Origin of the sequence: Variovorax sp. JS1663 (assembly GCF_002157355.1) — a bacterium.
Classification (GTDB): domain Bacteria; phylum Pseudomonadota; class Gammaproteobacteria; order Burkholderiales; family Burkholderiaceae_C; genus Variovorax.
In genome coordinates, this window is sequence record NZ_LYMK01000002.1 from 112,827 (window position 1) to 221,403 (window position 108,577).

Below are 108,577 nucleotides of genomic sequence, written 5' to 3' on the forward strand. Positions count from 1 at the left end.
TCATGTCGGCCAGCGAGATGCACAACCTCGCCAACCTGCGCATGACGCGCGAGCAGTCCTTCGCGCAGCTGGCCGAGGTGATCGCGCTGGCGAAGCAGGCGAAGGTGCCGGTCAACGTCTCGCTGTCCTGCGTGTTCGGCTGCCCGATGGAAGGGGAGGTCGCACCGGACGCGGTGCTCGGCTGGGTTGCGCGCTTCGCCGAGCTGGGCGTGGCTGGCATGACGCTGTGCGACACCACCGGCATGGCCTATCCCACACAGGTGCAGGCGCTGTGCGCGGCCGCGCTGGAGCGCTTCGCGGCGCTGGACTTCACCGCGCATTTCCACAACACGCGTGCGATGGGCCTGGTCAATACCGTGGCCGCGATCGAGGCCGGCATCCGCCGCTTCGACATGTCGCTGGGCGGCATCGGCGGCTGCCCCTATGCGCCCGGCGCATCGGGGAACGTCGCGACCGAGGACGTGATCCACATGCTGCAATGCATGGGCTACGAGACCGGCATGGACCTGCCGGGCCTGCTCGAGGCAGCCGGCGTGCTGGAGCAACTCGTGGAGCATGCGCTGCCGAGCCAGGTCTCGCGCGCCGGCCACCGGCTGCGGCGGCATGCGCCGCCGGCCGACTTCGAGCAGATCGTGGAGCGCGCGCAGGCGCGCCGGGCCGACGGAAAGGAGCTTCGCCCATGATCGACCATCTGGACCACCTGGTGCTGACCACCGCGAACGAGGACGCCTGCGTGCGCTTCTACGTCGAGGTCATGGGCATGACGCTGGAGACATTCGGCGAGGGCCGCAAGGCTTTCCGCTTCGGCAATCAGAAGATCAACCTGCACGTGAAGGGCCACGAGTTCGAGCCCAAGGCCCTGGTGCCGATGCCCGGCGCATTGGACCTGTGCTTCATCGCCAGCGTGCCGCTGGAGGCCGTGATCGCGCGGCTCGCCGAGAAGCAGGTGCCGATCCTCGAGGGCCCGGTGCTGCGCACCGGCGCCGTCTCGCGCATCCGCTCGGTCTACGTGCGCGACCCCGACCAGAACCTGATCGAGATATCGGAAACCGTGCCCTGAGGGCGCGGCCCGCGAGAGAGAGCAAGACCCATCCCATAGGAGACAAAGCAATGATCCGTTCCACCAGCCGCCTGCTGGCCGCGGGCGTGGCGCTCGCCTGCGCCGCCGCCCATGCCGACACCTTTCCTTCGAAGCCCATCACCTTCATCGTGCCGACCGCGCCGGCCGGCTCCACCGACATCATGGCGCGCCTGGTGGCCGACCCGCTGGCGCGGGCGCTGGGCCAGCCGGTGGTGGTCGACAACAAGCCCGGTGCCAGCGGCAACATCGGCACCGAGACCGTGGCGCGGGCGGCCCCCGACGGCTACACGCTGCTGATGCAGTACTCGGGCTACCACGTCGGCAATCCGGCGATGTTCCAGCAGATCAAGTGGCATCCGACCAAGGACTTCGTGCCGGTCGCGATGGTGATGCGTGCGCCGCACGTGGTGGCGGTGAGCGCCAAGCTGCCGGTGAGCTCGATGAAGGAATTGATCGAGTACGGCAAGAAGAAGGGCGACGGCGGGCTCAACTACGCCTCGTCCGGCAACGGCTCGATGCAGCACATCGCGGGCGAGCTGCTGTCGCGGCAGGTGAAGCAGCCGATGACGCACGTGCCCTACAAGGGCTCGGGGCCGGCCATCAACGACCTGATCGCGGGCAACGTCGACATGTTCATCACCACGCCGCCCTCGGTGATCGGCCACGTTGCCAGCGGCAAGCTCAAGGCACTGGCGTACACGGGCACCCAGCGCCATCCCTCGATGCCGAACGTGCCGACATCGGCGGAGGCGGGATTGCCCGGCTACGAGGTGGATTCGTGGTTTGCCGTGTTCGCGCCGGCCAAGACGCCGCCGGAGGTGGTGGCGCGCCTGGGCAAGGAGATCAGCAAGATCGTCGAGAGCGAGGCCTTCCGCAGGAAGGTGGACGACCAGGGCGCCTTCGCCGTGTCGATGGATCCGCCCACCATGGGCAAGTTCGTCGACCAGGAACTGGCGAAGTGGTCGAAGGTGATCAAGGCGGCCGACATCAAGGCCGATTGAACAAGGCCCGCCGTCGGCCTGCCGTGTCAGCCGGCTTCGGCGATGAAGCGCTCCAGGTCGTGGTAGCCGGGGCCGAATTCCTGGGTGTCCACGCCGGCCAGCAGCTGCAGGTTCTTGACGCGTGCGGTGCCGTCCACGCCGTGCATGGTGCGCACCGGCAGTTCAGCGCCGGCTTCGCGCTCGGACATGCAGACCAGCACGACCGAGCCCGCATGCAGCGCGAGGTCGCCGCGATGGAAGGGGCGGCGCGCGTCGGCAGCCCGGAACACCAGCCTCGGAGCGCGCTTGCTCGGGGTGGTGGCGGACGGTTGGGCGGCGGTGATCTTGTGCATGACAGTGTGGGCGGTGCGGTATGGCGCCATCGTCGCGCAATTCGCGGCGATCGATGGGTATTGTCCGCGCTGGAAGTCACCGAAACTGTGGCATTAGTCGCCGCCAGGCGCAACAAATCATCCGGCATAGGCTGAACGCGAGGCCCGCGCCTGCTCCGGGCGTGCGCGCGAGGCCTTACTTACGAGCAGACGTAGGAAGCCGCGAGCCGCGGATCGCCACCGCTCAGCGTGGCCTTGGTCGGATACATGCAGATCGGCCGCGAGCTGGCCGGCGTACTTCCGCTGGCCGGCGCGGAGATGTCGATGCGCTCGGGCGAATTGCCGTTCTCCACCCACAGCGTCAGCGCCAGGTAGAGCTGGGCGTTGGTCGGCAGCGGCGGATTGGCATTCGGGTTCGTGGTGCCGTTGCTGAACCCGTGCGCCATGCCCGGCACCAGGAAAAGCCGATAGAAGTTGCGCACCACCGCATCGCCGCCCGCCCGGGAGGCCAGGCGTGTGTAGTAGTTCACGGTGCCCTGCGGTGGAATGAGCGTGTCCGCAAGGCCGTGGTAGACCAGCATCTTGCCGCCGCGCGCGGCGAAGCCGTCGATGTTCGGGTCATCGGTGTTGATGTTGGCGAAGGCGGCCTGCAGCGCGACGCCCTGGTCGAAGGCGTTGGAGAGATCCGCGTAGCCGAGCTGCTGCCACCGGTTCGCGCCGTTGCCCGTGGCGTTGATGAAGGTGGGCGTGGCCCAGGTCGGGTCCTGCAGCTCCAGCGCCACCATGTCGCTGGCGATGGTGAAGGGCGTGGGGCCGGCCAGTCCCGAGGGATTGGTGCCGCGCGTGAGGCCATACCAGCGCTGGTTGGCCGATGTCGATGGCGCGGTCGCGAAGCCGTTGTCGGCCGAAGGCGAGGGCACGGAGCCGTTGCTGGTCTGGCCGTACCAGATCTTGTTCATCGCCAGCGCCTGCGCGGCCGTCACGCAGCTGCCGGCCGGCCCGGTCCCGCCGCTGCTGGGACACAGCACGCTGGCATCCAACTGCGGGTCGTAGCGGCATTGCGAGGGGTCGGGGATGTAGCCCAGGTGCTGCCCGTTCACCACGTCGCAGGCATTGATCGCCGCGTTGCCCATCAGCGTGAGCTGGGCCGCGGTGAGCGGCACGCCGCCCAGATCGCGCTGGTAGACGATCTGCGGGTACAGCTCGGCCGTGATGAACTTGGTCCAGTTGATCGCCGGGGCGCCGGCCAGGATGCCGTCGAAGTCCGCGGGATTCGCCTGCGCCTCCATGTGACCCTGGCGGCCTCCCGTGGAGAAGCCGTTCCAGTAGGTGCGCGAGGCCGCCTTGCCGTAGAAGCCGGCGGTCAGCGCCTTGGTCTTGACGGCCATCTCGTGGATGCCGCGCTGCGCGAAGTCGGTCCACAGCGCCGCGTTGATGGTGCCGTCGGGCTTCATCGCGAAGGCGCCGCCATTGGCGGTGTTGGCGTGGCCTGTGTCGGTACTGGCAGAGACTGCGCCTTCGACCATGGCGGTGTCCGCCGGTGACCCGGCACTGCCGCCCGCGAGGCCGGCGAGCGCGGTCAGCGAGGTGTGGACGCCGCCGGCCCAGCCGCCGCCGCCCTTGACGTGGATGCGGCCATTCCACTTGGCTTCGCCGGGCAGCCAGACTTCGATGCCGATACCGGGGGAGGTGGAAGGCGCGTCCGCCGGGCCGGCGTTGCCCGGGCCCACCAGCAGTTTGACCACGCAGACGTCGGTGCTGGCCGTGGGCGTGGTGGGCGTCGCCGTGCCCGCCAGCAACAGCGGATCGCCGGCCTTGAAGGACTTGACCAGCAGCACGCTGGTGTTGGCATCCGGCTTGAAGGCGGTCTTGATGGATTCGTCGCAGTTCAGCTTCGTCTGGCCGGGCGGCAGGACCACGCCGCCGCCGCCATGGCCGCCGCCGCCGCCGCAGGCCGCGAGGCCGCCGGCCGCCGCGATGCAGGCCGCCCAGGCCCATGTCCTCATCCATCCGCCGAATCGGCAAATTCCACGCATGATGTCCCCCGTTTCACTGGCTACGCATCGCTGCATCGCCAGCGGGGTCATGCGCCGGGAGAAGGGACCGGGGCGTAGGACGATGCCGCAGGGCGGATGCGGCGGTCGCCTACCGGGGCGAACCGCGCCACCATCACTTGCCCTTCGCCGGCTTCAGACCCAGCCGGTCATAGCCGCTCAGCTCCAGGAACCCCTGTCCCTCCTGGCTGCCCGTCACCTTCACGGGCCCTTCCCAGTAGACGTTCGCGGTCGTTCCGGCCGAATCGAATTCGCTGTCGGGCAGAAAGGGCTTGACGCTCAGGGTGCCCGAGGGCAGCTTGATGCTCCACTCGACGACGTAGGTGATGTTCGTCTTCGGGCTGGTCCACCTGTTGCCTGGAATCAGCTCGGCCTCGCCCTGCCGGAGCGGCACGGCGCCCCTCGCGTCCGAGATCGTGCCTGCGGTGACGACGCTGCGTCCGTCCTTGTCGAAGAGCTCGTACAGCATCAGGTCGGAGCCGTCCTTCAGGTGCAGGGCGAACCAGTTCCAGCCCAGCGACAGGACGTCGAACTCGCCCCACTGCTGGTCGAACCACACCTCGCCGCGCACCTGCTGCGTCTTGCCGCCGACGACGACGTCGCCGCGCGCCGGCAGGCGGGGGCGCGAGTAGTAGTAGCTGATGCCGCTGCTGCCGAAGTCGAGCAGGCCCGGCGTCTCCGAGCCCGGCGCGCGGTGGGCGACGACCGGGCCGCTGTTGTCCAGCGTCAGCGTGATGGCGGCCTCGGCAAAGGCGGCGCGCAGCGCATGCCCTGAGTCGGAGGCGCTGGCCTGCCATCCCTCCTGCTTGAAGTCGAAGCCGTTGGGGATGTTCGCCAGGGGGCTGCCGCCGGTGCGGCTCTGGCTGACGTAGCGCTTGCCGGTCTGGAGGTCGGTCAGCGCCGCATGCATGACGGTGTGCTTGATCAGTCCGTTGGCGACGAACACGACCATGTGGAAGGCATAGCGCTGGCCCGCCGCCGCATCGAGGATGCCGCTGTAGTACCACCACTCCATCGCCGAGCCATGGGGCGCCTGGTCGGCCGGCAGCTTGAGGGGCGGGAGGGCGGCCGTGCGCTCCACGGGCTTGCGGCTGGCCTCGACCGGTGCGGTGGCGACGGCGACGGGCGGTTCCTCCACGGAGGCCAGGAAATAGAACAGGGCCCCGCCGACGATGACCAGGGCGGCGAGGAAGACCGCCAGCCCCTTCCAGCGCGCCCGCGCGCGAGCCTGGGGGGAGCGGTACGTCCTCGAGGAGGAACGCCTGCGGCGGCGCTTTCGAGGCCGGTCGTCGACATTCATGGAGCGCAGTCCTTTCCTGGGCCGGCAGCATGGCATCCGGCGGTTTCAGATCCGTGGCCGCGTCGCGGCCATGGGGTCGTTCAACCAGGAATGGTAATCACCGCCCGCGCAGGCTCCGCGGCGAGGAACGGGACGAAAGGGCGGATCGCGCCCAGGGGCTCAGGCCCCGAGCACCCCCGCAACGGCCTCGATGGGCGGCGAGAAGAAATACCCCCCGCCGGTCGCGACCACCCACTCGTCGCGCATCCGCACCCGCCGGCTGCCGCCGGACGGAAGGGGTACGTCGATGAAGCGATCGCGGGCACCGCGCGCGTCGCGCTGACCTATCACGGGATCGTGTCCACCGAAGTTCGGCTGCACCGGATTGTTGACCCAGCGACGCGTGATGAACTCGAACTGCTGCTCGATCGTCGCGCCATAAGAGATGAACATCAGGCCCCGTTCGGCTTCGAGCAGCTTGGGCGGCGGCCGCTTGACGCCCGCGATCGCCGGGCCGAACGGAATGCCCCGCCGCAGCAGGAAACGCATCATCGTGTCGGCCGGCTTGCCCAGGTCCGTGGCCACGTCGCGGGGATTGCTCTTGCGGATGTGCGCGAAATGCGGGCACACGAGTCCGAGCATGTCCGGCCCCGCCTGCGCGAAGCCGTCGCCGCCATAGCCCGGTATCGGTCGCAGCGGGATCGGCCGGGTCGGGTCGTTGAAGATGAAGTGGTTGTTGGCCCATTCGTCGCCGGCGAGCGCGGCGTTGTCGGCGGCGGGCGTGCGCATCAGCGGTGCGCCGCTGGGCCATCGGCCGACGAGCTGCGAGGCAAACTGCATCGGAGGCAGTCCCAGTGCGCCGCTCGCCGCGCCCACGAATCGCCAGAACGCCGGCACGTCCTGCCGCAGGCGCCTGCTCACGAGGTAGGAGCCCAGCGCCGCCCAGCGCGGGAAATTCGTTGCGCCCGGCGCCTGCGCCGTCAGGCTCTCGGTCGCCTGGCGCGGCTCGCCCAGGAGGAACTCCCCCGGCCAGACCAGCATCTGGCCAGGTCGCGCCATGAAGGCGGCTCGGGGATCGGCGGGATCGACATAGCGCGGCGTGATGTAGTCGCCGGGCGCCGTGGAGACCTTGCCGCGCACCCCCGGCTGCGAGACCCCGTCCTTGAAGCCGAAATGCTCGTGCCCCCGAAGGCGGCCGGGAAGCGTCTCGCCGCGCTGCTCGAAGATCAGCTTGAGGGTGTCGCGCGCCGCCTCGGCCTTGATCGCGTCCACCATGGTCTGGAGGTCGGGCGGATCGTCTGCCGCGACGATCACCAGCACGTCGGCCTCGTTGCGCGGGCCACCCACCTTCCAGTGCTTGACGTGGCCGGGGTGGCGTGGCTGGGTCGGGTCGCCGAGGAAGGTCGAGCGCGCCGCAAGCCCCTGGCGAAAGCTCTGGTCGCCGAAGGCCGCCGCGTCGTTCTTGCCGACCAGCTGCGCGATCGCGTCGCACGAGAAGGCGATGTTGACCCACGTGCTGCACATCGGCGGCTCTGACACGCCGAGCCGGCGCCGCATGGCGCGGAATGCGCGCACGAAGGCGAGCACGTCATCCATGGACGAGATCAGCGGCGAGATCCATCGCAGGAACTGCTTCGACTCGCGGATCTTGCCGAGACGAAAGAACAGGTAGTGCTGGTGGTCCTTGTTGAACCCGGGAATGACGTTCCCTTGAATGCTGCCGCGCTGCCGGGGCCCGTACACGGGTTCGGGCTCGCCCGGGGCATCGGTCTCGAAGACGCCTCCCAGGCTGGGCAGCACGATGCCCTTGGGCAGGATGAGCTGGGTGTCGGCCAGCGCCTCCAGCAGCTTGGGTGCAGCCGCCTCGCCCAGCTTGACGTCCGGCAGCAGGGGCTCGGGCTGGAGCACGGCCTCGGGCGGGGTGACCGATCCGGCCGGCTGGCCGGGTTGCTTGGCTTGCCTGGAAGTTTTCATCGGACTCTCCCGCCGGCGATGCCCGCCACCATCACGGTCACATGCTCAGCGAGCTGGCCGCCGAACTCGATCGGCCGCCCGCCGATGCGGATGTCGCCGACGACGAAGCCTTCGCCCGCCGGCACCTCGTACTCCAGCCGCAGCACCATGCCCGGGCTGCCGCGGACGATGCGCCAGTAGTCGCCCACCGGGCTGCCGTCGGGCCGGGTCCAGCCGGTGTCGTCCCAGTGGGCGATGTACAGGCCGATCGGTTCGCGCAGCGTGATCGACAGGCCGCGCCGCGCGAGCGCGGAGATGTCCATCGCGACCCGCGGATCGACCGAGGTGCGCGGGCCGGGGTTGTGCTCGAAGTTGTCGCGGGCCCCGAGGCTGTTGACGCTGCCTTGCGACAGGCCGAGCGCGGCGCTGAGCGTGTTGATCGTCTGGATGAGGTGGACGATGCCGTCGGCGTGATTCCAGTGATTGCGCCGGTTGTAGCCGCCGCCGGGGCTGGCCAGGTCCGCCTGAACGACGGCCGGGCTGACGAGCGCACGGTAGATGGCGACGACCCGCGCCGGATCCACGGCCCAGAGACGCTCGAAGTACTCGGGCGTCTCGGTCACGAAGCTGACCTTGCGGATCTTGCCGGCGCCGTTCCGCTCCACGTGCCACTCGCAATACTCCTCCTGGACATCGCGGTTGTCGCCGAGCGTGAAGGCGGTGTGGCGGTCGTCGCGGTGGCTGGCGACCAGCAGTGCACGCGGGAACGCCATCCAGGTGACGACGTGCTGGGCCGCGACCGCCACGTTGGTTTCGCTGGCGTCGTAGAACTCGCCGCTCGGGCTTCCCGGCGTGCTGGCGCTGAGGCTGCCGGCGATGTACGCATGCCAGTTGTCGTAGAACGGAGAGCCGGCAGGCAAGTCCCGCAGCGATGCCGGCGTGTCGAAGCGTGTCACGAGTGCCATGCTGGCTCCCGGTGCCTGAGGACCATCGAGGATGCAACCGGGCCGTGCCGGGCGCATCCTCTCGATGGAGGACGACGGCCCGCGTCAGTGCTTGTGCGGCGCCGCCTTCTGCTCCGGCACCGTCACCTCGACCGTCTGGCTGCCGAGGATCTTGTGGGTGGGGTCGGCCAGCTCGACCCGCAGCTTGTGCGGGCCCGGCTTCAGGCCGACCACGATGATGGGATCGCCGCTCGTGTGGGCCCAGGTGCCGGGGCCGTCGTCGACCGTCACGTGAAGGTGGCCGACACGCGGCGACACCTCCGAGGCCTCCTTGCCGAAGATCGGAATGATCCGGAAGTTCTCGGTCCGGTGCTGCAGGATGATGACGCCGCGGGCCAGGGGCTCGGGCAGCGCCGGGTACACCACCAGGCCGGGCGGCGCTTCCGACTCGATCGGCAGGATGGCTGCGGGACGGCCGGCCTCCGAGGGCGCCTGCGCCCAGGCCGCGATGGAGAAGATAGCGCCTGCGGCGGCGAGGGTGAGCTGTCTGAGCATGGTGTGTCTCCGGTCTGGGTGGCGATCGTTGCGATGCCGGTTGTCGATGCCTGTATTGGAGACCCCACTTGTATCGCCGATGTGTCGAGCGCGGGCCGATTTGCATGCCCGTGTGTGGACCGGGCCTGCCGGACACAGTGGCATACAAAGAAAGCGATCCGACCGGGCTCCTAGGCCAGCACCGCCAGCAGGCTGGCCACCCCGATCCCCACCGCCGCCAGCGCATCGCCGGCGATCAGGCCGCCGCCGAACAGCGAGGCGCTGCTCATGTCCTCCGGCACGTCACGCCGTCGTGGCGCGCGCGACGCCAGCAGGCTGCCCGCGACACCGCCCGCGCCGAGCCACAGCGCGGTCGGCAGGTTGACGAAGCCGCCGAAGGACAGCGCATAGGGCGAGGGCAGCACGATCGCGTCGAGCACGAAGTTGCGCGGGCGCAGCCACTTGCGCAGCAGCTCGATCGCCAGGCCGGCGGCGATGCCCGCACCGATGGCGGTGCGCTGGTGGGGCAGGTCCTCGGTCAGGCTGCGCAGCACGCCCACGAACTTGTAGGTCATGGCGGAGCTCCAGCCGGCCGGCTGCTGGTCCGCCTTCAGCACCGTCTGGTCCTGCAGCAGCACCGGGTAGGCGGCCATGAACAGGCGCGCGAACACCACCGCCAGGATCGCGCCCATGACCACGCCCAGCACCTGGTAGCGGAACTGCATCACCCGCGGCGTGCCGAGGCGCCAGCCGGTGGAGCGGTCCTGCTGCATGTCGCAGGCCACGCCGGTCGCCACCAGCAGCACCGCGCCCGCCAGGAGGCCGACGCCGGCGTCGCGCAGGCCCAGGGCGGCGAGGATGACGATCGTGACCACGAAGGCCGAGGAGATCGGGTTGGAGTCGCTGATGCCCACCGGATGCCGTTGACCAGCGCGAAGAGAAAGACCAGCGCCACCGCCACCACCAGGAAGAAGGCGGGCTGGCCCAGCAGCCAGTGCCCGCAGGCCACGGTGGCCGCCGCCCAGAAGAGCACCCACAGCACCAGGCGCGCGCTGTTGACGCGGCGCCAGTCCTCGGCGGCAGGCGGCGGCGCATCGTCTGCCGGCTGCCGCCGCTGCGCGCGCGGCAGGGCGCGGACGAAGATCAGCGCCAGGTCCACCGCGGCCGCGCCCATGATCGCGCCCAGCGCCAGCAGGAACATGATCTTGCGCGGCGGGTCGCCGGCCTGCAGCCAGCCGATGGCGACGAAGTGCGGCTGCAGCGCCACGCCGATCAACCCGCCCACCACGGCCGGGATGCCGATGCGCGCGCCGACCACGAGCCCCGCGCCGAAGGTGGAGGCCGAGAACTCGAGCGTGCCCAGCAGCGGCAGCCGGCTCGACGCCAGTCCCGCCACCAGGCCTGCCGAGATGCCGCCGCCCAGTTGCCGCACCGAGCGGCGTAGCAGCTCGGCATCGGTCAGCGCCCGCAGGATGTTGGCCACCGCCAGGCCCGAAGGAAAGGGCAGGCGCATGCGGTCCACCAGCACCGGCGTGCAGAGCATGCCGACGCCGACGCCGAACATGCCGATGCAGGCCAGGTACAGCACCATCTGCCAGGCCGGCGGCGGCGGCAGCCCCATCCAGGCCATGGCCTGCAGCAGCACGCCCAGCCCGCTCATGCTGGCGACGGAGGCCGCGGCCGTCTGGATGTAGTTGGCGCCATGCCGCCCCGCCGCGCCGTAGCCCGCGGTGACGGCGGAGCCCAGCAGCCCCGCGAACACCTGGCCGCCGACGAAGAAGCCCAGCGAGAAGTTCATGTAGGCCGCGGTGACGCCGGCCAGCGGTCCCAGCACCAGCATGCCGGCCGCCGCCAGGAGCAGGTGGTAGCGCCAGCTGCCCTCGGCGGGCAGCCAGCGGCGGCGGGAGCCTGGGTGTGGGTCCATGGGGGCCTCTGCTGCCTGTGCGACCCCGCGAGTATGTCCTGCCGTGCCGGTGACGCGGGCTGCGGCGCCGGGCCGGCCCGCCTTCTTCCCGCTACCAGCGCGGATGTACCGGCGCGAACACCGGCCGGAACAGGAAGCGCCGCGCGATCTCGCCGTAGCCGCGGTAGTAGAAGTGGCCGTTGGCCGCCAGCACCGCGGCCCGGTGGCGCCGGAAGTGGAAGGGGATCTCGTACCACGGCATCGTCGGCACCCGGTGGTGCACGTGGTGCAGGTTGTTGTAGAGGTAGAGCAGCCCGAACACCAGGTTCGACTCCACGATCGCGACCCGCCCGTGCGGCGTGTCGCTCCAGCGGTGCTCGGTGAAGGCGCGCAGGCCGCCCAGCATCATGCTGGGGTAGATGCCGTTCGCGCCGGCGCGCACGCCGCAGCGCGCGCTCGACACCATCGCGGCCGACGCGGTCCGCATCGTCCGGCTGCCGGCCGTGCGCACGGAGCTGGCCGCGCAGGGCATCGAGGCCACCGGCCAGGCCCAGCGCGAGTTCCAGAAGCAGGTGGAGACCGAGTACGCGCGCTACGAGCGCATCGTGAAGGTGGCGGGCATCAAGGCCGATTGATCTGTCCGCAGGCGCCTCTCAGGGCTGCCCGGCGCGGCAGGCATAGCTCGATGCGGACGTCCGGTCGCCGCCCGTGTAGTGCGGGTAGCCGGGATAGCGGCACATCGGCCGCGAGCCCTGCACCGCGAAGGGCGGCAGCGCCGCCTTGCTGGTCTGCACGACCGCGTCGGGCGGCACCGCCCGGCCGGTGACCCAGCGGTCGAGCGGGTCGAGCAGATCCGCCATCGTCGGGATCGCCGTCTTGTCCGTCACGCTGCGCGCGTTGCCGGTGTGTGTGGAGGCGGGCGAGACGTACAGGCGCACCGCGCCGTCGACCGCCGGCTGCCCGAAGCGCGCCACCAGTGCGCGGTAGTACTCGAAACCCATGTGCGCGCTCTGGGCCCGGTCGGCCGCGTTCTCGCGAATGATGAGCTTGCCTCCGCGCGCGAAGAAGGCCGACAGGTCGGGGTTGGTCGAATCCATCAGCGCCGATGTCTGCTGCACCCGCGCCGTGAAGGCCTCCGGCCGGTAGCCGCGCACGTCGTAGTTCGCGTCGCGCGCGACGGCGTAGCGGACCCAGTTGCTGCCGTACAGCCACTGCGTGGCGGCGGTCGCGGCATTCGGCGGTACGGTGGGCGGCGCGCTGCCGGTCACCCACCGCACCAGATTGAGGGCGGTCGGGCCGTCCAGGCTGTCCTCGTGGCCGTAGAGCCAGGGCGGGTAGGCGGTGATGCCGTTGGCCAGCGGAAAGGAGAACCCGTAGGGCGAGTGGATGGCGCGCAGCAGCGACAGCTCGGCATCCGACAGGCACTGCGGCCCGGCGTCGGTGCCGCCCGGGCAGCGCAGCGGCTGCAGGTCCACGCGCGAATGGCATGCCAGGTAGTTGTTGACCACGCCGTCGACGAGCCCGTCGAGGCCGTCGCAGGCATCGGCCGTCGCCTTCGCGATCAGCGGCGTCTTCGCCGCGTCGAGCCAGTCGCCGAACTGCGGCACCTCGTTGCGCACGAAGGCGTGGAAGAGGCCGGTCCAGTTGATCACCGGCACGATGCTGACGATGCCGTCGTAGTCCGCCGGAAAGCGCTGCGCCATGGTCAGGCCTTCGCGTCCACCCTCGGAGCCGCCGAAGTAATAGAGCTGCCGCGGCGCCTGGCCATAGAACTGCTGCGTCAGCGCCACCGCCACGTCGCGCACCTTCTTGTACGAGGCAAAGGCGAAGTTCTCCAGCATCTCGTCGTTCAGCGCGAAGGCGCCGGGCTCGCTCGCCGGCGACGCCGAGGCCTGGTGGCCCGAATCGGTGCCGAAGGTGGCGTAGCCGCGCGCGATGGGCAGCGGATCGCCCGGTGCCGCGTCGCGCAGCGGCGCCAGCCCGGTGATCAGCACGCCGTTGAATCCGCCTCCGCCGTACTGCAGCGCCTTGCCGTTCCACTGCACCGGCAGGTTGAGCTGGAACTGGATCGGCTGCGCCGCCGGGTCGCGCGGTGCGATGCTGCCCAGGAGCTTGCAGTGCTCGGGCGTGGCGGGCGCGTAGCCGCTGCCGCTCACGGCGCCCGGCACGGCCGCGACGAGCTGCGCCGATTGCACCGATGCGGCCCCGCTGGGCAGGCCGATGGCCGATGCGGGGATGGTGCGGCCCGCGAGCGCCGTGCAGGCCGGTCCGGGCTTGGCCACCGCTGGCGGCGGCACGTGGCTGCAGGCGGCCAGCGCCAGGACGAAGGCCGTGGCCGCCGAGACGGCGGGAAGTCGTATGTGCATGGGGAGCCTCCAGGCGCCGGTTCGCCGGAATGTGGCGGTGCCGCGCCGGCGCATCGTAGCCGGCTGCGGCGCTGTGTCGCCACCCCTCCCCGTGGATCACAATCCCGATTCACTGAACAACGATCCGGATCGGGATGCGAATGATCAACGCCGCCGAGCTGCGCGCGCTCGCTTCGAAGGCATCGAAAGCCGAGGCCGCCGGGTGCGTTTGCACGCCGTTGCAGACGCCGTCGTGGGAGAGCATCACGGACGAACGCTGGCCCGCCGAGGTGCAGCGCGTCGGCACCTTGCGCCAGGCCGACGTCGACGAGCCGACCTTCGAGGAGTTTCATCCGGACGGCACGCGCTACGAATCGGCCGATGCCCCGGTGGCCGTGGCGTGGTTTCCCTTCAACCGCAGCGACGTGTACGCGTGCAGCCGCTGCCGGAGCGTGTTTCTCCGCTACACGGAGTACGGGGGGTATTACGTGGATCACCGCGTGCGGCGGGTGGATCCGCAGCTGGTGGTACCAGGGCCGGATTGACTTCGCGTTGAGGCAATCATGAGGTCTCTTGCAGGAGTCGTCGATGCGCCAGGCTGACGCCGCGCGCGCAAAGCGCATCAGGTCATTCGCATTCCTTCTTTGGCAAGCGTGCCGCGGCTTTGCAGAATCCGTGGCGTGAAACAGACCCTCTATGTGTCGCCGGTGGACCAGGTCCGCTGCGTTCTCGCCGTCACGGCGACGTCCTGGCAGGTGAAGCCGAGGCCCGTGCGCGCCGTGGCCCATCGCGCCGCGCCGCCCAGGCCACCTCGGCCGGACCGCGATCGGCTGGAAGAGGCGCTGGCCCGGGGCTGGCGCTGGGCGGTCTGAGCACCACCGGGGCCGCCAAAGTGAAGCGCAGCGGCGCCATCAGCATGGGCATGGACGGGTTGAACAACGCGGTCATCCCCGGCCATGCCACGCCCGAGCAGTACGTGTGCAAGATCACGTGCTGCCGATGCCCGAGGGCCACGACGCGAACATGGGCCGCACTCTGTGCTCCATCTGCCGATGCGGGGGCGCTTGCAGCGCCTCGATCAGCAACTCGCCGGTTCGCTTGCCCTTGAGGCGATTGAACTCGTCCGCATCGACAACCACCACCGCATCGCGACCGTACAAAGGTGACGTGCTGCGGGCCATCGCTGGCTTATCTGAAAAGTTGCTAAGCCTGCGCCTTTTTCTTCGTTCTCAACCGGGCCGCGCACTTCAACAATTCGGCGCTTCGGGCTGCCGGCCCTTCGCCTTCTCTCCCATTCCCCTTCCTGCCATGGCCCACAAACTCAAGATCACCGCCGTCTCCGGCGGCCTGCAACGCCCCTCGCGCACCCTCGCGCTGGTCGAGGAACTGCTCGACGGCCTGACCGATGCATGGCCCGCCGAGACCCGGCTGGTGGAACTCGGCCCGCTGGTGCCGAAGTTCGGCAGCGTGCTGCAGCGCGACCATCTGCCGGCCGATGTCGAGCGGGCGCTCAGGGACGTGGAGACGGCCGACCTGCTGGTGGTGGCCAGCCCGATCTACCGCGGCACCTATGCCGGCCTCTTCAAGCACTTCTTCGACCTGGCCCACCACGAGGCGCTGATCGACGTGCCGGTGCTGCTGGCCGCCACCGGCGGCAGCGACCGCCACGCGCTGGCGATCGACCACCAGCTGCGCCCGCTGTTCAGCTTCTTCCAGGCCCACACGCTGCCGATCGGCGTCTACGCGACCGACAAGGAGTTCGAGAACCATCGCGTGAGCGGCGAGGCCCTGCGCGCGCGCATCGCATTGGCGGTCGAGCGCGCCCTGCCGGCGCTGCGCCAGCGTGCCGGCGCGCCGCACGAGGTGCCCTCGCTGGCCCTGGCCTGATCCCGCGTCGATGGTGAACAGCGCTGACGATGCAGGCCTTGGGGGTTCGCCAGACGAGAACGGCTTGCTTGAAGTGACTGAAGCGCCCACCGGCCGCTGTCGGCGTGCATCGCGCGATCAGGCTCCCGGGGCGGGCCGAGGGCAGCGGGTGGCGCCGTTCCTCCTCCTTGACTTCACTGCGTCGACCGCCCGGGAGCCATGGCGCCATGATGTTGAAGCCGTCAGCCCCGCCTTCCTCGAACCAAAGCTGCAGCTGGTCCGCGATGCTCGCGGGCGTGCCCACCACCTGCTGGTGGCCGCGCGCGCCGGCGATGCGCAGGTACAGCTCGCGGATGCTGAGCCCGTCGCGCCGCGCCAGGTCCAGCAGCAGACGCTGCCGGCTCTTCGGGCCGTTGGTCTCGGGCAGTTCGGGCACGGGGCCGTCCGGCGGCAGGCCGGAGAAGTCGAAGCCGCCGATCGCGTTCGACAGCAGCGCCAGGCCGACCGTCGGGTGCACCAGGTTCTGCAACTGCTGGAACTTGGCCTCGGCTTCGCCCTGCGTGCGGCCGACCACCGGGAAGATGCCGGGCATGATCTTCACGTCCTCCGGGTCGCGGCCCAGCGCGGGCAGGCGGTTCTTGATGTCGGCGTAGAAGGCCTTCGCCTCGTCGAAGGTCTGGTGCGCGACGAAGATCACCTCGGCCGTGCGCGCCGCCAGCGCGCGCCCGGCATCCGAGGCGCCGGCCTGCACCACCACCGGCCGGCCCTGCGGGGAGCGCGCTGGAGGTCACGAGGTTCCAGCCCGACCGCCCACCGCTGATCTGGTCGAGCGAGGCGAACTTGCGCGCCACGCGACGTCGTGGCGGAAGTTGCTGCCGGCATCGGCCTGCGCGCCCGGGTGGCGCCAGGCAGCGACGTGGTGGCCGGCCTGCATGAGGAAGGCGCCGAGCTTGATCTGGCGCGCGGGTCTGGTCATGGGGGAAGTCACTCGCTGAAAGAGAAGAAGGGTAAAAGGCCTACCAGGCCAGCTGCAGCCGCCCCGGCAGGCCGAGGCCGGGACGCTCGGGCGGCGGCGTGGCGGCCGGCGCCGCATCGGCGTCGAGATCGATGAAGTCGCCCAGCACGTCGTCCCGCAGGGCGATGAAGGCCGGATCGCTGCGATTGCGCGGATGCGGCAGGTTCACCTCCACGATGCGCTTGATGCGCCCCGGCGCGGGCTGCATCACCACCACCCGGTCGCCGAGGAAGACGGCCTCCTCCACGTCGTGCGTGACCAGCAGCATGGTGATGCGCTCCTTCTGCCAGATGCGCTGCAGCTCGTTCTGCAGGCGCGAGCGGGTGAGCGCGTCCAGCGCGCCGAAGGGCTCGTCGAGCAGCAGCACGCGCGGCCGGTTGACCAGGCCGCGCGCGATGGCCACGCGCTGTGCCATGCCGCCGGAGATCTGGTGCGGGAAGGACTTCTCGAAGCCTTCGAGGCCGACCAGCGCCACGTGCTCGGCCACCAGCTCGCGCTTCTCCCTGGCCGACAGCGGTGCGTTGCGCAGGCCCACCGCGATGTTCTGCGCCACGTTGAGCCAGGGGAACAGCCGATGGTCCTGGAACACGATGCCGCGCTCGCGGCCGGTGCCCGAGATCGGCTGGCCGTCCAGCAGGATCCGGCCTTCGTACTGCGCATCGAGGCCGAGCACCAGCCGCAGCAGCGTGGACTTGCCACAGCCGCTGGCGCCCACGATGCTGACGAAACGGCCGGCCGGCACGTGCAGGTCGATGTCCTGCAGCACCTGCAGCTCGCCGCCGCTGGCCTGATTGTTCGCATAGCGCTTGCCGAGGCTGCGGATGTCGAGCTCGTTGGAGGAATGGGGCGTTGTCGTCATGGAGAAGATGTCTTTCTGTGTCCGTCAGGCACGTCCGGTCCAGCGTGCCAGCCGCCGCTCCAGTGCGCGGGCCGCGGCGTTCATGGCCCAGCCGACGGTGCCGATCACGGCCATGCCGAAGAGCACCAGGTCCATCTGGAAATGCTCGCTGCCCTCGATCAGCGTGTTGCCGATGCCGCGGCCGGCCACCAGCAGGTACTCGGCGCCGATGGTCGCGAGCCAGGAGTAGATGAGCGCCAGGTAGACGCCGGTGAAGATCGAGGGCAGCGCCGCGGGCAGCACCACCTGGGTGACGGTCTGCCAGCGCGTGTAGCCGTAGACCCGGGCCACCTCCAGCAGCGCCGGCGGCGTGGTGCGGATGCCGTCGCAGGTGTTGACCACCACCGGCACCAGGGCGGCCAGCGAGAGGAACACCACCTTGGCCACGTCGCCCAGCCCGAACCAGACCGAGATCAGCGGAATCCACGCGAACAGCGAGATCTGCTTGAAGGTGTTGAAGCTCGGGCCGATCAGCCGGTTGGCCAGGCCCGACAGGCCCAGCAGCGCGCCGAGCACCAGGCCGAGCGAGGTGCCGATGAGAAAGCCCGTGGCCTCGCGTGCCAGGCTGGCGCTCAGCGCGCGCCAGAGGCGCCCGCTCGTGACCTGCTCGACCGCGGTGCCGAGCACCTTCGCGGGGGACACCAGCAGGGCGGAATTCACCACGTCGAGCGAGGACAGCGCCCACCACAGCGCGATGGCGGCGACCGGCAGCACGAGTCCGCGCCAGCGGTTGTTCCCGGCCGGCCGCAGCGGCTGCAGGGCGGCACGTTCGGCGGCGTCGTGCGACTGCGTGCTCATCATGCAGCTCCAGGCCGGCGCCGGTGCACGGCCGTTTCGAGCGCATCGAGCACCCGGTCGATCGCATAGCCGATCGCGCCGACCACCGCCACCGCCGCCATCACCAGGTCGAGCTGGAACAGCTGCCGGCCGTAGACGATGAGGTAGCCCAACCCCTCGCTCGAGGCCACCAGCTCCACCACCACCAGCGACAGCCAGGCCTTGGTGAAGCCCAGGCGCAGGCCGGTGAAGAGCGTGGGCACGGCGTGCGGCAGCACGATCTCCAGCACCTGCTGGCGCCGCGTATAGCCGTAGACCTCGCCGACCTCGCGCAGCGCCACGGGCGTCTGCCGGAAGCCTTGCAGGGTGTTGAGGGCCACCGGCACCATCGCCGCCTTGGCGATCAGGATGTACTTGAGCGGCTCGCCGATGCCCACGATCAGCAGCACGAAGGGCAGCCAGGCCAGCACCGGGATCTGCACCAGCGCGTTGAAGCTCGGCAGCACATAGGCTTCGGCGCGCCCCGACAGGCCCATGGCCGCGCCCAGCAGGAGGCCCAGCACGCTGCCGGCGGCGAAGCCCACGCCCACGCGCGCCAGGCTGGCGCCGGTGTGCAGCCACAGGTCGCCGCTGGTGGCGAGGTCGCGCAGCGTCTCCCACACGAATTGCGGCGAGGGCAGGACCTGCGGCGAGATCCAGCCCTGCGCGGCGCCCGCGGTCCACAGCGCCAGCAGCGCGAGCGGCAGCAGCCATGGCAGGGCGGCGTCGCCGATGCGTCGCCAGGGCAGTCGCGGCGCGGCGGCCCGCGCGCTGCCCAGCGCCGGGGTCTCGACAACCGCCGCGGCGCGCTCAGCGGCCATTGACGGCCACCGACTGTTTGCTCTTCGGCCGGCCCTTGGCGTCGTAGGCCGTCCAGTAGTTCTCGAGGCCCTGCTTCTTCAAGGCGTTCTGCAGGTAGCGGGTGTCGAACCAGTCGTCGACCGTCACTTCGCGGCGGATCAGCTTGAGCTTGAGTGCATCGGCCACCACCGCCTTGTAGCGGCCGACGATGAACTCGTCGGCCAGCGGCGAGTTGCGCTCGGCGAGCGGCTGCTTCTCGAACTCGGCCGCCCAGGAGGCGACCGGCGTGCCGCTCCTGGCCCAGATCGCGAACAGCGCCTCGCGGTTCTTCTCTTCCGAGGACCAGTGCGCGGCGCGCACGAAGACGTCGACCACGCGCTGCACCTCGGCCGGGTTGGCCTGCTCGAACTCGCTGCGCACCAGCAGCGAAGCCTGTCGGGTGTAGGCCGGGTCCTGGCCCTGCGTGGAGTAGACGATCTTGGCCAGGCCCTGGTCGCGCACCTTGAACCACTCGTAGCCGCCGAAGGCCGCGTCGACGCCGTTGGACACCAGCGCCGCCTGCGCGCTGCCGGTGTCGAGGTTGACGCCCTTGATGTCGCGCTCGGCCAGGCCGTTTGCCGCCAGCACGTTGATGGCGACCAGATGGCCGTTGGTGCCGCGGAAGATCGAGACCTTGCGGTCCCTGAGGTCCTTGATCGAGCGGATGTCCGAGGCCGGCGGCACCGCCACGTAGAGGTTGTTGCGCGCGCCGCTGACCACCAGCACCTTGGTCTTCAGGCCGTTGGAGCGGCCCACGATCGAGGGCAGGTCGCCCTGATAGGCGAAGTCGATCTGCTTGTTCGACAGGGCCTCGTTCACCGCCGGCCCCGCGCCCTTGAAGAACAGCCACTCGACCTTGGTGGCCGAGCCCTTGAACTCGTCCTCCAGCCACTGGTTGACGCGCACCACGCCGCCGGGCGACCCGCCCCAGGTGACCGGGTCGCCGCCGCCGGCGGTGGCGACGCCGATGCGGATCACCTCGGGCGCGGCCTGCACAGGCGCGGCGGCGAGTGCCGCCAGGGCCAGCGCGAGCAGCGCCAGCGCCGGGCGGCGCAGGAAGGACAGAGTCCGTTGCATGTTCTCTTCTCCTCTCGTGTCGTGTGTTCAGGCCGCGGAGGACGCGAGCTTGCGGCCCACCTCCGTGCCCTCGAAGAAGCGCGGGTTGGCTTCGGTGTAGAAGCGGTGCGGGTTGTCGAACACCAGCGCCTTGAAGTCGGCCGCGCCGATCACGCCCTGCTCGACCAGGTCCCAGCTCTCGGCCAGCGGCTCGGTGAACTCGGGCACGTCCCAGTGGCCCACGTCGGAGGACCAGATGGCATTGATCTTCACGCCCAGCGGGTTCACGCGGTCGTTGAAGGCCGCGGCCACGGTGCGGTCGTCGGCCTCGGAGCCGAAGTAGAAGTTCGAGACCCAGCGCTCGCGGATGTCCTCCACCTTCTCGATGCCGGCGAGCGCGAAGTCGTCGATTTCCGACTCGTTCGGCTCGCGGCTGTGGGGCAGGGCGGAGATGCCGAGGCTGTCACGCAGCAGGGTGGACTTGTAGTCCGCGCGGCCCTGGATGTACTCGGCGCCGTAGCGCTCGAACAGCGAGGCCAGCAGCTCGACGTCGGGCTCGGCCGGGTCGTAGTTGCGCACCGCGACGCGGTTTCGCTTTTCCCAGCGGTCCACCAGGTGGGTGTAGACATGCGCGCCCCAGTCGGCGCCGCCTTCGAGCAGGCCCACCCGCAGGCCGGGGAAGCGCCGCGTCACGCCACCGAAGAACAGCGCCTTGGCGAAGGCCTGCGAACCATCGGCGAAATGGCCGATGTGGTTGTTCATGTAGTTGCTGATGGACTGCCGGCCGGTCCAGCCCTGGCTGCCGTAGTGCGTGGTCACCGGCACGCCCAGCGCCACCACCTTGGCCCAGAAGGGGTCGTAGTCGTGCTCGCTGTCGATGCCGTAGAAGTCGATGTAGCCGGCGTGCCTGGCGAGCTCGGGGTGCTCCTTGGGTGGGTACTTGTCGGCGATCGCGCGGATCGGCCGGCGCACGCCGCCGGCGATGTTGATCACCTTCAGGCCGAGCGTCTTGACCGCGAACTCCAGCTCCTCGATGCCCTCCTGCGGCGTGTGCAGCGGGATGCCGGCCACCGGCGTCAGGCGGTCGGCGTAGGCGCGGTACTGGTCGGCATGGAAATGGTTGATCGCGCGGTGCAGCGGCTGGCGGTACTCGCTGCCGGCGGCCGCGGGCGAGAGCACGTCGTTGGGGAAGAGCACCGAGTAGTCGGAGCCCTGCTCGGCCAGGCGCTCGTACAGCAGCGCGGGCAGCGTGTAGGTCGCGAGGTCGTAGGTGTTGCGCGTGACGCGGGCCCACCAGGGCACGCGCAGGGTTCGGTGGTACTGGCGCTCCTCGGCCGTCTGCTGGTACCAGTCCTTGCCGCCGCCGGTGCGCGTGACGAAGCGGCCGCCCAGGGCCTTGCGCAAGGCATCGACCAGCTTGCTGCCGCCATAGTGCTGGATGTAGTCCTCCAGCACCGGCGCATAGTCGTTGACGTGCACGTCGGTGTCGATCACCGGGTGCTGGAGGCTGGCCTTGATGGCGGCGGAACGCGATGCCTGCACTCGGCTCAAGCGGTCATTCATGGGAAAACTCCTCGTGGGACAGGGAACGCCGCAGGCTACGGGCGGGCGTGGCGTTTCCCAACGAAGGGTTTTGCGTTTGCTTAGCAGGCGCGCGCATTTGCACCGATGCGCGCAGAGGGAGCGCGACTGTCGTGGCGTTCTCTGTCGGCTGAGGCTGCGCCAAGCACGGCAACGACCCGCATGGGCCTTCAACGGCCCGTCGGAAACGCGGCCGAGAGTATCAGCGCTGCAACCTCCTGTGGACGAGACAGCAGCGAGGCGTGACTGGCCGGAAGCTCGATGGTCTGCGCCTTCATGCGTTTTGCCATGAAGCGCTGCAGATCGGGGTTGATGGTGCGGTCGTTCTGAGAGACCGCGTAGTACGTCGGTTTGTGTCGCCAGGCCGCAACCGTGGTCTGTGCGGCTGGCGTGGCACGCGACATGCGACCCTGCACGGCGTAGTAGGCACGGGCCTCGTCCGGAGGCAGGTCGCCGGCAAAGTCGCGCACGAACGCGGCCTCGGACAACTCGCCATAGCCATCGGGGCCCCACACGATGCCCGCGCTCGCGGGTGGAGCAGGAAAGCGGGCGGCCAGCGCCGCATAGTTTTCGCCTGCATCGGGAGCGCGCGCGGCGATGTAGACCAGGGATGTGACTTTCGGGTCCATCCCTGCCTCCGAGATGACCATGCCTGCATAGGAATGGGCCACCAACACGGTGGGGCCGTCCTGCAGGGCCAATGCACGCCGAGTGGCGGCCACGTCATCGGCAAACGAACTCAACGGGTTCTGAACGGCCGTCACGTTCAAACCAGCGCGCTGAAGGACAGGGACGACCTTCCCCCAACTGGAGCCGTCGGCGAAGAGACCATGTACCAAAACTACATTGCGTGCGGAGGAGGCGCCGCGCCGAGTGTCCTGCGCCTGGGCGGCTTCGACGCGCAACGCGGCAACGGACAAGGCGGCGAGCGAACCTGCAAAGACTCGGCGATTCATCATGTCGGACTCCTGGGTGGAATGGTGTGAAAAATGGCGGCTGCGCCGGGATGCAGTCTGGGGTGCGGTTGTTGTCGCTCTATTTCCGGCTCCGCCGCGCAAAAGACAGCTGAAACGAAGAGCTGAGCGAGGAGGACGCTTCCTCGCCTGTTCGGTGTGCATGCATCCCACGTGACCGTGTGCTCGAACGCCGGCACCTGCCCCGATTCGCGCCACTAAAATCGCGCTCTTCAGCAGAAAGGACCTTCGGCGTGAGATGGCGCTTCGTGTGGCTGGCCCTGGCCTGCATGGCCGCGAATGCCCAGACGGCCTGGTTCACGGTCACCGGCAGCCCGACCGATCCGTCGGTCGACACCGTGCAGGTCGACCCCGTGGCCATCGACACCGTCTGGCCCATGAGGACCATGCTGGTGCGCGTGAGCCGCGCCCAGGATCGCGCCAATTGGGAGGGCGTGCCCTACCGTTCCTACGAGTCGCGGGTGCGTTTCAACTGCCGTGCCCGCAAGGCCCACTACCTGCACGCCACCTTCTACATGGCGCCGCTGTGGCAGGGCGATCCGCACCAGCGCACCGACTATGCCGCCAATCCGCGGCCCATGCTGTTCCTGGACGCGCAGCCCAATCCCACCGAGCGCATCGTCCGCGCGGCCTGCCGCGCCGGCACGGCCTGACATCGCGCCCGCGTGCAGGGTCGTCCCGCGGCCGCACGGCCCAGTACCCGTCAGCGCGGGCTCGATCCGCAAGGCGGCCGAGCAGTTGCACGTCGTGCCCTTCGCGCTGGCGGCACGCACTTCGCATGGAACCGAATGACATGAACGCCTCCACGCCGACCACCCGACCGCTGATCCTGCGCCACGCCGACGTGGTGCTCACCATGGACGCGCAGCGGCGCGAGATCATCGATGGCACGGTGGTGGCCGAGGGGCCGGCCATCGCCTGGGTCGGCCCCGGCGCCGAGCTGCCGGCCGCCTATGCCGAGGCGCTGCAGGCGGGCCGGGCCGAGACCATCGACCTGCAGGGCCACGTGCTGATGCCGGGCCTGGTCAACACCCACCACCACATGTACCAGAGCCTCACCCGCGCCGTGCCCGAGGCGCAGGACGCGGAGCTGTTCGGCTGGCTCACGAGCCTCTACCCGCTCTGGGCCCGCCTCACCCCCGAGATGATCCGTGTCTCCACGCAGACCGCGATGGCAGAGCTGATGCTCTCGGGCTGCACGACCAGCAGCGACCATCTCTACCTGTTCCCCAACGGCGTGCGGCTGGACGACTCGATCGAGGCGGCCGAGGGGATGGGCATGCGCTTCCATGCCGCGCGCGGCAGCATGAGCGTGGGCCGCAGCCAGGGCGGGCTGCCGCCGGACGAGGTGGTCGAGCAGGAGCACGCGATCCTGGCCGACAGCGAGCGGCTGATCGGGCGCTGGCACGATCCCTTGCGCCATTCGATGCGCCGCATCGTGCTGGCGCCGTGCTCGCCCTTCTCGGTGTCGCGTGCGCTGATGCGCGAGTCGGCCGTGCTGGCCCGCGAACGCGGCGTGTCGCTGCACACCCACCTGGCGGAGAACGACAACGATGTGGCCTACTCGCGCGAGAAGTTCGGCATGACGCCGGCCGAGTACGCGGAAGACCTGGGCTGGGTGGGGCCCGACGTCTGGCATGCACACTGCGTGAAGCTGGATGCGGCCGGTATCGCTCTCTTCGGCCGCACCGGCACCGGCGTGGCCCATTGCCCCTGTTCCAACATGCGGCTGGCCTCCGGCATTGCGCCCATCGGCGCCATGCGCCGCGCCGGCGTGCCGGTGGGGCTGGGCGTGGACGGCAGCGCCTCCAACGACGGCGCCCATCTGCTCGGCGAGGCGCGCCAGGCCCTGCTGCTGCAGCGCGTGGGCTACGGGCCGGCCGCCATGACCGCCCGCGAGGCGCTGGAGATCGCCACCCTCGGCGGTGCCCGCGTGCTGGGCCGCGACGACATCGGCGCCCTGGCGCCGGGCATGTCGGCCGACCTGGTGGCCTTCGACCTGCGCGGCGCGGGCCACGCAGGGGCAGGGCACGACCCGGTGGCGGCACTGGTTTTCTGCCAGCCGGGTGCGGTGGCGCTGAGCATCATCAATGGGCGGGTGCGCATTCGCGACGGTGCCTTCGTCGACCTGGCGCTGGTGCCGCTGCTGGCGCAGCATCGCGCGCTGGCGCGCAGCCTCTGCGAAGGGGCGCGGCATCCGCACATGGGGTGATCGCGCGCCGGCACCGGCTCCCCTGCATCGCCGGCGCGTCGTCGGCACCAAAGCTTTTTTCCGCGTGCACAATCCGAACCTGTCCCGTCCAATAAGAACCGTCCGGGGGAACGTTGTGTGCTGAGAATTGCCTTCGTGTTCGCTTTCGTCCTGGCGGCCTGCCTCCTGGTCGCCCTTGAGAGGTACCGCAGTGACGAGCTGCAGGCGCGCCGCACCGCCGAGCAGGTCGAGCTGCTGCGGCGCCTGGAGGCATTGGATCGTCCTACGGTGTCCCGGCTGGTGGCCCAGTGGCGCATGACCTACCCCGAGCCGAGCCCGGAGCGGCTGGACGAGCTGCGCGACCTGGTCAAGCAGCTGCAGGCGGACCCGGCCGCGATCGACGCGCCGCCCTATTCGCCCTGACGGCGCGCCGCGCCGCTACCCCTTCGCCGCCGCCTGCTGCGTGAAGGACAACGCCAGGAAATCGACGAAGGCCCGCACCCGCGCCGCCATCTGGTGGCGCTGCGGGTACACCGCGTAGATGTCGGCATCGGGCGTGAAATACTGCGGCAGCACCTGCACCAGGCGGCCATTGCGCAGGTAGCGTTGGATGTCCCATTCGGCCCGCATCAGGATGCCGTGGCCGTCGAGGGCCCAGTTCACCGCGATTTCGCCGTCGTTGGTGGCCAGGTTGCCGCGGGTTTTCACCGCCTCGGTGCTCGCGCTTCGGCCGCGGCCGCTGGCGAGGCGCCAGACGCCGTAGGCCTCCTCGCCCTGGCGGATGCCGATGCAGTTGTGCTTCGTCAGGTCGTTCGGCACCTTCGGGATGCCCCGCCGGGCCAGATAGGCCGGCGCCGCGCACAGCAGGCGACGGTTGGGCGCGATGTGCCGGGCGATCAGGCGGCTGTCCGGCGGGGCGCCGAAGCGCACGCAGACGTCGAACAGGTCCTCGGTCGGCGCCGGCGGGTTGATCGAGAGCTGCAGCTGCACCTCCACCTCCGGGTACTTGCGCACGAAGCTCGAGATCAGCGGCGCCACGTGGCTGCGGCCGAAGCCGAGCGTGGCGTTCACCCGCAGCAGGCCCTTCGGCGTGGCCTTGGAAACGCCGAGCACCTGCGCCATGCCGTCGATCTCGCCGAGGATGCGGCGCGCGTTTTCCAGGTACAGCTCGCCCTCGGGCGTGAGGCTCATGCGGCGCGTCGTCCGGTTGACCAGCGGCACGCCGATGCGTGACTCCATCAGCGCAAGGTGCTTGCTTACCGCCGGGGTGGTGATGCCGAGTTCTCGCGCAGCCGCGCTCAGGCTGCCGGCGCTGGCGAGCGTGGAGAAGAAGCCGAGGTCGGCCGGCTGGATGACGGAGCCCATGATCGCCGCACTGTTGAATTCAGGTTAACGATGGGTTCACTTTAGCGCCGTGCCGAGGGGGTGTCGAATTCCTACAGTCTCCGTACCCCTTCACACCCATCCACGGAGACACCCCCATGAAGACGTACAAGATCGCAACCATCCCCGGCGACGGCATCGGCAAGGAAGTCGTGCCCGCCGGCCAGCAAGTGCTGGAGGCCCTCGCCGCGGCCGGCAGCGGCTTCCAGTTCGAGTTCGAGAACTTCGACTGGGGCGGCGACTACTTCCGCGAGCACGGCGTGATGATGCCGGACGACGGCCTCGATGCCATCCGCGACAAGGACGCGATCCTGTTCGGCTCGGCCGGCGATCCGCACATCCCCGACCACATCACCCTCTGGGGACTGCGCCTGAAAATCTGCCAGGGCTTCGACCAGTACGCCAACGTGCGGCCCACGCGCATCCTGCCCGGCATCGACGCGCCGCTCAAGCGCTGCGGTCCGGACGACCTAAACTGGGTCATCGTGCGCGAGAACTCCGAAGGCGAATACGCCGGCGTCGGCGGCCGCGTGCACCAGGGCCACCCGATCGAGGCCGCGACCGACGTCAGCATGATGACCCGCGCCGGCGTGGAACGCATCATGCGCTTCGCCTTCAAGCTGGCGCAGTCGCGCCCCCGCAAGCTGCTGACCGTCATCACCAAGAGCAACGCCCAGCGACACGCGATGGTGATGTGGGACGAGATCGCGCTGCAGATCTCCAAGGAGTTCCCGGACGTCACCTGGGACAAGGAACTGGTCGATGCGTCGACGGCCCGCATGATCAACCGCCCGGCCTCGCTCGACACGATCGTCGCGACCAACCTGCATGCCGACATCCTGAGCGATCTCGCGGCGGCGCTGGCGGGCAGCCTGGGCATCGCCCCCACCGGCAACATCGATCCCGAGCATCGCTATCCGTCGATGTTCGAACCGATCCATGGCTCCGCCTTCGACATCATGGGCAAGGGCCTCGCCAATCCGGTGGGCACCTTCTGGTCGGTCGTGATGCTGCTGGAGCACCTGGGCGAGAACGACGCGGCCCGACGCGTGATGCAGGCAATCGAGAAGGTCACGGCCGAACCGTCGCTGCACACCCGCGACCTGGGCGGCACGGCGACGACCGCCGATGTCACCCGGGCCGTGTGCGACCAGGTGAGCGGCGGCGCGCGGCGCAAGGCGGCCTGACGAGACCGGCCACCCTCATCAGAACACGTACCGAATGGAGACAAACATGACGACACGCATCAGGGCATCGGATTTCCCGCGCACCGCGCTGACGGCCATTGCCTTCGGCTTCGCCGCCTCGCTCGCCGCCGCGCAGGCCTGGCCCGCCAAGCCCATCACCCTCATCGTGCCCTTCCCGCCGGGCGGCAGCTCGGACGCGCTGGCGCGAGCCATCACCACGCCGCTGTCCCAGAGCCTCGGCCAGCCGGTGATCGTCGAGAGCAAGCCGGGCGCCGGAGCGACGGTCGGTGCCGACTACGTCGCCAAGGCCAAGGCGGACGGCTACACGCTGCTGATGGGCGCGGTGCATCACACCATCGCCACCAGCGTCTACAAGAAGCTCCCCTACGATTTCGAGAAGAGCTTCGCGCCCATCAGCACGGTGGCCCTGGTGCCCAACGTGCTGGTGGTGAATGCGAATTCACCGGCCACCGACGTGAAGAGCCTGGTCTCGCTGGCGAAGGCCTCGCCCGGCAAGCTGTCGTATGGGTCGAACGGCAACGGCACGGTGCAGCACCTGATCGGCACGCAGTTCTCCGGCATTGCCGGCGTCGAGCTGCTGCACGTGCCCTACAAGGGCAGCGCGCCGCTGACCACCGACCTGCTCGGCGGTCAGGTCGACATGTCTTTCGACACGCTGACCCCGCTGGTGCAGCACATCAAGGCCGGCAAGCTGCGTGCGTTGGCCGTGACCACCGCGAAGCGCTCGGCCACCTTGCCCGATGTGCCGACGCTGGCGGAAGCCGGCATCAAGGACTTCAACCAGGGCACCTGGTTCGGCATCCTCGCGCCGGCGGCGACGCCCAAGGAGGTGGTGGCCAGGCTCAACGGCGAGATCGTGAAGATCATCCAGTCGCCCGAGTTCAAGAAGCGCATGGAAGAGATCGGTGCCGAGCCGGTGGGTGACACGCCGGCCCAGATGGCGGCCCAGATCAAGGACGACACGGCGAAGTACGCCAGGCTGATCAAGGACGCGAAGGTCGCCATCGAATGAGCGGGCGCCTGCCTGCGGCACGGAGTTGCGATCTCTGTGCATGGAGAAAAAATTGTGCATAAAAATCATTTTGTGCACTAAGGGTTGTCACGGATGGTGATGAAGGGGCGGCATCCAAAACAATGCACAAAATCGATTCTGTGCAAAAGACGCCACGCCACGCCACTCCATCCATGCCAAAGCCGGATCAACCCAACCTGGAACCTCCGCTGGTCGAGCAGGCCTTCGCGCGCCTGCGCCGCGACGTGCTTGCCGGCAGCTATGCCGCGGGCGCGAAGCTCAAGCTGGACGAGCTGCAAAACGCCTATGGCTATTCCAGCAGCCCCCTGCGCGAAGCCCTGAGCCGCCTTGCGCAGGAGGGCCTGGTCCGCGCTGACGAGCGCCGCGGCTTCCGCGTCGCGGCGATCTCCGGGGAAGACCTGGCCGACATCACGCGCATGCGCATCCTGCTCGACGTGCCGGCGCTGCGCGAGTCGATCGAGCATGGCGACGACGGATGGGAAGCCGCCATCCTGGCGGCATTCCACCGGCTGGAGAAGGTCGAGTCGCGCCTGAGCGATGGTCCGGTGGCGCTGGACGAGAGCTGGTCCGAGCTGCACCGTGCCTTTCACTTGTCGCTGGTGGCGGCGTGCCCCTCCGAGCGCCAGCGCATCTGGGGCGCCAGCCTGTTCGACCAGGCCGAGCGCTACCGGCGTTTTTCTGCGCGCTTTCGCACTGTCGCCCGGCGCAAGTCGAGCGAGCACCGCAAGATCATGGACGCGACCCTGCGCCGCGATGCGGACACGGCCTGCGCCCTGCTCGAGGAGCACATCCTGAGCACGCAGCGCAACGTGATGGCGGCACTCAAGGCGGCGCAAGCCGCGCAGTCCTAGGGAGGCGGCATGCTCACAGTCTCCCGGCCCACGCCATCGCACTTCGGCATCTTCGTGACCGACCTGGAGCGGATGGTGGCTTTCTACACCGAGACCTTCGACCTCACGATCACGGACCGCGGCGTCGGCCGCACCTTCCGCAACGACCTGGTGTTCACCAGCGCCAGCCCCGACCAGCACCACCAGCTGGTGCTGGCCTCGGGCCGGCCGGCGGACGCGACCTTCAGCACCGTGATGCAGATCTCCTTCGTGGTGCCGAGCATCCAGCACCTGCGCGACATCTCGGCATGCGCGGCCGCGCGCGGCGCTACCGAGATCCGCGGGCTGAACCACGGCAATGCGCTGTCGGTCTACATGCTCGACCCCGAGGGCAACACGGTGGAGATCTATGTCGACACGCCGTTCTATGTCGCGCAGCCGCACGGCGATCCGCTCGACCTGTCCAAGGACGACGAGACGCTGATGCGCGAGACCGAGGCGATCTGCCGCGGCGACCCGACCTTCATGCCGCTGGCCCAGTGGCAGGCGCAGTTCGAGTCGCGTTCGCCCGCTCGCGCTGCAGCCCCCGGCGCTTGAGCGCCGCGACGTTCATTTCACGTTCCAACCGGAGTCCGTTCCCATGAAGCTTCTGTCATTCGTTCACCAAGGCCGCGAGACCTGGGGCGCCGTCGTCGGCGACGGCGTCGTCGATCTGGGGGCTGCGCGTCCGCAGCATGCCGGCCTGGCCGACTACATCGCCTCGGGCGAGTACCTGCAGGCGGCGCAGCACGTCGAAGGCCTGCCGGTGGCGGCCCGGCTCGCCGACATCACCTTCCTGCCGGTGATCCCGCGCCCGGAGAAGATCGTCTGCGCCGTGCGCAACTACATGGACCATCACCAGGAGGTGCTGGCCGCCGGCATGCAGCGCGAGCTCTCGGAAGAGCCGCCGATCTTCCTGCGCGTCTGGCGTTCGCAGTGCGCGCACGGCGCGCCCATCGTGCGGCCCCGCGTGTCCGAATCGCTGGACTGGGAAGGCGAGCTCGCGGTGATCATCGGCAAGGCCGGGCGCGACATTCCGGAGTCCGCGGCCTTCGACCATGTGGCTGGCTATGCCTGCTACAACGACGGCAGCGTGCGCGAATGGCAGTTCCATGCCAAGCAGATCGCTTCGGGCAAGAACTTCGAATCGACCGGCGGCTTCGGCCCGTGGATGGTGACGGCGGACGAGATCGAACCCGGGCGCGAGCTCAAGCTGGAGACGCGCCTGAACGGCGAGGTGGTGCAGAGCAGCCACACGGGCCACATGATCTTCAGCATCCCCAAGCTGATCAGCTACGCGTCGACGATCTTCACGCTGGTGCCCGGCGACGTGATCGCCACCGGCACGCCCGCCGGGGTGGGCTGGAGCCGCAAGCCGCAGCGCTTCATGAAGCCCGGCGACGTGTGCGAGGTCGAGATCGAAGGCATCGGCGTGCTGCGCAACCCGATCTCTCAACAGGACTGAGGTCCCGTCCCCCGGGCGCTGCCGGCTGCGCAGCGCGCTTCACAAAAAATCGGAGACAAGCACCATGCGGCGCAGACGATTGCTCGCCGCAGGCCTGACCCTGGCCTGCGCGGCACCCCTCACGGCATCGGCCCAGGACTTCCCGGACAAGCCGGTGAGGATCTACCAGGGCTTCGCGGCCGGCGGCAATGCCGACACCATCGCCCGCGTCGTCGGCGCGGAAATGGGCAAGGGTCTGGGCCAGCCCTTCGTGGTCGAGGCCCAGACGGGTGCCGGCGGCACCATCGCTGCGGCCACCGTGGCGCGTGCCCGGCCCGACGGCTACACGCTGCTGCTGGCCACCGGCGGGCATGCGGTGGCCGGGGCGCTCTACAACAGGCTGAACTACCAGACCGTGTCGGATTTCCAGATGATCTCCACGGTCACCTTCTTCCCCTTCCTGCTGGTGGTGCGCGCCGACTCGCCTTACAGGAACCTGGCGGAACTGCTGGCTGCCGCCCGTGGCGATGCGCGCAGCGTCTCCTACGGCTCGGCCGGCATCGGCTCGACCCATCACCTGGCCGGCGAGCTGCTGGTGAAGAGCGCGAAAGTGGAGATGCTGCACATCCCCTACCGCGGCGATGCCGCCTCGGTCACTGCGCTGCTCGGCGGCGAGGTGCCGATGATCATCGCCCCGCCGACGGCCGTGATGCCCAACATCAAGGCCGGCAAGCTGAGGGCGCTGGCCACCACCGGCGCGCAGCGCTGGAGCGCCATGCCCGAGCTGCCCACCGTGGTGGAGCAGGGCGTGCCCGGCTACGACGTGCGATCATGGGCCGGCTTCATGGCGCCGGCCGGCACGCCGCGCCCGATCGTCGAGCGGCTGCACGCCGAGACGCTCAAGGCCCTGCAGGTGCCGGCCGTGCGCGCACGGCTGGAGGAGATGGGCGGCGAGGCGCGTGGCAGCACGCCCGAAGAAATGACCACCATGGTGGCCGCGGAGCTCAAGCGCTGGACCACCGTCGTGAACGATGCACACATTCCCAGGCAATGAGGTTTCCATGTCCCTGATCGAGATCCGCAAGCGCAGTCTCACCGTCGAGACGATCTACCACGAGGGCGGGCCGCCCGTCGACACGCCGCTCAGGCTGGCGGCGGCCTGCGCCGTGATCCGCAACCCCTACGCCGGCCGCTACGAGCCGGACCTGATGCCCTTCATGGCCGAACTGCGCTCGCTCGGCACGCTGCTGGCGACCGAACTGGTCGCGCTGCTGGGGCGCGACAAGGTCGAGGTCTACAGCAAGGCGGCGATCGTCGGCGTCAACGGCGAGCTGGAGCACGGTGCCGTGTGGCACGAGGCCGGCGGCTGGGCCATGCGCGAGGCGCTGGGCGAGCCGAAGGCGATCGTGCCTTCGTCGAAGGCAGTGGCGGCCACCGGCTACCGGATCATGGTGCCGCTGCACTACATCCACGCCGCCTACGTGCGCAGCCACTACAACGCGATGGAGATCGGCATCCAGGATGCACCCCGCCCGAACGAGATTTTGTTCGCGCTGGTCATGGGCACCGGCGGGCGCGTGCACGCGCGCCTGGGCGGCCTCGCCAAGGACCAGGTGTCCGTGCACGACGGGCAGCGCTGAGGCATGCAGGCCATCCAGCTCCAGGCCCCCGGCGGCCCCGAGGTGCTGCAGCTCGTCGAGCTGCCCCTGCCGCAGCCGCTGGCCGGCGAGGTGCGCGTGCGGGCCATGGCGATCGGCGCCGGCGGGCCCGACGTGCTGATCCGCAACGGCACCTACAAGTGGATGCCGCCGATGCCGGCGATCCCCGGCAACGAGATGGCGGGCGTCGTCGACGCGGTCGGCCCCGGCGCGAGCGCGCTCCAGGTCGGCCAGCGTGTGCTCGTGAGCGCGCGCGAGCTGAAGCAGCGCGGCGGCTGCTACGCGCAGGCCATCTGCGTGCCCGAGTCCGCGCCCTTCGTGCTGCCCGATGCAATCCGCTTCGAGGATGCGGTGAGCCTCGGCAACTTCCAGCTGGCGCTGGCCATGCTGGCGAGCAACGGCAACCTGCCGGCGAAATCCATCCTGGTGCCCGGCGCGGCCGGCGGCGTGGCCACTGCGCTCGTGCAGGTGGCGCGCGACCGCGGCCTGCACGTGATCGGCACCGCCTCGACGCCGGAGAAGAGAAGCTTCGCGCTCGCCAACGGTGCGCACGAGGTGATCGAGAGCGATGCGAGCGGGCTGACCGACAAGGTCATGCAGCTCACCGGCGGCCGCGGCGTCGACCTGGCCTTCGACCACCTGGGCGGCGAGCTCTTCATGGCCTGCCTGCGGGCGCTGGCGCCGGGCGGCATGCTGGTCTCCTACAACATCGTCAACGGCCCGCCGGCGGGCGACGTGTTCGAGGAACTGCGCAAGCTGCTGGGCCGGAGCCTGGCGGTGCGCACCTTCTCCATCCATGCGGTCGACGCCGATGCGGCGCAGCGCCGGGGCCTGATGGAATCGGCCATCGCGCTCATGGCCGAGGGCCGCGTGCGCGCGCCGGCGGTCACGGCCTTCGCGCTGGCCGATGCGCGCCGCGTGCACGAGTTGCTCGACCGCGGCGGTACGCCGGGCAAGATCGTGCTCGTGCCTTGACGCGTCCTGCGCTGCTACGCTCGCGCATCGCCTGCAAGGAGTCGCGATGACGATCGAACTGAAGAAGGAAACCCGCCAGGAGGCGATCGCCTCCATCGAGCGCTATTTCCGGGAGAACATGGACGAGCCCATCGGCAACATCGCCGCGGGCGCGCTGCTCGGCTTCTTCCTCGAGGAGATCGGCCCGGCCATCTTCAACCAGGCCGTGACCGAGGTGCAGGAGCGGTTGCAGGCCCGCATCATGGAGGTGGACATCGAGGTCCACGAGGACGAGTTCCAGTACTGGCGGCGGCGGGAGCGCGGTTCGAAGCGGCCCTGACGAGGCAGGGCGCGTACTTTCGACCCCCCTCCCGTCACACGGTCACTCCCCCTTGAGCTGATCCAGAAACCATCGCCCCGCCGGCCCGGGCGGCGCTTCCCGGCGATACACGGCGAACATCGCCAGCGGCTGCATCTGCGGCCGAAAGGCCTCGATCTCCAGTTGCACGAGCTGGCCCGAAGCGAGGTCGTCGCGCACCATCGCCAGCGGCATGTGGCCCCAGCCGAATCCGGCGCGCAGGAAGGCATGCTTGGCGCCCAGGTCGGCCAGCCGCCAGGTGAGGGGCGACAGCACGCCGAAGTTGCGGCCCTCGCTGAGGCTGCTGCGGTCGGCCAGCACCAGCTGCACGTGCTGCTCGAGCTCGCGCTGCGGGATCACCCGGCGGCCGGCCGCGAGCTGGTGGATCGGCGCGGCCACCGTGACCATCGGCACGTCGAGCAGCTTTTCGGCGGCGAAGCCTTCCGGCACCAGGGGCAGGGTGCCGATGATGCCGATGCGGCAGCTGTCGTTCTGCACCAGCTGCACCACGGCGCCGAGTGCCTCCACGTACAGGCGCAGGGGCGTGTGCGGGAAAGCCGCGCGGAACAGGCCGACACCGACGGTGAGCGAGGCCATCGGGTACATCACGTCCACCACCACCGACAGCTCCGGCTCCAGCCCCTCGGCGATGGTGCGCGCCTTGGTCTTGAAGCTGTCCATGCTGCCGGCGACGATGCGCGCCTCGGCCAGCAGCACGCGGCCCGATTCGGTCAGGCGCGGGTAGCGGCCGCTGCGATCGAAGAGCTGCACCTCGATCTGCGCCTCGAGATTGGCCAGGGTCTGGCTCACCACGGATTGCGTGCGCCGCAGCCGGCGCCCGGCAGCCGAAAAGCTGCCTTCCTCGGCTGCGGCGATGAAGGTGCGCAGCTGGTCCACGGAGACGGCTTCGAGCATCTATCGTTCCTTTCGATGGTGTCCATCGAAAGATTGTGGCTTCCCGGATCAGGATCCAGCGCCTACGCTCGCGCCCTTGTCTTTGTCCTTGTCCCGGACAGAAAGAATTTCCATGCCCAAGGTTCTCGTTCTCTACTACTCCTCCTACGGCCACATCGAGACGATGGCGCAGGCCGTCGCGGAAGGCGCGCGCGGCGCCGGCGCGCAGGTCGACGTCAAGCGCGTGCCCGAGACCGTGCCGCTGGAGGTCGCCAAGGCCTCGCACTTCAAGCTCGACCAGGCGGCACCGGTCGCGACCATCGACGAGCTGGCGAACTACGACGCCATCGTCGTCGGCACCGGCACCCGCTTCGGCCGCATGTCCTCGCAGATGGCGGCCTTCCTCGACCAGGCCGGCGGCCTGTGGATGCGCGGCGCGCTCAACGGCAAGGTCGGCGGCGCCTTCAGCTCCTCGGCCACGCAGCATGGCGGCCAGGAGACCACGCTGTTCTCGATCATCACCAACCTGCTGCACTTCGGCATGACGGTCGTCGGCCTGCCGTACAGCCACCAGGGCCAGATGAGCGTGGACGAGATCGTCGGCGGCGCGCCCTACGGCGCCACCACGGTGGCGGGCGGCGACGGCTCGCGCCAGCCCACCGCGATCGACCTGGCCGGCGCGCGCCACCAGGGCGAGCTGATCGCGAAGACCGCGGCCAAGCTGTTCGGCTGAGCCTGCGCTATTCGAACAGGCGGCGGATCTCAGGCGGAATCGGCACCGCGCGGATGCCGCCGCCTTCGCGCTTGGCCGCAAAGATCCGCACTTCCTCGCATTCGAGGATCAGGTCCTCGCCGCGCTTGACGCGGTAGGTCTGCAGGAAGCTCTTGTCGCGCCATTCGGGAATCGCCACCGCGATCTCCAGCGTGTCGCCGTAGCTCGCACTCTTGACGAAGCGGGTGTGGGTGTCGACAAGCGGCGTGCCGATCACGCCCAGGGTCTGCGCCGTCTCCTCCCAGCGCGGCACGCCGCGCTCTGCGAAGAAGTGGCGCGAGGCCGCGTCGATCCAGCGGAAGAAGTTGGGAAACCAGACGATGCCGGCGGGGTCGCAGTCGCCGAATTCGACGCGGACCGTATAAATGACTCGTTCGCTCATGCAAGGCCCAAAAGGGGTGAAGGTCTTTGCGGGGAACACCGCGGAACCGGCTTTGCCGGGCCGCTGGTGTTGCCCCCGGTGAGGGGGTTGGCGGAGCGACACGAAGTGCGCGCAGCCTGGGGGAGAGCTCAATCTGCCAGGATCTTGCGCTCTTTGATGATCGCGCCGAAGCGCGTCGAGTCGGCCATGGCGCGGTCATGGAAGGCGGCCGGCGTGCCGGGCAGGGCCTCGCCGCCGAGGTTCGCGATGCGCTCCTTCACGGCCGGCGTGGCGAGGATCTTGTTGATCTCGGTGTTGAGCCGCGTGATGATCGGCGCGGGCGTACCTGCCGGCGCGTAGAAGCCGAACACGGTGTCGGCGTCGAAGCCCTTCAGGCCCACCTCGTCCAGCGTGGGCACGTCCGGGAACTGCGGCGAGCGCCTGGGGCTGCCCACGGCCAGCAGCCGCAGCTTGCCGGCCTTCACCTGGTTGAGCCCGATGCCCGGGTCGAAATAGAAGTCGAGCTGGCCGGCCAGCAGGTCCTGCAGCGCCGGCGCGGCGCCGCGGTAGGGCACGTGCACTGCGTACAGGCCGGCCTGGCTCTTGAACATCTCGCCGGCCAGGTGCGGCGAGCTGCCCGTGCCCGGCGAGCCGTACGACAACTTGCCGGGCCGCTCCTTCACGTAGTCGATGAATTCCTTGATGTTCTGCGGCGGCAGCGAGGGCTTGGCCACCAGGTAGACCAGCACGCGCGCCGCGGCGGCCACCGGCACCAGGTCCTTGGCCGGGTCGAAGCTCATCTTCGGGTAGAGGTGCGGGTTCACCGACACCATGCCGCCCGAGCTCATCAGGAGGGTATAGCCGTCGGGCGCGGCGCGCGCCACGTTCTCGCCGCCGATGTTGCCGTTGGCACCGCCGCGGTTCTCGATCAGCACCGGCTGGCCCAGGGCGTCCTGCAGCGGCTGCGAGATCGCGCGGGCGATGGTGTCGGCCGCGCCGCCGGGCGGGAAGTTCACCACGACTTTGATGGGCTTGTTGGGCCACGCGCTCTGCGCATGCGCGGCGGGCAGCGCAGCGGCGGTACCCAGTGCCAGCGCCAGCAGCAATGCGCGGCGCAACGGGGCCGGGAGGTCGTCGCGGAATGTTGTTGTCATCGTGTCTCCTTCTTTTTCGCTGTTGCTCATGGGTTCGCTACGGGCCGGCGCTTCATCCAGCGGATCGGCTGGGGCTCGATCGGCCGTGCCGGCGCGCCGTGTCGCACAAGCGCGGCATCGAGCGCCTTGCCCGCGTCGTCGGCCAGCGCGGCCTCGCGCGCGGCGGCAATCGCCTCGGCGCGCGCGGCGGCGGTGGTGCCGGGCAGCGCGGCCAGGTGGTCGATCACGTGCAGCAGGTTCTTCTTGCCGCGCTCGTTGGTGCTGCCGTAGCCCTTGATCAGGCGGCCGCACAGGGCGATTTCGTGACCCAGCCGCCAGCCCTCGCGCGTGCCGGCGACGACGGCGGCGAGCCAGCGCTCGATCAGCGCCTGCTCCTCGGCGAAGCGGCTGCCGCGGCGGCGCAGCCAGCGCAGCGAGGCCAGCAGGCGCAGCGAGGCCATGCCGAAGACCGAATGGCTGCCCACCTTCAGCGGCAGCGCCCAGGGCGTGGGGCGGCGGCGGTCCCAGGCCGTGACCCGATGGGCCAGCGAGGCCGGCAGCAGCGCGGCGAACTCGGGTGCGCCGGGCTTGAAGTGGTCGTAGACCTTGACGATGTCCTGCTCGCCCGCGCGCACTTCGCTGCGCACGCGCTGCGCGCGGCTGTTCCGGCTCTTGAGCTCGGCCACGCGCACGATGTCGTCGAAGGCCATCCAGAGGGCAAGCCAGCGCGCCATCTCGGTGGTGACGGCAAAACCGCGGGCGCCGGCCGGGTCGGCCGCGTGCTCGGCCGCCAGCACCTGCTGCAGGCGCTCGACGTAGAGGCGCGCATAGGTCTCGTCCTGGTAGTCGAGCACACGCGCGTAGCCCAGCCCCAGCATGCCTTGCACCGGCGGCGGGAACTGCTGCGCGATCGCGGCCGGCAGTGCGTGTTCGGCCGGCGCGTCCTGCGTCGTCGTGGCCAGCAGCCGGCTCACCATGGCGGCCTGCTCGCGCGGCGTGCGCACGATCTCGAAGGCCTGCGCGAAGCCGCGCAGACTGGCCGCTGCCATGCGGCCCACCTTGTCGGGCGCCTTGCCACCGCCCACCACGTGCTCGTAGGCGTCGCGCGGGAAGGGCAGCAGGCCGCTGCCCGCGATCGCGCCCAGCATCACGGCGCTGACCACCGTGCCGGCATCGCGCGCCACCGCGCCCATGTCGAACACGTGGTGCTCGCGGCTGAGGGACTTGACGAGCTCCAGCAGCCGGCCGCTGTCCGTGCGGCCGTCGCCGAGCTGCATGCGCTCGGCGGTGGTGAGGGTGCGGCCCGTGGAGCTGATGACCAGCGTGCGCTGCGGCGTGCTCATGCCGTTGCCGACCTGGCGCGCGGTTTCCAGCAGCTCGGAGGAGACGATCGCGTCCAGCGCGCCCGGCACCGGGCTCAGGCTGAACACGGGGCGGCGCCCGCCGAGCTCTGCCAGCGGAACCGGGAAGACCTCGAGGTAGTAGGTGGTGGCGCCGGTGCGCTGCGCGACGCCGGGGATGGACGTGCTCTGCGCGGCGTAGCCGGCGTGGCGGGCCACTTCGACCAGCCATTCGGTGAGCACCCCTCCGCCTTCGCCGCCGAGGGCGCAGACGAGCAGGGTGATGGGTTGCGTGCGATTCATCGAAGGGGAGGAAAAGAGGTAGAGGTCAAGCGGGTTGCAGGGCGCGTACGACGGCACCGCGCAGCGAATGCAGCAGTCTTTCGTGCCACTTGGGGTTCTGCACCACCTCGGCCCGGTAGAAGCTCGGGCACAGCGTCGCCGCGTGGGCGTTCGCGCCGCACAGGCCGCAGCCCACGCAGCCGTCGATCACCACCGCCACCGGGTCGACCTTGAGCGGATCGGGGTTGTCCTTGATCGTGAGGGTGGGGCAGCCCGAGAGGCGGATGCAGGCATGGTCGCCGTTGCACACGTCCTCGTCCACGCCGTACTTCACGCGCACCACGCGCTCGCCCTTCTGCAACAGGCTGGCGATCCAGGGCTTGATGCGGCGCTGGCGTTCCAGCTGGCATTCGCCCTCGGCAATGATGACCTTGAGGCCATTGAAGTCCGTCGTGAAGGCCTCGTTGAGCGTGGCGCGCATCGTGTCGACGTGGTAGGTGTGCACGGTGCGCAGCCACTGCACGCCCAGGCCCTTGAGGGTCGATTCGATGGTGGTGTTCTTGTCGACCAGGCTCTGCTGCTTGTCGGCGGCGCGCTCCTTCGCCTCGTCGTCCGGCGTGGAGATGATGTCCTGCGTGCCGGTGGCCGAGGTGTAGCCGTTCTTGAAGATCAGCAGCACCGCATCGTCGCCGTTGAAGAGGGCGCTCTGCACGCCGGTGAGCAGGCCGTTGTGCCAGAAGCCGCCGTCGCCCATGATCGAGAGCGCGCGCCGCTGCATCATCGGCGACACGCCGGCCCGGCTCGCCAGGCTCATGCCGTAGCCGAGGATCGAGTGGCCCATGGAGAAGGGCTCGAAGGTGCCGAAGGCATGGCAGCCGATGTCGGCGGCGATGTGCACCGGGCCGCTGTCCTGCTGCGCCAGCTTGAGGGCCGCGAACACCGGGCGCTCCGGGCAGCCGATGCAGAAGCTCGGCGGGCGTGCGGGCAGCGGTGCATCCAGCTTCGCGGCCGCGGCGGCGCGGCGTTCCTGGTTGCCCGCGAGCCAGCCGTGCGCCGAGTCCTGTGCATGCTGCGGCAGGTAGCGCGCGGCGAACTTCGCGAGGCCGCCGGCCATCACTTCGACGCCCAGCTCACCCGCCGGCGGCAGCATGTCGCAGCCATGCAGCGGGGCCTGGATGTCCCGCCGGCGCAGCAGCGTCGCGATCTCCTGCTCGATGTACTCGGGCTGGCCTTCTTCCACCACCAGCACTGCGCGCTTGCCCACGCAGAAGTCGGCCACCTGCTCGGGCACCAGCGGGTAGGTGACGTTGAGCACCAGCAGCGGGATGTCGGTGGCGCCGAAGGCATCGGCCAGACCGAGCTGCTGCAGGCTGCGGATGAGCGCGTTGTAGAGGCCGCCCTGCACGACGATGCCCAGGTCCTGGTGCGTGCCCGGGATCAGTTCGTTGAGGCCCTGCTCGGCGATGTAGCGGCGCGCGGCAGGGAGGCGCTGCTCGCCCTTGAGCTTCTCGTGGCGGAAAGTGACCGGCGGGTGCGCGAGCCGCATGTAGTCGAAGCCGGCCGGCTCCTCCATCAGCGCGCGGGTGGACACCGCCGGCGCCAGGTTGTCACGGCATTCGAAGCTGCCGCGCACGTGGCAGGTGCGGATGCGCAGCTCCATGATGCAGGGCATGTTCGAGGTTTCCGAAAGGCGGAAGCCGTGCTCCACCATGTCGACCATGCGGCCGAGGTCGGGGCGCGGGTCCAGCAGGCACATGCCGGACTTCAGCGCATAGGCGTGGGTGCGCTCCTGGATCACGCTGGCGCCTTCGCCGTAGTCCTCTCCCACCACGATCAGCACACCGCCCTTGACGCCCGGCGAGGCGAGGTTGGACAGCGCGTCCGCCGCGACGTTGGTGCCGACGATCGATTTCCACGTCACGGCGCCGCGCAGCGGGTAATGGATGGAGGCGCCGAGCATGGCCGCGGCCGAGGCCTCGTTGGAGCAGGCCTCCACGTGCACGCCCAGCTCGTCCATGTAGGGCTTGGCCTGCACCATCACGTCGAGCAGGTGCGAGACCGGCGCGCCCTGGTAGCCGCCCACGTAGGCCACGCCCGACTGCAGCAGGCCCTTGGTGATGGCGAGGATGCCCTCGCCGTGAAAGACGTCGCCCGCGCCGAGGCGCAAGGCCTCGATCTCCTTGCTGAATGAAACTTCCAAAGCGCTCTCTCTTTGCTCTCTGTGATTACTTCGTGGGGGAGGGACCCGAAGGGCCCGGTGGAACCGGTGGAATCGGGAAGCGGGCCAGGTAGTAGGCGAGGGTGTCCAGGTCCTCGCCCGGGATGCGGCCGACCGCCTCGGCCATGGCCATCGTGTAGCCGACGCGCTTGGCGGACTTGAACTCCTGCAGCGTCATCTTCAGGTAGTCCTCGCGCTGGCCGCCGATGCGCGGCACCTGCTGGCCGCCGCTGAAGTCGGCGCCGTGGCAGAACACGCACTTGTGCTCTTGCGCCAGCGCCTTGCCGCGGGCCATGCGCGCCGCGTCGGGCGGCGTGGACGGTGCGGGCGCGGGCACCGGCGGCAGGGTCGCGATGAAGTCGGAGAAGCCGCGCATGTCGTCGTCCTTCATGCCCTTGGCCACCGCGCTCATCGCTTCGTTCGCGCGCCGGCCCTCGCGGAACAGGAACAGCTGCGTGATCGCGTAGAAGGAATGCTGCCCGGCCAGCACCGGCGTGTTCGGCATGTCGCTGCGCCCGTTGGCACCGTGGCAGGCCGCGCACAGCTGCGCGAACCGCTGGGCGTAGGCGGCCCCAGGGGCAGCCGCCGGGGCCTCCGCCGCCTTGGTGCCCTTGGTGCTCTTGCTGGCCTGTTGCGCGCCGGCCGGCACGCAGAGCCAGAACGCTGCCGCTGCTGCCGTGAACGCGAGTCTTCGGCTGCCCCTCATCACTTGCCGTAGCTGATGCGGTAGATCGCGCCCGCGTGGTCGTCGCTCACCAGCAGCGAGCCGTCCTTCATCACCAGGAAGTCCACCGGCCGGCCGAGGTAGCTGTTGTTCTCGACGAAGCCGGTCATGAAGGGCTCGACCCTCGCACCGCCCTTGCCGTCGGGCCAGGCGACCGACACGTCGGCGTACTTGACGGTGCGGTTCCACGGGCCATGCCGGGCGATGAACATCGCGCCCTGGTACTTCGCCGGGAACATCTTGCCGTTGTAGAACTTCAGGCCCAGCGAGCCGGCGTGCGGGCCGAGGAAGGCGGCGGGCTTGACGAACTCGCTGCAATTCTTGCCCCAGCCGAATTCCGGATCGGGGATGTTGCCCTGGTGGCAGAAGGGGTAGCCGAAGTGCTGGTTCGGACCGGTGACGACGTTGAGCTCGTCGTTCGGGATCTCCTCGCTCAGCCAGTCGCGGCCGTTGTCGGTGAACCAGAGCCTGCCCGTCTTGGGATCGAAGTCGAAGCCGACCGTGTTGCGCACGCCGCTGGCCACGGTCTCCATGCCGCTGCCGTCGAGGTTCATGCGGTAGATCCTGGCGTACTCGCCGGGGTCGCAGATGTTGCAGGGCGCGCCGATGGGGAAGTACAGCTTGTCCTGATGGATGCGCAGGAACTTCCAGCTGTGGTCCTCGCCGCCGGGCAGCTTGTCGTAGAGCACGGTCGGCGTGCCGGCGTTGTCGAGCTTGGTGTCGATGTTGTCGTAGCGCACGATCTGCTTGTGCGTGGCCAGGTAGAGCGAGCCCTTGTGGTACTCGATGCCCGCCGCCTTCTCCATCTTGTCGATGACGGTCTTGGTCTCGCGCGTGTTGCCCTTGGGCACGATCGCGTAGACCTTGTTGCCCACGAAGAGGGTGCTGACGAACACCACGTCGTTGGCGCCCTGGCGCAGCGCGCGCGCATCGAGCACGCCGGAGGCCCAGGTCTCCACCTTGAAGCCCGGCGGCAGCTTGAACTTGGCCGTCGGCAGCTTGTCGGCCGCGGTCGGGATCGGGAAGGCAGGCACCGGCGCCATGCGCTGGGCGGCCTCGGTCTTGGGCCGGCCCTTGGCCCAGCCCGGCTCCTCGGCTGGCGCCTGTTGGGCGGAAGCGGCGATGGCGCTGAGCAGGGCGGCGGCGAAGATGGCATGCAGTCGGATCGTTCGCATTGCTTGTCTCCTTTTCTTGGGCTTTCTGGGGGTGGCGCGCGCGCATGCAGGGGCCGGCGCTCGGCCGCTTCGCAGTGTGCGAGCCGATGTCCTGGTCATCAATAAAATAATCCGGCTATCCGACATGAATGCCATGCATATCGATGCCATCGACCTGAACCTGCTGCGCCTGTTCGACGCGGTCTACCGCGCGCGCAGCGTCAGCCGGGCGGCCGAGGCGCTGGGCCTCACCCAGCCCGCTGCCAGCCATGGCCTGGGGCGGCTGCGGCTGCTCCTGAAGGACGCGCTGTTCACCCGCGCCCCAGGCGGGGTGGCGCCCACGCCGCGCGCCGAGCGGCTGGCCGCCGCGGTGCAGTCGGCGCTGGCGCAGCTGGAAGAGGCGCTCAGCGAGCCCGACCGCTTCGCGCCCTCGGACTCGCGCAAGACCTTCCGCATCCACATGAGCGACATCGGCGAAAGCCGCTTCCTGCCGGTGCTCATGGCGCGGCTGGGCGAACTGGCGCCCGGCGTGCGGCTCGAGACGCTGCCGCTCGCGCCCGACGAGATCGCCCCCGCGCTCGACAGCGGCCGCGTCGATTTCGCCTTCGGTTTCCTGCCCAAGGTGAACGACACCCAGCGCGCGCAGTTGCTGAAGGACCGCTACATCGTGCTGCTGCGCAAGGGCCACCCCTTCACGCGCGGGCGCCGCAGCGGGCAGGCGCTGCTGGAGTCGCTGCAGCGGCTGGAGTACGTGGCGGTGCGCACCCATGCCGAGACACTGCGCATCCTGCAACTGCTCAACCTGGAAGACCGGGTGCGCCTGACCACCGAGCACTTCATGGTGCTGCCGGCCATCGTGCGCGCCACCGACCTGGCGGTGGTGATGCCGCGCGACATCGCGCGCAGCTTCGCCGAGGAGGGCGGCTACACGATCGTCGAGCCGGCCTTCCCGCTGCGCGACTTCGCCGTGTCGCTGCACTGGAGCAAGCGCTTCGAGGCGGACCCGGCGAACAGCTGGCTGCGCGGGGTGATCCGGGAGCTGTTCACCGAGGGCTGAAGCCGGACCGCGGCCTAAATGACAGTGATTCTCATTTGTCTGACTACAATGCGCGCTTCGATGAGTGCTCCCGCCGCCACCGCCACTTCCTCCCGCCGCCGTGCCTACTGGCTCAAGACCCTGCACGAATGGCACTGGGTCAGCTCGGCGCTGTGCCTGATCGGGATGCTGCTGTTCAGCATCACCGGCATCACGCTCAACCACGCCTCGCAGATCGAGGCGCGGCCGTCGGTGACGCGCAAGACCGCCACCGTCGATGCCGGCCTGCGCGTGCAACTGGCAGGCCTGCAGCCGGGCATCACCAAGACGTCCAAGGGCAAGGCCGAGCTGCCGGCCGAATTGCAGCGCTGGGTGAAGGTGCAATGGGGCGTCGACGCCGCCGGCCGCGAGGCGGAGTGGTCGCAGGATGAGGTCTACCTCTCGCTGCCGCGTCCGGGCGGCGATGCCTGGCTGCGCGTCGGGCTGGAGGACGGCGAGGCCGAGTACGAGCTGACCGACCGCGGCTGGATTTCCTACCTGAACGACCTGCACAAGGGCCGCCACACCGGCGCGGCCTGGAGCTGGTTCATCGACATCTTCGCGGTGGCGGCGCTGCTGTTCTCCATCACCGGCCTGCTCATCCTCAAGATGCATGCGGGCAACCGGCCCTTCACCTGGCCGATGGTGGCGATGGGGCTGCTGGCGCCTTTCCTCCTCGCGCTGCTCTTCGTCCATTGATTCAAGTCTGAAGAAGAAAGGTCTTTTCGTGCACATCCGCTATTCCCTCGCGCCGGCTGCCGTGTCGGCGCTGTTCGGGGCGCCCGCGCTGGCGGCGAGCCTGGCCGTCAACATCGAGGTGCCGCGCCTCAACGTGTCGGAGTACCACCGGCCCTACGCCGCCACGTGGATCGAGCGCGCCGACAACTCGCAGGCCGCCACGCTGGCGGTCTGGTACGACGTGCGCACCAAGACCAACAACCCCGAGGGCGAGGGCACGAAATGGCTGAAGGACATCCGCCAGTGGTGGCGCCGTGGCGGCCGCGAACTGTCGGTGCCGGTCGACGGCGTGACCAGCGCCACCAAGCCGGCGGGCAAGCACCAGCTGAGCTTCACCGAGGGCAGCGGCCCGCTTCCCAAGCTGGCGCCGGGGGCGTACAAGCTCGTGGTCGAAGCGGCGCGCGAGGTCGGTGGCCGCGAGGTCGTGAGCATCCCGTTCCAATGGCCGCCGGCGAGTGCGCAGCAGCCCGTCGTGGCCGGCAAGGAAGAGCTCGGCGAAGTGAAGCTCGAACTCAAGCCCTGACAACGTTTCTTCACCGAGAGGAGTTCACCATGACCCAGCCCGCCCTGCGCCTTGCCGCCCTTGCCTTCGCGCTGTCGTGCGCCGTGCCTGCCGTGCAGGCCCACAACGCCTGGCTGCTGCCGTCCACCACCGTGCTGTCCAAGGGCGACACGATCACGGTCGACGCGGCGGTGTCGAACGACCTGTTCGTCGCCAACCATGCGCCGCTGCGCATCGAGGGCCTGCAGATCGTCGCGCCCGACGGCAGCCCGATCAAGCCCGAGAACGAGGCCAGGCTCAAGCACCGCAGCGTGTTCGACGTGCCCGTGTCGCAGCCGGGCACCTACCGCATCGCGGTGCTGAACAACGGCGTGTTCGCGAGCTGGAAGGACAAGGCGACCGGCCAGACCAAGCGCGCGCGCGGCACGCCCGAGACCATCGGCAAGGAGATTCCGGCCGATGCGACCGAGGTGAGCGTCACCCAGTCCGCGGGCCGCATCGAGACCTTCGTCACCGTCGGCAAGCCCAGTGCGCTCAAGCCGATCGGCCAGGGCCTGGAGCTCATCGCCACCGGCAGCCCGACCGACCTGGTCAAGGGCGAGAAATCGACCTTCACGCTGCGCATCGACGGCCAGCCCGCCAAGGACCTCGAAGTGACCGTGACGGCCGGCAACACGCAGTACCGCGACAAGCTGAACGAGCTCAAGCTCAAGACCGACGACAAGGGTCAGTTCAGCGTGACATGGCCAGCCGCGGGGATGTACTGGCTCGATGCCTCCACGCGCGACAACAAGACCACCGTGCCGCAGGCCAAGGAGCGCCGGCTGAGCTACGCGGCCACGCTCGAGGTGTCGCCCTGACTTGAGCGCCACTGCCGCGTCATCGCCGCCCCTTTCCTTCGCGCGCCGGCCTGACGGCTATGCCGGAGCGGCGCACCCGCGCCGCGCCGATCCGGCCAGCCTGCAGCAGATGGGCGGACGCACCATGGGGACCACCTGGTCGCTGCGCTTCGACAACCCGCGCATGCTGCCGCACGCGCAGGTGCGCACGGCCGTCGAGGAGGCGCTGGGCCGCGTCGTGGCGCAGATGAGCCATTGGGAAGCGGACTCGGACATCAGCCGCTTCAATGGCGCAGCGGCCGGCACGCGCCACCGCCTGGGCGCCGAATTCGCCGCCGTGGTGGCCTGCGCGCTGCGCTGGGCGCAGGCCAGCGGTGGCGCGCTCGACCCGACCGTGGCGCCGCTGGTCGCGTGCTGGGGCTTCGGCCCGCAGGCCGCCGCCGCGGCGCCGGACGCGGCGGCACTGGTCGATGCCGCCGCGCGCGTCGGATGGCAGCGGCTTCGCTTCGATCCGTCCGATGCCAGCATCCTGCAGCCGGGCGGCATGGTGCTGGACCTCTCGGGCATCGCCAAGGGCTTTGCGGTCGATCACGGCGTCGCGGCGCTCCGCGCGCTGGGGCTGCGCGACCTCCTGTTCGAGATCGGCGGCGAGCTGCGCGGCGTGGGCCGCCGACCCGGCGGCCTGCCGTGGCAGGTGGGGGTCGACAGCGGCGCGCATCCAGCGCCGCCCGTCGCGCTGGCCGACATGGCGATCGCCACCTCCGGCGACCGCTGGCATGTGCGCGAGGACGCAGACCGGCGCTGGTCGCACAGCATCGATCCGCGCAGCGCCCAGCCCGTGGGGCCGGCGCTGGCGAGCGTCACCGTACTGCATGCGCAGTGCATGGAGGCCGATGCCCTCGCCACTGTGCTGATGGTGCTGGGGCCGGACGAAGGCCCGCGCTTCGCCGATGCGCATCGGATCGCTGCACTGTTCGGCCGGCGCGACGACGAGGGCCTCGCGTGGCACGCCAGCGCCGCCTGGAGGGTGCATACGTGACCCTCGAACCCGCGCAGGCCTGATGGACGACAGCCTGCGTCACCTCGCCGCGGCGGCATCCGTCCTCCTGTATGGCGCTCTTTGTGCCGCGACCTGGCGGCGCGAGCGCCGCCGTGCGCGGGCGCTGGCCGATGACGCCGCCTCGCTCGCCGGCACCGGCGCGCCGGTGCTGGTGCTGCATGCCACGCAGACCGGCCAGGCCGAGACCATCGCCTGGCAGACCGCGCGCTGGCTGCATGCGCGCGGCGCCGCCGTACAGGTGAAGTCGCTCAACGAGATCGACCTGGCGACGCTGCAGACGGCCGAGCGCGCGCTCTTCGTGACCAGCACCTATGGCGAAGGCGACCCGCCCGACGGCGCCAGCGCTTTCGTCGAACGCGTGATGGGCGCCCGGGCGCACCTGGCCCACCTGCGCTACGCCCTGCTGGCGCTGGGCGACCGCCAATACGCGCACTTCTGCGGCTTCGGGCAGCGCCTGGATGCCTGGCTGCGCGACAGCGGCGCCGTGCCGGCCTACGAGCGCATCGACGTCGACAACGGCGACGAGGCCGCGCTGGCGCGCTGGCGGGCGCAGTGGCACGCCGAGGGCGCCGATGCCGGCGCCGACGTCGAGGTCGAGGTCGAGGTCGGCGAGTCCGCCGTCGATGCCTTCCAGCCGTGGCGGCTGGTCGCACGCCGCGAACTCAATCCCGGCAGCGCGGGCGCACCCATCTTCCACCTGGCTCTGACGCCCGCCGCGGGCGAGCTGCCGCAGTGGGCCTCGGGCGACCTGGTGCAGGTCGCGCTCGCCGGCGACCCGCAGCGCCCGCGCGACTACTCGATCGCGTCGATCCCGGCCGACGGCGAACTGCAACTGCTGGTGCGCCAGGAGCGGCATCCCGACGGCACCCTCGGCGCCGCATCCGGGCTGCTCACCGCGACCCTGGCGCCCGGCCACACCGTGGCGCTACGACTGCGCGCGCATCCCGCCTTCCGGCAGAACGGCAACGCCGACCGGCCGCTGATCCTGGTGGGCAACGGCACCGGGCTGGCCGGCCTGCGCAGCCACCTGCGCGAGCGCATCGCGCAGGGCCGGCACGACAACTGGCTGGTGTTCGGCGAGCGCAGCGCCCGGCACGACTTCCTGTATCGCGACGAACTCGAAGGCTGGCTGGCGGCCGGCGCGCTGGCCCGGCTGGACATGGTGTTCTCGCGCGACGAGGAGTCCCTGCACGGCGAGCGGCGCTACGTGCAGCACAGAGTGCTGCAGGCCGGCGACGAGGTGCTGGCCTGGGTTGAGCGGGGCGCCGCGGTCTACGTCTGCGGCAGCCTCCAGGGCATGGCCGGCAGCGTGGACGCGGCGCTGCGCCAGGTGATCGGCACCGATCGCCTGCACGAAATCGCTGCCGCCGGGCGCTACCGGCGCGACGTCTACTGAGCACGCCTCCCGATTCGTCGCCTCGGGGCAACGATCCGCAAGGAAGTGTGTGTCGGACGTGAACGGCGTATGAATTTTGTTATTGATAGTCGTTATCATTTGCGTTTCATTCGCACGGCACCCGGCGAATGGACTCACCCAGCCAATCCGGCCCCCTCGACACGAGGCGCGCAGCCCGGACCCGCCAGTGAAGTTCCCGTTTTCTGAAACCCGGAGGAATCCTTCATGGCGTACATCAAGAGCCGCAAGCACGCAGTCGCGCGCGGCATCCCACCCCTGGGCACCGCGGCCGCGGCTGCCACCCTGGTTGCGTTCGCATGGCCGGTCGCGGCGCAGACCCAGCCCGGCTCGGGCACCACCCTGCGCGAGGTGAAGATCGAATCGACCACCGACAGCTTCAAGGCCGACCAGGCCTCGTCGCCCAAGTTCACCGCGCCTCTGGTGGATACGCCGCAGACCATCACGGTCATCAAGAAGGAAGTGCTTCAGGAGCAGGGCGCCACCACGCTGACCGAGGCCTTGCGCAACACGCCCGGCATCACCTTCCAGATGGGCGAGAACGGCAACACCAGCACTGGCGATGCGGTCTTCCTGCGCGGCTTCGACACCTCCGGCAGCATCTTCATCGACGGGGCGCGCGACGTCGGCACCGTGACCCGCGACATGTACAACGTCGAGTCGGTCGAAGTGGTGAAGGGCCCGGCCAGCGCCGACATCGGCCGCACCGCGCCCACCGGCTACATCAACCTGGTCAGCAAGGTGCCGCTCGCCGAGAACTTCTTCGCCGGCTACGTCGGCATCGGCAGCGGCGACTACAAGCGCAGCACCCTCGACATCAACCGCGTGCTCGACGAGTCCGGCTCCATGGCCTTCCGCCTGAACGCGATGGTGCAGGACAGCGGCGTCGCCGGCCGCGATTTCGTGAAGAACAAGGGCTGGGCCATCGCGCCCTCCATCGCCTTCGGCCTGAACACGCCCACGCGCGTCTACCTGCAGTACCAGCACATCGACCAGACGAACCGGCCCGACGGCGGCCTGCCGACCATCGGCCTGGACGGCTTCTACCTGGCGCAGCTTTCCGCGCGCGGCGGCAACGGCCCGCGCGTCGACACCCGCAACTATTACGGCTACCGGTCGGACCATGACGACGTCAAGGCCGACATGTTCACCGCCCGCGTCGAGCACGACTTCGGCGACGGCGTCAAGCTGCGCAACCTGACGCGCTGGGGCCGGACCGACCAGGACCTGGTGCTCACCGGCGTCTTCAGCAGCGGCCCGCTCACGCCCAGCGTGTTCAACCCGCTGACCTGGTCCACCCGCGTGATCCCGCAGGGCAAGCGCCAGAGCAACGAGATCCTGACCAACCAGACCAACGTGACGGCCGAACTGGCGACCGGCTCGATCAAGCACTCGCTGAGCGCCGGCCTGGAGCTGACGCGCGAAGAGCAGAACAACGGCACCCTGGCCGGTGTCTTCAACGCCGGGAACGCGCAACTGGTGAGCGGCGCCTTCCAGGCCTACACCGGCATGTACCTGCCGAACATCTACCGGCCCATCGTGCCGGTGCTGCCGACCGGCGCGTCGGTCGAAGGCAAGACCTCGAGTGCCGCGCTCTACCTGTTCGACACCATGAAGTTCAACGAGCAGTGGCAGCTGACCGGCGGCCTGCGCGCCGAGCACTACCGCACCAGCTTCTTCAGCCTCGGCGCGCCGACCACCTTCAATGGCGCGCAGACGGCGACGTCGCAGTCGAAGTCGGACAACCTGTACACCGGCAAGATCGGCCTGGTCTACAAGCCCGCGCCCAACGGCAGCATCTACGCCGCCTACGCCACGGGCGCACAGCCGCCCGGCGGCAACTTCGCCTTCCAGACGACGACCACGGCCAACATCAACAACCTGAACCTGGATCCGCAGAAGGCCAAGACGGCCGAGATCGGCACCAAGTGGGACGTGATGGGCGGCCGCCTCGCGCTGGCCGGTGCGCTCTTCCGCACCACCAACGAGAACGAGCAGGTCCAGGTCGACACCTTCGGCAACTTCGAGCAGTACGGCAAGACCCGCGTGCAGGGCGTGGAGCTGAGCGCCGTCGGCCAGATCACGCCGGCCTGGCAGGTGATCGCGGGCCTCGCGCACATCGAGACCGAGATCCTCGAGGGCTCGCGCACCTCCGCCACGCAGCAGGGCGCGCAGATCCGCTATTCGCCCAGGAACACGGCGACGCTGTGGACCAGCTACAAGTTCCCGATCGGCCTGACCATCGGCGGCGGCCTGCGCTACGTGTCCACGCAGCAGCGCGCGACCACCAATGCCGTTTCCACCGCCACGACCTTCTTCCCGGAGATCCCGAGCTACACGGTGTTCGACGCGATGATCGGCTACGAAGTCAACAAGAACGTCTCGGTGCAGCTCAACCTGTACAACCTCACCGACAAGTTCTACCTGGCGCGCGTCAACAACGGCGGCAACCGCCTGGTGCTGGGTACGCCGCGCTCGGCCGTGCTGTCGGCGAACTTCAAGTTCTGAGCAACCTGATCGCTGCCGCCGCGCAGGGCGGTGCGACACTTCGAGGCTCGGCCGCACGGCCGGGCTTTCTGCTTTTTGGAGATCCTGCCAGATGATGCTTCACGTACCCGGCGTCCTGAGTCCCGAGCAGGTGCGCGAGATGCGGGCCGCGCTCGATGCCGCGGACTGGGTGGACGGCCGGGAAACGGTGGGTCCCCAGGGGGCGCAGGTCAAGCACAACCGCCAGCTGCCGGAGCTGTCCCCGGTCGGGCGGGAACTGGGCAAGACCATCCTGGCCGCGCTGTCGAAGAATCCGCTCTTCTTCGCCGCCGCACTGCCGCTGCGCTTCGTGCCGCCGCTCTTCAACCGCTACGAGGGCGGCGAGAACTACGGCCTGCACATCGACGGCTCGGTGCGCTCGGTGCCGTTCAGCAACGAGCAACTGCGCACCGACCTGTCGTGCACGCTGTTCCTGTGCGAGCCCGAGGAGTACGACGGCGGCGATCTCGAGGTGGTCGACACCTACGGCACGCACGAGGTCAAGCTGCCGGCGGGCGACCTGATCCTCTATCCGTCGAGCAGCCTGCACCGGGTCCATCCAGTGACGCGGGGCGCCCGCATCTGCTCCTTCTTCTGGCTGCAAAGCATGGTGCGCGACGACCATCGCCGCGGCATGCTGTTCGAGCTCGACCAGACGATCCAGAAACTGCGCGGCCGCCTGGGCGACTGCGAGGAGACGGTGTCGCTGACAGGCCACTACCACAACCTGCTGCGGATCTGGTCCGACGTATAAGCTCTCCCCCAGGCTCCCCCACTTCGTGTGGTCCGCCAACCCCCTCACCGGGGGCAACACCAGCGGCCCGGCAAAGCCGGTTCCGCGGTGTTCCTCGTGACTCATTCGTTCCTTTCGAGCACCAGCTCGTGCACGCGGGCACAGCGGAAGGCATTGCAGCGCGCGCTGAAGTCCCATTGCTCGACGACGCAGCGCCGCGGGCTGTCCGCAGCGGCCAGGCCACCGAAGCGGAGCAGGTTCACCGAATTGGGCGCATCGGCACGCAGCCGGGTCGACAGCGCGGTGCCCGCCTGCACGCACCACACGCGCCGATCGAGCGCGCCGAAGACCTCGTGCAGCGGCAGCACGAAAGGCAGGTGGATGTGTCCGCCGAGCACCAGGTCGGCGCCCGCATGCGCCCAGGCGCGCACCGCCTGCTCGCGCCCGATCAAGAGGTTCTTGTGGTCTTCCCGGCGCGTGACCGCGACCGGCTGGTGCACCACCACGATCTTCAACTGCCCGGGCCGGCCGCGCGCGAGGCGCTGCGCCGCGCGTGCCGTCTGCGCCCTGGAGACCGCGCCGTTCTCGTGCCGCCACCAGCGTGTGGTGTTGACACCGACCAGCAGGAAGTCGGGCGCTTCCACCACCGGCGCCAGGTCGTCGCCGAAGGCGCGCCGGTAGCGCGCATAGGGTGCGAGGGCACGGGTGGCCAGCGCGATCAGCGGGATGTCGTGGTTGCCCGGCACCACGAGCAGCCGCGGCAGCGCCAGCCGGTCGACGAAGGCGCGCGCCAGCGCGAACTGCCGGCGCGTCGCGCGCTGCGTGACGTCGCCCGAGAGGACCGCGGCGGCCGGCCGCTCGGCCTCCACCAGGGCCGCCAGCGCATGGGCGACCGCGGCCTGCTCGGTCCCGAAGTGCGGGTCGGACAGGTGCAGCAGGCAGTTCACCGGCGCGCGTCCCCGTACTCGCCGGGTTCCGGCTTGATCAGCCACAGCGGCTCGGGGGCCACGCGGAAGTGCAGCGGCATCGCCATGCGCTGGACCTCGCCGTCGGTCGCGACCTTGGCACGGCGCCGGCCCGGGCGTGCCGGGCTGACGGACATCGCGCGGAAGGAGGCATGCATGACCTCGTCCGCCTCGCCCAGCCGCGACAGCGCGCCGTGCACCATCAGCATGAACATCGCGAGCCGGCCGACGGGCTTGAGCGCAATGGCGGTGAGCTCGCCCTGCTCGACCGCCTCGGGGCGAGGCATGCCGACCTGTTCCAGCTGGAGCGCGTTGTTGCCCACGAAGAGCGTCGGGGTGCGCACGACGCGCTCCTCGCCGCGCCACTGCATGCGCAGGTCCCAGCCCGGATGGCGGCGCATCGCCGTGGCCAGCGCCGCCCACAGTGCCACCCAGCGGCTGCGGCCGTAGCGCGACTTGTAGACCTCCCGCTCTTCCAGCACGCGCGCATACAGGCCGAGGCTGGCGTTGACCAGGAACACGCGCTCGTTCACGAGGCCGGCCTGCACCGGCACCGGCCGCGCGCGCAGCAGCAGCGCCAGCGCCTCTTCCGTGTCCGTGGGAATGGCATGCGTGCGGCTGAAGTAGTTGAAGGTGCCCTGCGGCAGCAGGCCCATCGCGCAGCCGCTGCCCATCACCACCTGGGCCACCGCGTTGATGGTGCCGTCACCGCCGGCGGCGACCACGATGCCGGAGGCAGCGCGCGCGGCATCGACGGCCTGCCGGATCTGCGTGCCGAGGCGCCCGGTGCGCCCGATCTCGAAGAGCTGGTAGTCCCTGCCGTGCTCGGCGCAGACCCGCGCGATCGCGGCGCGCACGGCCTGCGCCCGGCCGCGCCCGGAGCGGACGTTGAAGACGATGAAGAGCTTCGATCGGTCGTGCGAGATGCAGGATGGCATCAGGGGTGGGATGTCTGGCGGTGCATCCATGCTGCCATGCCGTCCAGCAATTGCTGCAGGACTTCTTCGTCATTGCGCCCCGATCGGCGCAGCACGTGGAAGGCATGGTCCGCCTCGGCGATCTCCATCAGCGTGGCCGAGGGGCCCAGCGTCGAGACCACCGAGCGGATGTGGCCGATCTCCGCCAGTTCGTCGCGCGTGCCCTGGACGAAGAGCATCGGCACGCGCACGTCGGCCAGGTGGTCGGCCCGCCCGGTCGCGGGCGTGCCCGCCGGATGGAGCGGAAAGCCGACGAAGACCAGCCCTGCCACGCCCGGCAGCGGCTGCAGCGCCTGGGCCTGCGAGCTCATCCGTCCACCGAAGGACTTGCCGCCGGCATAGAGCGGCAGCGGGCCGAAGTGCTGCGTCGCCTGGTCCACCGCCGCGCGCACGGCGGCATGGGCGACCGCCGGCGGGTCGGGCCGCTTCTTGCCGAGCTCCATCGACGGGAACTGGTAGCGCAGGGTGGCGATGCCGCGCGCGGCCAGTCCGTCCGCGACCGCGGCCATGAAGACATGCCGCATCCCGGCGCCCGCCCCATGGGCGAAGACATAGCAGGCGAGGGCATCCGGTGGCGCCTGCACCAGGCCCGAGACGGTCCCGTGCTCGCCGACCTGAAAGCGGATTTCTTGCGTACTCGAACTCATGCGAACTCCGATGATGCGCGCAGGGGCGCAAAAAGCGGTCCAAAACAAGGGTTAACCCGGGCGTTATATAGAACCCCCACATAGGCCGTATGGGCACCCGTGTATGCATTCGGCCCCATAAAGGAATAACTTCGCAGGCACGATTTTTGATCGCCACGAAGACCGCCCCATGAGCATGAGCATGACACCGAGCACCCAACCCATCCGCTTTTTCCACCGCGGCCGGATCGTCGACGTGAGCGGCGTGCACCCCACGCGCTCGGTGCTCGACTGGCTGCGCGAGGACGCCCGCTGCACCGGCACCAAGGAAGGCTGCAACGAGGGCGACTGCGGCGCCTGCACGGTGGTGATCGGCGAGCTGGCCGAGGCGGGCGAAAAGGGCGCGGTGGGCGGCCTGCGCCTCTCCACGGTCAATGCCTGCATCCAGTTCCTGCCCACGCTGCACGGCAAGGCGCTGTTCACGGTCGAGGACCTCAAGTCGCAATGCACGCGGCAGCGCGAGAAGGCGCCGCGCGAGAAGCAGTCGACGATCCAACTGCACCCCGTGCAGCAGGCGCTGGTGGACTGCCATGGCTCGCAGTGCGGCTTCTGCACGCCGGGCTTCGTGATGTCGCTGTGGTCCACCTACGAGCACCACCAGGACGCCGGCACCCAGCCCAGCCGCCAGCAACTGGCCGACGACCTCTCGGGCAACCTGTGCCGCTGCACCGGCTACCGGCCCATCCTCGACGCCGGCCAGCGCATGTTCGACCTGCCCGCGGTACGGCTGGACACCGAGCCGGTGGTGGCCGCGCTGAGCAGCCTGAAGCACGAGGCCGCCTTCGAGTACGCCGCGCCGCTCGGCCAGCGTGTCGACCATTTCCATGCGCCCACCACCCTGGCGCAGCTGGCCGCGCTGCGCGAGGCCAAGCCGGCGGCGCAGCTGCTGTCCGGCTCCACCGACGTGGGCCTGTGGGTCAACAAGCAGTTCCGCGACCTGGGCGACATCATCTATGTCGGCGACGTGACCGAGATGAAGGTTGTGCAGGAGCGTGACGGCGAGCTCTACATCGGCGCCGGCGCCTCGCTGGAGAACGCCTTCAGCGCGCTGGCCAGGCGCATGCCCAGCCTCACCGACCTGTGGCTGCGCTTCGCTTCGCCGCCGATCCGCAACGCCGGCACCATGGGCGGCAACGTCGCCAACGGCTCGCCCATCGGCGACTCGCCGCCGGTGCTGATGTCGCTGGACGCGCAGATCGAGCTGCGCCTCGGCGAGCGCGTGCGCCGCATGCCGCTGTCCGACTTCTATGTCGACTACATGAAGAACAAGCTGGCGCCCGGCGAGTTCGTGCAGGGCCTGGCGGTGCCGCTGGCCGCGATGCAGCGCCAGGTGCGCGCCTACAAGATCAGCAAGCGCTTCGACTGCGACATCTCGGCCCTGTGCGCCGGCTTCGCCATCGAACTCGACGGCGACACGGTCAAGGAAGTGCGGCTGGCCTTCGGCGGCATGGCCGCCATCGTCAAGCGTGGCGCCCAGGCCGAGGCCGCGCTGGTCGGCAAGCCCTGGAGCCAGGCCAGCGTCAACGCCGCCAAGCTCGCGCTGGCGCAGGACTTCACGCCGCTGACCGACATGCGCGCCAGCGCCGACTACCGCCTGCTGGTGGCGCAGAACCTGCTGCAGCGCCTGTGGCTGGAAACGCGCGCCAAGGACCCGCTGCCGGTTGAAGCCACCAGTGTCTGGAGCGTGATGCCGCACGCAGCTGCCGGCGTTGTTGCCGCCGAAGGAGTCTGAGATGAACAAACCCATCGATCCCGCACTGCTCCAATCGGCCGAAGCCTTCGCCGACTACCTGAAGAACGCGGCGGCGCGCATCGACGTGCATGCCGAGGCCAAGGCGCACGGCGACGGTGCGCGCGTGGGCATCAGCCGCCCGCACGAATCGGCGCACCTGCACGTGGCCGGCGAGGCCACCTACATCGACGACATCCCCGAGCTGGCCGGCACGCTGCACTGCGCGCTGGGCCTGTCGCCCGTGGCCAATGGCCGCCTGCGGAACATGAAGCTGGAAGCCATCAGCGCCATGCCGGGCGTGGTGGCGGTGCTCACCGCGGCCGACATTCCGGGCACCAACGACTGCGGCTCGATCGTCCACGACGATCCCATCCTGTGCAGTGGCGACATCCGCTACCTGGGCCAGCCGGTGTTCGCGGTGATCGCCGAGACCCGCGACGCCGCGCGCCGGGCCGCGGCCCGCGCCAAGGACGCGCTGGACATCGAGGCCGAGCCGCCGGTGATCACGCCCGAGGAGGCGCACGCCAAGGGCCAGTACGTGCTGCCGCCCATGCACCTGGTGCGCAGCACCAACGAGGGCGGCGCCCAGGCCGCGATCGCCAAGGCGCCGCACCGGCTCAAGGCCACGCTGAACGTGGGCGGGCAGGAGCAGTTCTACCTGGAAGGCCAGATCAGCTACGCCATCCCGAAGGAGGGCGGGGCGATGCACGTGCACTGCTCCACCCAGCATCCGAGCGAGATGCAGCACCTGGTCGCGCACGCGCTGCACCTGCACGCCAACCAGGTGCAGGTGGAATGCCGGCGCATGGGCGGCGGCTTCGGCGGCAAGGAATCGCAGTCGGGCCTGTTCGCCTGCGTGGCGGCGGTGGCGGCGAACAAGCTGCAGCGCCCGGTCAAGCTGCGGCTGGACCGCGACGACGACTTCATGGTCACCGGCCGGCGCCACTGCTTCTGGTACGAGTACGAGGTCGGCTTCGACGCCGAGGGACGCATCCTCGGCGCCGAGATCACCATGGTCTCGCGCGCCGGCCACTCGGCCGACCTGTCGGGGCCGGTGATGACCCGCGCCCTGTGCCACTTCGACAACGCCTACTGGCTGCCCGACGTGTCCATGCACGGCTACTCGGGTCGGACCAACACGCAGAGCAACACCGCTTTCCGCGGCTTCGGCGGCCCGCAGGGCGCGATCGCGATCGAGAACATCATGGACTCGGTGGCGCGCGAACTCGGCCGCGATCCGCTGGACGTGCGGCGCGTCAACTTCTACGGCAAGACGGAGAACAACGTCACGCCCTATCGCCAGACCGTGACCGACAACATCATCCACGAACTGGTCGGCGAGCTGGAAGGCACCAGCGACTACCGCGCGCGGCGAGAGGAGATCGCGGCCTTCAACCAGACCAGCCCCGTGCTCAAGCGCGGCATCGCGCTGGCGCCGCTGAAGTTCGGCATCTCCTTCAACGTCAAGCACTTCAACCAGGCCGGCGCGCTGGTCCACGTCTACACCGACGGCTCGATCCTGGTGAACCACGGCGGCACGGAGATGGGCCAGGGCCTCAACACCAAGGTGGCGCAGGTCGTGGCGCACGAGCTGGGCGTGAGCTTCGAGAGCGTGCGCGTCACCGCCACAGACACGCAGAAGGTGGCCAACACCTCGGCCACTGCAGCCTCCACCGGCGCCGACCTGAACGGCAAGGCCGCACAGGACGCGGCACGCCAGATCCGCGAGCGCCTCGCGGCCTGCGCCGCCGCGCGCCACGGCGGCAAGCCGGAAGAAGTGCGCTTCGCCAACGACAAGGTCATGGTCAACGGCCGCACCTTCCCCTTCAGCACCCTGGTCGGCGAGGCCTACCTCGACCGCGTGCAGCTCTGGTCCGACGGCTTCTACGCCACGCCGGGCCTCAGCTGGGACAAGGACAGGATGCAGGGCCGCCCCTTCTACTACTACGCCTACGGCGCCGCCGTGAGCGAGGTCATCGTCGACACGCTCACCGGCGAATGGAAGCTGCTGCGCGCCGACATCCTGCACGACGCCGGCAAGTCACTGAACCCGGCGGTGGACATCGGCCAGGTCGAGGGCGCCTTCATCCAGGGCATGGGCTGGCTGACCACCGAGGAACTGGTCTGGCATCCCAAGACCGGCCTGCTGACCACGCACGCGCCCAGCACCTACAAGATCCCGACGGCCAACGACTGCCCGCCGGTCTTCAACGTGCGCCTGTTCGAGGGCCAGAACTTCGAGGACTCCATCCACCGCAGCAAGGCGGTGGGCGAGCCGCCGCTCCTGCTGCCCTTCTCGGTCTTCTTCGCCATCCGCGATGCCGTGTCGGCGGTGGGCGACCACAAGGCCGATCCGCCCCTGCAGGCGCCGGCCACCAGCGAGTCGATCCTGCGCGCCGTGACGGCGGTGCAGAACGCCGCCGTCTGAGAGTCTTCACCAAGAGTCTTGTATGTGAGCAGCGCGTTATAACTGCCCGCACATTTCGCAACCAGCGGGCAGCTCATGAGAGACCAAGCGCTTCTCGACAAGATCGATCTTCACCTCATCCGGATCCTGCACACCGTGTTGACCGACCGCAGCGTCTCGCGTGCCGCCATACGCCTGGGCATGTACCAGCCGGCCGTCTCGGCCGCGCTGAAGCGCCTGCGCGAATTGTCGGGCGACCCCCTGCTGGTGCGCTCGGGCTCGGGCATGGTGCCCACCGACGCCGGGCTGCGCATGATCGACCCGGCCGCCAGCATCCTGCGGGCGGCGGAGATGCTGTTCTCGGACGCGCGCGGTTTCGATCCGCAGACCGCGCAGACCACCTTCCGCATCGCCGCCTCGGACTATCTGGACCCGCTGTTCCTGCCCATGCTGGTGGCGCAGGTCAAGGCGCAGGCGCCGCTGTGCGGCATCGAGATCCATGCGCTCTCGTCCGATTCCGACTACCACGCGCACCTGTCGCTGGGCCAGGTCGATCTGGTGATAGGCAACTGGCTCAAGCCGCCGGAAGACCTGCACATGGCTCGGCTCTTCGGCGACGAGATCGTCTGCCTGGTCAACCAGGACCATCCGGCGGTGCGCCGCGGCTGGGACCTGGAGAGCTGGCTGGCCGCCGAGCACGTGGCGCCCACGCCGCTGCACCCGGGCGCGCGCGGCATCATCGACCAGATGCTCGACGAGATGGGCCGGCAGCGCAACATCACCGCGCGCTGCGCGCACTTCGGCCTGATCCCGGACATGGTGGCCTCCAGCCTGCTGGTGCTCACCACCGGCCGCCAGTACTGCGAGCGCTTCCTCGAGCGGCTGCCGCTCGCCATCCTCCCGTGCCCGGTGGCGCTGCCGCGCCTCATGTACTACCAGCTGTGGCATGAGCGCACCCATTCCTCCAGCTCCGCGCGCTGGCTGCGCGAGCGCACCAAATCGGTGGCGGCGTCGCTGCGGCCCGCCGCTTCCTCCACCGGCTCCGGATAGCCGGCCTTCCCAACTCGCGCCCGGCGTCGCGAACTTTCCGACAACGCCAAGACAGAGAAACTCGGAGACAACGCGATGAACCGTACAGAGCAGTTGCCGGGCGGCATGCCCGAGCACGACACAACCGTCCCTGGAACAGGGCCCACGACCGGCTGGGCGGAACGCCTGTTCAAGCTCAGGGAGCACAACACCACCGTGCGCACCGAAATCGTGGCGGGGCTGACCACCTTCCTGACGATGGCCTACATCATCTTCGTCAACCCGTCGATCCTCGGTGACGCGGGCATGCCGAAGGACGCGGTCTTCGTCGCCACCTGCCTGATCGCCGCGCTGGGCACCGGGATCATGGCCTTCTATGCCAACTACCCGATCGCGCTGGCGCCGGGCATGGGGCTCAACGCCTACTTCGCCTACGTCGTGGTGCTGCAGATGGGCTTCACCTGGCAGGCGGCGCTGGGCGCGGTCTTCGTCTCGGGCTGCCTGTTCCTGCTGGTCACCGTGTTCCGGTTGCGCGAGCTCATCATCAAGGGCATCCCGCAGTCGATACGGCTGGCGATCACGGTGGGCATCGGCCTGTTCCTGGCGATCATCGCGCTCAAGAGCGCAGGCATCGTCGCGCCGTCCAAGGCCACCTACGTCACGCTGGGCGACCTGCACACCCCGCAGGCGGTGCTGGCGGTCATCGGCTTCTTCATCATCGTGGTGCTGGACCGGCTGAAGGTGCCGGGCGCCATCCTGATCGGCATCGTCGCGGTGACCGTGCTGTCCTTCTTCTTCGCGGGCAACACCTTCCACGGCGTGTTCTCGGCCCCGCCTTCGATCGCGCCCACTTTCCTGCAGCTGGACATCAAGTCGGCGCTGTCGGGCGGCATCCTGAACGTGATCCTGGTGTTCTTCCTGGTCGAGCTGTTCGACGCCACCGGCACGCTGATGGGCGTGGCGCGCCGCGCCGGCCTGCTGGTGCCGGGCAAGATGGATCGGCTGAACAAGTCGCTGCTGGCCGACAGCGGCGCGATCTTCGCGGGCTCGCTGCTGGGCACCTCCAGCACCACCGCCTACGTGGAGAGCGCGGCCGGCGTGCAGGCTGGCGGCCGCACGGGCCTGACGGCCCTCACCGTGGCGGTGCTCTTCCTGGCCGCGCTGGCGATCTCGCCGCTGGCCGGCGCGGTGCCGGCCTACGCCACGGCCCCCGCGCTCTTCTTCGTGGCATGCCTCATGCTCAGGGACATCACCGAGCTCGATTGGGACGACACGACGGAAGTCATCCCGGCCGCGGTCACCGCGCTGGCCATGCCCTTCACCTACTCGATCGCCAATGGCCTGGCCTTCGGCTTCATCACCTATGCGGTGCTCAAGCTGTTCACCGGGCGCGCCAGGCAGGTGCACTGGATGGTCTGGCTGATCGGCGGCGTGTTCCTTTTCAAATTCATCTATATCGGTGGACACTAGACGACTTGAACCTCAGGTTGTGTTGCGCTTGAGCTGACGGCGGATCTCTTTGGCCAGGGGCGCCGCGGAACCGGCTTTGCCGGGCCGCTGGCGTCGCCCCCGGCGAGGGGTTGGCGGCCACACGAAGTGGGCAAGCCTGGGGGAGGACCTTTCCAGCATGACAACCCACCACAGACTCCAGCTCTCGAACATCACCAAGCGCTACCCCTCGGTCGTCGCCAACAGCGACGTGTCCCTGGTGGTCGCTCCGGGCGAAACCCACGCCGTGCTCGGCGAGAACGGCGCCGGCAAGTCCACGCTGATGAAGATCATCTACGGCGCGGTCAAGCCGGACGAGGGCAGCGTGATGTTCGACGGCCAGCCCGTCGCCGTGCGCAACCCGCAGGAGGCGAGGGCGCTGGGCATCAGCATGGTGTTCCAGCACTTCAGCCTGTTCGACACCCTGACGGTGGCCGAGAACGTCTGGCTGGGGCTGGACAAGAGCCTGTCGCTGGCCGAGGTCACCCGCCGCATCGCGGCCAAGGCCGGCGAGTACGGGCTGGACATCGACCCCTCCCGCCCGGTCCACACCCTGTCGGTGGGCGAGATGCAGCGGGTCGAGATCATCCGCGCGCTCTTGACCGACCCCAAGCTGCTGATCCTGGACGAGCCCACCTCGGTGCTGACGCCGCAGGCGGTGACCAAGCTCTTCGTGGTGCTGAAGAAGCTGGCCGCCGAGGGCTGCAGCATCCTCTACATCAGCCACAAGCTGCACGAGATCCGCGAGCTGTGCAGCGCCTGCACCGTGCTGCGCGGCGGCAAGGTGACCGGCGTGTGCAACCCGCGCCAGGAGAGCAACGAATCGCTGTCGCGCCTGATGATCGGCGCGGAGCCGCCGCCCCTGCAGCACAGGCCGGTGCATGCAGGGGCCGTGGCGCTGCGCGTCAAGGGCCTGACGCTGGCGCGCGAGGACCAGTTCGGCGTGGACCTGGACGGCGTCTCGCTCGACGTGCGCGCCGGCGAGGTGGTGGGCATCGCCGGCGTGTCGGGCAACGGCCAGAAGGAACTGCTCTACGCGCTCTCCGGCGAAGACACGCGGGCCGAGGCCGGGATGATCGAAGTGTTCGGCCAGGCAGCCGCGCGTTTCCGGCCGCGCAGGCGGCGCGCGCTGGGCCTGCATTTCGTGCCCGAGGAACGCCTGGGCCGCGGCGCGGTGCCGACGCTGAGCCTGGCGCACAACATGCTGCTCACGCGCAGCAACGCGGTGGGGCGGGGCGGCTGGATCCGCACCGGCGCGCTTCAGCAGCACGCAGGCCGGATCATCGAGCGCTTCAAGGTCAAGGCCGGCGGGCCCGGTGCGGCGGCGCGCTCGCTCTCGGGCGGCAACCTGCAGAAATTCATCGTCGGGCGCGAGATCGACGCCAATCCGAAGATCTTCGTCGTCTCGCAGCCGACCTGGGGCGTGGACGTGGGTGCCGCGGCCCTCATCCGCGGAGAGATCCTGGCGCTGCGCGATGCTGGCTGCGCGGTGCTCGTGGTCAGCGAGGAGCTGGATGAGCTCTTCGAGATCAGCGACCGGCTGCACGTGATCGCCAAGGGCCGGCTGTCGCCTTCGATCGACCGCGCCGCGGCCACCGTGCCGCAGATCGGCGAATGGATGAGCGGCCTGTGGGGCGGCGCGCCTCATGCGGCCCCTGCAGGGAAGAACGAGGAGGTCGCCCATGCTTAAGCTCGAACCCCGCCCGCAGCTGTCGCGCTTCTGGAGCTACGGCTCGCCGATCCTGGCGCTGCTGGTGACCGTGCTGATCGGCATGGTGCTGTTCTCGGCGCTGGGCAAGGACCCGGTCAAGGGCCTGCTGGTCTTCTTCTGGGAGCCGATCAAGAGCGGCTATGCGCTGGGCGAGCTGATGGTGAAGGCCACGCCGCTGTTGATCATCGCGCTGGGGCTGGCCGTGTGCTTCCGCTCCAACGTGTGGAACATCGGGGCGGAAGGCCAGTTCGTCTTCGGCGCGATCGCCGCTGGTGGCGTGGCGCTGCTGGCCGACAAGACCACCGGTCCGTGGATCGTCGTGGCGATCCTGCTGGCCGGCATCGTGGGCGGCATGGTGTGGGCCGGTATCGTCGCCCTGCTGCGCGACAGGTTCAACGCCAGCGAGATCCTGGTCAGCCTGATGCTGGTGTACGTCGCGACGCTGCTGCTGGGCTATATGGTCTACGGGCCCTGGAAGGACCCGATGGGCTACAACTTCCCGCAGACCAAGACCTTCGAAGCGGTGACGCAGATCCCGCGCCTCATGAAGGGCTCGCGCGTGAGCATCGGCCTGGTGATCGCGCTGCTGGGCGCGGCGGCGCTGTGGGTCTTCCTGTTCCGCACGCGGGCCGGCTTCGCGCAGCAGGTCGGTGGCCTGGCGCCGGCGGCGGCGCGCTACGCGGGCTTCTCGGCCCGGCGCGCGATCTGGATCGCGCTGCTGACCTCGGGCGGCGCGGCCGGACTGGCGGGCGCGCTCGAAGTGGCGGGCCCGATCGGCCAGCTCACGCCGTACGTGCCGGCGGGCTATGGCTTCGCGGCCATCATCGTGGCCTTCGTCGGGCGGCTGCACCCGGTGGGCATGATCTTCTCGGCCATCCTGATGAGCATGTTCTACATCGGGGGCGAGCTGGCGCAGTCGCGGCTGGGGCTGCCCAAGTCGCTGACCGGGGTGTTCCAGGGGCTGCTGCTGTTCACGCTGCTGGCCTGCGACACGCTGATCGCCTACCGCATCCGGCGCAAGGCGGCGCCGAAGCCGGCGGCGGCGCCTGCCGGTACCTCTTCTCTCCAGGCCAGCACGCCGCTGACCGCCCCTGTTGCCCGTCCCACCGAAGGAGCCGCATGATGGAAAGCTACGCACTCCTCCTGGGCTCCACGCTCAGCGCCGGCACGGTACTCGCGATCGCCGCGCTGGGCCTCTTGATCAACGAGAAGGCCGGCATCGTCAACCTCGGCGCCGAGGGCATGATGCTGTGCGCCGCCATCGCCGGCTTCGCCACGGTGGTGAACACGCACAACACATGGCTCGGCTTCGCCGCCGGCATGGCGGCCGGGGCGCTGCTCGCGGCCTTCTTCGGCGTGCTGGTGATCTGGCTCAATACCAACCAGTACGCGACCGGGCTGGCGCTGAGCCTCTTCGGCGTCGGCTTCTCGGCCTTCGCGGGCATCCGCTTCGTGCAGGCCAAGCTGCCCGAGAGCACGAACTACGCGCTGCCGGTGCTGGGCGATATCCCTCTGGCCGGGCCAGCGCTGTTCCGGCACCACCCGATGGTGTATCTGGCGGTGCTGCTCACCATCGGGCTGATCTGGTTCCTCTACCGCACGCGCGCCGGCCTGGTGCTGCGCTCGGTGGGCGAATCGCCCGAGTCCTCGCATGCGCTGGGCTACCCGGTGCGGCGCATCCGCTTCATGGCGGTGATCGCGGGCGGCGCGCTGTGCGGGCTGGCGGGGGCGTACCTGTCCACCGTCTACACGCCGCTGTGGGTCGAGGGCATGGTGGCGGGCCGCGGCTGGATCGCGCTGGCGCTCACCACCTTCGCCACCTGGCGGCCGGTGCGGGTGCTGCTGGGCGCCTACCTGTTCGGCGGGGTGTCGATGCTGGGCTTCCACCTGCAGAGCACCGGGGTCAACGTGCCCAGCCAGTTCCTCAGCATGCTGCAGTACATCGCGCCGATCGTGGTGCTGGCGCTGATCTCGCGCAACCCGGCCTTCATCCGCGTGAACATGCCGGCTTCCATCGGGAAACCCTTCTACCCCGGCTCATAATTGCGTTCACAATTGTTTCCGGTGTAGCAATTCGAGGATTTCACCAATGAATGATCTGAACAAGCGTTCCCTGCTCAAGCTGGCTGCCCTGACCGCAGTCGCCTCGGCCGCCCTGATCGGCTGCGGCAAGAAGGAAGAGGCGCCGGCCCCCGCGCCCGCCGCCCCGGCGCCGGCCCCGGCAGCCGCCGCGCCTGCGCCGGCCGCGCCGCTGAACGTCGCGTTCGCCTACGTGGGCCCGGTGGGCGACGGTGGCTGGTCCTTCGCGCACGACAACGGGCGCAAGGCCATCGAGAAGGAATTCGGCGACAAGATCAAGACCACCTTCGTCGAGAGCGTGCCCGAGTCGGCTGATGCCGAGCGCGTGTTCCGCGACATGGTGGGCCAGGGCAACAAGCTGATCTTCGGCACCACCTTCGGCTACATGGAGCCGATGCTCAAGGTGGCGAACGACAGCAAGGAAGTGAAGTTCGAGCATGCCACCGGCTACAAGACGGCCGAGAACATGCGCACCTACGACAGCCGCACCTACGAGGGCGCGTACATGGCCGGCGTGATCGCCGGTTCCATGACCAAGAGCAACACGCTGGGCGTGGTGGGCTCGGTGCCGATTCCCGAGGTGCTGCGCAACATCAACTCCTTCACCCTGGGCGCGCAGTCGGTCAACCCGAAGGTCACGACCAAGGTGGTGTGGGTCAACGAGTGGTTCAGCCCGCCGAAGGAAACCGAGGCGGCCACCGCGCTGATCAACGGCGGTGCGGACGTGCTGTTCCAGAACACCGACTCGCCCGCCGTCCTGAAGACCGCGCAGGAAAAGGGCAAGCGCGCCTTCGGCTGGGATTCGGACATGACCGCCTACGGTCCCAAGGCCCACCTGGCCTCGGCCATCATCAACTGGGCGCCGTACTACACCAAGGCCGTGCAGGACGCGCTGGACGGCAAGTGGGCCACCGGTCAGACCTGGTGGGGCGTGAAGGAAGGGGCGATCGACATCGTCTCCATCGCCGAGGACGTGCCGGCCGAGACCAAGGCCAAGGTCGAGGAGATCAAGAAGGGCCTGAAGGACGGCAGCTTCTCGATCTGGAAGGGCCCGATCGTCGGGCAGGACGGCAAGGAAGTGGTGGCCGCCGGTGCGGTCGCCGACGACAAGTTCCTCTCGGGCGTGAACTTCTACGTCAAGGGCGTTGAGGGCAAGGTGCCTGGCGGCGATAAGAAGTAAGCGGTCCTGCTTCGGCCTGAAAGGGTTGCTGCGTATGGCAACCCTTTTTTATTGCTGGGGGACGGTGCGCGCCGCGGGAGGCGGTCTGCAGCCCGGGCTCATACTGGGGCGTTCGTCGCTTCGCGCCGACTCCGCTGCGGTGCTCGCGTGGGGGCGGCGCCGAAGAACTCGCTATGCGCCCCTTCGGGGCACTCCGCTCAAACAGCTGCGGCGAGTCAGTTCACGAAGCGCGCCTGTCCTTCGGCAGGCGCGCCCGCCCCCAAACTGCGCTCCTCGCCGCCCCAGAAATCGCCCGGTCCGCAGACCGCCTCCCGCGGAGCATGCGGCGGGGGTGCATTTCCTGGGGCGAACCGGAGCAGCACTCAATCGCAAAGGCATCCCAGCAGCGCGTAAGCGTCGCAATGTGGCCGAGACGGTCAGCAGCGCTTATCCTGTGCGCGAACACCACCCACGACCGCTCCATGACCGACCTGCGCCCCTTCGCCCACGACATCCCCGCCGATCGCCTTCCCGCGCTGCTCGCCGCCATGCCCAAGGCGGAGCTGCACATGCACATCGAGGGCTCGCTGGAGCCCGAGCTGATCTTCGCGCTGGCGCAGCGCAACGGCGTGGCCATTCCCTACGCCAGCGTCGAGGAGCTGCGCCGCGCCTACGCCTTCACCAACCTGCAGAGCTTTCTCGACATCTACTACGCCGGCGCCAGCGTGCTGCTGAAGGAGCAGGACTTCTACGACATGGCCTGGGCCTATCTCGAGCGCGCCGCCGCCGACAACGTGGTGCACACCGAGATGTTTTTCGACCCGCAGACGCACACGGCGCGTGGCGTTTCGATGCAGACGGTGATCGACGGCCTGCACCGCGCCTGCGTCGATGCGCAGTCGAAGCTGGGCGTGAGCGCGGCGCTGATCCTGTGCTTTCTGCGTCACCTGAGCGAGGAGGACGCCTTCGCCACGCTGGAGCAGGCGCTGCCGTTCCGCGACAAGTTCATCGGCATCGGTCTCGATTCCAGCGAGGTCGGCCATCCGCCCGAGAAGTTCGCGCGCGTGTTCGCCCGCTGCCGCGAGCTGGGCTTTCATCTCGTCGCCCATGCGGGCGAGGAGGGGCCGCCGGCCTACGTGTGGAGCGCGCTCGACGTGCTGAAGGTGGAGCGCATCGACCATGGCGTGCAGAGCACCAAGGACCCGGCGCTGATGAAGCGCCTGGCGCAGGAGCGCATCCCCTTGACCGTGTGCCCGCTGTCGAACCTCAAGCTCTGCGTCTTTCCCGACCTCGCGCAGCACAACCTGGGGCAGCTGCTCGACGCGGGGCTGTGTGCGACCGTGAACTCGGACGACCCGGCCTATTTCGGCGGCTACATGAACGAGAACTTCCTGCAGACCTTCGCGGCGACGGGGCTGACGGCGAAGCATGCATGGCAGCTGGCGGCGAACAGCTTCGAGGGCAGCTTTGTCGACGCGGCGATGAAGGCGCGCTGGACGGATCGCTTGAACGAGTGCTTCGCGCGGTTCGGGACGGCGTGACACGGAGCCTTGGAGCATTTACCCAATAAAATTCGCTTTTATTGGGTAACTCCGGACATGGCCTCAGGCATCCTGTACCGATCGCAAGAACTGGCTTTCAGAACCCAGTACGCCGAGCTGAAGGAGCGTACAGGTTCGGCGGACATCCTGCTTCCCGGGACGCCGGGCACCCTGGTCAAGCGCCAAGGCACTGGTTATGCCTACTGGTACCGTGTCTACTACCCGCTGCCGGGACGGCAGGCCGAGCAGATGGTCGGCAGAGAGGACGATGCCGAGGCCCATGACGGCATGCTGCGTCGGATCGAGTTCGCGCAGTGGGTTGCGGCCCAGGTCCGCGACCTGCGCAAGCTCCAGTTCCAGGTGGCGGACAAGGGCGTTGCCGGCGTGCTGGTCGAACTGCACAACCGCGGCATCCTCGGGGCGGGCGTGACGCTGGTCGGCACGCTGTGCTACATGGCGTGGCTCAACGAACTGGGTGCCAAGGCCGTCGCTGCGCGGACCCAGGACATCGATCTCGCGGCGCGGCAGAAGCTGAAGCTGGCCGTGCCGGCGTCGTTCCTTGCTGCCATGGACGCCACGCAGCTGGACTTTTCCCCTGTCCCCGGCATGCCGAGCCAGGCACCCTCCACCTCGGTCAAGCAGAAGGGGCGGGAGGGGCTGCGGGTGGACGTACTGACGCACGGCGATCGGATGGGAAAGACCGTGCCAGTGCCCCAGTTGTCATGGCATGCGCAAACGATGCCGCATTACGCCTACCTGCTGGATGATCCCCGGCAGGCGGCGATGCTGGCCGGCGGGCACTGCATTCCCTTGATGCTTCCGCGGCCGGAGCGATTCGTCTGGCACAAGCTGTACTCGAGCGCGTCGCGCCAGAGCTTTCGCGAGAAGGCCGAGAAGGACCTGATGCAGGCCGCCACGCTGGCGGCCATCTTGGTCGAGCAGCATGACGAAGTCTTGTCCGATGCCTTCGAAGAGACGCCGGCTGCCCTGCGCGATGCCGCGAAGAAGCGACTGCCCGCGCTGCGCCGTGCCCTGGCGGCCCATCCGCAGACGCTCGAGCAGTTCGAAAGCGTGCTCGGCTGATCATGAAGCCTGTGGACGCAGGCCTTGGCTCCGGGCCGCGACCTTGGCCGGATTGGGCCTGTCGGCGCGCACGACCTTCGGGCTGCCGTCGCAGGTGCGCCCGCTCGATCGCACCGAGGCAGGCCTGCCGGCGCTGCCGTCGATGGCTCTGGCCATGTACCGGGCCCAGGCGCAGCCCGAGGCGCCGGTCGCGCGCCTGGCCGGGCTGTTGCGCGAGGCCGTGTGCGCGTGAAGGCGCTTCAGGTGCCGGGCGTGCGCGGCGCCTTGGGCATGGCGGCCATGACGGCCGCGGCCAGCAGGTTGGCACCCACGCCCGCGATCAGCGGCAGCAGGTAGCTGCCGCTGAGGTCGAAGGCGAAGCCGGTGGCGCTCGGGCCGATCAGGGTGCCGACGGCGACGCTGGTGTAGAGCAGGCCGATCAGCGCGCCGATGTGGCGGCCGCCGAAGTAGTCCATCACCAGGGCCGGCAGCAGCGCGACGAAGCCGCCGTAGAAGAGGCCATAGACCAGCGAGAACACGGCCAGTGCCAGGAAGCCGGTCGATGCCGCCCAGATGCCAAGGGCGAGCGCCATGCCCGCGAACATGTAGACCATCGACAGCTGCCGGCCGAAGCGGTCAGCCAGGCCGCCGAGGAAGAAGCGGCCGACCGTGCTGCCGATGCCGACACCGCCCAGCAGCAGCACCGCCTGCGCCTGCGGAATGCCGTGGTCGAGGGCGTAGGGCACCAGGTGGACGAAGGGCACGAACAGGCCGAAGGAGGAGACCAGGCAGGCTGCGTAGAGCAGCACGAAGCGCCGGGAGCGAAGGGCCTCGCGCACGGCCATGCCCGCTGGCGCGCCAGTGTGCAGCCCGGGCCGCAGGGGATCGCCGTCGGGGCCCTGGCCGCGTCCGTGCGGATCGTCCTCGATCAGCAGCGCCATCCCGACGCCCACCAGCGCGGCCAGCCCGCCGAGCGCGAGGTAGGCGTCGCGCCAGCCCAGCGTCGCAATCAGCCACGCCGCCAGCGGCGGCATCGCCAGCGTGCCGACACCGATGCCGCTGACCGCCAGCCCCGAGGCGAAGCCGCGGCGCCGCAGGAACCAGCGCTGCACCACGCCGAGGACCGGGACATAGGAGCAGCCCACACCCAGCCCGATGCCGAGGCCGTAGGCCAGGTAGATCCCGCCCAGGCTCTGCGCCCGGCCGGCGAGGGCCAGGCCCAGCGCGACCAGCAGCATGCCGCCGACCGCCAGCGGGCGAGCGCCCCAGCGGTCCGCGAGCGGCCCGCTCGCGATGCCGAGCCCGAAGTAGAGGCAGCCCGCCAGCGAGAACACCAGCGACACCGAGCCGCGCGAGGCGCCGAAGTCGCGCTGAAGCGGCTCGAAGAAGGCGCTGAAGGTGTAGGCGCTGCCGAAGCCCACGAGGGTGACGGCAAAGGCGGCCGCCACGACGAACCAGCCGTAGAAGGGGCGCGAAGGGGCGGCGGCTGCCGCCGGGTCGCGGGGTGTGCTCATGGTGTCTCCAGGTCGGGACTCATTCTGCCCGGGGCCCAGGACCCGCGCAGGCGGTGCTCAGTACAGCGTGTTCCTCTGCCGCTGTGGCAGTTCGCGGTCGTAGGTCGCACCATCGAATTCGCCCGCGCTGAGCGCGGCCAGGATCGCACCCGGCGTGGGCACGGTGCGCGGCGTATCGGCCGGCACCGGCGCCCACAGCTTCGAGCGCTGGATGGCGCGCGCGCACTGGAAGTACGCCGACTCGACCTGGATGACGAGCACGCATTGCGGCGGCTTGCCGTCGACGCAGAAGCGCGCGAGCAGCTCGGGCGCGACCGTGAGGCGGGCCCGGCCCTTCACGCGCAGCGTCTCGCCGACGCCGGGGATCAGAAACAGCAGGGCCACGCGCGGGTCGGCCACGATGTTGCGCAGGCTGTCGATGCGGTGGTTGCCGCGCCGTTCCGGCAGGAGCAGTGTCCTCTCGTCCTGCACGGCGACAAAGCCCGGTGGGTCGCCGCGCGGCGAGGTGTCGAGACCGTCGCCGCTGCAGGTTGCCAGCACCGCGAAGGGCGAGGCCGCGATCAGGGCCTGGTAGTGCGGATGCAGGTGGTCCGTCACTTTCCTGAGCGATGCCTCGCCGGGCCGGCCATACAGCGCTTCGAGTTGGGCCAGGGTGTCGATGGTGTGAAGCTCGGTCATGGCGTTCGCGTTTCTGCCGTCGTGGCGGGAAGGGAGGGGGTGCGGGCACAGGCCAGTGCGGCCAGTGCCAGCAGCAGGGCCGGGATGCCGTAGAGCCACGTCGTGGGCGCCAGCGGCAGCAGCAGGCCCGCCAGCAGCGGCCCGGTGCCCGCACCGATGTCGCGCCAGACGGCGCGTGCCGCCAGGGCCTGCACGCGCGCCGGCCCCGGCGTGCGCTGCATCACGATCGGCGGCAGCAGCGGCAGCTGGAGGGCGCGCAGCACCACGATCGCGGCGGCGCAGGACCACAGCCAGCCCGCGCCGAAGCCCACCAGCGCCAGTGCCGTCAGCAGCGACAGCAGCACCAGCAGGCGCTCGGGGCCGAGTTTTTCGGCCATGCGGCCGCCGGCCGGGCTCAAGAGGATCTCGGCCAGGTAGCGCAGCGCCATGAGCAGGCCGGCCACCACCACCGCTCCGCCCGGCAGCAGGTCGCGGCCGAGGTAGGACAGGCCGACGATGAACAGCCCGTCGAGCGTGAGGCCCTCCATGAAGGACCAGGCATCGAGGCTGTTGGGCCGCTGGAAGCGGCGCCTGGATGCCGTGACCGGGTGCGGGAGCGCAGGCAGCCTGCGCGCGGCCGCCAGGCCCAGCAGCGCGACCGCGGCCAGCACCAGGAAGATCGGCCGTGGGCCGGCCCACTGCGCGAGCAGCGCGCCCAGCGGCAGTGCGAGCACCGGCCCCATCGCGATGAAGGCGCGCGAGCGGCCGCTGCGGCGCGACGCGCCGATCGGGTCCGCCGTCGCGAGCGCCTGGGTCGACAGGTTGAGCGCCGCGAAGCACAGGCCCCACAGCAGCCGCAGGGGCAGCAGGGCCCAGAAGCCCGAGAGCATGGCGTAGCCCAGCGCGCAGACCGCGGCCATCGTCACCGCGAGCAGGCAGGTGGGGCGGTCGCCGCGGCGGGCATAGAAGCGTGCCACCTGGCCATAGCCCGCGATGCGCACCAGCCGATTGGCGGCGAGCAGCAGCCCGGCCTCGGCCAGCGTGATGCCGAACTGGTCGGCGTACATCGGCAGCAGCAGGTACAGCAGCGTGTCCGCCGGCAAGGCCAAGGCCAGCGCGATGGCGGCGTGGCGGGAGTTGCCGTCGGCGGTGGCGGTAGACGAGAGGGGCTTCGGCGGCATCGGTAGCCCGATCGTGCGCCTGCCGTCCCGGCTTCGACAAACGACATTCCTGCGCCTGCATGCGTGAGAAAATCGCACACATGCCGTCCCGCGAGCCACCCCTGAATGCCGTCCGTGTCTTCGTGGCGGCGGCGCGGCAGCTGAGCTTCACGCGCGCGGCGGCCGAGCTGCACGTCACGCACAGCGCGGTGAGCCGGCAGATCCGGTCGCTCGAGGACTTTCTCGGCGTGGCGCTGTTCGAGCGGCGCATCCGCCAGGTCGCGCTGACCGCCGAGGGGCAGCAGTTCTATGCCGAGGTCGAGCCCGCGCTCGCGCAGATCGGTGCGGCGGCCCGCGCCCTGGCCCGTCCGGCCGCGGGCCGCGCCGCCGTACGCATCAACGTGCGGCCTTCCTTCGCGCTGCGCTGGCTGATCCCGCGGCTGCCGGACTTCGTCGAGCGCTATCCGGACATCGAGCCGCAGGTCGTCACCAGCACCCGCCTGCCCGAGCAGGAGGCGGAGGGCTTCGACGTCGCGGTACGGCGCGGGCTGGAAGGCTGGCCCCGGGCGATGCAGGTGCATCCGTTCCTGGAGGATGAGGGGCTGGTGGTCGGCGCGCCTGCGCTGTTCGCCACGCAGCCGCTGGCCGACGTCAGAGCCCTCTCCTCCCATGTGCTGCTGTCCGCGAAGACGCGCAAGAGCGACTGGGACGACTGGCGCAGGCGCTTCGGCGCGCCGCGCGCCCGGCCTGCCGGGCGGCTGCAGTTCGATCACCTGCACTTCGTGATGCAGGCAGCGGTCGACGGGCTGGGCCTCGCGCTGGCGCCGGCCTCGCTGCTGGCGCATGACCTGGAATCGGGGCGCCTGCAGGCCTGCCTGCCCGAAATGCGCATGCCGCTCACGCGCTACTACTACGGCCTGGCGCCCGGGGCCACGCCCGAAGCGCGCTGCGTGGCCGAGTGGTTCGAGGAGATGCGGCGGACGCAGAAGCGCGCCGCGGCAGGCCGCTAGGGCCGCTGGGTGCGCCCGGGGCGCGCCATGCCCTTGCGGGTCTTCTGGAGCTCTTTCAGCTGCGCCAGCTGGTTCGGGCAGTCCGCGTTGCTCGCCACCAGCACGAAGGGGCTGCGGCGCAGCGCCTCGACCGATTTCTCGACGTCCGCGGGCGGGCGGTTCTTGTTGACGAGCCCCGCGGCGACGGCGGCGCGGGATTCCTTGTAGAAGCCCTTCTCGAATGCCGGGGTGCCGCAGCGCGCCGCGATCACGCGCCAGTCGGCCTCCTGCTGCTCCGCTGCAGTCGGCGCGGCCGACTGCCGCATCGTCTGCGCCTCGGCCGGCACCCAGATGCCGAGGACGGATGCCGACAACAGTGCTCCCAATTCGATACGCGCTTTCATGACCTGACCGCTTCCAACGAACGCCGATGGGCGTTGCGCGTTTCCATCCTACTGCTGCGCCGTCGCGGGTGCATGCCGTCGTCGTGAACTATTGCGCCGTGGAGCGCGCGAAGTTGCGAATTCGCATCGCCGCGTGGTGGCTGCGCCGCATGCGCGCTGCCGCGGGGCCGCGCGCGGCCATCCCCTAAGATCGTCTGCCCAGCCGCCAGCGAGGAGAGCAGAAGCGATGAACACCCCCCATGCGCCCGTCCGCTGCCTCACCGAGGTCACGGACGGCCAGGCCCACGCGCTTGCCGAACTGCTGATCGACTGCGTGGAAGGCGGCGCCTCGGTGAGCTTCATGCATCCGTTGTCCGTGCCCCGGGCGCTGGCCTTCTGGCGCGGCGTGGCCGAGGGCGTGGCCCGCGGCGAGCGCGCGCTGCTGGTGGCGGAGGACGCGAGCGGCATCGTGGGCACGGTGCAGCTGGTGCTTGCACAGCCCGAGAACCAGCCCCACCGCGCCGACGTCTCGAAGATGCTGGTGCACCGCCGGGCGCGGCGCCGGGGACTGGGTGAAGCCCTGATGCATGCGGCCGAGCAGCTGGCGCGCGAGAGCGGCAAGTCGCTGCTGGTGCTCGACACGGCCAGCGGCGACGCCGAACGGCTCTATGAACGCTGCGGCTGGCAGCGCTGCGGCACCGTCCCCGGCTACGCGCTGTGGCCGCAGGGCGGCCTGTGCGACACCACCTTCTTCTACCGCGTCCTGGACGCCTGAGCTTCGGCGGGCGCCATGGACAACCTGCTGGTCGGCGCGGCGCTGCTGAGCGCCGTGCTGCATCGTGAACGCGGCCGCCTTTGCCGCGCTGCAGCGCCGCTCGGGCGCGTCCGTGACCGTCATGGCCGCCCAGTGGCCCCGGGCCCTGCCTGCGGGGATGGCGGCGATGCTGTCCTACCTGCTGATCCTGTGGGTGTTCCAGCACGCGCCCATCGCTCTGGGCGCCGCGCTGCGCGATACCAGCGCGGTCTTTGCTGCCGTGATCGCGGTGACGATCCTCAAAGAGCCGCTGGACCGCCGCGTGCCGCTGGCCGTGTTGCTGGCGACTGCGGGGTCGATGTTGATCCGGCTGGGCTGAACCAGGTCATGGCCGCAGCCGACTAAAATATCGCCCCGGCGCTGCTGCCCCGCAGCGCCAATTTTTTTGTCCGGGGCCATGTAGAGGAACACCATGTACAAAAACCTCGCAGCCGCGCTCGCGGCCGCCTGCTTTTTCGTCTCGCCATCTTTTTCCCAATCCGCAAAGGCCGCGGCCGATCCATTGAAGATCGGCTTCGTGTACGTCGCGCCCATCACCGATGCCGGCTGGGTGCGCCAGCACGAGGAGGGCCGCAAGGCCGTCGAGGCCGCGCTCGGCGGCAAGGTGAAGACCACCTTCGTCGAGAACGTGCCCGAGGGCGCGGATGCCGAGCGCGTGATCCGCGACCTCGCGCAGCAGGGCAACAAGCTCATCTTCACGCCCAGCTTCGGCTACATGGAGCCCACCCTCAAGGTGGCGCGTGACTTCCCTGACGTGAAGTTCGAATCCATCACCGGCTACAAGAACGCGCCGAACGTCGCGACCGCGAATGCGCGCTACTACCAGGGCCGCTACCTGGCCGGCGTCGCGGCCGGGCGCATGACCAAGACCAACGTCGCCGGCTTCGTGGCGGGCTTTCCCATTCCGGAAGTGCTGCAGGGCATCAACGCTTTCACCCTGGGCATGCGCTCGGTCAACCCGAACGCGCAGGTGAAGGTGGTGTGGCTGGACGCCTGGTTCGATCCGCCGAGGGAGCGCGATGCCGCGATGAGCCTGTTCAACCAGGACGTGGACGTGATCGCCTTCCACACCGGCTCCACCGCCGTGATGACCGCCGCGCAGGAGCGCGGCAAGATGGCCGTCGCCTACCACTCCGACATGCGCAAGGCAGCGCCCGATGCGCAGATCGTCGCCGTCACGCACCAGTGGGGCGGCTACTACACGCAGCGCGCGCAGGCGGTGCTCGACGGCAGCTGGAAGCCCATCAACGTCTGGGGCGGCGTCAAGGAGGGAATGATCCGCGTCGGCGACTTCGGCCCGAAGGTGCCCAAGGCCGTGCAGGAGGAGGTGCTGGCGCGCCAGCAGGACATCGCCAGCGGCAAGCTGCAGGTCTTCCGCGCCGTCGAGGACGTGCGCGACAACGAGGGCCGGCTCGTCATCGCCAAGGGCCTGAGCCTGCGCGACGACCAGATCCTCTCGATGAACTGGCTGGCCGAAGGCGTGCAGGGGCGCATCCCGCGCTAGCCCAGGCGCTCGACCACGAAATCGACGAAGCTGCGCAGCTTGGCGCTCGGCCGTGCCTCGGGCTGGCGCACGATGAAGACGTCGCGCGTAGGCAGCTCCCAGTCCGGCAGCAGCCGCACCACCTGGCCCGCGGCGATGGCCGGTGCGAGCAGCGGGTCGGCCTGCACGATCACGCCGACGCCGGCCATCGCGGCCGCGAGCAAGGCCTGGCCGTTGTTGGTGTGGAGCGGACCGCGTACCGGCACGTGCACGGTCTCTTCGCCGCGCGTGAAGCGCCACGCATGGTCCGGGCCCCAGGCGGCGAATCCGAGCAGGGGCAGGGCCTCGAGCTCGCGGGGATGGCCCGGCATGCCGTGGCGCGCGACGAAGGCGGGGCTGGCCACCGCGAACATCCGCGAGCGCGCCAGCGGCCGCGCGATCAGCCGTTCGTCGACCGGCGTGCCCGAGCGCACGCCGCAGTCGAAGCCTTCCTCCGCCAGGTCGACCATGCGGTCGTTGAGGTTCAGTTCCACCTTCACCTGCGGGTGCGCCGCCAGGTAATCGCCGATCACGGGCGTCAGCCGGTGCGCGCCGTACGCCACCGGCGCCGTCACGCGCAGGGTGCCCTGCGGCACGGCACGCAGCGCCTCGGCCACGCCGTCGGCCATGCGCACACTCGCCAGCGCGTCGCGGCAGCGCTCGAGGTAGGCGGCGCCGATCTCGGTCAGCCGGTGGCGGCGCGTGGTGCGCTCGAGCAGGCGCGCACCCAGCTGGCTTTCCAGCGCCCGGATGTGCTTGCCGACCATCACGGCGGAGAGGTCCAGCGCCTCGGCCGCGGCGGCGAAGCTGCCGGCATCAATGGTGGCGACGAAGACTTCCATGGCCCGCAGCTTGTCCATATTGCTAACTCTCGCTTTCGATTGGACGAAGCGTATCGCCATTGATCGGTCGAGGCCCCGGCCGAACAATCGGTCCGTCTCGTCCAACGGAGTGGTTCATGAGGATTCTTTTGGTGGGTGCCAGCGGCGCCATCGGCAGCGCGGTGGCGGCGGCCTTGGCGAAGCGGCATGAGGTGCTGGGCGCCGGGCGCAGTCATGGCGAGCATCGCGTCGACATCACCAGCGACGCCAGCGTCGAGGCGCTGTTCGAGGCCGTCGGGCCGCTGGATGCGATCGTGTCGGCGGCCGGCAATCTCTTCTTCGGGCCGCTGTCCGCCATGCGGCCCGCCGACTTCAACCTCGGGCTGCAGGACAAGCTGCTGGGCCAGGTGCGGCTCGCGCTGCTGGGCCAGCATGTGCTGCGCGACGGCGGCTCGATCACGCTGACCACCGGCATCGTGGCCGAGGAGCCGATCCGCGAGGGCGCCAACGCGACCGCGGTCAACGCGGCCGTCGAGGGCTTCGTGCGGGCCGCTGCGATGGAGTTGCCGCGCGGGCTGCGCATCAACGCGGTGAGCCCCACCGTGCTCACCGAGTCGCTTCCGACCTATGGCCCTTACTTTCCGGGTTTCGAATCCGTACCGGCCGAGCGGGCCGCGCAGGCCTATGTGCGCAGCGTCGAGGGGCCGCAGACCGGGCGGGTGTACCGGGTCTGGCAGTAGGCTGCCGCGCGGGCCTTTTCTTCAGAAGGCCGGTACCAGCGAGCCCTTGAACTGGGTCTCGATGAAGCTCTTGACCTCGGGCGACTGGTAGGCCGCGACCAGCCGTTTCGCCCACGGCTTGTCCTTGTCGGCGCGGCGCACCGCGATCAGGTTGGCATAGGGACTCTTGGGGGACTCCTTGATCACCGCGTCCTTCGCCAGTGAGAGACCCGCCTTCTCGGCATAGTCGTTGTTGATGGCGGCGATGGCGAGGTCGTCCAGCGAGCGCGGCAGCTGGGCGGCATCGAGCGGCACGAGCTTGAGCTTCTTCGGATTCGACACGACGTCGAGCGGCGTGGCGGTGTTGTTCTTCACCGCCTCCGGCTTGAGCGTGATGAGCCCGGCCGTCTGCAGCAGGAGCAGCGCGCGGTTGCCGTTGGACGGGTCGTTCTGGATGCCGACCGAGGCGCCGTCGGGCAGCGCGTCGATGGACTTGAGCTTGCGCGAGTAGAAGCCCAGCGGCGCGGTGATGGTCAGCCCCACCGGCACGATGTCGAAGCCGCGTGCCTTGTTCTGGTTGTCCAGGAAGGGTTGGTGCTGGAAGGCGTTGGCATCGAGGTCGCCGGCCGCGAGCGCGGCATTGGGCAGCTGGTAGTCGTTGAACACCACCAGGTCGATCTTCAGGCCGTCGCGCCCCGCCACTTTCTTGACCACCTCGAAGATCTGCTCGCCGTTGCCGACGGAGACACCGACCTTGATCGTGTTCTTGTCCTGCGCCTGGGCGGGCAGCGCGGGAAGGGTTCCGGCGGAAAGCGTGGCGATGGCGCCCAGCAGGACGCGGCGGCGAAGGGAAGCAAGCATGTTCAAGAAGCGCTCGGCGCAAAGAAAGGGAGCGCGAATGTGCCATCGAAGCGTCACCCTGCGAACGAAGAAGTGCGCATGTCGATATCCGATTTGCGCCGGGACTGCGCGCGCACGGGCCGCATAAGCAATCCACTATTTGTTCGTTCTCTTGGCGCCCTCCGCTGGCCATACTCCACCGCTTTTTGAAGCTCGATGACCGGCCCTTCCTTCGACGGCACTCCCAAGCCGCCAGTGATTCGTCTTGAATCCGTCCAGAAATCCTTTGCGCTGCCCAGCGGCGAAGTCTTCGATGCCGTCCGTTCGCTGTCGCTCGACATTCCCGAGGGCGGGATCTTCGGCCTGATTGGCAAGAGCGGCGCCGGCAAGTCCACGCTGCTGCGCCTGATCAACCTGCTGGAGCGGCCCGATGCGGGCAGGGTCTTCGTCGCGGGACGCGACCTGACCACGCTCTCGCGGCGCGCGCTGCGCGACACGCGCCAGAGCATCGGCATGATCTTCCAGCAGTTCAACCTGCTGCAGAACGCCACGGTGTTCGACAACGTGGCCTTTCCGCTGCGCATCCATGGCCGGCATGCGCGGGCCGAGATCGATGCGCGCGTGCGCGAATGCCTGGACGTGGTGGGCCTCGCCGAGAAGATCGACAGCTATCCGGCCCAGCTCTCCGGCGGGCAGAAGCAGCGCGTGGCGATCGCGCGCGCCCTGGCGCCGCGGCCGCAGGTGCTGCTGTGCGACGAACCCACTTCGGCGCTGGACAGTGAAACCACGCGCTCGCTGCTGCAGACACTGCGCGAGATCAACGCGAAGCTGGGCGTCACCATCGTCATCGTCACGCACGAGTTGCCGGTGGTGGAGATGCTGTGCACGCAGGTCGCAGTGCTCGAGCAGGGCAGACTGGTCGAGCAGTTCGCGGTCGATGCACCGGCCGCCGAACGGCACACCGCGCTCGGACGCGAACTCGATGCGCTGGTGCGCCGGCGCCAGCGGGAAGCGGCCGAGCCGCAGCAGCAGGTCATCGCACGGGAGCTGGCCTATGCCTGAGAACATCGCCGCCATCCTGCCCGAGCTGTGGGTCGCCAGCGGGCAGACCTTCCTGATGCTGGGCATCGGCCTCGCGGCCGCGGTCTTCATCGGCGGCCCGCTCGGCGTGCTGCTGTTCCTGCTCGGGCCCGGGCAGTCGCTGGAAAACAGGCCGGCCTTCCTGGTGCTCAACTGGCTGGTGAACACCGTGCGCTCCTTTCCGTTCATCATCCTGCTGGTTGCGCTGGTGCCCTTCACGCGCATCATCGCCGGCACCTCGATCGGCCCGCTGGCGGCCGCGGTGCCGCTGTCCTTCGCCGCCATCCCGTACTTCGCGCGCCTGGTCGACCAGTGCCTGCGCGAGGTGCCGCGCGGCGTGATCGAGGCCGCCCACGCCATGGGTGCGAGCGAGCTGCAGATCGTCTGGCGGGTGCTGGTGGTCGAGGCGCGCTCGGGCCTCGTGCTCGCGCTCACGGTGCTGGCGGTGAGCTTCCTTTCCTATTCGGCGATCGCCGGCGTGGTGGGCGGTGGCGGGATCGGCGACCTGGCGATCCGCTACGGCTACTACCGCTTCCAGACCGACGTGATGGTGCTCACCGTGGCGCTGCTCGTGGTGCTGGTGCAGATCCTCCAGTTCGCCGGCAACACCGCGGCGCGCCGCCTCGACAAGCGCTGATTTCCTCTTTCCTCTTCATTGCATCTCCCATGACACACGCATTGCTCCGCCGCACCGTCCTCGCCCTGTCCCTCGCCGCGCTCGCACTCGGCGCGCAGGCCCAGGCCGACGCCAAGAAGAACCTCGTGATCGGCGGCACCGCCGGCTCCAACATCGACCAGCTCAAGCTGGGCATCGTGCCCCTGCTCGAGAAGAGGGGCTACAAGGTCAAGCTCGTCGAGTTCAACGACTACGTGCAGCCCAACCTCGCGCTCGCGCAGGGCTCGCTGGACGCCAATTTCTTCCAGCACCTGGTCTACCTGAAGAAGTTCGCGGCCGACCAGAAGCTGGACCTCGTCGAGCTGGTGCAGGGGCCGATCGCGCCGCTGGGGGCCTACTCGACCAAGCGCAAGTCGCTGGCCGAGGCGAAGGAAGGCGATCGCGTGACGCTGCCCAACGACCCGAGCAACCTCGCGCGCGCCCTGGTGCTGCTGGAGCAGAACGGACTGGTCACACTCAAGGGCGGCATCGACCCGATCCGCGCGACCGAGAAGGACATCGAGCAGAACCCGAAGAAGCTCAAGTTCATCCCGCTGGAAGCGGCCCAGCTGCCGCGCTCGCTGGGGGACACCGAGTACGCCATCATCAACGGCAACTTCGCCATCTCCTCCGGCCTGAAGCTCACCGAGGCGGTGGCGCTGGAGAAGACGCCTGACCACTACCTGAACGTGGTCGCCGTCAAGCGTGCGGACAAGGACGCGGCCTGGGCCCGCGACCTGGTCGAGGTCTACCGGTCGAAGGAATTCAAGGCGGTGGTGGACAGCAGGTTCGCGGGCTACGCCAAGCCCGGCTTCCTGCAGTAGGCAGTTTCAGTGCACGAATCCGCGCTCGCGGTGGAAGTAGGCGGCCTCGGGGTCGAGCTGCTTCACCGCCACGGCCGGCGAGCCGGCATACACGACGAACGGCGCCGCGTGCGCCTTGTTGAGCACCGACCCCGCCCCCAGCATCGACCGGTCGGGCAGCGCGGCCCCGCCGAGCACCGTGACGCGGGTGCCCACCAGGCAGTAGGCGCCGATGCGGATCGGCTTGCAGTCCTGGCGGTTGTCCACCACGTTGATGCCGTGCGTGATGATCTGCGAGTGGTAGCCGGCGATGGTCGTGAAGGCGCCGATGTCCACGCGGTCGGTGCAGTCGATGATGTGCTGCTTGGTGACGGCGGCGTGCTCGCCCAGTGACAGCGTGGGGTCGCGGTCCTTGCGGTGCGTGAAGTGGGCGCCGGCCGGCGGATGGCCGGTGATCCAGTTCGAGCGGTCGATCACCGAATGGGCGCCGCATTCGAGCCGGCCCAGGTGGATGGCGACGTTGAAATGGCCGATGTAGGCCCCTTCGCCCATCACCAGGTGGCCGGGGAAGACATAGGACAGCCCGATGCGCGCCCCGTCCGCGATCTCGTAGCCCCAGAAGCGCCGCAGCACGGCACGCTTCAGGGACCAGGGCAGCAGCACCACCAGGAGCCCCAGCAGCCTCTTCACCGGGCGGCCTTTCGCTCGTCGAGCACGCGGCGGTAGGTTTCCACGTAGTTCGAGGCCATGCGGTGCGCCGTGTAGTGCGAGGCGTTCTCCAGGCCCAGGCGGCGCATTTCCTCGAAGCGCGGCGCGGCCTCTTCGATGGCCGTGGCCATGGCCTCCGCGTCGTTGGGGTCCGCGTAGACCGCGCCTTCGCCGCCGATCTCGTTCATCGGCGCCAGGTCCGAGGTGAAGACCGGGCAGCCGCAGGCCTGGGCCTCGATGATCGGCCAGCCGAAGCCTTCCTGGAGCGAGGGAAAGAGCAGGGCGGTCGCGCTCGCGTACAGGGCACGCAGCTCCTCGTGCGACACCTTCTGCACCGCCTTGACGCGGTCGGCCACGCCGTGCTCGCGCGCCAGCTCGGCCATCTCCGGCACCAGCTCCGGGCCGACGAAAAGCAGTTGGTCCACCGGCGCCGGCCGGCCGCTGGCGGCCGCGTGCGCCTGCAGCGCAATGAAGGTTTCCAGCACCTTGCGGCGGTTCTTGCGGGCCAGGTCCCAGCCCACGTGGATCAGGTATTTGTCCTGCGTCGAGAGGCCGAAGCGGCCAATCAGGGCCTGGGCTTCCGCCGGCGGGACGGGGCGGAAGTCGTCGTTGAGGCCGTTGAGCACCACCGTGACGCGGGATTCCTCGGCCAGCCCCAGCGCCAGCAGTTCGCGCCGGGTCAGGTGCGAGACGCAGGCGACCAGGTCGGCCGCACCCAGCCCCTTGACGATCAGCCGCTGGAACAGGCGCCCGGTCCAGCCCACGCTCCAGCCGTCGACCATGCCCTTGGCGGCCTGGACGGCAATCACGTCGTGGCAGGTGATGACGTTGGGCTTGTTCTTCACCCACGGGATGTACATGCCGTTGGAATGGTCGGCCACGTGCACCACGTCGGCCCAGCGCAGCTGGCGGGCCAGGGTGGGGAGGAAAAGGATGAACTTGTCCACGTAGCCCAGCCATTTCCAGAGGCGCGAGCTGGTGGGCACGTGCAGCACGCGCCGGGGCGGCGTGAGCACGCGCAGCTCGCAGCCCTCATGGGGCAACTCGCGTTCCAGGATGCGCTTGAAGGCCAGCATGCTGGTCTGGCCGTCGGGGACGTAGTTCCCGATGAGAAGCACTTTCATGTTGGACAGGGCGCGGCGTTTTGCGTCTCGGAAGACATCGCTGTTGGTGTTGGCGTAAAAAGGAATTATGTTCGACCGGCAGGCCGGCCCCGCGAAGGGCGGGGCGGACGCCGGGTTGTCATATAGCGTCCATACGCGCTCGCACATTCCGTACCGGCCGCGCGGCCTTACCCTCCGAGCCCATGCAAGCGTACCGTGCCTCCCTTTTGCGTTTCGATGCCGCCGGCCAGCCGGTGTACGACGAAGACGGCCTGCTCGTCGTCGGCCCCGACGCCGCCGGCCGGCAGCGCGTGATCGACGCCGGCGCCCACGACGCGGTGGCCGCCCGCCATCCGGGCCTGGCCGTGACCCACTGGCCGGGGCGCGTCATCGCCCCCGGCTTCGTGGACATGCACGTCCATTTTCCCCAGACCGACATCATCGGTGCCCCCTCCGCAGGGCTGTTGCCCTGGCTCGAAAACTACACCTTCCCGGCCGAGAGCCGCTTCGCCGAACCGGCGCACGCGGCCGAGGTGGCCGAGGTCTTCTTCGACGAGCTGCTGCGCAACGGCGTCACCACCTCCCTGACCTTCGCGACCTCGCACCCGCAGTCGGTGCAGGCCTTCTTCGAGGCCGCGCAGCGCCGCAGCCTGCGCATGATCACAGGCAAGGTCCTGCAGGATCGCCATTCGCCTGATGGTGTACGCGACGAGACTGAACAGAGCCTGGTCGACACCGAGACGCTGATCCGCCGCTGGCACAACGTGGACCGCCTGGGCTACGCGATCACGCCGCGCTTCGCCCCCACCAGCACCGACGCCCAGTTGCGTGGCGCGGGCGAGCTGGCGGCGAAGTACCCGGACACCTGGATCCATTCCCACGTGGCGGAGAACAAGGACGAGGTGAAATGGGCGCGCGAGCTGTTCCCGGCGGCGCGCTCCTACCTGGACGTCTACACCGGCTTCGGCCTGATGCGCGAGCGGGCCGTCTACGCCCACTGCATCCACTTCGACGACGCCGACCGCCGCCTGATGCGCGAGACCGGCACGGCGGCGGCCGTCAGCCCGACCAGCAACCTGTTCCTGGGCAGCGGCTTCTTCGACTTCGAGGGCGCGGACCGCATCGGCTGCGCCTACGGCCTGGCGAGCGACGTGGGCGGCGGCACCAGCTTCAGCCCCTTCTCGACCATGCTGGCGGCCTACTACGTCGGCCGCGAGGGCCAGACCAAGCCGGGCCTGAGCATCCCGCCCTCGCAGCTGTGGTGGCGCCACACCGGCGGCGCGGCGCGGGCGCTGGGGCTGGACGGGGTGATCGGCAATCTGCAGCCGGGCTGCGAGGCCGACTTCCTGGTGCTCGACCCGAAGGCGACGCCGCTGCTGGCGCGCAAGACGGCGCGCGCGAACAGCCTGGAGGAGTTGCTCTTCGCGATGATCGTGCTGGGCGACGATCGGCTGGTCGAGCGCACCGTGATCTCCGAGGCCCGTGCTGCCTGAGATCCCGGGAAAGGGCCCGGGGTTGCCTAGAATGGCGGCCCCAGGAAGGACCCCGACATGAGCATCAAGAGCGACAAGTGGATCCGGCGCATGGCCGAGAAGAACGGCATGATCGAGCCCTTCGAGCCGGGCCAGATCCGCGAACGGGACGGCCACCGCATCATCAGCTACGGCACCTCCAGCTACGGCTACGACATCCGCTGCGCGCCCGAGTTCAAGGTCTTCACCAACATCCACAGCACGGTGGTGGACCCGAAGGCCTTCGACGAGAAGAGCTTCGTCGACTTCCAGGGGGACTTCTGCATCATCCCGCCCAACAGCTTCGCGCTGGCGCGCACGGTCGAGTACTTCCGCATCCCGCGCAACGTGCTGACCATCTGCCTGGGCAAGAGCACCTACGCGCGCTGCGGCATCATCGTCAACGTCACGCCCTTCGAGCCCGAATGGGAAGGCTACGTGACCCTGGAATTCAGCAACACGACCCCGCTGCCCGCCAAGATCTACGCCGGCGAGGGCTGCGCCCAGGTGCTCTTCTTCGAGAGCGACGAGGTCTGCGAGACCAGCTACAAGGACCGCGGCGGCAAGTACCAGGGCCAGCGCGGCGTGACATTGCCAAAAGCCTGACAGGCGGCCGCGTCCCGAGCGCGTACCATCGGCACGGCAACCGCCCCGGGGCGGCAAGGAGCGCGTCATGAGATGGGAAGGCAACGAACAATCGGACAACGTCGAGGACCGTCGCAGCGGGGGCGGCGGCTTCGGCGGCCTGCCGATCGGGGGGCGCAGCGTGGGGCTGGGCACCATCGTGGTGGCGCTGGTCGCGGGCTGGATCTTCGGCATCAATCCGCTCACCCTTCTGGGCATGATGAGCGGCGGCGAACCGCCGGCGCAGGTGCAGCAGGGGCCGGCGCAAAGGCCCCCGGCCGAGGACCGCGAGGCCGCCTTCGTCTCCACCGTGCTGCGCAACACCGAGGTGGTGTGGGGCCAGGTCTTCCAGCAGAACGGCGGCAGCTACAGGCCCACCCGCCTGGTGCTGTTCCGCGGCGCCACGCCGACCGCCTGCGGCACCGGGCAGTCGGCCATGGGGCCCTTCTACTGCCCCGGCGACAAGAAGGTCTACATCGACCTGGGCTTCTACGACACCCTCTCGCGCCAGCTCGGCGCGCCCGGCGAATTCGCCCGCGCCTACGTGATCGCGCACGAGGTGGGCCACCATGTGCAGGACGAACTGGGCATCACCGGCAAGGTCGACCAGATGCGCGGGCGGCTCAGCGAATCGCAGAACAACGCGCTGAGCGTGCGCGTCGAACTCCAGGCCGACTGCTTCGCCGGCGTCTGGGCGCACCATTCGCAGGAATCCAAGCAGTGGCTGGACCCGGGCGACATCGAGGCGGCCATGAACGCCGCGGCCAAGATCGGCGACGACGCCCTGCAGCGCTCGGCCGGCCGGGCGGTGGTGCCGGACAGCTTCACCCACGGCTCCAGCGCCCAGCGGCAGCGCTGGTTCGGCGCCGGCTACAAGACCGGGAAGATCCAGGACTGCGACACTTTCGCCGCACGGAGCCTGTAGCGCCTGCGGGAGGGTGCTTTGCTGCTATCGAAAAAGTAGCGAAACATCCAGTCACCGCAATGTCATCCCTGGATTTTGCGGCGGTGCGACAATAGAAGGTTCATGACCAGTTCCTTCTCCAATCTTTCCCTGGCCGAACCGCTGGCGCGCGCCGTGGCCGACATGGGCTACGAGACCATGACGCCGATCCAGGCGCAGGCCATCCCGGTGGTGCTTGCGGGCCAGGACGTGATGGGCGCCGCGCAGACCGGTACCGGCAAGACGGCCGCCTTCTCTCTGCCCCTGCTGCAGCGCATGCTCAAGCACGAGAACAGCTCGACCTCGCCCGCCCGCCACCCGGTGCGTGCCCTGGTGCTGCTGCCCACGCGCGAGTTGGCCGACCAGGTGGCGCAGCAGGTCAAGATGTACGCGAAGTACACGAACCTGCGCAGCACGGTGGTGTTCGGCGGCATCGACATGAAGCCGCAGACCCTGGAGCTCAAGAAGGGCGTCGAGGTGCTGGTGGCCACGCCGGGCCGGCTGCTGGATCACATCGAAGCCAAGAACGCGGTGCTCAACCAGGTCGAGTACGTGGTGCTCGACGAGGCCGACCGCATGCTGGACATCGGCTTCCTGCCCGACCTGCAGCGCATCCTGTCGTACCTGCCCAAGCAGCGCACCACGCTGCTGTTTTCGGCCACTTTTTCGCCCGAGATCAAGCGCCTGGCCAGCAGCTACCTGCAGAACCCGGTCACCATCGAGGTGGCGCGGCCCAACGAGACGGCTTCCACCGTCGAGCAGCATTTCTACAGCGTGAGCGACGACGACAAGCGCCGTGCGCTGAAGCAGATCCTGAGGCAGCGCGGCCTCAAGCAAGCCTTCGTTTTCGTCAACAGCAAGCTGGGCTGTGCACGGCTGGCGCGCTCGCTCGAGCGCGAGGGACTCAACACCACCGCCCTGCACGGCGACAAGAGCCAGGACGAGCGCCTGAAGGCGCTGGCCGCCTTCAAGGCCGGCGAGGTCGACCTGCTGGTGGCGACCGACGTTGCAGCCCGCGGCCTGGACATCAAGGACGTGCCGGCGGTCTTCAACTTCGACATCCCCTTCAATGCCGAGGACTACGTGCACCGCATCGGCCGCACCGGCCGTGCGGGCGCCTCCGGCCTGGCGGTGAGCTTCGCCAGCGGCGGCAACGACGTGCGGCTGGTGGCCGACATCGAGAAGCTGATCAAGAAGAAGATCGAGCTGGAGCCGGTGGAGTTCGACGAGGACCGTCCGCGCGGCCGCATCAACGACGGCCGCCGCCACTGGCGCGACGAAGGCGAAGCGGGCGATGCGCGTGACGTGCTCGACCAGCCGCGCGAGCGCTCCGGTGAAGCCCGCTTCGGCCGCGGTGGCCGGCCGCACCGTGCACCGGCGGCGCCGCGCGATCCCTTCTTCGAGAAGCCCTACGAGGCGCCCGAGCGGGAAGCCGCGCCCTCCTGGGAAGCAACCCCCAAGACTGCCTCGTCACGCGCGATCTCCAGCAACATCAAGAGCAAGCGCAAAGTGGCGGCCCTGTTCAAGGCCGCGGCACCGGCCACGAGCTGAACGAGTTCAACCGGGCTTCTGAGCCTGTTTGCAGCGCACCTGGATCAGCTCCCTCTCGCCGGCGGTGGCACCCATGCGCACCGCGCTCAGGCAACCGCCCCAGACGCAGCCCGTGTCGGTCGAGATCAGGTCCGGCCGCGAGACCCAGCCCAGCGTGGACCAGTGCCCGCAGGCAACCGTGACGTCCGCGCTGCGCCGCCCCGGCGCGTCGAACCAGGGCATGTGGCCCGCCGGCGCGGCAGCCGAGCCGTCCTTGGTCTCGAACTCCATCACGCCGTCCGCGGTGCAGAAGCGCAGCCGCGTCAGCGCGTTGACGATCACCCGCAGGCGTGCCATTCCCGTGAGCGAATCGCGCCATTGCGCCGGCTCGTTGCCGTACATCTCCTGCAGGAATTCGCCCCAGGCCGGGCCGCGCAGCACTGATTCGAGCTCCGACGCCAGCGCCAGCACGTCGGCCAGGCTCCACTGCGGCAGCACGCCCGCATGCACCATCAGCAGATCGCTGTCGCCGAGGCGCCGGTGCAGCGCCATCGGCTGCCGGCGCAGCCAGGCAAGCAGGGCCTCACGGTCCGGCGCCGCCAGCAGATCGGCCAGCGTGTCCTTGCGGCCCTGCTTGCGCGCGCCCTGCGCGACGCCCAGCAGGTGCAGGTCGTGATTGCCCAGCACCGTCTGCGCCGCGCCGCCCAGGCGCTGCACGCGCCGCAGGACGGCCAGCGAATCGGGGCCGCGGTTGACCAGGTCGCCCAGCAGCACCAGGTGGTCGCGGCTGGGGGAGAAAGCGATGTCGTCGAGCAGGCGCGCCAGGGCCTCGTCGCAGCCCTGCACGTCACCGATCAGGTAGAGTGCCATGGTTCTCATTCTCCCCCGCATACATGGATGTTTTCCTGCTGGCCTTGCTGACCACGCTCAACGCGTTGTTCGCAATGTCCGAAATGGCCCTCTCCACCAGCCGCCGCGCCCGTCTCGCGGCCCTGGCCGAAACAGGAGACGCGGGGGCCGCCGCCGCGCTGGCGCTGATGGAGTCGCCCACGCAGTTCCTCTCCACCGTGCAGATCGGCATCACCTCGATCGGCATGCTCAGCGGCATCGTCGGCGAGGCCGCCTTCGCCGCGCCGCTGGCGGACTGGATGGAGCACCGGGGAATGGGCGCGGGCACCGCGAGCTTCGTCTCGACCGCGGTGGTTGTGACCTGCATCACCTTCTTCACCATCATCTTCGGCGAGCTGGTGCCCAAGCGCATCGGCCAGCTGTATCCGGAGCCGGTGGCGCGCTACGTGGCGCGCCCCATGCACATGCTGGCCGCGGCCGCCAAGCCCTTCGTGCTGCTGCTGTCGGGCACCACGGCCGCGGTGCTCAGGCTGCTGCGCATCGACCTGAACGCCGCCCGCATGGTGACCGAGGAGGAGATCTCGGCCAGCCTGGAGGAGGGCGTGGATGCCGGCGTGATCGAGATGCACGAGCACCAGATGGTGCGCAACGTGTTCCACCTCGATGACCGGCGCCTGAGCTCGCTGATGGTGCCGCGCGCCGACATCGACTGGCTGGAAGGCGCCGACACCGTGGGGCAGGCGCTGCAGAAGGTGTCGGCCGACGCGGCGCGGGACCAGATCCATTCGTGGTATCCCGTCTGCCGCCAGTCCCTGGACGACGTGGTGGGCATGATCAGCGTGGCCCGGCTGCTGGCGCTGGGCGCCGCCCACGGCGCCAGCCTCGAGGACGAGGCGCAGCCCGCCGTCTTCGTGCCCGAGACCCTGACCGGCATGGAGCTGCTGGAGCAGTTCCGCGCGCGCGCCACGCGCATGGTCTTCGTGGTCGACGAATACGGCGTGGTGCAGGGCCTCATGACCCCGGGCGACTTGCTCGAAGCCATCACCGGCGAGCTGCAGACGGCCACCCAGGCCGATGCCTGGGCCCACAGGCGGCCCGACGGCGTGTGGGAGCTCGACGGCCTGATGCCGGTGGCCGAGCTGCGCGCGCGCCTGGGCATCCGCGAGCTGCCCGAGGAGGAGCGCGGTCGCTACAACACGGTGGCGGGCCTGCTGATCTTCGTCGCTGGCCACCTGCCGGAGGTGGGCGAGGAGATCGACTGCGCCGGCTGGCACTTCGAGGTGGTGGCGCTGGACGGCAAGCGCATCGACCGCGTGGTGGCCCGCTCCGCGGCGCCCGTGGCGCACGACAAGCCAGCCTGAGGGGCACCGCGCTCAGCCCGGCAGCGGGCTGAAGGCCTGCACCTGGCCGGGCAAAGGGCCGAAGGACCCGTAGCGCACGCGGCAGCCCGAGAGCGCCTCGATGCGCGCGATCCACTCGGCGGGCGTGGCGATCGGATGCGGGTCGTAGCGCGGCCGGGCGGCATGCAGGAGCCGGGTCAGCGCTTCCTGGTGCGCGAGGTCCTGGCCCTGGCTGCGTGGCAGGGCGCTGACCGGCTGCGTCTCATGCGGCAACTCGTAGGCGTCGCACCAGCGCAGGCCACCGCCGATCGCATCGAGATGGGTCGCCGCGAGTCCATCGAGCCGGCCCATGGCCGCCAGCGCATGGCGCCACAGCACCGCGTCGGGCTGGCCGCGGCGAAAGCGCCCCTGCCAGCCCTGGTCCTCGTTGTGCGGCTCGGCGAGGCGATCGAGCGCCGCATCCTGCGTCGGCAGCGGCCCCGCGCCATGGCGGGTCAGGTAGCTGCGCAGCACACCCAGGTGCTGCACGCGCGCGGGGATGCCGGCGTCGGCCAGCACCGCTTCCACGGCGCCTGTGGAGATGGTGCTCCAGCTGGTGTGTGGATGAAAACCCTGCCATTCGTCCAGCAGCACGCCCTGAGCGCCTTCGAAGAGCACCGTGCCGGGCCGGCTGAGCCGCGCGGCGACCGCATCGCGCCCGGCGGACGGGGCCTGCCGGAGGCAGGGCTCGACGGCGGCGAGCCAGCGGCGCGCGAGGCCCGGGTCGTCCAGCATCGCCCGCTCTTGCGCGGCGTCCGCCCCGGGGACCCATGCCAGCGCGTTGACCTCGGCCCGCAGCCGCACGCGCAGCGCCTCCAGCTTGTCGAGTGTCAGCGCGGCGCGCGCCAGGTCGCCGTAGTGCAGGGCCTCGTCCGGTGCCGCCAGGCCCTGGCGCACCGTCTCGCCGACACCCACGCCGCAGCTGCCGTGCGCAGCCGCGCCGCGCGCCCATTCGCGCAGCCGGCCGGCGGCCTGGTGGAAGGGCGTGGTGACGCGGCAGCGCGCGTCGATCAGCACCCGGGCCAGGCCGTCGGCCACGCCAACGCGCCGCAGCGCCTCCTGCTCGACGAGCAGCGCCGTGGGATGCACGACCACCGGGCTCGCCAGCAGCGTGCCCGTACCGGGGTTGAAGCTGCCCGCGCCGAACTGCGAGAAGGTGTGGTGCCGCCCGTCCGCCAGCAGCACGTTGTGCCCGGCCTGCGCGCCGCCGTTGAAGCGCACCACCGTGTGCGCGCCCCATTCGCGGGCGAAATGGTCGGCGTAGCGCCCCTTGCCGCAGTCGCCGAAGCCCAGGCCCAGCAGCGAGACATAGCGCGTGGTGCTCACCCGGCCCGGACCCTCCAGTCCATCAGCCGAAGAGCCGCTTCCACCAGGAGGTCCGCGCGGTGCCATTCGACGTGCCGCCGGTGTGCGCGCGCCGCGGTGCGTTCGGGTCCAGCACCGCCGCGTAGCCCTCCAGCGCATGGACCACCGCGTTGACGCGCTCGCGCGCCATGCCGTGCGACCCCATCACCTGCGCCAGGCCTTCCAGCCCCGGCACCGCCTTCTCGGTCAGCGCCACGATGCCGGCCGCCACCGCGCAGGCGTCGTCGGGCGAGTCCATGCAGATCACGTGGTCGCCCAGCAGCTCGCGCCAGCGCGGCTCGCAATTGCGGCGGCGCTGCGCATCGGGAATCAGGAAGAACAGGTGGCAGGTCTCGGCCGCGGCGGCGATGGCCTCCTCGATCGGGATGTCCTCGTCCAGCTTCTCGCCGATCAGCGCCTCCACCTGGTGGCGCGAGACCGCGGGGTAGGGCAGCTCGTCGCCCGTCATGAACAGGTAGCCGCGCTTGTTCCGCTTGGCCCAGCAGTCGAAGTCGGTGTGCTGCGCGATCACGTAGAAGGCCAGCTCGTAGCTCTCCGAGCCGCTCCCGCCGCCGCCGCCTTCCAGGTAGCTCCAGGTCAGCCACTGGTCCATCAGTTCGGCGGTGGACTCGTACTGGCCCACCTGCAGCGGCGCCTGGTCGGAGGTGGCGTCGCCGATCGCCATGAACATCAGCTGCGGATCGGCCACGCCGCAGTCGGTCAAGAGCTTCATGAAGTTGGGCAGCTCGCGGCGCGCCAGAGTCTGCGGGATGTCGCCCATCGAGCCGGTCACGTCGAGCGCGAAGGCGATGGCCAGCGAGTTCGGATGGTCCGCGTTGTCGCGCGACTCGCGCAGCATCAGGCCCTTGGGGTTCATCAGCGCATGGGTGGCGTCCTGCCGGAAGACCTCGGCGCCGGAGCGGCTGGCGCGATCGGCCACCAGGGCCGCGTGCGCGGCGTGCGAGTAGTTTCCGTAGCCCATGTTGCCGGTTCTCCTGTTGTTGGCGTTGGATCAGGTGCCAGGCGGCGGCACCGGTTCGAAGTGGACGAACTGCGGCGCGCCGAAGGCCGCGCGCGCTGCATCCGACAGCGCGGCCTCGATGCCGCGCGCGCCCAGGCGGTCGCAGGCGCCGGTGTTCTCGCTGCATTCGTGCAGCAACGTGGCCAGCGGACCGGGCGTGCGCGGGCCGAGGCCGGGCGCCGCGCCGTCCGCTGTGCCGTGCAGCAGGGCGCGCAGGGTCCAGGCCGACTGCTGGAGGTCGCGCGCGGCCATCGCGCGATCGGCATGCGGCCTTGCCTGCGACCAGCCGATCAGCAGCACGCCATGGTCGCGCGGATGCACCAGCGCATGCTCGGGCGCGAGGGCGCCATGGCACCAGCCGGCGTCGTGCACGAAGGCCAGCACCTCCAGCATGCGCCGCCAGATCCAGACCGCATGGCGCGGATCGATTCCCTGCGCATGGTTCCGGCGCACCGCTTCCAGGCTGCCCCAGAAGCCGGTCGGATGCCGCAGCGCCAGCGCCTCGCGCGCCTGCTCGCTCCAGCCCTCGGCCAGGCCGGTGCCGATGGGCTGCGGCAGCCGCCGCGTGAAGTAGGCCGCGCCCGCGACGTCCAATGACTGCAGGGCGCCGAGCGCCGCCGCCTCGCGGGCCAGCGCCTTCGCGCCGCGGTCGTCGAGCGCCAGCTTGAGGGTCACGCGCTCGGGCAGCGCGCCGAGCCGTTCGGCCAGCAGCACCTCGGCATGCTCGCCGCGGCCCAGCGGCGCCAGCACCCGGTAGTGCGCGCCGCGCCATTGCAGCAGGCGCCTGCCGCCTTCGTGCGCCTGCTGCGCGCGCCGCAGCGCTGCGCGGAAGTCTTCGCGCCGGACTGTCTCCTCGCCGCGCACGACGGTGGCGCCGCAGTAGGCGCATTCCACCGTGCGCCAGCGCGCCGCGCGGGGCAGCGGTGCCGAGCATTGGGGACAGCTGAGGGCGAGAAGCGCAGGCATTGGGGGCGAAGCCTATCCGATGACGCGCGATTCAGCGAGGGTGCGGATGCCCGGCGCGCCAACGCCAGGGTGGCACCGGGTTGCGGTCCGCCCACAGGCCGGCGCGCTTGCCCTTGGCCTCGAACTCGGCGAACGCGTACTGGCCGCGCTCGCCCGGCGGTTGTTCGTCCGCATAGCCGCGGGCCCACCACGCCAGGCCCAGCGTGAGCATCCCCAGGCCGGCATCCAGCGTCTTCGGGCAGCGCGCCTCGGCGCATGATTCAGGCGCCACGCGCACGCGGCAGACCCGGCGGTGATAGCGATCGTCCTCGCCGCAGTCCAGCCGCGCCTCCTTCCGGTAGGCGATGCGCGACAGCGCCTGCTTCGCGCGCCGGCCGAAGGGCTGGTTCAGCTCGGGCGCATCGATCGCATGCAGCCGCACGGTGAGCTGGCGGAAGGCGCCGGGCTCGCCGCATCGGACCTTGAGGGTGTCGCCGTCGCTGATGGCGACGACCAGGCAGAAGAGGGCAGCGGAAAACATCGGGCCAAAGGCCTCGATCCTAGCGGGCCGGGATGGGCTCAGTCCTCGTCGATCGCGTCGAAGCGCGCAGCCAGGAAGTCGATCAGCCCGCGCACGGCCGGCAGCAGCCCGCGGCGCGAAGCGAACACCGCATGCACGATCTCGCGTCGCGGCGCCCAGGCCGGCAGCACGCGCACCAGCTGGCCGGCCTCGATCTGGTCGCACACCATCATGGTCGGCAACTGCACCACGCCGACGCCCGCCACCGCCGCCGCGCGCAGCGCCAGCATGCTGCGCGTGACCAGGCGCGGGCCATGGTGGATCGCCACCTGCGCTGCCTCCGGGCCGAACAAGGTCCAGGCGTGCTCGCCCTGCGGCAGCCCGAGCGCCAGGCTGGGCAGCCGCGTGAGCTCGGCCGGCGCCTGCGGCGTGCCGTGCGCCGCCAGCAGCGCGGGGCTGGCGACCAGACACTGGCCGCGGTCGGCCAGCACGCGCAGCACCAGGTCGCTGTCTTCCAGCGGCGGCGGGCGCACCCGGATCGCGACGTCGATGCCCTCGGCGATCACGTCCACGCGCCGGTTGGTCTCTTCCAGGTGCACCTCCACCATCGGATTGGCCGCCATGAAGGCCGCGACCATCTCGCCCACCCGCACGTCCAGCAGCGCGACCGGGCAGGTCATGCGCACGATCCCGCGCGGCGCCGAATGGGTGAGGGCGACCGCCTCGTCAGCCGCCTCCGCCTCGACCAGCATGGCGCGGCAGTGTGCATAGTAGGTCTGTCCGATCTCGGTCACCGAGAAGCGGCGCGTCGAGCGCATCACCAACTGCGCGTCCAGTCGCTCCTCCAGCAGCGCGATGCGGCGGCTCAGCTTGGACTTGGGCATGCCCAGCGCGCGGCCAGCGGGCGCGAAGCCGCCGTGGTCCACCACCTGCACGAAGTAGTAGAGGTCGTTCAGATCGCGCATGCCTTCATCGTTCCTCGCATAGGACTCTGCAGGCGAATTCTGCCGTCTACCCATATCGATTCCTGGCACCTACTCTTGCCTCATGCATCGGGGACCCTCGTCCCCGGCTCGAAGGAGATGAGAGAGATGAGCATGAAGAAGATCGTCGGCGTCTACAGCGCCCCGCGCCCGCACTGGGTGGGCGACGGCTTTCCGGTGCGTTCGCTGTTTTCCTACCAGAGCCTCGGCGCGGAGCTGTGCCCTTTCCTGATGCTCGACTACGCCGGCCCGGCGCAGTTCGCACCGGCTGCGCGGCCACGCGGCGTGGGCGTGCATCCGCACCGCGGCTTCGAGACCGTCACCATCGTCTACCAGGGCGAGGTGGACCACCGCGATTCCACCGGCGCCGGCGGCCACATCGGACCCGGCGACGTGCAGTGGATGACGGCCGCCTCGGGCATCCTGCACGAGGAATTCCATTCCGAGGCCTTCACCCGCGAGGGCGGCACGCTCGAGATGGTGCAGCTGTGGGTCAACCTGCCGGCGCGCGACAAGCGGGCGGCGCCGGGCTACCAGACCCTGCTGGACCGCGATATCCCGAGTGTCGAGCTGGCGGGCGGCGCCGGCCGCGTGCGGGTGATCGCCGGTGATTTCGAGGGCCACGCTGGACCGGCGCGCACCTTCACGCCGATGAACGTGTGGGACCTGCGGCTCCTGCAAGGCCGCTCGACGCGACTCGAAGCGCCGCAGGGCCACACCCTGGCGCTGGTCGTGCTGCGCGGCGCGGCGCGCGTCAACGGCGGCGAGCCGGTGCGCGAGGCGCAGCTCGTGCAGTTCGGGCGCGAGGGCGAGGGCATCGACATCGAGGCCGACGCCGACGCCACGCTGCTCGTGCTGTCCGGCGAGCCCATCGACGAGCCGGTGGTCGGTTACGGCCCGTTCGTCATGAACACCGAGGCCGAGATCGCGCAGGCGGTCGAGGACTTCAACCGCGGCCGCTTCGGCCGCGCCCTTCACTGAGGCCCGGGCGGCCCCCCAGCCGGGGTCGCCCGGGTCCGGTGCGTGTCCGCCCGGCAGGGCGTTTTTCAACCAAGCCAAAGGAATCCACCATGTCCAAGCCCTACGCGCGCCTCGACAGGAACAACGCCGCCGTCCTCTTCGTCGACCACCAGACCGGCTTGCTCTCGCTGGTGCGCGACATCGATCCCGACAAGTTCAAGAACAACGTGCTGGCGCTGGCCGACCTGGCCAGCTACTTCAAGCTGCCCACCATCCTGACCACCAGCTTCGAGACCGGCCCGAACGGCCCGCTGGTGCCCGAGCTCAGGGCCCAGTTCCCCGGCGCGCCCTACATCCCACGCCCCGGCCAGATCAACGCCTGGGACAACGAGGAGTTCGTGCAGGCGGTGAAGGCCACCGGCCGGAAGCAACTCATCATCGCCGGCGTGGTGACCGAGGTCTGTGTCGCCTTTCCCGCGCTGGCGGCGCTGGAGGAGGGCTTCGAGGTCTTCGTGGTGACCGATGCCTCGGGCACCTTCAACGAGCTCACGCGCCACTCGGCCTGGGACCGCATGACCGCCGCCGGCGCCCAGCTGATGACCTGGTTCGGCGTGGCCTGCGAGCTGCACCGCGACTGGCGCAACGACGTCGAGGGGCTGGGCACGCTGTTCGCCAACCACATCCCCGACTACCGCAACCTGATGACCAGCTACCGCACGCTGGCGAAGTAAGACAGCACCCCCCAGGAGCCCGCCATGCTCAACTGCCTCGCCCGGCGCGGTGTTCCCGCCCTACCGGCTGCTGATCGAGAGCTATGCGCGGGCGCAGGAAGTCGTGAAGAAGGGCGAGATGTTCGATTCGATGCGCGGCTGATCATCCTCTGTCCGGCACGGCATCGGCCGATCGCAATGCCTGCACCGCCTCTTGCAAGGCCTGCAGCACCCGCGCCAGCGCCGGGCTGGGCTCCTGCCGGTCCCACACCATCCCCACCGGTCCCACGTCGGAGGTCAGCGACAGCGGCAGTATCGACAGCAGCCCCAGTTGCTGGTAGTGGTGCGCCGCCTCGCCGGAGAGCACGCCGATGCAGCGGCTCTCGCGCATCAGCGCCTGGTTGAGCGTGGGGGAGGTCGACTCGATCCAGGCTGCGGGCGGAGCCAGACCCTGCTCGACGAAGGTGGCATCGATGGCGCGGCGCAGCGCCGTGTGCTGCGGCGGCAGGATCCACGGATAGACCGTGGCCTTGGCCCACGAGACGCTGGGGGTGCGCAGCAACGGATGCCTGCGGCCGGTGACGATGCAATGCGGGTCCTTGAACAGCGCCTCGCTGTGCACCTGGGCGCCGAAGGCCCGCTCGTCCAGGCGGCCCACGATCAGGTCCAGCTCGCGGCGCTCGAAGCGGGCCCACAGTCCGGCCGCCGTGTCTTCCACCACCTCGATGCGCACCGGCTCGGCCTGCGCTGCGAGCGCGAGCAGGGCGCGCGGCAGCAGGCCCGCGCTCGCCACCAGCATGCTGCCGATGCGCACTGCGCCCAGCGTGCCGGCCGCCACGGCCGCGAGCTCCTGCTGCAGTTGGCGCGAATCCGCCACCATGCGCCGCGCATGGCGCAGCGCCACCGGCAGGTACGGGCTGGGCCGGATCTGCCGACCGCGGTGGAACAGCGGCACGCCCAGCGCGGCCTCTATCTCCGCCAGCCATTGCGACACCGCCGGCTGGCTCGCGCCCAGTGCCTCGGCGGCAGCCGTCAGGCTGCCGTGTTGCTCGACCGCCAGCAGGATCTCCAGGTGCCGCAGCCGCAGGCGGCGCAGGTTCAGCGCCAGCTGGCGCGCCTCGTCGTGCATAACAAATCGCGATGAATCCAGATGAAAGAAAACAAGTCCGGCGCCAGCGGCAACATCGGCGCCGACAGCGTCGCGCGCTCGGCACCTGACGGCTACACGCTGATGCTCACGGCCGCTCCTTTCGCGATCGCACCCGCGGTGTTCAAGAGCCTGAGCTTCGACCCGGTCAAGGACTTCACCCCGGTGGCCCAGATCGCGAGCGTGCCGCTGCTGGTCGTGACCCGCGCCGAGTCGCCGTTGCGAAGCATCGCCGACCTGGCCGCTGCCGCGAAGAAGGACGGCAATGCCATCAGCTATGCGACCTTCGGCAATGGCGCCCCGCCGCACCTGGTGGGCGAGCGCATGAAGTCGCTGGGCGGCTTCCACATGACCCACGTGCCCTACAAGGGCGGGCAGGCGGCGCTGCCGGACATCCTCTCGGGCCAGATCGGCGTGGCCATCATGGACGTGGTCTCGATGACGCCGCTGATCAAGGCCGGCCGCCTGCGCGCGCTCGCCATCACCGGACCGAAGCGCTCGCCGGCCTTCCCCGAGGTGCCGACGCTGGCGCAGGCCAGCATTCCCTTCGACACGGTCGGCTGGTACGCGGTGTTCGGGCCGGCGGGCCTGGACCCGGCCATCGCGACCCGGCTCAACGCCGCGCTGCACAAGGTGATGGCCCGGCCCGACATGCGCAGCCTGCTGATCGACGGCGGCTCCATGCCGGTGGACCCGCAGACACCCGCCCAATGGGCGGCCGCCTTCAAGGACAACGTGCAGGTCTGGGGCCAGGTCGCGCGCGAGTCCGGTGCCTCCGTCGATTGAAGGTCCCATGCCGCTGTCTCCCGCGCTGTCTTCCATCGTTTCCGATGCGGCCGTGCACGAGGTCGAGATCGTGTGTGATCTGGTCTATGGCCGCGGCCTGGTGCAGCGTGGCCGGCCGGGCGGGCCGGTTGAGCGTGCGCTGGCGCTCGATCTCTACCGGCCCGTCGATCCGCCGCCGCCGGGCCAACTGCGTCCGGCCTTGATCCTCGCTTTCGGCGGCGCCTTCCACCGTGGCTGCAAGGAAGACGACGCCTTCGAGGCGGAGGGCGGCAACACCGCGGTGGCCGAGTACTGCCTGCGCTTCGCCCGGCGCGGCTACGTGGCCTGCGCGATCGACTACCGGCTGGTCCCCGAGGATCCGGAGCCCGGCGACACCCCTGTAGTCAACTCGCCCGGGCGTATCCCGACCTCGCGCGTGGCCGTGGTGCGCCAGCTGCTGCAGCTGCCGCCCGCCACGCCCGACATGCTGTGGCGCGGCATCGAGGCCGCCAGCGACGACATGGCCGCCGCCACCCGCTTCGTGCGACGCCAGGCCGATGCCTGGCAGGTCGACCCGGCGCGCATCGCCATCGGCGGCTTCTCCGCTGGTGCGCGCACCGCGCTCAACGTGGCCTTCGGCGAGCAGGTGCCGGTGGCGGCGGTGCTGGCGCTGTCCGGCTACATGGACGACGAGGACCTGGCACGGCACCTGGCACGCCTGCCCGGCCGCGGCCCGGCGGTGCTGGTGGTCAGCGCCGAGCACGACCTGGACTATGTGTTCGCCGCCGCGCCCGGCATGGCAGCCCGCCTGCGCCAGGCCGGCCTGCGCTGCGAGCAGGTCCAGGTGCCCGGCGTCGGTCATTTCTACCGCGGCGAGGCGGCCGCCCGCTACGATCCGGATCGGGGCGGCCCCACCACCGTCGAGGGTGCCATGGACGCCTTCCTTCGCCGGGCCCTGGGCCCGGTCCCCGGATGAACGAGGAGACCGCGATGACCGAATCCTTCCTCCAGGCCTTCGCCGACGCGTGGAACCGCCACGACATCGACGCCCTGATGCAGTTCATGACCGAGGACTGCGTGTTCGAGGCCAGCGCCGGGCCCGAGGCCTGCGGCACCCGCTTCGTGGGGCAGCAGGCGGTGCGCGAAGGCTTCAGTCGCGTCTGGCACGACTATCCCGACGCCCAGTGGCTCGGCGCCCGGCATTTCATCGCCGGCGACCGCGGCGTCTCCGAATGGACCTTCGTCGGCACCCGCGCCAGCGATGGCGTGCGCATCGAGACCAACGGCTGCGACCACTTCACCTTCCGCGGCGGCCGCATCCAGCTCAAGAACTCCTGGCGCAAGGCCCGGACCTAGCCTCGGGGCGTGTCGCGCCGGCGCCCCGGCGACGCAAAAGTCGCTTGGGAAAGTAACCATTTGTGTGATTCAATCGGCGGCGGAGTAGAGGACCGTCGAGGACATCCCATGAAAAGACTGCTGAGCTTCGTCTGCATCGCCACCCTCCTGGCCGGCTGCGCGACCCGCCCCAACGAAGGCCCCGGTTCCGGTTCCGGCGCGGATTACGTTCCCGTCGTGCAAGCCCCCACCAACGACCCGGCCGCCTATGAGGCGGATGTGGCCCGGTGCCGCACCTCGGCGGCCAGCATCCCCTTCCGCGCCAGCCAGCATGACGACGCGCTCTTCGTGCTCGACACGGGCGTCGTCGGTGCCGGCTGGATGGCCGGCATCCCGACGCTGAGCGGCGTCGCGGTGGTCGGCGGCCTGTACGCCTTCCAGCGCGCCGTCTACACCCCCGAGCGCCGCGTCTGGTACTCCAGGCAGGAAACCGCCATGCTCAACTGCCTCGCCCAGCGCGGTTACGTGAACCAGGACCCCAGCGTGCGCGTGACCTGGGTCCCGCCGGGGCAGCGCAGTGCCGAGGCTGCGCTGCGCGTGACCGGTGTGGACACCTACAACGCCGAGCAATTCGCCAAGGCCCGCCGCTGCAGCGTGCTGCCGATGGCGTCACTGGTCGAGAAGGGCCCCGGCTACGAGCGCCACAGCATCCCCTGCAGCAACGGGCAGGCCCTGGCCGTGCGCTGCGAGTTCGGGCACTGCCGGGCCGGGTAGGGCGCGCAGCCGCCTCCTTCAGCCCGCAGCCTCGCAGGCCGCGACGTAGCGCACGACCAGCGACAGGCTCAGCGACCGCCCTGCATGCGGCGGCGGGTGTCCTCGTCCACCAGCGCCCGGATCGCCTGGAACAGCGGCGCCGTGCCGGTGTGCTTCCGGCCGTAGCCGAGGTTGAAGCCGTAGTCGAAGTCGTCTGCGTTCGCGCCCTGGTTGTGCTGCAGGATCGTCTCCAGCTTGTCCAGCGCCTTCACTGCCTGCGCTTCGGGCGTGGCAGCGGCCTCGTACTCGTCCCACAGGGCCAGCACGTGGCCGCGCAGGGCGGCATCGAGGCCGCGGGTCAGGAATGCGAGGTCCTGTCGTTCATGCGCGCTCTTGTCCGGATGCGCGCCCTGGTCGATCGCCGGGATATCGCCCCGGATCGCCTCGCCCAGGTCGTGCACCACGCACATCTTCAGCACCTTCAGCAGGTCCAGCCCGGCCAGTTCGTCCTCGAAGGCCATCGCCATCAGGCACAACCGCCAGCTGTGCTCGGCGGTGCTCTCCGCGCGGCCGGTGGAGGTGTGGGCGCTGCGCAGCACGCTCTTGAGGCGCTCGGCCTCGCGCAGGAAGGCGAGGCGCGCCTGGATCTTCTCGATGTTCATCGGGCCGAGCCTAGGCGCATCGGCAGGGCGCGTCCACGCATCAAAAATGCGTGCAGGCTCAGAGCGTTTCGACCAGGCGCGCCGCCGTGCCGTCCGCCAGCGTGAGCCGCGTCCAGCGGCAGGTGCTCGGGTAGATGGGCACCTCCGCCGAGTCGTTGCCGCCACTGCCGAACTCCAGCGCCGGTGGCGCGAGCTGCTCGCGCCAGCCGATGGTCTCCAGTGTGGATTCCATGCCGACGATCTCCGGCGTCGCATAGCGCCAGAGCGAGCGGCCCAGCAGCTGCGCCAGGGGGATGCCGAACTCCGCCGCCCGCGAGGGCGAGCAGGCCAGCAGGCGGTGCGTGAGGTCGCACACCAGGTGCATGCCGCGCGGGCTCTCGGCCACCAGGCGGGCCAGCGCGCGGTCGGCCGCCGTGTCGAGCCGTGCCGCGAGCAACTGCTCGACCCGTCGGCGCTCGGCCGGCTCCATCGCCATGCGCCCGGCCTCCCAGCGCGAGATGGTGGACTGGGCCACGCCGAAGAGCTCGGCCGCGTGCGACTGCTTGATGCGGTGCAGGCGGCGCCAGCGGTGGAGGGCGGCTCCAAGGGAGAGCGGAGTGTGAGACGCGGGACGGGGCACGGGTGGATGCTATCGCCCCAGATCCTTCGCCGTCACCCCCGCAATCCCCCAGTTCTGCTTCGGCACGTCGTGCAGCCAGACGCGCACGTTCTCCTTCGGCGCGCCGACGGCATCCACGATCGCGAGCGTCACTTTCTCGATCAGCGCGCGCTTCTGCTCCTCGGTGCGGCCCTCGATGAGGTAGATCTGTGCAAAGGGCATCGTCCTCTCCTCAGGCAAAGCGCAGCCCGACGCTGCCCATGCCCTGCACCCGCAGTGTGACCGCATCGCCTGCTTCGACGGCCACCGCCTCGGTGATGCCGCCCGACAGGATCAGCGTGCCGGCGGGGATCTCCTCGCCGCGCGCGCCCAGGTGATTGGCCAGCATCGCGATCGCCGCGGCCGGGTGGCCCAGCACGGCGGCGCCGGCGCCGAAGGCCACCGGCACGCCGTTCTTTTCCAGCACGATGCCGGTGATGCGCAGGTCCACCTCGGCGGCCGGCCGCGCCCGGCCGCCGACCACGAAGCGCGCGGCCGAGGTGTTGTCGGCGACCACGCTCTTGAGGTCGAACTTGAAGTCGCGGTAGCGGCTGTCGATCACCTCGATGCCGGGCAGCACGAAGTCGGTGGCGGCCAGCACCGCGCCGATGTGGCAGCCCGGCCCCTTGAGCGCGCGGCGGGTGACGAAGGCGATCTCGGGCTCCACCTTGGGGTGGATCAGCTCGCTCACCCTGCACTCGGTGCCCTCGGGCAGCGCATGCGATTCGGCGAGAAAACCGAACACCGGGCTGGCCACGCCCATCTGCTTCATCTTCGCGTGCGAGGTGAGGCCGGCCTTCAGGCCGACGATGCGCAGACCGCGGCCCTGCTTGCGTGCGCGGATGGCGTCCTGGATGGCATAGGCGTCGTCCCAGTCCATCTGCGGATGCTCGTCGGTGATCTTGGGCGTGTCGCGCACGCCGAGCTCGCAGCCCTCCAGGTGCTCGGCGAGCGCTGCAATAGTCCGTGCGTCGAGCTTCATGCCGTCAGCTCCTGCGCGGTCTGCGCTGCCTGCGTTGCGCGGCGCGTGCGCGCCAGCGTGATCGCGGTGTCCTCGATCATGTCTTCCTGTCCGCCCACCATGCCGCGCCGCCCCAGCTCCACCAGGATCTCGCGCGCCGGCACGCCCCACTTCTGCTCGGCCCGCCTGGCGAAGAGCAGGAAGCTCGAATACACACCCGCGTAGCCCAGCGTGAGCGCATCGCGGTCCACGCGGATCGGCTGGTCCATGATCGGCACCACCCGGTCCTCCGCCACGTCCTGGATCCTGAACAGGTCCACGCCGGTGGCGATGCCCATGCGCTCGCACACCGCGACGAACACCTCCAGCGGGGTGTTGCCCGCGCCCGCGCCCAGGCCCGCGGCGGCCGCGTCGATGCGCCTCGCCCCGGCCTCCACCGCGGCGATCGAGTTCGCCACGCCCATCGCCAGGTTGTGGTGGCCGTGAAAGCCCAGTTCGGTTTCGGGCTGGAGCGCCGCGCGCACGGCGCCGATGCGCGCCTTCACGTCCTCGGGCAGCATGTGGCCGGCCGAGTCGGTCACGTAGATGCAATTGGCGCCGTAGCCTTCCATCAGCAGCGCCTGGCGGACCAGCGTCTCGGGGCTGGCCATGTGTGCCATCATCAGGAAGCCCACCGTGTCCAGGTCGAGCCTGCGTGCCATCGTGATGTGCTGCTCCGCCACGTCGGCCTCGGTGCAGTGCGTGGCCACGCGCACCGTGTGCACGCCCAGGCCGTGCGCCATGCGCAGGTGGTCGACGGTGCCGATGCCGGGGATCAGCAGGGCCGAGACCTTGGCCCGGCGCATGCGCGGGATCACCGCGCCCAGGTAGGCCTCGTCGCCGTGGGCCGGGAAGCCGTAGTTGACCGAGCTGCCGCCCAGCCCGTCACCGTGCGTCACCTCGATCAGGGGCACGCCGGCCTCGTCGAGACCGGTGGCGATGTCGATCATCTGTTCGAGCGACATCTGGTGGCGCTTGGGATGCATGCCGTCGCGCAGCGTCATGTCGTGCACGGTGACGTGTTGTCCTTGAAGGCTCATGGCGTATCTCCTAGGCGGCAAGGGCTTCAGGCTCGTAGCGGCCGGCGAGCATCGCCTCGGCGAAGAGCTCGGCGGTGCGGGCCGCGGCGGCGGTCATGATGTCGAGGTTGCCGGCGTACCTGGGCAGGTAGTCGCCCAGGCCTTCCACCTCCAGGTAGATCGACACGCGCCGGCCGTCGAACACCGGCCCGTTGACCAGGCGGTAGCCCGGCACGTACTGGCGCACCTCGGCGATCATGCGGTGCACCGAGGCGGTGATGGCTTCCTCGTCGGGCTCGCCCTCGGTCAGGCAATGCACCGTGTCGCGCATGATCAGCGGCGGCTCGGCCGGGTTGACGATGATGATCGCCTTGCCCCGCGCTGCGCCGCCCACGCGCTCCACCGCGCCGGCGGTGGTGCGGGTGAACTCGTCGATGTTCTTGCGCGTGCCCGGGCCCACCGAGCGGCTGGACACGGTGGCCACGATCTCGCCGTAGGCCACCGGCTGCACGCGCGAAACGGCCGCCACCATCGGGATGGTGGCCTGGCCGCCGCAGGTGACCATGTTGACGTTCATCGGCTGCTGGTCCAGCTGCGCCTCGAGGTTGACCGGCGGCACGCAGTAGGGGCCGATGGCTGCGGGCGTGAGGTCGATCATCAGCACGCCCAGCGCATTGAGCTTCGCGCTGTTCTCGGCATGCACGTAGGCGCTGGTGGCGTCGAAGGCGATCTGCACGCCGTCGGCCTCCACGTGGGGCAGCAGGCCGTCCACGCCCTCGGCGGTGGTCTTCAGGCCCATCTCGCGGGCGCGCTTCAGGCCATCGGATTCAGGGTCGATGCCCACCATCCACACCGGCTCCAGCACCGGGCTGCGCTGCAGCTTGGCGAGCAGGTCGGTGCCGATGTTGCCGGGACCGATCAGCGCGCATCGGATCTTCTTCTGACTCATGGGGATTTCCTCTTCAGTGAAAACGGACCGAGCAGCCGCCGAGGCCGCCGATGGACACGCGGAAGTTGTCGCCGGCCTTGGCCGGGAACATGGCGGCCAGCGCGCCGGAGAGCACCACCTCGCCGGCCTTCAGGCCGATGCCCAGCTGGCCCAGCGTGTTGGCCAGCCAGGCCACCGCGTTGAGCGGCGAGCCCAGCGCGGCCGCGCCGGCGCCGGTGGCGACGATCTCGCCGTTCTTCTCCAGCACCATGCCGCAGGTCGTGAGGTCCGCGCGCCGCGGGTCGACGGCGCTGTCACCGAGCACGAAGACGCCGCAGGAGGCGTTGTCGGCCACGGTGTCGGCGATCTTGATCTTCCAGTCGCGGATGCGCGAGTCGACGATCTCGAAGCAGGGCATCACGCACTCGGTGGCGGCCAGCACGTCGGCCGCGCCGATGCCCGGTCCCATCAGGTCGCGCTTGAGCACGAAGGCAATCTCGCCCTCGGCCTTGGGCTGGATCAGCGTCGCGCTGTCGATGGCCTCGCCCTCGTTCACCACCATGCCGTCGAGCAGGTAGCCGAAGTCGGGCTGGTACACGCCCAGCATGTTCATCACGGCGCGCGAGGTCACGCCGATCTTCTTGCCGACGACACGCTCGCCGGCCTCCAGGCGGCGCGCGATCATGCGCTGCTGGATGCGGTAGGCGTCCTCGATGCCGATGCCCTCGTGGCGCTCGCTCAGCGGCGCCACTGGCTGGCGCGTCGTGAGCGCGGTGTAGAGCTCGTCTCCGAGCTGCTCGATCAGTAGCGGGTCCATGTGGATCTTTCGTCGCGTTGAATCAGGGGCCTTCGGCCAGGAAGTCGCGCACCAGCCGCACGAAGCGCGCGCCGTGCTCGATCTGCGTCCAGTGGCCGCAGCGGCCGAACACGTGCAGCTGGCTGTTCGGGATCCACTGCGCCAGGGTGAGCGAGGTGGCCAGCGGAATCACCTGGTCCTCGCGGCCGTGCACCAGCAGCGTCTCGTGGGGCAGGGCGCGGATGGCCGCCTCGGGGCTGGCCATGGCATCGACCCAGCGCTGGCGTGGCGCCGGGAACATCGCCGCGAAGGACTCCTGAAAGCCGGGCCGTATGCTGGCCTCGTAGCGCAATTGCGCCAGCTCGTCGGTGACCAGGGCGCGATCGAAGGCGAACACGTCCATGATCCGGCGCATGGCCTCGAAGGAGGGCGTGTAGCCCCACACCGCATCCAGGCCCGGCGTGATCTCGAAGGGCACGCCCACGCTGCCCATCAGCACCAGCCGCCGCACGCGGTGCGGCGCGCGGATGGCCAGGGCGAGGGACAGCGCCCCGCCGAAGGAGTTGCCGACCAGGTCGGTGCGCTCGATGTCGAGCGCGTCCAGCAGGTCGAGTGCCTGCTGCACCCAGCCGTCCATCGTGTAGCGCGTAAGCGGCAGGCGTTCGGTGAAGCCGAAGCCCGCCATGTCCGGCGCGATCACGCGCCGCGTCTTCGCGAGCTCCGGCAGCGCCAGCCGCCAGTTGGCCCAGGCGCTCACGCCGGGGCCGGAGCCGTGGATCAGCAGCACCGGCGGGCCTTCGCCCAGGTCGTGCACGTTGGTGTGGAAGGCGCCGGTGCGCACGCGGCCGGCGATCTCGGGATGGTTCACCTCGCGCACCTCACAGCTTGATGCAGACGTTGCGGAGCTCGGTGTAGAACTCCAGCGAATGCACGCCGCCCTCGCGCCCGATGCCCGAGGCCTTGGCGCCGCCGAAGGCGGTGCGCAGGTCGCGCAGGAACCAGCTGTTGACCCAGCAGATGCCCACCTCGATCCGCCGCGCCACGCGGTGCGCCCGGCCGAGGTGCTGCGTCCACACGGTGGTGGCCAGGCCGTAGTCGGTGGCGTTCGCCAGCGCGATCGCCTCCTCCTCCGTGTCGAAGGGCGCGACGTGGCAGCAGGGGCCGAAGATCTCCTCGCGGATCACCGCGGCCGACTCGGGCAGGCCGGTCCAGATGGTGGGCTGCACCCAGTGGCCCTCGGCCAGCGCACCGGCCATCTTCGGCACGCCGCCGCCGGTGACGACGGTGGCGCCTTCCTTCACCGCCTTGGCGTAGTAGCCCAGCACCTTCTGCTGGTGCTCCCGGGAGATCAGCGGCCCGATGCCGACGCCGGGCTCTTCCGAGGGCCCCGGCTTCAGCGCCTCGGCCTTCGCCTTGAGCGCGGCGACGAAGCGCTCGAAGATCGGCCGCTCCACGTACACCCGCTCGGTGCCCAGGCAGACCTGGCCGCAGTTCTCGAAGGCGCTGCGCGTGATGCCGGCCACCGCCTGATCGAAGTCGGCGTCGGCGAACACGATGCCGGCGTTCTTGCCGCCCAGCTCGAAGGACACGGGCCGAACGCCCTGGGCCGCGGCCGCCATGATGGCTTCGCCGGTGCGCGTCTCGCCGGTGAAGGTGATCGCGTTCACGCCCGGGTGGCGCGTGAGGAACTCGCCGGCCGAGCCCGGCCCGAAGCCGTGCACCACGTTGTAGACGCCGGGCGGGATGCCCACCGCGTTCATCACCTCGCCCAGCAGCGTGGCGGTGGCGGGCGTTTCCTCCGAGGGCTTGACCACCACCGCGTTGCCGCAGGCCAGCGCTGGGCCGACCTTCCAGGTCATCAGCAGCAGCGGCAGGTTCCACGGGCACACCACGCCGATCACGCCCACCGGCGAGCGCACCGCGTAGTTGAGCGCCTGGCCGCCGTCGGGCGTGGCCATCTCGAAGCTCTCGGCAGGCACGTTCTTCACCATGTCGGCGAAGACCTTGAAGTTGGCCGCGCCGCGCGGAATGTCCACGTGCGAGGCCAGCGCATGCGGCTTGCCGGTGTCGGCCATCTCGGCCTGCAGGAAGTCGTCGAAGCGGCGGTTGATCTCGTCGGCCACCGCGTACAGCAGCTCGACACGGCGTGCCACCGCCATGCGGCCCCATTCGCCCGAGAGCGCGGCGCGGGCGGCGCGCACCGCCGCGTCGACCTCGGCGGCGCCGGCCTCGTGCACCCGGCCCAGCACGCGGTTGTCCACCGGCGCACGGTTCTCGAAGGTGTTGCCGGTGGCGACGAACTCGCCGCCGATGAAGTTGAGGAACTGCTTCATCGCCATGCCCTCAGGTCAGCACCGACAGGAAGTTCTCGTTGAGCTTGCGGTCGTGGTAGAAGATCGCACGCCCCAGCTCGTCGTCGGTCCACACCAGCGGCGGCTTGTCCGGGTAGTAGATGTAGCCGCCGGAGAAGACCTCGTTGCGGTTGCCGCTCGGGTCGAAGAAGTAGATGGTCTCGCCGCGCGTGATGCCGTGGCGCGTGGGCCCGATGTCCAGCGACACCCGCTTCTTGGTGATGATGTCCGCCGCCTTCAGCACCTCGCCCCAGTTGTCGAGCATGAAGGAGGCGTGGTGGAACTTGTTCTTCTCCGCGTGGCGGATGAAGGCGATGTCGTGCGGCTTGGTGCTGCAGGTCAGGAAGGCCGCGATCAGCATCTTCTCGGGGCCGGCCACCACCTTCTCGGCCAGCTCGAAGCCCAGCACCTCGGTGAACAGCTTCACCGTGCCGTCGACATCGTCGCCGTAGAGCAGGCAGTGGTCGAAGCGCGAGGGCGCCATGCCCTTGAGGTCGTCGGGCGAGACCTCGGGGTTCTCGTAGGGCATGCCGTTGCCCACCTTGTCCTTCTCGGCGAAGAGCTCCATCACGTGGCCGGTGGGCACGGTGAAGCGCAGGCGCCGGCCGGTCTTCAGGAGCTCGCCGGCCTCGACCCAGCCGATGTCGCTCGCGAGCCCGCTGGCCTTGAGCTCCGCGGCCAGCCGCTCCAGCGTGGCCGGCGAGTCGACGCGGAAGCCCATGAAGTCCATGCCGGCCGTGTCGGCCTCGCGCAGCACCACGCTGTGGTGGTCGTGCTCGTCCCAGGCCTTGAAATAGATGCGGCCCTGCGCGTCGCGGCCGGTCTCGATGAGGCCGAGCACGTCGCGGTAGTGCCGCAGCGATGCGGCCATGTCGAGCACGCGAAGCTGGACGTGGCCGGGGCGAAGTACGCCGGTGAGTGCCATGGTGAATCTCCTTGGGGTGGGTTTCAGGGGTGGGGATGGGGTGGTGGCGCCAGGTGGCGCTCGATGCAGCGGGCCATGCGGTCGACGGCGCGCAGGGCCAGGTCGCTGCGCGGGTAGGCGCGGCAGGCCAGCACGTAGCCCTGCGCCTCTTCCTCCGCGCTGACGTGGCAGCGGCTCATGCGCTCGCAGCGCGTCTTGCCTGATTCGATGTGCACCTTGCACACGCCGCAGCCGCCGCCGCGGCAGCCGACCGGGATGCCCTTGCGGCCGAGCTGTTCCATGCCGCCCAGCAGGGTCTGGTCGGCGCGGCAGCGGTACCGCTCCTGCGTGTTGCCGATGGCGATCGCGTAGGTGGTGGTCATGTAGCGAAGCTCACAGTGCCTTGAAGAGGGGGCTGCGCGGGGCAGCGCTTGCCGCGTCGGCGGCGGTGAAGAACTTCTCGGTGTAGATGTCGCGCTCGAAGAGGCGGCCCTGCATCAGCGTGGCGATGCAGGCCTCGGTCATCGGCGGCGGACCGCACAGGTAGGCCTTGTGGCCGCGGAAGTCGTTCGCAAAATTTTCCTTCAGCGCCTCGTGCGCGAAGCCGCGCGCGCCGGCCCAGTCGTCGCCTGGCGGCAGGTCCGACAGCACCGGGATGTAGGTGAAGTTGGGATACCGGTCGGCCAGCGCTTCGAAGAGCTCGCGGTAGTAGAGCTCCTCGCGGTTGCGCGCGCCCTGCACCAGCGTGATGGGCAGCCCGCAGCCTTCGGCCAGGAGGTCCTGCACCATCGACTTGGGGCTGGACAGGCCCGAGCCGCCCGCCACGAAGATCATCGGCAGCCCGGCCGACTTGCGCACGAAGAAGCGGCCGTTGGGCGCGGTGAAGCGCAAGGTGTCGCCGGGCTGCAGGTCCTCGTGCAGCCAGCCGGTGGCGCGCCCGCCGGGCACGCGCCGGATGTGCAGCTCGATCAGGTCGTCCTGCGGCGCGTTGGCGATCGAGAAGGCGCGCGCCCCCTCCACGCCCGGCACGTGCAGCATCAGGT

At 69.8% G+C, this 108,577-nt stretch carries 112 protein-coding genes and 2 pseudogenes (2 of these 114 only partly in view); 59 read left to right on the forward strand and 55 right to left on the reverse strand.

Annotation, left to right across the window (positions count from 1 at the left end; genetic code table 11):
- The 3 genes in view from A8M77_RS02740 to A8M77_RS02750 are tightly spaced (at most 50 nt apart) and all read left to right on the forward strand, a layout consistent with a single transcriptional unit that may run on beyond the window.
- On the forward strand, positions 1-683 hold the 3' portion of the coding sequence (locus tag A8M77_RS02740; protein WP_086920014.1) for a hydroxymethylglutaryl-CoA lyase. 307 nt of this gene lie to the left of the window's left edge; the window shows 683 of its 990 coding nt (coding positions 308-990); the start codon falls outside the window, past its left edge; it ends in the stop codon at positions 681-683.
- Positions 680-1,060 (forward strand): VOC family protein, encoded by a 381-nt coding sequence (locus tag A8M77_RS02745; RefSeq protein ID WP_086920015.1) that lies wholly within the window; start codon positions 680-682, stop codon positions 1,058-1,060. Before A8M77_RS02740 ends, A8M77_RS02745 begins: the two co-directional genes overlap by 4 nt.
- 50 nt (positions 1,061-1,110) lie before the next feature.
- Positions 1,111-2,082, forward strand: a complete 972-nt coding sequence (locus A8M77_RS02750) for a Bug family tripartite tricarboxylate transporter substrate binding protein (RefSeq protein WP_192871536.1) — start codon at positions 1,111-1,113, stop codon at positions 2,080-2,082.
- 26 nt (positions 2,083-2,108) lie between these two features.
- On the opposite strand, the gene A8M77_RS02755 is transcribed toward A8M77_RS02750, so the two are convergent.
- The 8 genes from A8M77_RS02755 to A8M77_RS02790 form a co-directional block, all read right to left on the reverse strand.
- The gene (locus A8M77_RS02755; RefSeq protein ID WP_086920016.1) at positions 2,109-2,414 is read right to left on the reverse strand and encodes a hypothetical protein; all 306 of its coding nucleotides are present in this window, start codon (positions 2,412-2,414) and stop codon (positions 2,109-2,111) included.
- 179 nt (positions 2,415-2,593) lie between these two features.
- A complete protein-coding gene (locus A8M77_RS02760) occupies positions 2,594-4,399 on the reverse strand; it encodes a tannase/feruloyl esterase family alpha/beta hydrolase (protein ID WP_192871537.1) in 1,806 nt (601 codons plus the stop codon).
- Positions 4,400-4,562: 163 nt separating this feature from the next.
- Positions 4,563-5,747 (reverse strand): lipocalin family protein, encoded by a 1,185-nt coding sequence (locus tag A8M77_RS02765; protein ID WP_158100872.1) that lies wholly within the window; start codon positions 5,745-5,747, stop codon positions 4,563-4,565.
- A gap of 159 nt (positions 5,748-5,906) precedes the next feature.
- The gene (locus A8M77_RS02770; protein WP_086920019.1) at positions 5,907-7,700 is read right to left on the reverse strand and encodes a Dyp-type peroxidase; all 1,794 of its coding nucleotides are present in this window, start codon (positions 7,698-7,700) and stop codon (positions 5,907-5,909) included.
- Entirely contained in the window at positions 7,697-8,644 is a 948-nt protein-coding gene (locus tag A8M77_RS02775) for a hypothetical protein (RefSeq protein WP_086920020.1), read from the reverse strand. Before A8M77_RS02775 ends, A8M77_RS02770 begins: the two co-directional genes overlap by 4 nt.
- Before the next feature lie 84 nt (positions 8,645-8,728).
- Positions 8,729-9,178 carry a DUF6130 family protein gene (locus tag A8M77_RS02780; protein WP_086920021.1) on the reverse strand — a complete coding sequence of 150 codons (450 nt, stop codon included), beginning with the start codon at positions 9,176-9,178 and terminating at the stop codon, positions 8,729-8,731.
- Between the two features lie 170 nt (positions 9,179-9,348).
- Positions 9,349-10,032: an OPT/YSL family transporter gene (locus A8M77_RS37370; RefSeq protein ID WP_337590004.1), complete on the reverse strand. Its 684-nt coding sequence runs from the start codon at positions 10,030-10,032 to the stop codon at positions 9,349-9,351.
- A 1,140-nt stretch (positions 10,033-11,172) separates the two neighbouring features.
- Positions 11,173-11,502: a fatty acid desaturase gene (locus tag A8M77_RS02790; RefSeq protein WP_238136687.1), complete on the reverse strand. Its 330-nt coding sequence runs from the start codon at positions 11,500-11,502 to the stop codon at positions 11,173-11,175.
- Here A8M77_RS02790 and A8M77_RS02795 point away from each other — a divergent pair.
- Complete coding sequence (locus A8M77_RS02795; RefSeq protein ID WP_086920022.1) at positions 11,480-11,695, forward strand: tripartite tricarboxylate transporter substrate-binding protein; 216 nt, start codon at positions 11,480-11,482, stop codon at positions 11,693-11,695. The genes A8M77_RS02790 and A8M77_RS02795 overlap by 23 nt on opposite strands.
- Positions 11,696-11,713: 18 nt before the next feature.
- Here A8M77_RS02795 and A8M77_RS02800 read toward each other — a convergent pair whose 3' ends face one another.
- Positions 11,714-13,426 (reverse strand): tannase/feruloyl esterase family alpha/beta hydrolase, encoded by a 1,713-nt coding sequence (locus A8M77_RS02800; protein ID WP_086920023.1) that lies wholly within the window; start codon positions 13,424-13,426, stop codon positions 11,714-11,716.
- 140 nt (positions 13,427-13,566) lie between these two features.
- Between A8M77_RS02800 and A8M77_RS02805 the strand changes: the two genes are divergently transcribed.
- The 3 genes and pseudogenes from A8M77_RS02805 to A8M77_RS37405 all read left to right on the forward strand — a co-directional run.
- Positions 13,567-13,950 (forward strand): hypothetical protein, encoded by a 384-nt coding sequence (locus tag A8M77_RS02805; RefSeq protein WP_238136688.1) that lies wholly within the window; start codon positions 13,567-13,569, stop codon positions 13,948-13,950.
- 135 nt (positions 13,951-14,085) lie between these two features.
- A complete protein-coding gene (locus A8M77_RS36390) occupies positions 14,086-14,277 on the forward strand; it encodes a hypothetical protein (protein ID WP_192871543.1) in 192 nt (63 codons plus the stop codon).
- Positions 14,217-14,396, forward strand: a pseudogene (locus A8M77_RS37405) (fumarate reductase/succinate dehydrogenase flavoprotein subunit); the annotation flags it as partial. The gene A8M77_RS36390 and the pseudogene A8M77_RS37405, both read left to right, overlap by 61 nt.
- Here the strand turns inward: A8M77_RS37405 and A8M77_RS36395 are convergent.
- Positions 14,392-14,586 carry a hypothetical protein gene (locus A8M77_RS36395; RefSeq protein WP_192871544.1) on the reverse strand — a complete coding sequence of 65 codons (195 nt, stop codon included), beginning with the start codon at positions 14,584-14,586 and terminating at the stop codon, positions 14,392-14,394. The pseudogene A8M77_RS37405 and the gene A8M77_RS36395 overlap by 5 nt on opposite strands.
- Positions 14,587-14,713: 127 nt before the next feature.
- Between A8M77_RS36395 and msuE the strand changes: the two genes are divergently transcribed.
- Positions 14,714-15,292 (forward strand): FMN reductase, encoded by a 579-nt coding sequence (gene msuE / locus A8M77_RS02815; protein WP_086920025.1) that lies wholly within the window; start codon positions 14,714-14,716, stop codon positions 15,290-15,292.
- Between the two features lie 184 nt (positions 15,293-15,476).
- Here the strand turns inward: msuE and A8M77_RS02820 are convergent.
- The 7 genes and pseudogenes from A8M77_RS02820 to A8M77_RS02850 all read right to left on the reverse strand — a co-directional run.
- Positions 15,477-16,247 (reverse strand): annotated as a pseudogene (locus A8M77_RS02820) (LLM class flavin-dependent oxidoreductase); the annotation flags it as partial.
- A gap of 40 nt (positions 16,248-16,287) precedes the next feature.
- Positions 16,288-17,145, reverse strand: coding sequence for an ABC transporter ATP-binding protein (locus tag A8M77_RS02825; RefSeq protein WP_086920026.1), 858 nt, complete (start codon positions 17,143-17,145; stop codon positions 16,288-16,290).
- 24 nt (positions 17,146-17,169) lie between these two features.
- Positions 17,170-17,982 carry an ABC transporter permease gene (locus A8M77_RS02830; RefSeq protein ID WP_086920027.1) on the reverse strand — a complete coding sequence of 271 codons (813 nt, stop codon included), beginning with the start codon at positions 17,980-17,982 and terminating at the stop codon, positions 17,170-17,172.
- The gene (locus A8M77_RS02835) at positions 17,982-18,821 is read right to left on the reverse strand and encodes an ABC transporter permease (protein WP_086920028.1); all 840 of its coding nucleotides are present in this window, start codon (positions 18,819-18,821) and stop codon (positions 17,982-17,984) included. The genes A8M77_RS02830 and A8M77_RS02835 overlap by 1 nt, the downstream gene beginning before the upstream one ends.
- On the reverse strand, positions 18,811-19,917 hold the full coding sequence (locus A8M77_RS02840) for an ABC transporter substrate-binding protein (RefSeq protein ID WP_086920029.1): 1,107 nt from the start codon (positions 19,915-19,917) through the stop codon (positions 18,811-18,813). The genes A8M77_RS02835 and A8M77_RS02840 overlap by 11 nt, the downstream gene beginning before the upstream one ends.
- 27 nt (positions 19,918-19,944) lie before the next feature.
- The gene (locus tag A8M77_RS02845; RefSeq protein WP_086920030.1) at positions 19,945-21,459 is read right to left on the reverse strand and encodes an amidohydrolase family protein; all 1,515 of its coding nucleotides are present in this window, start codon (positions 21,457-21,459) and stop codon (positions 19,945-19,947) included.
- Between the two features lie 188 nt (positions 21,460-21,647).
- The gene (locus tag A8M77_RS02850) at positions 21,648-22,433 is read right to left on the reverse strand and encodes an alpha/beta fold hydrolase (protein WP_443270127.1); all 786 of its coding nucleotides are present in this window, start codon (positions 22,431-22,433) and stop codon (positions 21,648-21,650) included.
- Positions 22,434-22,684: 251 nt separating this feature from the next.
- Here A8M77_RS02850 and A8M77_RS02855 point away from each other — a divergent pair, with 251 nt between their 5' ends.
- From A8M77_RS02855 to A8M77_RS02865, 3 genes are all read left to right on the forward strand, one after another.
- Complete coding sequence (locus A8M77_RS02855) at positions 22,685-23,104, forward strand: surface-adhesin E family protein (RefSeq protein ID WP_238136689.1); 420 nt, start codon at positions 22,685-22,687, stop codon at positions 23,102-23,104.
- A gap of 140 nt (positions 23,105-23,244) precedes the next feature.
- A complete protein-coding gene (locus A8M77_RS02860; protein WP_086920032.1) occupies positions 23,245-24,663 on the forward strand; it encodes an 8-oxoguanine deaminase in 1,419 nt (472 codons plus the stop codon).
- A gap of 135 nt (positions 24,664-24,798) precedes the next feature.
- Positions 24,799-25,065, forward strand: a complete 267-nt coding sequence (locus A8M77_RS02865) for a hypothetical protein (protein WP_086920033.1) — start codon at positions 24,799-24,801, stop codon at positions 25,063-25,065.
- A gap of 15 nt (positions 25,066-25,080) precedes the next feature.
- On the opposite strand, the gene A8M77_RS02870 is transcribed toward A8M77_RS02865, so the two are convergent.
- On the reverse strand, positions 25,081-26,007 hold the full coding sequence (locus tag A8M77_RS02870; RefSeq protein WP_086920034.1) for a LysR substrate-binding domain-containing protein: 927 nt from the start codon (positions 26,005-26,007) through the stop codon (positions 25,081-25,083).
- 116 nt (positions 26,008-26,123) lie between these two features.
- Here A8M77_RS02870 and A8M77_RS02875 point away from each other — a divergent pair, with 116 nt between their 5' ends.
- From A8M77_RS02875 to A8M77_RS02915, 9 genes are all read left to right on the forward strand, one after another.
- Complete coding sequence (locus tag A8M77_RS02875) at positions 26,124-27,212, forward strand: tartrate dehydrogenase (protein ID WP_086920035.1); 1,089 nt, start codon at positions 26,124-26,126, stop codon at positions 27,210-27,212.
- A 46-nt stretch (positions 27,213-27,258) separates the two neighbouring features.
- On the forward strand, positions 27,259-28,245 hold the full coding sequence (locus A8M77_RS02880) for a Bug family tripartite tricarboxylate transporter substrate binding protein (RefSeq protein ID WP_086920036.1): 987 nt from the start codon (positions 27,259-27,261) through the stop codon (positions 28,243-28,245).
- Positions 28,246-28,418: 173 nt separating this feature from the next.
- A complete protein-coding gene (locus A8M77_RS02885) occupies positions 28,419-29,117 on the forward strand; it encodes a GntR family transcriptional regulator (protein WP_086920037.1) in 699 nt (232 codons plus the stop codon).
- Between the two features lie 9 nt (positions 29,118-29,126).
- Positions 29,127-29,693 carry a VOC family protein gene (locus A8M77_RS02890; RefSeq protein WP_086920038.1) on the forward strand — a complete coding sequence of 189 codons (567 nt, stop codon included), beginning with the start codon at positions 29,127-29,129 and terminating at the stop codon, positions 29,691-29,693.
- 43 nt (positions 29,694-29,736) lie between these two features.
- Positions 29,737-30,600: a fumarylacetoacetate hydrolase family protein gene (locus A8M77_RS02895; protein ID WP_086920039.1), complete on the forward strand. Its 864-nt coding sequence runs from the start codon at positions 29,737-29,739 to the stop codon at positions 30,598-30,600.
- Positions 30,601-30,664: 64 nt separating this feature from the next.
- Entirely contained in the window at positions 30,665-31,633 is a 969-nt protein-coding gene (locus tag A8M77_RS02900; RefSeq protein ID WP_086920040.1) for a Bug family tripartite tricarboxylate transporter substrate binding protein, read from the forward strand.
- 7 nt (positions 31,634-31,640) lie between these two features.
- Positions 31,641-32,219 carry an amino acid synthesis family protein gene (locus tag A8M77_RS02905; protein ID WP_086920041.1) on the forward strand — a complete coding sequence of 193 codons (579 nt, stop codon included), beginning with the start codon at positions 31,641-31,643 and terminating at the stop codon, positions 32,217-32,219.
- Between the two features lie 3 nt (positions 32,220-32,222).
- The gene (locus A8M77_RS02910; RefSeq protein WP_086920042.1) at positions 32,223-33,212 is read left to right on the forward strand and encodes a zinc-dependent alcohol dehydrogenase family protein; all 990 of its coding nucleotides are present in this window, start codon (positions 32,223-32,225) and stop codon (positions 33,210-33,212) included.
- Between the two features lie 46 nt (positions 33,213-33,258).
- On the forward strand, positions 33,259-33,531 hold the full coding sequence (locus A8M77_RS02915; protein ID WP_086920043.1) for a DUF2164 domain-containing protein: 273 nt from the start codon (positions 33,259-33,261) through the stop codon (positions 33,529-33,531).
- Between the two features lie 42 nt (positions 33,532-33,573).
- On the opposite strand, the gene A8M77_RS02920 is transcribed toward A8M77_RS02915, so the two are convergent.
- Complete coding sequence (locus A8M77_RS02920; RefSeq protein ID WP_086920044.1) at positions 33,574-34,464, reverse strand: LysR family transcriptional regulator; 891 nt, start codon at positions 34,462-34,464, stop codon at positions 33,574-33,576.
- 112 nt (positions 34,465-34,576) lie between these two features.
- On the opposite strand from A8M77_RS02920, the gene wrbA reads away from it, so the two are divergent.
- Positions 34,577-35,176 carry an NAD(P)H:quinone oxidoreductase gene (gene wrbA, locus A8M77_RS02925; RefSeq protein ID WP_086920045.1) on the forward strand — a complete coding sequence of 200 codons (600 nt, stop codon included), beginning with the start codon at positions 34,577-34,579 and terminating at the stop codon, positions 35,174-35,176.
- Between the two features lie 7 nt (positions 35,177-35,183).
- Here wrbA and A8M77_RS02930 read toward each other — a convergent pair whose 3' ends face one another.
- The 6 genes from A8M77_RS02930 to A8M77_RS02955 form a co-directional block, all read right to left on the reverse strand.
- Positions 35,184-35,597 carry an acyl-CoA thioesterase gene (locus A8M77_RS02930; protein WP_086920046.1) on the reverse strand — a complete coding sequence of 138 codons (414 nt, stop codon included), beginning with the start codon at positions 35,595-35,597 and terminating at the stop codon, positions 35,184-35,186.
- A 128-nt stretch (positions 35,598-35,725) separates the two neighbouring features.
- A complete protein-coding gene (locus A8M77_RS02935) occupies positions 35,726-36,730 on the reverse strand; it encodes a Bug family tripartite tricarboxylate transporter substrate binding protein (protein ID WP_086920047.1) in 1,005 nt (334 codons plus the stop codon).
- Between the two features lie 26 nt (positions 36,731-36,756).
- Entirely contained in the window at positions 36,757-38,352 is a 1,596-nt protein-coding gene (locus A8M77_RS02940) for an indolepyruvate oxidoreductase subunit beta family protein (RefSeq protein ID WP_086920048.1), read from the reverse strand.
- 25 nt (positions 38,353-38,377) lie between these two features.
- Positions 38,378-40,531: a thiamine pyrophosphate-dependent enzyme gene (locus A8M77_RS02945; protein WP_086920049.1), complete on the reverse strand. Its 2,154-nt coding sequence runs from the start codon at positions 40,529-40,531 to the stop codon at positions 38,378-38,380.
- Between the two features lie 25 nt (positions 40,532-40,556).
- Positions 40,557-41,255 (reverse strand): c-type cytochrome, encoded by a 699-nt coding sequence (locus A8M77_RS02950; RefSeq protein WP_202820599.1) that lies wholly within the window; start codon positions 41,253-41,255, stop codon positions 40,557-40,559.
- Complete coding sequence (locus A8M77_RS02955; protein WP_192871538.1) at positions 41,255-42,448, reverse strand: PQQ-dependent sugar dehydrogenase; 1,194 nt, start codon at positions 42,446-42,448, stop codon at positions 41,255-41,257. Before A8M77_RS02955 ends, A8M77_RS02950 begins: the two co-directional genes overlap by 1 nt.
- A 124-nt stretch (positions 42,449-42,572) precedes the next feature.
- Between A8M77_RS02955 and A8M77_RS02960 the strand changes: the two genes are divergently transcribed.
- The 8 genes from A8M77_RS02960 to A8M77_RS02995 all read left to right on the forward strand — a co-directional run bounded on the left by A8M77_RS02960 (position 42,573) and on the right by A8M77_RS02995 (position 51,335).
- Positions 42,573-43,484 carry a LysR family transcriptional regulator gene (locus A8M77_RS02960; RefSeq protein WP_086920051.1) on the forward strand — a complete coding sequence of 304 codons (912 nt, stop codon included), beginning with the start codon at positions 42,573-42,575 and terminating at the stop codon, positions 43,482-43,484.
- A gap of 60 nt (positions 43,485-43,544) precedes the next feature.
- Complete coding sequence (locus tag A8M77_RS02965; RefSeq protein WP_086920052.1) at positions 43,545-44,201, forward strand: PepSY-associated TM helix domain-containing protein; 657 nt, start codon at positions 43,545-43,547, stop codon at positions 44,199-44,201.
- A gap of 28 nt (positions 44,202-44,229) precedes the next feature.
- Positions 44,230-44,763 (forward strand): DUF2271 domain-containing protein, encoded by a 534-nt coding sequence (locus tag A8M77_RS02970; protein WP_086920053.1) that lies wholly within the window; start codon positions 44,230-44,232, stop codon positions 44,761-44,763.
- Between the two features lie 29 nt (positions 44,764-44,792).
- Positions 44,793-45,602, forward strand: coding sequence for a DUF4198 domain-containing protein (locus tag A8M77_RS02975; protein ID WP_086920054.1), 810 nt, complete (start codon positions 44,793-44,795; stop codon positions 45,600-45,602).
- A 1-nt stretch (position 45,603) separates the two neighbouring features.
- A complete protein-coding gene (locus A8M77_RS02980; RefSeq protein WP_238136690.1) occupies positions 45,604-46,620 on the forward strand; it encodes an FAD:protein FMN transferase in 1,017 nt (338 codons plus the stop codon).
- 22 nt (positions 46,621-46,642) lie between these two features.
- Complete coding sequence (locus tag A8M77_RS02985; RefSeq protein WP_086920055.1) at positions 46,643-48,037, forward strand: sulfite reductase subunit alpha; 1,395 nt, start codon at positions 46,643-46,645, stop codon at positions 48,035-48,037.
- Between the two features lie 225 nt (positions 48,038-48,262).
- Positions 48,263-50,563, forward strand: coding sequence for a catecholate siderophore receptor Fiu (locus tag A8M77_RS02990; RefSeq protein WP_086920056.1), 2,301 nt, complete (start codon positions 48,263-48,265; stop codon positions 50,561-50,563).
- Positions 50,564-50,654: 91 nt separating this feature from the next.
- Positions 50,655-51,335 (forward strand): Fe2+-dependent dioxygenase, encoded by a 681-nt coding sequence (locus A8M77_RS02995; protein WP_086920057.1) that lies wholly within the window; start codon positions 50,655-50,657, stop codon positions 51,333-51,335.
- Positions 51,336-51,436: 101 nt separating this feature from the next.
- Here A8M77_RS02995 and A8M77_RS03000 read toward each other — a convergent pair whose 3' ends face one another.
- From A8M77_RS03000 to A8M77_RS03010, 3 genes are read right to left on the reverse strand one after another with little or no spacing between them, the layout of a single operon-like run.
- Complete coding sequence (locus A8M77_RS03000; protein WP_086920058.1) at positions 51,437-52,261, reverse strand: metallophosphoesterase family protein; 825 nt, start codon at positions 52,259-52,261, stop codon at positions 51,437-51,439.
- Positions 52,258-53,247 carry a diacylglycerol/lipid kinase family protein gene (locus A8M77_RS03005; protein ID WP_238136691.1) on the reverse strand — a complete coding sequence of 330 codons (990 nt, stop codon included), beginning with the start codon at positions 53,245-53,247 and terminating at the stop codon, positions 52,258-52,260. Before A8M77_RS03005 ends, A8M77_RS03000 begins: the two co-directional genes overlap by 4 nt.
- The gene (locus tag A8M77_RS03010) at positions 53,217-53,903 is read right to left on the reverse strand and encodes an alpha/beta hydrolase family protein (protein ID WP_086920060.1); all 687 of its coding nucleotides are present in this window, start codon (positions 53,901-53,903) and stop codon (positions 53,217-53,219) included. Before A8M77_RS03010 ends, A8M77_RS03005 begins: the two co-directional genes overlap by 31 nt.
- 175 nt (positions 53,904-54,078) lie before the next feature.
- Between A8M77_RS03010 and xdhA the strand changes: the two genes are divergently transcribed.
- The 11 genes from xdhA to A8M77_RS03070 all read left to right on the forward strand — a co-directional run bounded on the left by xdhA (position 54,079) and on the right by A8M77_RS03070 (position 68,403).
- On the forward strand, positions 54,079-55,674 hold the full coding sequence (gene xdhA, locus A8M77_RS03015) for a xanthine dehydrogenase small subunit (protein ID WP_086920206.1): 1,596 nt from the start codon (positions 54,079-54,081) through the stop codon (positions 55,672-55,674).
- A 1-nt stretch (position 55,675) separates the two neighbouring features.
- Positions 55,676-58,102, forward strand: coding sequence for a xanthine dehydrogenase molybdopterin binding subunit (xdhB, locus tag A8M77_RS03020; RefSeq protein ID WP_086920061.1), 2,427 nt, complete (start codon positions 55,676-55,678; stop codon positions 58,100-58,102).
- Between the two features lie 75 nt (positions 58,103-58,177).
- Positions 58,178-59,131: a LysR family transcriptional regulator gene (locus tag A8M77_RS03025; protein WP_086920062.1), complete on the forward strand. Its 954-nt coding sequence runs from the start codon at positions 58,178-58,180 to the stop codon at positions 59,129-59,131.
- 105 nt (positions 59,132-59,236) lie between these two features.
- On the forward strand, positions 59,237-60,580 hold the full coding sequence (locus tag A8M77_RS03030; protein ID WP_086920207.1) for an NCS2 family permease: 1,344 nt from the start codon (positions 59,237-59,239) through the stop codon (positions 60,578-60,580).
- 157 nt (positions 60,581-60,737) lie between these two features.
- Positions 60,738-62,288: an ABC transporter ATP-binding protein gene (locus tag A8M77_RS03035; protein WP_086920063.1), complete on the forward strand. Its 1,551-nt coding sequence runs from the start codon at positions 60,738-60,740 to the stop codon at positions 62,286-62,288.
- Positions 62,281-63,432 (forward strand): ABC transporter permease, encoded by a 1,152-nt coding sequence (locus A8M77_RS03040; RefSeq protein ID WP_086920064.1) that lies wholly within the window; start codon positions 62,281-62,283, stop codon positions 63,430-63,432. Before A8M77_RS03035 ends, A8M77_RS03040 begins: the two co-directional genes overlap by 8 nt.
- Positions 63,432-64,352 carry an ABC transporter permease gene (locus tag A8M77_RS03045; RefSeq protein WP_086920065.1) on the forward strand — a complete coding sequence of 307 codons (921 nt, stop codon included), beginning with the start codon at positions 63,432-63,434 and terminating at the stop codon, positions 64,350-64,352. The genes A8M77_RS03040 and A8M77_RS03045 overlap by 1 nt, the downstream gene beginning before the upstream one ends.
- A 46-nt stretch (positions 64,353-64,398) precedes the next feature.
- Positions 64,399-65,568 carry a BMP family ABC transporter substrate-binding protein gene (locus A8M77_RS03050; RefSeq protein WP_086920066.1) on the forward strand — a complete coding sequence of 390 codons (1,170 nt, stop codon included), beginning with the start codon at positions 64,399-64,401 and terminating at the stop codon, positions 65,566-65,568.
- Between the two features lie 461 nt (positions 65,569-66,029).
- Positions 66,030-67,088, forward strand: coding sequence for an adenosine deaminase (locus A8M77_RS03060; protein ID WP_086920068.1), 1,059 nt, complete (start codon positions 66,030-66,032; stop codon positions 67,086-67,088).
- A gap of 57 nt (positions 67,089-67,145) precedes the next feature.
- Positions 67,146-68,171 carry a GSU2403 family nucleotidyltransferase fold protein gene (locus tag A8M77_RS03065; protein ID WP_086920069.1) on the forward strand — a complete coding sequence of 342 codons (1,026 nt, stop codon included), beginning with the start codon at positions 67,146-67,148 and terminating at the stop codon, positions 68,169-68,171.
- Between the two features lie 43 nt (positions 68,172-68,214).
- Positions 68,215-68,403, forward strand: coding sequence for a hypothetical protein (locus tag A8M77_RS03070; protein WP_143694535.1), 189 nt, complete (start codon positions 68,215-68,217; stop codon positions 68,401-68,403).
- Positions 68,404-68,410: 7 nt separating this feature from the next.
- Here the strand turns inward: A8M77_RS03070 and A8M77_RS03075 are convergent, their stop codons facing one another.
- From A8M77_RS03075 to A8M77_RS03085, 3 genes are read right to left on the reverse strand one after another with little or no spacing between them, the layout of a single operon-like run.
- Positions 68,411-69,664, reverse strand: a complete 1,254-nt coding sequence (locus tag A8M77_RS03075; RefSeq protein ID WP_086920071.1) for an MFS transporter — start codon at positions 69,662-69,664, stop codon at positions 68,411-68,413.
- Positions 69,665-69,721: 57 nt separating this feature from the next.
- Complete coding sequence (locus tag A8M77_RS03080; protein ID WP_086920072.1) at positions 69,722-70,342, reverse strand: pyridoxamine 5'-phosphate oxidase family protein; 621 nt, start codon at positions 70,340-70,342, stop codon at positions 69,722-69,724.
- Entirely contained in the window at positions 70,339-71,502 is a 1,164-nt protein-coding gene (locus A8M77_RS03085; protein WP_086920073.1) for an MFS transporter, read from the reverse strand. Before A8M77_RS03085 ends, A8M77_RS03080 begins: the two co-directional genes overlap by 4 nt.
- Positions 71,503-71,582: 80 nt before the next feature.
- Between A8M77_RS03085 and A8M77_RS03090 the strand changes: the two genes are divergently transcribed.
- The gene (locus A8M77_RS03090; RefSeq protein ID WP_086920074.1) at positions 71,583-72,491 is read left to right on the forward strand and encodes a LysR substrate-binding domain-containing protein; all 909 of its coding nucleotides are present in this window, start codon (positions 71,583-71,585) and stop codon (positions 72,489-72,491) included.
- On the opposite strand, the gene A8M77_RS03095 is transcribed toward A8M77_RS03090, so the two are convergent.
- Entirely contained in the window at positions 72,488-72,844 is a 357-nt protein-coding gene (locus A8M77_RS03095) for a hypothetical protein (protein WP_086920075.1), read from the reverse strand. The genes A8M77_RS03090 and A8M77_RS03095 overlap by 4 nt on opposite strands.
- Before the next feature lie 256 nt (positions 72,845-73,100).
- On the opposite strand from A8M77_RS03095, the gene A8M77_RS03100 reads away from it, so the two are divergent.
- The 3 genes from A8M77_RS03100 to A8M77_RS03110 all read left to right on the forward strand — a co-directional run bounded on the left by A8M77_RS03100 (position 73,101) and on the right by A8M77_RS03110 (position 75,171).
- Positions 73,101-73,628, forward strand: coding sequence for a GNAT family N-acetyltransferase (locus tag A8M77_RS03100; RefSeq protein ID WP_086920076.1), 528 nt, complete (start codon positions 73,101-73,103; stop codon positions 73,626-73,628).
- Between the two features lie 64 nt (positions 73,629-73,692).
- Positions 73,693-73,986, forward strand: coding sequence for an EamA family transporter (locus A8M77_RS03105; protein WP_086920077.1), 294 nt, complete (start codon positions 73,693-73,695; stop codon positions 73,984-73,986).
- Positions 73,987-74,079: 93 nt separating this feature from the next.
- A complete protein-coding gene (locus tag A8M77_RS03110; RefSeq protein ID WP_086920078.1) occupies positions 74,080-75,171 on the forward strand; it encodes a BMP family ABC transporter substrate-binding protein in 1,092 nt (363 codons plus the stop codon).
- On the opposite strand, the gene A8M77_RS03115 is transcribed toward A8M77_RS03110, so the two are convergent.
- Positions 75,168-76,049 (reverse strand): LysR family transcriptional regulator, encoded by an 882-nt coding sequence (locus A8M77_RS03115; RefSeq protein ID WP_086920079.1) that lies wholly within the window; start codon positions 76,047-76,049, stop codon positions 75,168-75,170. The two genes, A8M77_RS03110 and A8M77_RS03115, sit on opposite strands and share 4 nt — an antisense overlap.
- A gap of 98 nt (positions 76,050-76,147) precedes the next feature.
- Here A8M77_RS03115 and A8M77_RS03120 point away from each other — a divergent pair, with 98 nt between their 5' ends.
- Positions 76,148-76,750, forward strand: a complete 603-nt coding sequence (locus tag A8M77_RS03120) for a short chain dehydrogenase (RefSeq protein WP_086920080.1) — start codon at positions 76,148-76,150, stop codon at positions 76,748-76,750.
- 21 nt (positions 76,751-76,771) lie between these two features.
- On the opposite strand, the gene A8M77_RS03125 is transcribed toward A8M77_RS03120, so the two are convergent.
- Positions 76,772-77,590, reverse strand: coding sequence for a MetQ/NlpA family ABC transporter substrate-binding protein (locus A8M77_RS03125; RefSeq protein WP_086920081.1), 819 nt, complete (start codon positions 77,588-77,590; stop codon positions 76,772-76,774).
- 195 nt (positions 77,591-77,785) lie between these two features.
- Here A8M77_RS03125 and A8M77_RS03130 point away from each other — a divergent pair, with 195 nt between their 5' ends.
- The 3 genes from A8M77_RS03130 to A8M77_RS03140 are packed head-to-tail and all read left to right on the forward strand — an operon-like array spanning position 77,786 to position 80,128.
- Positions 77,786-78,631 (forward strand): methionine ABC transporter ATP-binding protein, encoded by an 846-nt coding sequence (locus A8M77_RS03130; protein ID WP_086920082.1) that lies wholly within the window; start codon positions 77,786-77,788, stop codon positions 78,629-78,631.
- Positions 78,624-79,286, forward strand: coding sequence for a methionine ABC transporter permease (locus tag A8M77_RS03135; RefSeq protein WP_086920083.1), 663 nt, complete (start codon positions 78,624-78,626; stop codon positions 79,284-79,286). Before A8M77_RS03130 ends, A8M77_RS03135 begins: the two co-directional genes overlap by 8 nt.
- Positions 79,287-79,315: 29 nt before the next feature.
- Complete coding sequence (locus A8M77_RS03140; RefSeq protein WP_086920084.1) at positions 79,316-80,128, forward strand: MetQ/NlpA family ABC transporter substrate-binding protein; 813 nt, start codon at positions 79,316-79,318, stop codon at positions 80,126-80,128.
- Between the two features lie 6 nt (positions 80,129-80,134).
- Here A8M77_RS03140 and A8M77_RS03145 read toward each other — a convergent pair whose 3' ends face one another.
- Positions 80,135-80,797: an acyltransferase gene (locus A8M77_RS03145; protein ID WP_086920085.1), complete on the reverse strand. Its 663-nt coding sequence runs from the start codon at positions 80,795-80,797 to the stop codon at positions 80,135-80,137.
- A complete protein-coding gene (locus A8M77_RS03150; RefSeq protein WP_158100873.1) occupies positions 80,794-81,939 on the reverse strand; it encodes a glycosyltransferase family 4 protein in 1,146 nt (381 codons plus the stop codon). Before A8M77_RS03150 ends, A8M77_RS03145 begins: the two co-directional genes overlap by 4 nt.
- Positions 81,940-82,121: 182 nt before the next feature.
- On the opposite strand from A8M77_RS03150, the gene guaD reads away from it, so the two are divergent.
- The 4 genes from guaD (at position 82,122) to A8M77_RS03170 (ending at position 86,547) form a co-directional block, all read left to right on the forward strand.
- Positions 82,122-83,411: a guanine deaminase gene (gene guaD, locus A8M77_RS03155; protein ID WP_086920087.1), complete on the forward strand. Its 1,290-nt coding sequence runs from the start codon at positions 82,122-82,124 to the stop codon at positions 83,409-83,411.
- A gap of 57 nt (positions 83,412-83,468) precedes the next feature.
- Positions 83,469-84,035, forward strand: coding sequence for a dCTP deaminase (dcd, locus tag A8M77_RS03160; protein ID WP_086920088.1), 567 nt, complete (start codon positions 83,469-83,471; stop codon positions 84,033-84,035).
- Positions 84,036-84,102: 67 nt separating this feature from the next.
- On the forward strand, positions 84,103-84,978 hold the full coding sequence (ypfJ, locus tag A8M77_RS03165; RefSeq protein WP_086920089.1) for a KPN_02809 family neutral zinc metallopeptidase: 876 nt from the start codon (positions 84,103-84,105) through the stop codon (positions 84,976-84,978).
- Between the two features lie 102 nt (positions 84,979-85,080).
- The gene (locus A8M77_RS03170) at positions 85,081-86,547 is read left to right on the forward strand and encodes a DEAD/DEAH box helicase (protein ID WP_086920090.1); all 1,467 of its coding nucleotides are present in this window, start codon (positions 85,081-85,083) and stop codon (positions 86,545-86,547) included.
- A 6-nt stretch (positions 86,548-86,553) separates the two neighbouring features.
- On the opposite strand, the gene A8M77_RS03175 is transcribed toward A8M77_RS03170, so the two are convergent.
- Positions 86,554-87,396 carry a symmetrical bis(5'-nucleosyl)-tetraphosphatase gene (locus A8M77_RS03175; protein ID WP_086920091.1) on the reverse strand — a complete coding sequence of 281 codons (843 nt, stop codon included), beginning with the start codon at positions 87,394-87,396 and terminating at the stop codon, positions 86,554-86,556.
- Between the two features lie 23 nt (positions 87,397-87,419).
- Here A8M77_RS03175 and A8M77_RS03180 point away from each other — a divergent pair, with 23 nt between their 5' ends.
- Complete coding sequence (locus A8M77_RS03180) at positions 87,420-88,736, forward strand: hemolysin family protein (protein ID WP_086920092.1); 1,317 nt, start codon at positions 87,420-87,422, stop codon at positions 88,734-88,736.
- Positions 88,737-88,748: 12 nt separating this feature from the next.
- Here A8M77_RS03180 and A8M77_RS03185 read toward each other — a convergent pair whose 3' ends face one another.
- The 5 genes from A8M77_RS03185 to A8M77_RS03205 are packed head-to-tail and all read right to left on the reverse strand — an operon-like array spanning position 88,749 to position 93,549.
- Entirely contained in the window at positions 88,749-90,080 is a 1,332-nt protein-coding gene (locus A8M77_RS03185) for an adenylosuccinate synthetase (RefSeq protein ID WP_238136692.1), read from the reverse strand.
- Between the two features lie 22 nt (positions 90,081-90,102).
- Entirely contained in the window at positions 90,103-91,080 is a 978-nt protein-coding gene (locus A8M77_RS03190; protein WP_086920094.1) for a hypothetical protein, read from the reverse strand.
- A gap of 30 nt (positions 91,081-91,110) precedes the next feature.
- Positions 91,111-92,085: a serine/threonine protein kinase gene (locus A8M77_RS03195; protein ID WP_086920095.1), complete on the reverse strand. Its 975-nt coding sequence runs from the start codon at positions 92,083-92,085 to the stop codon at positions 91,111-91,113.
- 31 nt (positions 92,086-92,116) lie between these two features.
- Positions 92,117-92,605: a thermonuclease family protein gene (locus A8M77_RS03200; protein ID WP_086920096.1), complete on the reverse strand. Its 489-nt coding sequence runs from the start codon at positions 92,603-92,605 to the stop codon at positions 92,117-92,119.
- A gap of 38 nt (positions 92,606-92,643) precedes the next feature.
- Positions 92,644-93,549, reverse strand: a complete 906-nt coding sequence (locus A8M77_RS03205) for a LysR family transcriptional regulator (RefSeq protein ID WP_086920097.1) — start codon at positions 93,547-93,549, stop codon at positions 92,644-92,646.
- A 132-nt stretch (positions 93,550-93,681) separates the two neighbouring features.
- Between A8M77_RS03205 and A8M77_RS03210 the strand changes: the two genes are divergently transcribed.
- Both A8M77_RS03210 and ycaC read left to right on the forward strand, forming a co-directional pair.
- Positions 93,682-94,548, forward strand: coding sequence for a pirin family protein (locus A8M77_RS03210; RefSeq protein WP_086920208.1), 867 nt, complete (start codon positions 93,682-93,684; stop codon positions 94,546-94,548).
- An 89-nt stretch (positions 94,549-94,637) separates the two neighbouring features.
- Complete coding sequence (gene ycaC, locus A8M77_RS03215; RefSeq protein WP_086920098.1) at positions 94,638-95,258, forward strand: isochorismate family cysteine hydrolase YcaC; 621 nt, start codon at positions 94,638-94,640, stop codon at positions 95,256-95,258.
- A 142-nt stretch (positions 95,259-95,400) separates the two neighbouring features.
- Here ycaC and A8M77_RS03220 read toward each other — a convergent pair whose 3' ends face one another.
- Positions 95,401-96,366: a LysR substrate-binding domain-containing protein gene (locus A8M77_RS03220; protein ID WP_086920099.1), complete on the reverse strand. Its 966-nt coding sequence runs from the start codon at positions 96,364-96,366 to the stop codon at positions 95,401-95,403.
- Between the two features lie 21 nt (positions 96,367-96,387).
- Here A8M77_RS03220 and A8M77_RS03225 point away from each other — a divergent pair, with 21 nt between their 5' ends.
- The 4 genes from A8M77_RS03225 (at position 96,388) to A8M77_RS03240 (ending at position 99,258) form a co-directional block, all read left to right on the forward strand.
- Positions 96,388-97,170, forward strand: a complete 783-nt coding sequence (locus A8M77_RS03225; RefSeq protein WP_086920100.1) for a tripartite tricarboxylate transporter substrate-binding protein — start codon at positions 96,388-96,390, stop codon at positions 97,168-97,170.
- A gap of 7 nt (positions 97,171-97,177) precedes the next feature.
- Positions 97,178-98,125: an alpha/beta hydrolase gene (locus tag A8M77_RS03230; protein WP_086920101.1), complete on the forward strand. Its 948-nt coding sequence runs from the start codon at positions 97,178-97,180 to the stop codon at positions 98,123-98,125.
- A 14-nt stretch (positions 98,126-98,139) separates the two neighbouring features.
- Positions 98,140-98,505: a nuclear transport factor 2 family protein gene (locus A8M77_RS03235; RefSeq protein WP_337590005.1), complete on the forward strand. Its 366-nt coding sequence runs from the start codon at positions 98,140-98,142 to the stop codon at positions 98,503-98,505.
- A gap of 108 nt (positions 98,506-98,613) precedes the next feature.
- The gene (locus A8M77_RS03240; RefSeq protein ID WP_086920103.1) at positions 98,614-99,258 is read left to right on the forward strand and encodes a hypothetical protein; all 645 of its coding nucleotides are present in this window, start codon (positions 98,614-98,616) and stop codon (positions 99,256-99,258) included.
- A gap of 68 nt (positions 99,259-99,326) precedes the next feature.
- Here A8M77_RS03240 and A8M77_RS03245 read toward each other — a convergent pair whose 3' ends face one another.
- The 12 genes in view from A8M77_RS03245 to A8M77_RS03300 are tightly spaced (at most 58 nt apart) and all read right to left on the reverse strand, a layout consistent with a single transcriptional unit that may run on beyond the window.
- The gene (locus tag A8M77_RS03245; RefSeq protein ID WP_086920104.1) at positions 99,327-99,899 is read right to left on the reverse strand and encodes an HD domain-containing protein; all 573 of its coding nucleotides are present in this window, start codon (positions 99,897-99,899) and stop codon (positions 99,327-99,329) included.
- A gap of 58 nt (positions 99,900-99,957) precedes the next feature.
- Entirely contained in the window at positions 99,958-100,518 is a 561-nt protein-coding gene (locus tag A8M77_RS03250; protein ID WP_086920105.1) for a helix-turn-helix transcriptional regulator, read from the reverse strand.
- Positions 100,519-100,527: 9 nt separating this feature from the next.
- Positions 100,528-100,719, reverse strand: a complete 192-nt coding sequence (locus A8M77_RS03255; RefSeq protein ID WP_086920106.1) for a 2-hydroxymuconate tautomerase — start codon at positions 100,717-100,719, stop codon at positions 100,528-100,530.
- A 10-nt stretch (positions 100,720-100,729) separates the two neighbouring features.
- Entirely contained in the window at positions 100,730-101,518 is a 789-nt protein-coding gene (gene dmpH / locus A8M77_RS03260) for a 2-oxo-3-hexenedioate decarboxylase (protein ID WP_086920107.1), read from the reverse strand.
- Entirely contained in the window at positions 101,515-102,576 is a 1,062-nt protein-coding gene (gene dmpG / locus A8M77_RS03265) for a 4-hydroxy-2-oxovalerate aldolase (RefSeq protein WP_086920108.1), read from the reverse strand. The genes dmpH and dmpG overlap by 4 nt, the downstream gene beginning before the upstream one ends.
- A gap of 10 nt (positions 102,577-102,586) precedes the next feature.
- Entirely contained in the window at positions 102,587-103,504 is a 918-nt protein-coding gene (locus tag A8M77_RS03270; protein ID WP_086920109.1) for an acetaldehyde dehydrogenase (acetylating), read from the reverse strand.
- A 13-nt stretch (positions 103,505-103,517) separates the two neighbouring features.
- Positions 103,518-104,300, reverse strand: a complete 783-nt coding sequence (dmpE, locus tag A8M77_RS03275; RefSeq protein ID WP_086920110.1) for a 2-oxopent-4-enoate hydratase — start codon at positions 104,298-104,300, stop codon at positions 103,518-103,520.
- Positions 104,301-104,322: 22 nt separating this feature from the next.
- Complete coding sequence (locus A8M77_RS03280; RefSeq protein ID WP_238136693.1) at positions 104,323-105,147, reverse strand: alpha/beta fold hydrolase; 825 nt, start codon at positions 105,145-105,147, stop codon at positions 104,323-104,325.
- Between the two features lie 10 nt (positions 105,148-105,157).
- Positions 105,158-106,612, reverse strand: a complete 1,455-nt coding sequence (locus A8M77_RS03285) for a 2-hydroxymuconic semialdehyde dehydrogenase (RefSeq protein WP_086920209.1) — start codon at positions 106,610-106,612, stop codon at positions 105,158-105,160.
- Between the two features lie 10 nt (positions 106,613-106,622).
- Positions 106,623-107,555 (reverse strand): catechol 2,3-dioxygenase, encoded by a 933-nt coding sequence (locus A8M77_RS03290; RefSeq protein ID WP_086920112.1) that lies wholly within the window; start codon positions 107,553-107,555, stop codon positions 106,623-106,625.
- A gap of 23 nt (positions 107,556-107,578) precedes the next feature.
- Positions 107,579-107,917: a 2Fe-2S iron-sulfur cluster binding domain-containing protein gene (locus tag A8M77_RS03295; RefSeq protein ID WP_086920113.1), complete on the reverse strand. Its 339-nt coding sequence runs from the start codon at positions 107,915-107,917 to the stop codon at positions 107,579-107,581.
- Between the two features lie 10 nt (positions 107,918-107,927).
- Positions 107,928-108,577 carry the 3' portion of an NADH:ubiquinone reductase (Na(+)-transporting) subunit F gene (locus A8M77_RS03300; RefSeq protein ID WP_086920114.1) on the reverse strand. Its footprint extends 409 nt past the window's final position, so 650 of the gene's 1,059 nt are visible here — the last part of the coding sequence; the start codon falls outside the window, past its right edge — the gene reads right to left on this strand; the stop codon is at positions 107,928-107,930.

What these genes read in the sequence shown, in the direction of transcription:
- A8M77_RS02990 (WP_086920056.1), top strand. Translation starts at nt 48,263, where the DNA reads ATGGCGTACATCAAGAGCCGCAAGCACGCAGTCGCGCGCGGCATCCCA.
- A8M77_RS02760 (WP_192871537.1), bottom strand. Translation starts at nt 4,399, where the DNA reads ATGAGGACATGGGCCTGGGCGGCCTGCATCGCGGCGGCCGGCGGCCTC.
- A8M77_RS03035 (WP_086920063.1), top strand. Translation starts at nt 60,738, where the DNA reads ATGACAACCCACCACAGACTCCAGCTCTCGAACATCACCAAGCGCTAC.
- wrbA (WP_086920045.1), top strand. Translation starts at nt 34,577, where the DNA reads ATGCCCAAGGTTCTCGTTCTCTACTACTCCTCCTACGGCCACATCGAG.
- A8M77_RS03235 (WP_337590005.1), top strand. Translation starts at nt 98,140, where the DNA reads ATGACCGAATCCTTCCTCCAGGCCTTCGCCGACGCGTGGAACCGCCAC.
- A8M77_RS03200 (WP_086920096.1), bottom strand. Translation starts at nt 92,605, where the DNA reads ATGTTTTCCGCTGCCCTCTTCTGCCTGGTCGTCGCCATCAGCGACGGC.
- A8M77_RS03125 (WP_086920081.1), bottom strand. Translation starts at nt 77,590, where the DNA reads ATGCTTGCTTCCCTTCGCCGCCGCGTCCTGCTGGGCGCCATCGCCACG.
- A8M77_RS03010 (WP_086920060.1), bottom strand. Translation starts at nt 53,903, where the DNA reads ATGAGTTCGAGTACGCAAGAAATCCGCTTTCAGGTCGGCGAGCACGGG.
- A8M77_RS03115 (WP_086920079.1), bottom strand. Translation starts at nt 76,049, where the DNA reads ATGGACAAGCTGCGGGCCATGGAAGTCTTCGTCGCCACCATTGATGCC.
- A8M77_RS02950 (WP_202820599.1), bottom strand. Translation starts at nt 41,255, where the DNA reads ATGAGGGGCAGCCGAAGACTCGCGTTCACGGCAGCAGCGGCAGCGTTC.
- A8M77_RS03290 (WP_086920112.1), bottom strand. Translation starts at nt 107,555, where the DNA reads ATGGCACTCACCGGCGTACTTCGCCCCGGCCACGTCCAGCTTCGCGTG.
- A8M77_RS02880 (WP_086920036.1), top strand. Translation starts at nt 27,259, where the DNA reads ATGACGACACGCATCAGGGCATCGGATTTCCCGCGCACCGCGCTGACG.
- A8M77_RS02830 (WP_086920027.1), bottom strand. Translation starts at nt 17,982, where the DNA reads ATGAGCACGCAGTCGCACGACGCCGCCGAACGTGCCGCCCTGCAGCCG.
- A8M77_RS03245 (WP_086920104.1), bottom strand. Translation starts at nt 99,899, where the DNA reads ATGAACATCGAGAAGATCCAGGCGCGCCTCGCCTTCCTGCGCGAGGCC.
- A8M77_RS03090 (WP_086920074.1), top strand. Translation starts at nt 71,583, where the DNA reads ATGCCGTCCCGCGAGCCACCCCTGAATGCCGTCCGTGTCTTCGTGGCG.
- dmpH (WP_086920107.1), bottom strand. Translation starts at nt 101,518, where the DNA reads ATGAAGCTCGACGCACGGACTATTGCAGCGCTCGCCGAGCACCTGGAG.
- A8M77_RS03150 (WP_158100873.1), bottom strand. Translation starts at nt 81,939, where the DNA reads ATGAAAGTGCTTCTCATCGGGAACTACGTCCCCGACGGCCAGACCAGC.
- A8M77_RS02900 (WP_086920040.1), top strand. Translation starts at nt 30,665, where the DNA reads ATGCGGCGCAGACGATTGCTCGCCGCAGGCCTGACCCTGGCCTGCGCG.
- A8M77_RS02795 (WP_086920022.1), top strand. Translation starts at nt 11,480, where the DNA reads ATGCCGTTCGCGCCGGCGCGCACGCCGCAGCGCGCGCTCGACACCATC.
- guaD (WP_086920087.1), top strand. Translation starts at nt 82,122, where the DNA reads ATGCAAGCGTACCGTGCCTCCCTTTTGCGTTTCGATGCCGCCGGCCAG.
- A8M77_RS02875 (WP_086920035.1), top strand. Translation starts at nt 26,124, where the DNA reads ATGAAGACGTACAAGATCGCAACCATCCCCGGCGACGGCATCGGCAAG.
- A8M77_RS02770 (WP_086920019.1), bottom strand. Translation starts at nt 7,700, where the DNA reads ATGAAAACTTCCAGGCAAGCCAAGCAACCCGGCCAGCCGGCCGGATCG.
- A8M77_RS03025 (WP_086920062.1), top strand. Translation starts at nt 58,178, where the DNA reads ATGAGAGACCAAGCGCTTCTCGACAAGATCGATCTTCACCTCATCCGG.
- A8M77_RS03030 (WP_086920207.1), top strand. Translation starts at nt 59,237, where the DNA reads ATGCCCGAGCACGACACAACCGTCCCTGGAACAGGGCCCACGACCGGC.
- ycaC (WP_086920098.1), top strand. Translation starts at nt 94,638, where the DNA reads ATGTCCAAGCCCTACGCGCGCCTCGACAGGAACAACGCCGCCGTCCTC.
- A8M77_RS02870 (WP_086920034.1), bottom strand. Translation starts at nt 26,007, where the DNA reads ATGGGCTCCGTCATCCAGCCGGCCGACCTCGGCTTCTTCTCCACGCTC.
- msuE (WP_086920025.1), top strand. Translation starts at nt 14,714, where the DNA reads ATGGCCCACAAACTCAAGATCACCGCCGTCTCCGGCGGCCTGCAACGC.
- A8M77_RS03075 (WP_086920071.1), bottom strand. Translation starts at nt 69,664, where the DNA reads ATGAGCACACCCCGCGACCCGGCGGCAGCCGCCGCCCCTTCGCGCCCC.
- A8M77_RS03190 (WP_086920094.1), bottom strand. Translation starts at nt 91,080, where the DNA reads ATGGGCTACGGAAACTACTCGCACGCCGCGCACGCGGCCCTGGTGGCC.
- xdhB (WP_086920061.1), top strand. Translation starts at nt 55,676, where the DNA reads ATGAACAAACCCATCGATCCCGCACTGCTCCAATCGGCCGAAGCCTTC.
- A8M77_RS02905 (WP_086920041.1), top strand. Translation starts at nt 31,641, where the DNA reads ATGTCCCTGATCGAGATCCGCAAGCGCAGTCTCACCGTCGAGACGATC.
- dmpE (WP_086920110.1), bottom strand. Translation starts at nt 104,300, where the DNA reads ATGGACCCGCTACTGATCGAGCAGCTCGGAGACGAGCTCTACACCGCG.
- A8M77_RS02930 (WP_086920046.1), bottom strand. Translation starts at nt 35,597, where the DNA reads ATGAGCGAACGAGTCATTTATACGGTCCGCGTCGAATTCGGCGACTGC.
- A8M77_RS03285 (WP_086920209.1), bottom strand. Translation starts at nt 106,612, where the DNA reads ATGAAGCAGTTCCTCAACTTCATCGGCGGCGAGTTCGTCGCCACCGGC.
- A8M77_RS02860 (WP_086920032.1), top strand. Translation starts at nt 23,245, where the DNA reads ATGAACGCCTCCACGCCGACCACCCGACCGCTGATCCTGCGCCACGCC.
- A8M77_RS03170 (WP_086920090.1), top strand. Translation starts at nt 85,081, where the DNA reads ATGACCAGTTCCTTCTCCAATCTTTCCCTGGCCGAACCGCTGGCGCGC.
- A8M77_RS02780 (WP_086920021.1), bottom strand. Translation starts at nt 9,178, where the DNA reads ATGCTCAGACAGCTCACCCTCGCCGCCGCAGGCGCTATCTTCTCCATC.
- A8M77_RS03175 (WP_086920091.1), bottom strand. Translation starts at nt 87,396, where the DNA reads ATGGCACTCTACCTGATCGGTGACGTGCAGGGCTGCGACGAGGCCCTG.
- A8M77_RS02750 (WP_192871536.1), top strand. Translation starts at nt 1,111, where the DNA reads ATGATCCGTTCCACCAGCCGCCTGCTGGCCGCGGGCGTGGCGCTCGCC.
- A8M77_RS02995 (WP_086920057.1), top strand. Translation starts at nt 50,655, where the DNA reads ATGATGCTTCACGTACCCGGCGTCCTGAGTCCCGAGCAGGTGCGCGAG.
- A8M77_RS03135 (WP_086920083.1), top strand. Translation starts at nt 78,624, where the DNA reads ATGCCTGAGAACATCGCCGCCATCCTGCCCGAGCTGTGGGTCGCCAGC.
- xdhA (WP_086920206.1), top strand. Translation starts at nt 54,079, where the DNA reads ATGAGCATGACACCGAGCACCCAACCCATCCGCTTTTTCCACCGCGGC.
- ypfJ (WP_086920089.1), top strand. Translation starts at nt 84,103, where the DNA reads ATGAGATGGGAAGGCAACGAACAATCGGACAACGTCGAGGACCGTCGC.
- A8M77_RS03045 (WP_086920065.1), top strand. Translation starts at nt 63,432, where the DNA reads ATGGAAAGCTACGCACTCCTCCTGGGCTCCACGCTCAGCGCCGGCACG.
- A8M77_RS02955 (WP_192871538.1), bottom strand. Translation starts at nt 42,448, where the DNA reads ATGCGAACGATCCGACTGCATGCCATCTTCGCCGCCGCCCTGCTCAGC.
- A8M77_RS02895 (WP_086920039.1), top strand. Translation starts at nt 29,737, where the DNA reads ATGAAGCTTCTGTCATTCGTTCACCAAGGCCGCGAGACCTGGGGCGCC.
- A8M77_RS03230 (WP_086920101.1), top strand. Translation starts at nt 97,178, where the DNA reads ATGCCGCTGTCTCCCGCGCTGTCTTCCATCGTTTCCGATGCGGCCGTG.
- A8M77_RS02850 (WP_443270127.1), bottom strand. Translation starts at nt 22,433, where the DNA reads ATGAATCGCCGAGTCTTTGCAGGTTCGCTCGCCGCCTTGTCCGTTGCC.
- A8M77_RS02985 (WP_086920055.1), top strand. Translation starts at nt 46,643, where the DNA reads ATGGACGACAGCCTGCGTCACCTCGCCGCGGCGGCATCCGTCCTCCTG.
- A8M77_RS03295 (WP_086920113.1), bottom strand. Translation starts at nt 107,917, where the DNA reads ATGACCACCACCTACGCGATCGCCATCGGCAACACGCAGGAGCGGTAC.
- A8M77_RS02835 (WP_086920028.1), bottom strand. Translation starts at nt 18,821, where the DNA reads ATGGCCGCTGAGCGCGCCGCGGCGGTTGTCGAGACCCCGGCGCTGGGC.
- A8M77_RS02890 (WP_086920038.1), top strand. Translation starts at nt 29,127, where the DNA reads ATGCTCACAGTCTCCCGGCCCACGCCATCGCACTTCGGCATCTTCGTG.
- A8M77_RS02915 (WP_086920043.1), top strand. Translation starts at nt 33,259, where the DNA reads ATGACGATCGAACTGAAGAAGGAAACCCGCCAGGAGGCGATCGCCTCC.
- A8M77_RS02755 (WP_086920016.1), bottom strand. Translation starts at nt 2,414, where the DNA reads ATGCACAAGATCACCGCCGCCCAACCGTCCGCCACCACCCCGAGCAAG.
- A8M77_RS02960 (WP_086920051.1), top strand. Translation starts at nt 42,573, where the DNA reads ATGAATGCCATGCATATCGATGCCATCGACCTGAACCTGCTGCGCCTG.
- A8M77_RS03220 (WP_086920099.1), bottom strand. Translation starts at nt 96,366, where the DNA reads ATGCACGACGAGGCGCGCCAGCTGGCGCTGAACCTGCGCCGCCTGCGG.
- A8M77_RS03205 (WP_086920097.1), bottom strand. Translation starts at nt 93,549, where the DNA reads ATGCGCGATCTGAACGACCTCTACTACTTCGTGCAGGTGGTGGACCAC.
- A8M77_RS02935 (WP_086920047.1), bottom strand. Translation starts at nt 36,730, where the DNA reads ATGACAACAACATTCCGCGACGACCTCCCGGCCCCGTTGCGCCGCGCA.
- A8M77_RS02975 (WP_086920054.1), top strand. Translation starts at nt 44,793, where the DNA reads ATGACCCAGCCCGCCCTGCGCCTTGCCGCCCTTGCCTTCGCGCTGTCG.
- A8M77_RS02765 (WP_158100872.1), bottom strand. Translation starts at nt 5,747, where the DNA reads ATGAATGTCGACGACCGGCCTCGAAAGCGCCGCCGCAGGCGTTCCTCC.
- dmpG (WP_086920108.1), bottom strand. Translation starts at nt 102,576, where the DNA reads ATGAGCCTTCAAGGACAACACGTCACCGTGCACGACATGACGCTGCGC.
- A8M77_RS02885 (WP_086920037.1), top strand. Translation starts at nt 28,419, where the DNA reads ATGCCAAAGCCGGATCAACCCAACCTGGAACCTCCGCTGGTCGAGCAG.
- A8M77_RS03005 (WP_238136691.1), bottom strand. Translation starts at nt 53,247, where the DNA reads ATGGATGCACCGCCAGACATCCCACCCCTGATGCCATCCTGCATCTCG.
- A8M77_RS03210 (WP_086920208.1), top strand. Translation starts at nt 93,682, where the DNA reads ATGAAGAAGATCGTCGGCGTCTACAGCGCCCCGCGCCCGCACTGGGTG.
- A8M77_RS03060 (WP_086920068.1), top strand. Translation starts at nt 66,030, where the DNA reads ATGACCGACCTGCGCCCCTTCGCCCACGACATCCCCGCCGATCGCCTT.
- A8M77_RS03240 (WP_086920103.1), top strand. Translation starts at nt 98,614, where the DNA reads ATGAAAAGACTGCTGAGCTTCGTCTGCATCGCCACCCTCCTGGCCGGC.
- A8M77_RS02965 (WP_086920052.1), top strand. Translation starts at nt 43,545, where the DNA reads ATGAGTGCTCCCGCCGCCACCGCCACTTCCTCCCGCCGCCGTGCCTAC.
- A8M77_RS02825 (WP_086920026.1), bottom strand. Translation starts at nt 17,145, where the DNA reads ATGACGACAACGCCCCATTCCTCCAACGAGCTCGACATCCGCAGCCTC.
- A8M77_RS02840 (WP_086920029.1), bottom strand. Translation starts at nt 19,917, where the DNA reads ATGCAACGGACTCTGTCCTTCCTGCGCCGCCCGGCGCTGGCGCTGCTC.
- A8M77_RS03225 (WP_086920100.1), top strand. Translation starts at nt 96,388, where the DNA reads ATGAAAGAAAACAAGTCCGGCGCCAGCGGCAACATCGGCGCCGACAGC.
- A8M77_RS03085 (WP_086920073.1), bottom strand. Translation starts at nt 71,502, where the DNA reads ATGCCGCCGAAGCCCCTCTCGTCTACCGCCACCGCCGACGGCAACTCC.
- A8M77_RS02845 (WP_086920030.1), bottom strand. Translation starts at nt 21,459, where the DNA reads ATGAATGACCGCTTGAGCCGAGTGCAGGCATCGCGTTCCGCCGCCATC.
- A8M77_RS03050 (WP_086920066.1), top strand. Translation starts at nt 64,399, where the DNA reads ATGAATGATCTGAACAAGCGTTCCCTGCTCAAGCTGGCTGCCCTGACC.
- A8M77_RS03130 (WP_086920082.1), top strand. Translation starts at nt 77,786, where the DNA reads ATGACCGGCCCTTCCTTCGACGGCACTCCCAAGCCGCCAGTGATTCGT.
- A8M77_RS03110 (WP_086920078.1), top strand. Translation starts at nt 74,080, where the DNA reads ATGTACAAAAACCTCGCAGCCGCGCTCGCGGCCGCCTGCTTTTTCGTC.
- A8M77_RS03040 (WP_086920064.1), top strand. Translation starts at nt 62,281, where the DNA reads ATGCTTAAGCTCGAACCCCGCCCGCAGCTGTCGCGCTTCTGGAGCTAC.
- A8M77_RS02745 (WP_086920015.1), top strand. Translation starts at nt 680, where the DNA reads ATGATCGACCATCTGGACCACCTGGTGCTGACCACCGCGAACGAGGAC.
- A8M77_RS03180 (WP_086920092.1), top strand. Translation starts at nt 87,420, where the DNA reads ATGGATGTTTTCCTGCTGGCCTTGCTGACCACGCTCAACGCGTTGTTC.
- A8M77_RS02940 (WP_086920048.1), bottom strand. Translation starts at nt 38,352, where the DNA reads ATGAATCGCACGCAACCCATCACCCTGCTCGTCTGCGCCCTCGGCGGC.
- A8M77_RS03255 (WP_086920106.1), bottom strand. Translation starts at nt 100,719, where the DNA reads ATGCCCTTTGCACAGATCTACCTCATCGAGGGCCGCACCGAGGAGCAG.
- A8M77_RS02800 (WP_086920023.1), bottom strand. Translation starts at nt 13,426, where the DNA reads ATGCACATACGACTTCCCGCCGTCTCGGCGGCCACGGCCTTCGTCCTG.
- A8M77_RS03100 (WP_086920076.1), top strand. Translation starts at nt 73,101, where the DNA reads ATGAACACCCCCCATGCGCCCGTCCGCTGCCTCACCGAGGTCACGGAC.
- A8M77_RS03065 (WP_086920069.1), top strand. Translation starts at nt 67,146, where the DNA reads ATGGCCTCAGGCATCCTGTACCGATCGCAAGAACTGGCTTTCAGAACC.
- A8M77_RS02775 (WP_086920020.1), bottom strand. Translation starts at nt 8,644, where the DNA reads ATGGCACTCGTGACACGCTTCGACACGCCGGCATCGCTGCGGGACTTG.
- A8M77_RS03195 (WP_086920095.1), bottom strand. Translation starts at nt 92,085, where the DNA reads ATGCCTGCGCTTCTCGCCCTCAGCTGTCCCCAATGCTCGGCACCGCTG.
- A8M77_RS03120 (WP_086920080.1), top strand. Translation starts at nt 76,148, where the DNA reads ATGAGGATTCTTTTGGTGGGTGCCAGCGGCGCCATCGGCAGCGCGGTG.
- A8M77_RS02920 (WP_086920044.1), bottom strand. Translation starts at nt 34,464, where the DNA reads ATGCTCGAAGCCGTCTCCGTGGACCAGCTGCGCACCTTCATCGCCGCA.
- dcd (WP_086920088.1), top strand. Translation starts at nt 83,469, where the DNA reads ATGAGCATCAAGAGCGACAAGTGGATCCGGCGCATGGCCGAGAAGAAC.
- A8M77_RS03140 (WP_086920084.1), top strand. Translation starts at nt 79,316, where the DNA reads ATGACACACGCATTGCTCCGCCGCACCGTCCTCGCCCTGTCCCTCGCC.
- A8M77_RS36395 (WP_192871544.1), bottom strand. Translation starts at nt 14,586, where the DNA reads ATGGCCCGCAGCACGTCACCTTTGTACGGTCGCGATGCGGTGGTGGTT.
- A8M77_RS03270 (WP_086920109.1), bottom strand. Translation starts at nt 103,504, where the DNA reads ATGAGTCAGAAGAAGATCCGATGCGCGCTGATCGGTCCCGGCAACATC.
- A8M77_RS02910 (WP_086920042.1), top strand. Translation starts at nt 32,223, where the DNA reads ATGCAGGCCATCCAGCTCCAGGCCCCCGGCGGCCCCGAGGTGCTGCAG.
- A8M77_RS02805 (WP_238136688.1), top strand. Translation starts at nt 13,567, where the DNA reads ATGATCAACGCCGCCGAGCTGCGCGCGCTCGCTTCGAAGGCATCGAAA.
- A8M77_RS03080 (WP_086920072.1), bottom strand. Translation starts at nt 70,342, where the DNA reads ATGACCGAGCTTCACACCATCGACACCCTGGCCCAACTCGAAGCGCTG.